This is a genomic window from Paraburkholderia sp. J67 (assembly GCF_905220265.1).
Classification (GTDB): domain Bacteria; phylum Pseudomonadota; class Gammaproteobacteria; order Burkholderiales; family Burkholderiaceae; genus Paraburkholderia.
In genome coordinates this window covers 230687-345262 of sequence record NZ_CAJMZK010000001.1, presented here as the reverse complement: position 1 = coordinate 345262, position 114576 = coordinate 230687, and the positions used below count along the sequence as shown (strand labels likewise).

General features: G+C 64.4%; 104 protein-coding genes (2 of these 104 only partly in view). 64 read left to right on the top strand and 40 right to left on the bottom strand.

Annotated elements, in window-relative coordinates; translation table 11 throughout:
* The 4 genes from U5782_RS01530 to U5782_RS01515 form a co-directional block, all read left to right on the top strand.
* Nucleotides 1-183 carry the 3' portion of a hypothetical protein gene (locus U5782_RS01530; protein WP_322042101.1) on the top strand. The gene continues 33 nt to the left of window position 1, outside the view, so only the last 183 of its 216 coding nucleotides appear in the window; its start codon lies off the left edge, out of view; its stop codon occupies nt 181-183.
* Nucleotides 184-507: 324 nt separating this feature from the next.
* Nucleotides 508-831, top strand: coding sequence for a hypothetical protein (locus U5782_RS01525; RefSeq protein WP_322042516.1), 324 nt, complete (start codon nt 508-510; stop codon nt 829-831).
* A gap of 4 nt (nt 832-835) precedes the next feature.
* Nucleotides 836-1180, top strand: a complete 345-nt coding sequence (locus U5782_RS01520; protein WP_415914222.1) for a hypothetical protein — start codon at nt 836-838, stop codon at nt 1178-1180.
* Nucleotides 1181-1203: 23 nt separating this feature from the next.
* The gene (locus tag U5782_RS01515; RefSeq protein WP_322042099.1) at nt 1204-1698 is read left to right on the top strand and encodes a lytic transglycosylase domain-containing protein; all 495 of its coding nucleotides are present in this window, start codon (nt 1204-1206) and stop codon (nt 1696-1698) included.
* Nucleotides 1699-1757: 59 nt separating this feature from the next.
* Here U5782_RS01515 and U5782_RS01510 read toward each other — a convergent pair whose 3' ends face one another.
* From U5782_RS01510 to U5782_RS01480, 7 genes are all read right to left on the bottom strand, one after another.
* Nucleotides 1758-2189, bottom strand: coding sequence for an OsmC family protein (locus U5782_RS01510; RefSeq protein WP_322042098.1), 432 nt, complete (start codon nt 2187-2189; stop codon nt 1758-1760).
* A gap of 95 nt (nt 2190-2284) precedes the next feature.
* Complete coding sequence (locus tag U5782_RS01505) at nt 2285-3073, bottom strand: c-type cytochrome (protein ID WP_322042097.1); 789 nt, start codon at nt 3071-3073, stop codon at nt 2285-2287.
* Nucleotides 3070-4695 (bottom strand): b(o/a)3-type cytochrome-c oxidase subunit 1, encoded by a 1626-nt coding sequence (locus U5782_RS01500; protein WP_322042096.1) that lies wholly within the window; start codon nt 4693-4695, stop codon nt 3070-3072. The genes U5782_RS01505 and U5782_RS01500 overlap by 4 nt, the downstream gene beginning before the upstream one ends.
* Nucleotides 4685-5263: a cytochrome C oxidase subunit II gene (locus U5782_RS01495; protein ID WP_322042095.1), complete on the bottom strand. Its 579-nt coding sequence runs from the start codon at nt 5261-5263 to the stop codon at nt 4685-4687. Before U5782_RS01495 ends, U5782_RS01500 begins: the two co-directional genes overlap by 11 nt.
* Before the next feature lie 25 nt (nt 5264-5288).
* A complete protein-coding gene (locus U5782_RS01490) occupies nt 5289-5471 on the bottom strand; it encodes a hypothetical protein (RefSeq protein ID WP_322042094.1) in 183 nt (60 codons plus the stop codon).
* 12 nt (nt 5472-5483) lie between these two features.
* The gene (locus U5782_RS01485; RefSeq protein ID WP_415914239.1) at nt 5484-6788 is read right to left on the bottom strand and encodes a c-type cytochrome; all 1305 of its coding nucleotides are present in this window, start codon (nt 6786-6788) and stop codon (nt 5484-5486) included.
* Between the two features lie 43 nt (nt 6789-6831).
* Complete coding sequence (locus U5782_RS01480) at nt 6832-7437, bottom strand: c-type cytochrome (protein WP_322042515.1); 606 nt, start codon at nt 7435-7437, stop codon at nt 6832-6834.
* Nucleotides 7438-8031: 594 nt separating this feature from the next.
* On the opposite strand from U5782_RS01480, the gene U5782_RS01475 reads away from it, so the two are divergent.
* On the top strand, nt 8032-8781 hold the full coding sequence (locus U5782_RS01475) for a FadR/GntR family transcriptional regulator (protein WP_322042092.1): 750 nt from the start codon (nt 8032-8034) through the stop codon (nt 8779-8781).
* Between the two features lie 84 nt (nt 8782-8865).
* On the opposite strand, the gene U5782_RS01470 is transcribed toward U5782_RS01475, so the two are convergent.
* Nucleotides 8866-10449, bottom strand: a complete 1584-nt coding sequence (locus U5782_RS01470; protein WP_322042091.1) for an aldehyde dehydrogenase (NADP(+)) — start codon at nt 10447-10449, stop codon at nt 8866-8868.
* Nucleotides 10450-10604: 155 nt separating this feature from the next.
* A complete protein-coding gene (locus U5782_RS01465; protein WP_322042090.1) occupies nt 10605-11510 on the bottom strand; it encodes a LysR family transcriptional regulator in 906 nt (301 codons plus the stop codon).
* Nucleotides 11511-11660: 150 nt separating this feature from the next.
* Here U5782_RS01465 and U5782_RS01460 point away from each other — a divergent pair, with 150 nt between their 5' ends.
* The 6 genes from U5782_RS01460 (at nt 11661) to kdgD (ending at nt 19090) form a co-directional block, all read left to right on the top strand.
* Entirely contained in the window at nt 11661-12599 is a 939-nt protein-coding gene (locus U5782_RS01460; protein WP_322042089.1) for a 2-hydroxyacid dehydrogenase, read from the top strand.
* A gap of 73 nt (nt 12600-12672) precedes the next feature.
* Nucleotides 12673-14034, top strand: a complete 1362-nt coding sequence (locus tag U5782_RS01455; protein ID WP_322042088.1) for an MFS transporter — start codon at nt 12673-12675, stop codon at nt 14032-14034.
* Nucleotides 14035-14231: 197 nt separating this feature from the next.
* Nucleotides 14232-15569, top strand: coding sequence for an MFS transporter (locus U5782_RS01450; RefSeq protein WP_322042087.1), 1338 nt, complete (start codon nt 14232-14234; stop codon nt 15567-15569).
* Between the two features lie 34 nt (nt 15570-15603).
* Nucleotides 15604-16683 carry a lactonase family protein gene (locus U5782_RS01445; protein WP_322042086.1) on the top strand — a complete coding sequence of 360 codons (1080 nt, stop codon included), beginning with the start codon at nt 15604-15606 and terminating at the stop codon, nt 16681-16683.
* A 66-nt stretch (nt 16684-16749) separates the two neighbouring features.
* The gene (gene gudD / locus U5782_RS01440; RefSeq protein WP_322042085.1) at nt 16750-18111 is read left to right on the top strand and encodes a glucarate dehydratase; all 1362 of its coding nucleotides are present in this window, start codon (nt 16750-16752) and stop codon (nt 18109-18111) included.
* Nucleotides 18112-18172: 61 nt separating this feature from the next.
* Nucleotides 18173-19090: a 5-dehydro-4-deoxyglucarate dehydratase gene (gene kdgD, locus U5782_RS01435; protein ID WP_322042084.1), complete on the top strand. Its 918-nt coding sequence runs from the start codon at nt 18173-18175 to the stop codon at nt 19088-19090.
* 113 nt (nt 19091-19203) lie between these two features.
* Here kdgD and U5782_RS01430 read toward each other — a convergent pair whose 3' ends face one another.
* Nucleotides 19204-19470 (bottom strand): H-NS family nucleoid-associated regulatory protein, encoded by a 267-nt coding sequence (locus U5782_RS01430; RefSeq protein WP_322042083.1) that lies wholly within the window; start codon nt 19468-19470, stop codon nt 19204-19206.
* Between the two features lie 168 nt (nt 19471-19638).
* On the opposite strand from U5782_RS01430, the gene U5782_RS01425 reads away from it, so the two are divergent.
* A complete protein-coding gene (locus U5782_RS01425) occupies nt 19639-20715 on the top strand; it encodes a hypothetical protein (RefSeq protein WP_415914238.1) in 1077 nt (358 codons plus the stop codon).
* Between the two features lie 2 nt (nt 20716-20717).
* On the opposite strand, the gene U5782_RS01420 is transcribed toward U5782_RS01425, so the two are convergent.
* The gene (locus U5782_RS01420) at nt 20718-21413 is read right to left on the bottom strand and encodes a cytochrome b/b6 domain-containing protein (RefSeq protein WP_322042081.1); all 696 of its coding nucleotides are present in this window, start codon (nt 21411-21413) and stop codon (nt 20718-20720) included.
* A 133-nt stretch (nt 21414-21546) separates the two neighbouring features.
* Between U5782_RS01420 and U5782_RS01415 the strand changes: the two genes are divergently transcribed.
* On the top strand, nt 21547-22146 hold the full coding sequence (locus U5782_RS01415; RefSeq protein ID WP_322042080.1) for a TMEM175 family protein: 600 nt from the start codon (nt 21547-21549) through the stop codon (nt 22144-22146).
* Between the two features lie 33 nt (nt 22147-22179).
* On the opposite strand, the gene U5782_RS01410 is transcribed toward U5782_RS01415, so the two are convergent.
* Nucleotides 22180-22734 carry a DUF4142 domain-containing protein gene (locus U5782_RS01410; protein WP_322042079.1) on the bottom strand — a complete coding sequence of 185 codons (555 nt, stop codon included), beginning with the start codon at nt 22732-22734 and terminating at the stop codon, nt 22180-22182.
* A 455-nt stretch (nt 22735-23189) separates the two neighbouring features.
* On the opposite strand from U5782_RS01410, the gene U5782_RS01405 reads away from it, so the two are divergent.
* Nucleotides 23190-24215 carry a diguanylate cyclase gene (locus U5782_RS01405; protein WP_322042078.1) on the top strand — a complete coding sequence of 342 codons (1026 nt, stop codon included), beginning with the start codon at nt 23190-23192 and terminating at the stop codon, nt 24213-24215.
* 69 nt (nt 24216-24284) lie between these two features.
* Here U5782_RS01405 and icmH read toward each other — a convergent pair whose 3' ends face one another.
* The 3 genes from icmH to tssJ form a co-directional block, all read right to left on the bottom strand.
* Nucleotides 24285-25070 carry a type IVB secretion system protein IcmH/DotU gene (gene icmH / locus U5782_RS01400; protein ID WP_322042077.1) on the bottom strand — a complete coding sequence of 262 codons (786 nt, stop codon included), beginning with the start codon at nt 25068-25070 and terminating at the stop codon, nt 24285-24287.
* Nucleotides 25067-26413, bottom strand: coding sequence for a type VI secretion system baseplate subunit TssK (gene tssK, locus U5782_RS01395; protein WP_322042076.1), 1347 nt, complete (start codon nt 26411-26413; stop codon nt 25067-25069). The genes icmH and tssK overlap by 4 nt, the downstream gene beginning before the upstream one ends.
* Nucleotides 26414-26605: 192 nt before the next feature.
* Nucleotides 26606-27232: a type VI secretion system lipoprotein TssJ gene (gene tssJ / locus U5782_RS01390; protein ID WP_322042075.1), complete on the bottom strand. Its 627-nt coding sequence runs from the start codon at nt 27230-27232 to the stop codon at nt 26606-26608.
* 358 nt (nt 27233-27590) lie between these two features.
* Between tssJ and U5782_RS01385 the strand changes: the two genes are divergently transcribed.
* The 9 genes from U5782_RS01385 to tssA all read left to right on the top strand — a co-directional run bounded on the left by U5782_RS01385 (nt 27591) and on the right by tssA (nt 38501).
* The gene (locus tag U5782_RS01385; RefSeq protein ID WP_322042074.1) at nt 27591-28247 is read left to right on the top strand and encodes a tetratricopeptide repeat protein; all 657 of its coding nucleotides are present in this window, start codon (nt 27591-27593) and stop codon (nt 28245-28247) included.
* Between the two features lie 84 nt (nt 28248-28331).
* Nucleotides 28332-28877 (top strand): type VI secretion system contractile sheath small subunit, encoded by a 546-nt coding sequence (gene tssB / locus U5782_RS01380; protein ID WP_322042073.1) that lies wholly within the window; start codon nt 28332-28334, stop codon nt 28875-28877.
* 13 nt (nt 28878-28890) lie between these two features.
* On the top strand, nt 28891-30390 hold the full coding sequence (tssC, locus tag U5782_RS01375; protein WP_322042072.1) for a type VI secretion system contractile sheath large subunit: 1500 nt from the start codon (nt 28891-28893) through the stop codon (nt 30388-30390).
* Nucleotides 30391-30636: 246 nt separating this feature from the next.
* Complete coding sequence (locus tag U5782_RS01370; RefSeq protein ID WP_027815282.1) at nt 30637-31140, top strand: Hcp family type VI secretion system effector; 504 nt, start codon at nt 30637-30639, stop codon at nt 31138-31140.
* Between the two features lie 85 nt (nt 31141-31225).
* Nucleotides 31226-31705, top strand: a complete 480-nt coding sequence (gene tssE / locus U5782_RS01365; protein ID WP_322042071.1) for a type VI secretion system baseplate subunit TssE — start codon at nt 31226-31228, stop codon at nt 31703-31705.
* Between the two features lie 83 nt (nt 31706-31788).
* The gene (gene tssF, locus U5782_RS01360; protein ID WP_322042070.1) at nt 31789-33627 is read left to right on the top strand and encodes a type VI secretion system baseplate subunit TssF; all 1839 of its coding nucleotides are present in this window, start codon (nt 31789-31791) and stop codon (nt 33625-33627) included.
* Nucleotides 33591-34676, top strand: coding sequence for a type VI secretion system baseplate subunit TssG (gene tssG / locus U5782_RS01355; RefSeq protein ID WP_322042069.1), 1086 nt, complete (start codon nt 33591-33593; stop codon nt 34674-34676). Before tssF ends, tssG begins: the two co-directional genes overlap by 37 nt.
* Before the next feature lie 37 nt (nt 34677-34713).
* Complete coding sequence (gene tssH / locus U5782_RS01350; protein WP_322042068.1) at nt 34714-37374, top strand: type VI secretion system ATPase TssH; 2661 nt, start codon at nt 34714-34716, stop codon at nt 37372-37374.
* Nucleotides 37375-37376: 2 nt separating this feature from the next.
* Nucleotides 37377-38501, top strand: a complete 1125-nt coding sequence (gene tssA, locus U5782_RS01345; protein WP_322042067.1) for a type VI secretion system protein TssA — start codon at nt 37377-37379, stop codon at nt 38499-38501.
* Nucleotides 38502-38552: 51 nt separating this feature from the next.
* Here the strand turns inward: tssA and U5782_RS01340 are convergent, their stop codons facing one another.
* The 4 genes from U5782_RS01340 to U5782_RS01325 form a co-directional block, all read right to left on the bottom strand.
* On the bottom strand, nt 38553-39503 hold the full coding sequence (locus U5782_RS01340; protein ID WP_322042066.1) for an OmpA family protein: 951 nt from the start codon (nt 39501-39503) through the stop codon (nt 38553-38555).
* Nucleotides 39487-40497, bottom strand: a complete 1011-nt coding sequence (tagF, locus tag U5782_RS01335; RefSeq protein WP_322042065.1) for a type VI secretion system-associated protein TagF — start codon at nt 40495-40497, stop codon at nt 39487-39489. Before tagF ends, U5782_RS01340 begins: the two co-directional genes overlap by 17 nt.
* Nucleotides 40494-44378: a type VI secretion system membrane subunit TssM gene (gene tssM / locus U5782_RS01330; protein WP_322042064.1), complete on the bottom strand. Its 3885-nt coding sequence runs from the start codon at nt 44376-44378 to the stop codon at nt 40494-40496. Before tssM ends, tagF begins: the two co-directional genes overlap by 4 nt.
* Nucleotides 44379-44681: 303 nt before the next feature.
* Nucleotides 44682-45539, bottom strand: a complete 858-nt coding sequence (locus U5782_RS01325) for a M15 family metallopeptidase (protein ID WP_322042063.1) — start codon at nt 45537-45539, stop codon at nt 44682-44684.
* A 142-nt stretch (nt 45540-45681) separates the two neighbouring features.
* Between U5782_RS01325 and U5782_RS01320 the strand changes: the two genes are divergently transcribed.
* The 8 genes from U5782_RS01320 (at nt 45682) to U5782_RS01285 (ending at nt 53905) form a co-directional block, all read left to right on the top strand.
* On the top strand, nt 45682-46611 hold the full coding sequence (locus tag U5782_RS01320; RefSeq protein ID WP_322042062.1) for a hypothetical protein: 930 nt from the start codon (nt 45682-45684) through the stop codon (nt 46609-46611).
* A 135-nt stretch (nt 46612-46746) separates the two neighbouring features.
* Nucleotides 46747-47895 (top strand): glycosyltransferase family 9 protein, encoded by a 1149-nt coding sequence (locus U5782_RS01315; RefSeq protein ID WP_322042061.1) that lies wholly within the window; start codon nt 46747-46749, stop codon nt 47893-47895.
* A gap of 4 nt (nt 47896-47899) precedes the next feature.
* Entirely contained in the window at nt 47900-49405 is a 1506-nt protein-coding gene (locus U5782_RS01310) for a lysozyme inhibitor LprI family protein (protein ID WP_322042060.1), read from the top strand.
* A gap of 284 nt (nt 49406-49689) precedes the next feature.
* Complete coding sequence (locus U5782_RS01305; RefSeq protein WP_322042059.1) at nt 49690-50328, top strand: CDP-alcohol phosphatidyltransferase family protein; 639 nt, start codon at nt 49690-49692, stop codon at nt 50326-50328.
* Nucleotides 50321-50938 (top strand): lysophospholipid acyltransferase family protein, encoded by a 618-nt coding sequence (locus U5782_RS01300; RefSeq protein WP_322042058.1) that lies wholly within the window; start codon nt 50321-50323, stop codon nt 50936-50938. The genes U5782_RS01305 and U5782_RS01300 overlap by 8 nt, the downstream gene beginning before the upstream one ends.
* A 2-nt stretch (nt 50939-50940) precedes the next feature.
* Nucleotides 50941-51879: a phosphatidate cytidylyltransferase gene (locus U5782_RS01295; protein ID WP_322042057.1), complete on the top strand. Its 939-nt coding sequence runs from the start codon at nt 50941-50943 to the stop codon at nt 51877-51879.
* Between the two features lie 166 nt (nt 51880-52045).
* Nucleotides 52046-52570 (top strand): helix-turn-helix transcriptional regulator, encoded by a 525-nt coding sequence (locus U5782_RS01290; RefSeq protein ID WP_322042056.1) that lies wholly within the window; start codon nt 52046-52048, stop codon nt 52568-52570.
* Nucleotides 52571-53905, top strand: coding sequence for a type II toxin-antitoxin system HipA family toxin (locus tag U5782_RS01285; RefSeq protein ID WP_322042055.1), 1335 nt, complete (start codon nt 52571-52573; stop codon nt 53903-53905). It begins immediately after the preceding gene.
* 126 nt (nt 53906-54031) lie between these two features.
* Here the strand turns inward: U5782_RS01285 and U5782_RS01280 are convergent, their stop codons facing one another.
* Entirely contained in the window at nt 54032-54220 is a 189-nt protein-coding gene (locus U5782_RS01280; protein WP_322042054.1) for a CsbD family protein, read from the bottom strand.
* A 283-nt stretch (nt 54221-54503) separates the two neighbouring features.
* Between U5782_RS01280 and U5782_RS01275 the strand changes: the two genes are divergently transcribed.
* From U5782_RS01275 to U5782_RS01265, 3 genes are all read left to right on the top strand, one after another.
* Nucleotides 54504-55976: a benzaldehyde dehydrogenase gene (locus tag U5782_RS01275; RefSeq protein WP_322042053.1), complete on the top strand. Its 1473-nt coding sequence runs from the start codon at nt 54504-54506 to the stop codon at nt 55974-55976.
* Nucleotides 55977-56033: 57 nt separating this feature from the next.
* A complete protein-coding gene (locus tag U5782_RS01270) occupies nt 56034-57164 on the top strand; it encodes an NAD(P)-dependent alcohol dehydrogenase (protein WP_322042052.1) in 1131 nt (376 codons plus the stop codon).
* 257 nt (nt 57165-57421) lie between these two features.
* Nucleotides 57422-58648, top strand: coding sequence for a helix-turn-helix domain-containing protein (locus tag U5782_RS01265; protein ID WP_322042051.1), 1227 nt, complete (start codon nt 57422-57424; stop codon nt 58646-58648).
* 123 nt (nt 58649-58771) lie between these two features.
* Here U5782_RS01265 and cyoD read toward each other — a convergent pair whose 3' ends face one another.
* The 4 genes from cyoD to cyoA are packed head-to-tail and all read right to left on the bottom strand — an operon-like array spanning nt 58772 to nt 62807.
* A complete protein-coding gene (cyoD, locus tag U5782_RS01260) occupies nt 58772-59146 on the bottom strand; it encodes a cytochrome o ubiquinol oxidase subunit IV (RefSeq protein ID WP_322042050.1) in 375 nt (124 codons plus the stop codon).
* Nucleotides 59143-59769 carry a cytochrome o ubiquinol oxidase subunit III gene (cyoC, locus tag U5782_RS01255; RefSeq protein ID WP_322042049.1) on the bottom strand — a complete coding sequence of 209 codons (627 nt, stop codon included), beginning with the start codon at nt 59767-59769 and terminating at the stop codon, nt 59143-59145. The genes cyoD and cyoC overlap by 4 nt, the downstream gene beginning before the upstream one ends.
* A gap of 3 nt (nt 59770-59772) precedes the next feature.
* Nucleotides 59773-61764: a cytochrome o ubiquinol oxidase subunit I gene (gene cyoB / locus U5782_RS01250; RefSeq protein WP_322042048.1), complete on the bottom strand. Its 1992-nt coding sequence runs from the start codon at nt 61762-61764 to the stop codon at nt 59773-59775.
* An 8-nt stretch (nt 61765-61772) separates the two neighbouring features.
* Nucleotides 61773-62807 (bottom strand): ubiquinol oxidase subunit II, encoded by a 1035-nt coding sequence (gene cyoA, locus U5782_RS01245; protein ID WP_322042047.1) that lies wholly within the window; start codon nt 62805-62807, stop codon nt 61773-61775.
* Nucleotides 62808-62979: 172 nt separating this feature from the next.
* On the opposite strand from cyoA, the gene U5782_RS01240 reads away from it, so the two are divergent.
* The 4 genes from U5782_RS01240 to U5782_RS01225 all read left to right on the top strand — a co-directional run bounded on the left by U5782_RS01240 (nt 62980) and on the right by U5782_RS01225 (nt 66797).
* Nucleotides 62980-64383, top strand: coding sequence for a PLP-dependent aminotransferase family protein (locus U5782_RS01240; protein ID WP_322042046.1), 1404 nt, complete (start codon nt 62980-62982; stop codon nt 64381-64383).
* 218 nt (nt 64384-64601) lie between these two features.
* Complete coding sequence (locus tag U5782_RS01235) at nt 64602-65498, top strand: fructose bisphosphate aldolase (RefSeq protein ID WP_322042045.1); 897 nt, start codon at nt 64602-64604, stop codon at nt 65496-65498.
* A gap of 193 nt (nt 65499-65691) precedes the next feature.
* Entirely contained in the window at nt 65692-65994 is a 303-nt protein-coding gene (locus U5782_RS01230; RefSeq protein ID WP_322042044.1) for a hypothetical protein, read from the top strand.
* Nucleotides 65995-66104: 110 nt separating this feature from the next.
* Nucleotides 66105-66797 carry a transglycosylase SLT domain-containing protein gene (locus U5782_RS01225; RefSeq protein ID WP_322042043.1) on the top strand — a complete coding sequence of 231 codons (693 nt, stop codon included), beginning with the start codon at nt 66105-66107 and terminating at the stop codon, nt 66795-66797.
* A gap of 113 nt (nt 66798-66910) precedes the next feature.
* On the opposite strand, the gene U5782_RS01220 is transcribed toward U5782_RS01225, so the two are convergent.
* Nucleotides 66911-67903, bottom strand: a complete 993-nt coding sequence (locus U5782_RS01220) for a ProQ/FINO family protein (protein ID WP_322042042.1) — start codon at nt 67901-67903, stop codon at nt 66911-66913.
* A 309-nt stretch (nt 67904-68212) separates the two neighbouring features.
* Between U5782_RS01220 and U5782_RS01215 the strand changes: the two genes are divergently transcribed.
* The gene (locus tag U5782_RS01215; RefSeq protein WP_322042041.1) at nt 68213-68983 is read left to right on the top strand and encodes an SDR family oxidoreductase; all 771 of its coding nucleotides are present in this window, start codon (nt 68213-68215) and stop codon (nt 68981-68983) included.
* A gap of 173 nt (nt 68984-69156) precedes the next feature.
* On the opposite strand, the gene opgC is transcribed toward U5782_RS01215, so the two are convergent.
* Complete coding sequence (gene opgC / locus U5782_RS01210; RefSeq protein ID WP_322042040.1) at nt 69157-70245, bottom strand: OpgC domain-containing protein; 1089 nt, start codon at nt 70243-70245, stop codon at nt 69157-69159.
* Nucleotides 70246-70676: 431 nt separating this feature from the next.
* Between opgC and U5782_RS01205 the strand changes: the two genes are divergently transcribed.
* The 7 genes from U5782_RS01205 (at nt 70677) to U5782_RS01175 (ending at nt 78675) form a co-directional block, all read left to right on the top strand.
* Nucleotides 70677-73037 (top strand): bifunctional salicylyl-CoA 5-hydroxylase/oxidoreductase, encoded by a 2361-nt coding sequence (locus tag U5782_RS01205; protein WP_322042039.1) that lies wholly within the window; start codon nt 70677-70679, stop codon nt 73035-73037.
* Nucleotides 73034-73819, top strand: coding sequence for an SDR family oxidoreductase (locus U5782_RS01200; RefSeq protein WP_322042038.1), 786 nt, complete (start codon nt 73034-73036; stop codon nt 73817-73819). Before U5782_RS01205 ends, U5782_RS01200 begins: the two co-directional genes overlap by 4 nt.
* A complete protein-coding gene (locus tag U5782_RS01195; protein ID WP_322042037.1) occupies nt 73816-74367 on the top strand; it encodes a MarR family transcriptional regulator in 552 nt (183 codons plus the stop codon). Before U5782_RS01200 ends, U5782_RS01195 begins: the two co-directional genes overlap by 4 nt.
* A gap of 60 nt (nt 74368-74427) precedes the next feature.
* Nucleotides 74428-75285 (top strand): enoyl-CoA hydratase family protein, encoded by an 858-nt coding sequence (locus U5782_RS01190; RefSeq protein WP_322042036.1) that lies wholly within the window; start codon nt 74428-74430, stop codon nt 75283-75285.
* Between the two features lie 4 nt (nt 75286-75289).
* Nucleotides 75290-76489 carry an acyl-CoA dehydrogenase family protein gene (locus U5782_RS01185; protein WP_322042035.1) on the top strand — a complete coding sequence of 400 codons (1200 nt, stop codon included), beginning with the start codon at nt 75290-75292 and terminating at the stop codon, nt 76487-76489.
* A gap of 41 nt (nt 76490-76530) precedes the next feature.
* Nucleotides 76531-76947, top strand: a complete 417-nt coding sequence (locus tag U5782_RS01180) for a RidA family protein (RefSeq protein ID WP_322042034.1) — start codon at nt 76531-76533, stop codon at nt 76945-76947.
* Nucleotides 76948-77037: 90 nt separating this feature from the next.
* Entirely contained in the window at nt 77038-78675 is a 1638-nt protein-coding gene (locus tag U5782_RS01175) for an AMP-binding protein (RefSeq protein ID WP_322042033.1), read from the top strand.
* Between the two features lie 213 nt (nt 78676-78888).
* Here the strand turns inward: U5782_RS01175 and U5782_RS01170 are convergent, their stop codons facing one another.
* Nucleotides 78889-79782 carry a LysR family transcriptional regulator gene (locus tag U5782_RS01170; protein WP_322042032.1) on the bottom strand — a complete coding sequence of 298 codons (894 nt, stop codon included), beginning with the start codon at nt 79780-79782 and terminating at the stop codon, nt 78889-78891.
* 135 nt (nt 79783-79917) lie between these two features.
* On the opposite strand from U5782_RS01170, the gene U5782_RS01165 reads away from it, so the two are divergent.
* Nucleotides 79918-80328 (top strand): cupin domain-containing protein, encoded by a 411-nt coding sequence (locus U5782_RS01165; RefSeq protein WP_322042514.1) that lies wholly within the window; start codon nt 79918-79920, stop codon nt 80326-80328.
* A 13-nt stretch (nt 80329-80341) separates the two neighbouring features.
* Entirely contained in the window at nt 80342-80578 is a 237-nt protein-coding gene (locus tag U5782_RS01160; RefSeq protein WP_322042031.1) for a tautomerase family protein, read from the top strand.
* Nucleotides 80579-80653: 75 nt separating this feature from the next.
* Here the strand turns inward: U5782_RS01160 and U5782_RS01155 are convergent, their stop codons facing one another.
* Together U5782_RS01155 and ydiK are read right to left on the bottom strand one after the other, a co-directional pair.
* Nucleotides 80654-83326: an ATP-dependent Clp protease ATP-binding subunit gene (locus U5782_RS01155; RefSeq protein ID WP_322042030.1), complete on the bottom strand. Its 2673-nt coding sequence runs from the start codon at nt 83324-83326 to the stop codon at nt 80654-80656.
* Nucleotides 83327-83607: 281 nt separating this feature from the next.
* Complete coding sequence (gene ydiK / locus U5782_RS01150; protein ID WP_322042029.1) at nt 83608-84672, bottom strand: AI-2E family transporter YdiK; 1065 nt, start codon at nt 84670-84672, stop codon at nt 83608-83610.
* 205 nt (nt 84673-84877) lie between these two features.
* Between ydiK and surE the strand changes: the two genes are divergently transcribed.
* A complete protein-coding gene (gene surE / locus U5782_RS01145; protein WP_322042028.1) occupies nt 84878-85666 on the top strand; it encodes a 5'/3'-nucleotidase SurE in 789 nt (262 codons plus the stop codon).
* A gap of 61 nt (nt 85667-85727) precedes the next feature.
* Here the strand turns inward: surE and U5782_RS01140 are convergent, their stop codons facing one another.
* Entirely contained in the window at nt 85728-86174 is a 447-nt protein-coding gene (locus tag U5782_RS01140) for a thioesterase family protein (protein WP_322042027.1), read from the bottom strand.
* 151 nt (nt 86175-86325) lie between these two features.
* Nucleotides 86326-86916, bottom strand: a complete 591-nt coding sequence (locus tag U5782_RS01135) for a YSC84-related protein (protein ID WP_322042026.1) — start codon at nt 86914-86916, stop codon at nt 86326-86328.
* Nucleotides 86917-87335: 419 nt separating this feature from the next.
* Between U5782_RS01135 and U5782_RS01130 the strand changes: the two genes are divergently transcribed.
* From U5782_RS01130 to U5782_RS01120, 3 genes are all read left to right on the top strand, one after another.
* A complete protein-coding gene (locus U5782_RS01130) occupies nt 87336-87644 on the top strand; it encodes a hypothetical protein (RefSeq protein WP_322042025.1) in 309 nt (102 codons plus the stop codon).
* A 125-nt stretch (nt 87645-87769) separates the two neighbouring features.
* Nucleotides 87770-88456 carry a response regulator gene (locus U5782_RS01125; protein WP_415914221.1) on the top strand — a complete coding sequence of 229 codons (687 nt, stop codon included), beginning with the start codon at nt 87770-87772 and terminating at the stop codon, nt 88454-88456.
* The gene (locus U5782_RS01120) at nt 88456-91782 is read left to right on the top strand and encodes a hybrid sensor histidine kinase/response regulator (protein WP_322042024.1); all 3327 of its coding nucleotides are present in this window, start codon (nt 88456-88458) and stop codon (nt 91780-91782) included. Before U5782_RS01125 ends, U5782_RS01120 begins: the two co-directional genes overlap by 1 nt.
* 10 nt (nt 91783-91792) lie before the next feature.
* Here U5782_RS01120 and U5782_RS01115 read toward each other — a convergent pair whose 3' ends face one another.
* Nucleotides 91793-92032 carry a hypothetical protein gene (locus U5782_RS01115; RefSeq protein ID WP_322042023.1) on the bottom strand — a complete coding sequence of 80 codons (240 nt, stop codon included), beginning with the start codon at nt 92030-92032 and terminating at the stop codon, nt 91793-91795.
* Between the two features lie 312 nt (nt 92033-92344).
* On the opposite strand from U5782_RS01115, the gene U5782_RS01110 reads away from it, so the two are divergent.
* The 4 genes from U5782_RS01110 (at nt 92345) to U5782_RS01095 (ending at nt 97339) form a co-directional block, all read left to right on the top strand.
* Nucleotides 92345-92710, top strand: a complete 366-nt coding sequence (locus tag U5782_RS01110) for a DUF2946 domain-containing protein (RefSeq protein WP_322042022.1) — start codon at nt 92345-92347, stop codon at nt 92708-92710.
* 241 nt (nt 92711-92951) lie between these two features.
* Nucleotides 92952-95321 (top strand): TonB-dependent receptor, encoded by a 2370-nt coding sequence (locus U5782_RS01105; RefSeq protein WP_322042021.1) that lies wholly within the window; start codon nt 92952-92954, stop codon nt 95319-95321.
* An 82-nt stretch (nt 95322-95403) separates the two neighbouring features.
* On the top strand, nt 95404-96909 hold the full coding sequence (locus tag U5782_RS01100; RefSeq protein ID WP_322042020.1) for a PepSY domain-containing protein: 1506 nt from the start codon (nt 95404-95406) through the stop codon (nt 96907-96909).
* 106 nt (nt 96910-97015) lie between these two features.
* Complete coding sequence (locus tag U5782_RS01095; RefSeq protein WP_322042019.1) at nt 97016-97339, top strand: hypothetical protein; 324 nt, start codon at nt 97016-97018, stop codon at nt 97337-97339.
* 40 nt (nt 97340-97379) lie between these two features.
* Here U5782_RS01095 and U5782_RS01090 read toward each other — a convergent pair whose 3' ends face one another.
* A complete protein-coding gene (locus U5782_RS01090) occupies nt 97380-98093 on the bottom strand; it encodes an SDR family NAD(P)-dependent oxidoreductase (RefSeq protein ID WP_322042018.1) in 714 nt (237 codons plus the stop codon).
* Nucleotides 98094-98231: 138 nt separating this feature from the next.
* Nucleotides 98232-99140: a sterol desaturase family protein gene (locus U5782_RS01085; protein WP_322042017.1), complete on the bottom strand. Its 909-nt coding sequence runs from the start codon at nt 99138-99140 to the stop codon at nt 98232-98234.
* 330 nt (nt 99141-99470) lie between these two features.
* On the opposite strand from U5782_RS01085, the gene U5782_RS01080 reads away from it, so the two are divergent.
* From U5782_RS01080 to U5782_RS01060, 5 genes are all read left to right on the top strand, one after another.
* A complete protein-coding gene (locus U5782_RS01080; RefSeq protein ID WP_322042016.1) occupies nt 99471-100472 on the top strand; it encodes a hypothetical protein in 1002 nt (333 codons plus the stop codon).
* Between the two features lie 109 nt (nt 100473-100581).
* The gene (locus tag U5782_RS01075) at nt 100582-100908 is read left to right on the top strand and encodes an EF-hand domain-containing protein (protein ID WP_322042015.1); all 327 of its coding nucleotides are present in this window, start codon (nt 100582-100584) and stop codon (nt 100906-100908) included.
* Between the two features lie 82 nt (nt 100909-100990).
* The gene (locus U5782_RS01070; RefSeq protein WP_322042014.1) at nt 100991-101704 is read left to right on the top strand and encodes a response regulator; all 714 of its coding nucleotides are present in this window, start codon (nt 100991-100993) and stop codon (nt 101702-101704) included.
* Nucleotides 101704-103113 (top strand): ATP-binding protein, encoded by a 1410-nt coding sequence (locus U5782_RS01065; protein WP_322042013.1) that lies wholly within the window; start codon nt 101704-101706, stop codon nt 103111-103113. Before U5782_RS01070 ends, U5782_RS01065 begins: the two co-directional genes overlap by 1 nt.
* 178 nt (nt 103114-103291) lie before the next feature.
* Entirely contained in the window at nt 103292-104053 is a 762-nt protein-coding gene (locus U5782_RS01060) for a DUF4410 domain-containing protein (protein WP_322042012.1), read from the top strand.
* A 62-nt stretch (nt 104054-104115) separates the two neighbouring features.
* Here U5782_RS01060 and dld read toward each other — a convergent pair whose 3' ends face one another.
* The 4 genes from dld to U5782_RS01040 form a co-directional block, all read right to left on the bottom strand.
* Entirely contained in the window at nt 104116-105864 is a 1749-nt protein-coding gene (gene dld, locus U5782_RS01055) for a D-lactate dehydrogenase (protein WP_322042011.1), read from the bottom strand.
* Nucleotides 105865-105997: 133 nt separating this feature from the next.
* Nucleotides 105998-106897: a LysR family transcriptional regulator gene (locus U5782_RS01050; protein WP_322042010.1), complete on the bottom strand. Its 900-nt coding sequence runs from the start codon at nt 106895-106897 to the stop codon at nt 105998-106000.
* Between the two features lie 115 nt (nt 106898-107012).
* Entirely contained in the window at nt 107013-108557 is a 1545-nt protein-coding gene (gene hpnR, locus U5782_RS01045) for a hopanoid C-3 methylase HpnR (RefSeq protein ID WP_322042009.1), read from the bottom strand.
* Nucleotides 108558-108630: 73 nt separating this feature from the next.
* Complete coding sequence (locus U5782_RS01040) at nt 108631-110121, bottom strand: GntP family permease (protein WP_322042008.1); 1491 nt, start codon at nt 110119-110121, stop codon at nt 108631-108633.
* A 211-nt stretch (nt 110122-110332) separates the two neighbouring features.
* Between U5782_RS01040 and U5782_RS01035 the strand changes: the two genes are divergently transcribed.
* Nucleotides 110333-110980 carry a uracil-DNA glycosylase family protein gene (locus tag U5782_RS01035; RefSeq protein WP_322042512.1) on the top strand — a complete coding sequence of 216 codons (648 nt, stop codon included), beginning with the start codon at nt 110333-110335 and terminating at the stop codon, nt 110978-110980.
* A complete protein-coding gene (locus tag U5782_RS01030) occupies nt 110977-111354 on the top strand; it encodes a DUF488 domain-containing protein (RefSeq protein ID WP_322042007.1) in 378 nt (125 codons plus the stop codon). The genes U5782_RS01035 and U5782_RS01030 overlap by 4 nt, the downstream gene beginning before the upstream one ends.
* Nucleotides 111355-111383: 29 nt before the next feature.
* Here U5782_RS01030 and U5782_RS01025 read toward each other — a convergent pair whose 3' ends face one another.
* Nucleotides 111384-112706: a TIGR00366 family protein gene (locus tag U5782_RS01025; protein WP_322042006.1), complete on the bottom strand. Its 1323-nt coding sequence runs from the start codon at nt 112704-112706 to the stop codon at nt 111384-111386.
* Nucleotides 112707-113001: 295 nt separating this feature from the next.
* Here U5782_RS01025 and U5782_RS01020 point away from each other — a divergent pair, with 295 nt between their 5' ends.
* Complete coding sequence (locus tag U5782_RS01020) at nt 113002-113718, top strand: SH3 domain-containing protein (protein WP_322042005.1); 717 nt, start codon at nt 113002-113004, stop codon at nt 113716-113718.
* A 21-nt stretch (nt 113719-113739) separates the two neighbouring features.
* Here U5782_RS01020 and U5782_RS01015 read toward each other — a convergent pair whose 3' ends face one another.
* Nucleotides 113740-114576, bottom strand: the 3' portion of a protein-coding gene (locus U5782_RS01015) for a hypothetical protein (protein ID WP_322042004.1). Its footprint extends 144 nt past the window's final position; only the last 837 of its 981 coding nucleotides appear in the window; the start codon falls outside the window, past its right edge; it ends in the stop codon at nt 113740-113742.

The window sequence follows — 114576 nt, the reverse complement described above, 5'->3', positions numbered from 1 at the left end:
GGCTTATTCGATATCGCTCTGTGCGCCGTATGCGGCCTCGTGATTTCGCAGTTGCTGTTGTGGCTCGGCGCAACGGATTCGCACGCAGCGGCAACGCTGGCAGGCGCGACTGCAGCCCCGCCGCTCGCGCTGCTGATTCTGCGCAGCCGGGGCAGAACGCAGTTCTTCACCCCTCGCCGCTGACGCGCGCATTCACCCAAACGTCAAACCGCCAGGCACAAGGCTTTCGACTCCCCCACGCCCCGCACGTCGCGCCCGCGCGACTGTCACACCCAGCCGATTGACGAAGCAGTTCTCTGCACCGACTGCTACCGCCCACGCACCAACGTTCCCCAGGCCCGCCGCTACGAGCAAGTTTTTCCTTTTTTGGCAAACGTTTGCAGGTCAACTATCAAGTTGGCGTAAAAATGGCCGAAAACGCGCATGTAGCCCTGCAACTCTGGAGACTGAGACGTGAAGCGCGTTGCCTTTTTACTCGCCGTACTTGCCGTGACAGGTTGCGCGCAAATGCATCCGGCCGATTCGGCACAGGCCGACAAGCCGGGCGTCTCGGGCGCGATCCTGCGCTTCGACATTCCTGCCGATGCTCTGGGAGCCCACGATCCGCAACTGAGCGCCGTGCTCGCCAAGGCAGGCGCGCTGGCGGCTGCGCAGAAGCGTCCGACCGTCATTCGCGTGACCGCGCTCGGCCAGGATCTTCGCTACATCAACGAATCGATCTGGAAGGGCGTGCCGGTGCACTCGAGCAACAAGCCGGTGCTGGAAAACCTCACGGCCGGCGCGAACCAGACGTACAGCGTGTCGATCGAGCCGCTGCAATCGGGAGGCTGACGAGATGCGCATGATTGCTTTTGCGGCTGCCGCGTGTCTGGTCTCCACGGCGGCCTGGGCGGGTCAGTCGGAGGCTGCGGGCACGAGTCTGCAGACCTCGACGGGCTTCACGGCTTCGCCCGCTACCGACAAGGTTTATCCCCCGCTGCCTACGCTCGCGATGCTGCCGCCCCCGGGCAGCGATGACGACGATGCGCCCGTGGCGCGCGCGTCGTCGCGCAGCAAGAAGAAGCTGCGCCAGCATGACGTACGGCCCGTCGGCCCGACGGCGCGGCTCGTGGTGTCCGATGCGTCGCGCACCTATCTCAAGGACATCGAGCATCAACTCGATGTTGCATTGGCGCACTGACGCTAGATCAGGAGAGCGGACCCATGCCTGAAAACCTGTCCCGAGCGTCGCGGCGCGCATGTAGGCGTGCCCTCGGCGTGCTGGCCCTTGCGGCTGCGGCCTTCGGCGTTGCGTCGGCGCAAGCCGCCACGACCGATAACGACTGCTTCGAAAAAGCGGGCGCGTATCAGGGCGTCAACCCGCTCGTGCTGCGTGCGGTTGCGTGGCGCGAGTCGAAAGGCGACGCTTCGGCGGTGAACCGCAATACCAACGGTTCGATCGACGTCGGCCAGGCGCAGATCAATTCGATTCATTTCTCGGAACTGGCGCGCCAGGGCATTCCGCATCGCGCGTTGACCGATCCCTGCGTGAATATCTTCGTGGCCGCGTGGCTACTCAAGCAGAAGATGGTGCGTTACGGCAATACGTGGCGCGCGATCGGCGCGTATCACTCGGAGTCGCCCGGCGAGCGCGATGCTTACGCCCGCAGCATTCAGGCGATTCTCGTGAGCTGGGGGCAGTTGCAGCCTGCGCATTGAAGGGACCGGCGCGCCTGGGCGGGCCGGTCCTGCACGTCTAACTTGCTACCCGTGAGCGATTAACCTGCCAACGTCGCGTTCAGCGTGATCTTCGCGTTATTGGCGAACAGCTTCGACACCGGGCAGTTTTCCTTCGCGCCCGTCGCGAGCTTTTCGAAGGTCGCCTGATCGATGCCCGGAATCTTCGCGGTCATGTCGAGCTGGCAGGCCGTAATCGAAAAGCCTTCGCCCACTTTTTCGAGCGTGACCGTGGATTTCGTTTCGATGCTCTCGGCCTTGAAACCCGCTTCGGTGAGAAAGAGCGAAAACGCCATCGTGAAGCAGCCCGCATGGGCGGCGCCGATCAGTTCTTCGGGATTGGTGCCGGGGCCGCCTTCGAAGCGCGAGGCGAAGCCATAGGGCGCGTCCCGCAGCACGCCGGTCTGGGTCGAGATGCTGCCCTGGCCGTCCTTGATGCCGCCATGCCATTTGGCGCTTGCCGTCTTTTGCATGATGTCTCTCCGCGATGGGGTTGGGGGAAGTGCAGGGCGCGCAAGCGGCATGCCGTGCTGGCGACGACCCCGCGAGTCAAGATTAATCGACCGATTTATTGTTTGACGCCGCCCGAGTACCAGAGCGCGGCCGCGTCGATCTCGTCGGGTGTCATGTTGCGCGCGATGTTGCGCATCTGCTCGGAAATATCGTTGTGGCGCGTGCCGTTCGCGAAAGCCGCGAGCTGCGCCTTCGTATAAGCCACCGGCAAGCCGTCGAGCCACGGGCTGCCCACCTTGCTGTCCACGCCGCCGTGGCACGCGGCGCAAGCCGGAATATTGCGCAGCGGCGCGCCGTGCGCGACGATCGCGGGCGCATCGCCATGCAAATGCGCGACCGGTTCGAGCGAGGCGTAATAGGCCGCGAGATCGCGCATGTCCTGATCGGAAAGATTCTGCGCCATCGGCGACATCACGGCGCTCTGGCGCGCGCCGCTCTGAAAATCGAGCAATTCCTTGTAGACCACGCTCGCAAATTGTCCCGCGAGATTCGGCGAATTCGCGTCGCTCATGCCGCGCGGGCCGTGGCACATCGTACAGCGCAGCGAGAGCGTGGCGCCGCGTCCGATCGAGAGGCTGGTGGCGTCGTCGAGCATGTGCGGCGCGAGTTCGACCGTGCTGACCTTGTAGCCGGGCGAGACCGTCGCGCTCGCCTGATACCACTGGCGCGGCACGCCCGCGGCGCTGCAGATCGCATTCCACAGGCCCTGGAATTGCGGATCGCTCTGCGCCGAAGGCAGCCAGACGAAGCCGATCAACGCGGAGACCACGAGCACGCCTATCGTCGCGCCGACGCTCGCGCGAAACCAGACGTTGCGTAACGAGAACAGGCGTTCGTCGCTCATCGCGGCGCTCCGATCGGGATGGCGGGCACGGCCGTATCCGGGGTTGCGAGCAACTGGGCGATCGGGTAGCCGTAATTGGCGACCGTGAGCGCGACCATCAGCACGATCCACAGCGCGAAGCTGTTGAGCGCGACGGGCAGCGTCGGCGATTCGTGCACGGGGGTGCTGAAGCGGTATTCCTCGGCGGGCTGGATGGCGCTGCGATGACCTTGCAGCAGCACCACGAAGAACAGCACGACGGAAATCACGAGTATCAGACCGCCGATGGCCGAGATCGTCACAAGGCTCGCCTGCGCCGCCAGCGCGGGATCGCTGTAATCGAAATAGGCCATGCGGCGCGGCATGCCGAGCAGGCCGACCATGTGCCACGGAAACGTCGTCACGATCATGCCGATGAACCACAGCCACAACTGCCAGCGCATGAGCCGCCAGTTGGTGAGCGCGCGGCCCGTGAGTTGCGGCCACAGATCGTAGGCAATGGCGAAATACATGATGACGATCGCGCCGCCGTAGATCAGGTGAAAGTGGCCCGTGACCCATTGCGTGTTGTGGATCGGCTGGTCGAGCTGGTAGCTCATGTTGATGAGGCCGCCCGCGCCGCCGAAGCCGAGCATCACGAACGAAAACGCCAGCGCGAGCATCTGCGGGTTGTGCCACGGCAGCTTCGCGATCCAGCCGAATACGCCTTGCCCGCCGCGCAGTCGTCCTGCGATTTCGACCGACGCGCAGATCGTGAAGACCGTGAGCAACGTAGGCACTGCCACGAGCGCCGTGAACACCGATTGCAGGAACTTGAAGCCCGCGCCCACCTGCGGATCGGTGAACAGATGGTGCAGGCCGATCGGCATCGCCACCACGAGGAACAGGATGAACGAGATGCGCGCCATCGAATCGCTATAGAGACGCCCGCCGATCGCACGCGGAATGATCGTGTAATAGGCGATATAGGCGGGCATCAGCCAGAAGTAGACGATGGCGTGCAGCGTCCACGAAAAGAACACGCGCGCGAGGCCCGCGTCGATGGTGTTGCGCCAGCCCAGCGCCACGGGCAGGATCTGGAACAGCACTTCGATGGCCGCGCCCACGGCCGTCCAGCCCCATAGATACGCGCCCGCCGTGGTCGCGAACATCGCCAGCGGCACGGGCTTGCCGCGATTGTCGCGCTTCCATGCCGCGAGATTCACGCTCATCAGCGCGACCCAGACCCACGAGCCGACCACCACGAGCACCACGCCGATGTAATAGAACACGTTGCCGATCATCGGCGGATAGAAGGTGTAGAGCACCGAGGCGCGGCCGAGCGCGACCGGCACCGATGCCGTGACCGAGCCGAGCGCGAGCAGGATGAAGCCGAGCCACGCGAAGCGCACGCCCACGAGCGGCCGCTTGAGCGCCAGCTCGCTCACCGCGTAACCAAAGCCCATGGCGACGAGCGTGGGGAACGCATAGCCCATGACGGTGCCGTGCTCGGTGACCGACCGGTAATATAGTTCGGGGTCCTTAAGCCACGGATGCAGCGGGCTGCGCACGAGCATCTGCCACGCGCCGAGCAGGAGCGCCACGCCGAACAGCACGAACGCGAGCCAGAAGTGGGCGAGCACGAGTCGCTTGTTATTTAACACAGCTCAGTCTCCCCGAATGGTTCTCCGGCAGGGCCGCCATCTGCATGAAGCTGGCGCGATCGACCACTTTTACATGCGCCCACATGCCCTGATGGCCGGTGCCGCAATACTCGTGGCAAGGCATCAGGTGATCGCCGGGCTGCGCGAAGGTCGTGCGGAACGTGGAGACATAGCCCGGCTCGACCATCGAATTGAGGTTGGTGTCGGTGACGAGAAAGCCGTGCACGACATCGGCGCTGGTGGCGCGAAAGGTGATGGGCACGCCCGCGGGCACCACGATGCATTGCGGCGTGAACGAGTACTGCTGCGCGAGCACGCGCACCGTGACGGAGCCGTCCGGCTCGAGCGCGCTGCCCAGGTTGGTTTCGACGAATTCGCCCGAGACGTGCAGCGTTTCCGGGTTGATGGTCTCGACGCGCGAAGGCGGCATCATGGCCCAGTGCAGGCCGGTGAAGACCACCATCGCCACCAGCACGAGAACGAGCGCGACCATGAGCGTGGCCCAGCGGCGCTCCACGCGTGCGGCGACTTCTGCGCTGGCATGGGGATCGGTTGAATGCGATGACATGAGGGCGGTTCGCGCAGGCTAGGGGTTACTGGATCACGCCGCGAGGCAGGAATACCAGGAAGTAAAAGGCGAACCAGAGCGCGATCACGATGCCAGTGGAAATGCTCGCGAGCGCGAGCGCGCCGCTCGGGCCCTGGCGCACGATCTCGTCGACCTGCTCGTGCTGGGGACGCTCGCCGGGTTGTTCGGGAACGGGGGTTTCGATCATCGCGGCCTCGTTTCAGAAAAGCGGCGCCGAGCGCAGCGCATTGACTTCCTTCACGGACACCGGCGCGCCGTGATTGCCCCACGCGGTGCGGATATAGGTGACCACGGCGGCCACTTCCTCGTCGGAGAGCGATTGCGCGAAGGGCGGCATGCCATAGGGCATCGGATTCTTTCTCGTGCCCGGCGCGTAACCGCCGTTGAGCACCATGCGGATGGGGTTCACCGCCGAATTCATCTGGATCGACTGGTTGTTCGCGAGCGGCGGGAAATGCGGCAGCTTCCCCTGGCCTTCGGTGGCGTGGCACACGGCGCACTGCGCTTCGTAGATCTTCTTGCCGAGCGGCGCGAGGCGGTTGGCTTCCTCGGTCACGAACTGGCTCTTGGGCGACGTATCCACTTCGCCCGAATGGCCCGGCAGCGACTTCAGATAGACGGCCACGGCGCGCACGTCGTCTTCGCTCAGGTACTGGAAGCTGTCGTAGACGACTTCGGCCATCGGCCCGTACACGGCGCCGCGATTCGACACGCCTGCGTGCAGCAGGTCGACGATATCGTCGATGCTCCAGTCGCCGAGACCCGCCTCCTTGTTCGAGGTGAGCGAAGGCGCGTACCAGTTCTGCAGCGGAATCAGTCCGCCCTGGAATTCCTTGGAGGCGGAGTTGCCTCCCAGCGCGTTGATCTCCGTATGGCACATCGTGCAATGGCCGAGCCCTTCGACCAGATACGCGCCGCGATTCCATTCGACCGATTGCTTCGGATCGGGCTTGAATTCGCCCGAGCGGAAGAACAGCGCGCGCCAGCCGAGCAGCAGCGAGCGCTGGTTATACGGAAAGCGCAGCGTGTGGGCGCGATTGGGCTGATGCACGGGCGGCGTGGAGATCAGGTAGGCGTAGATCGCGTCGGAATCGGCGCGCGTGACCTTGGTGTACGAGGCGAACGGCATCGCGGGATAGAGCAGCGTGCCGTCGCGCGATTTGCCTTCGTGCAGCATGCGGTAGAACTCGTCGGCGCTCCACGCGCCGATGCCGAACGCCTTGTCGGAGGAGATATTCGGCGTATAGAGCGTGCCGAATGGCGTCTCCATCGGCCGGCCGCCGCCGAACATCTTTTGCGACGGCACGGTGTGGCAGGCGATGCAGTCGCCCGCGCGCGCGAGGTATTCGCCGCGCGCGACCTGCAGGGCGTGGGCGTCCGTGGGCTTGGCATTCGCCGTGGCCGTCGCGGCGGCTGCGCTGGCGGCGTCGGCCGCGTTGGCGGAGGGCGCGCCGGATTGCGCCTGTGCGCCGAGCACCACGGCCAGCAGCGCAATGCCAGGCATCAGGCGGATGAGGGATCGAAGTCTGCGCACGTCGAGGCCTCGGCTAGTTGGGGACGCTGCCGCAGGCGAGCGGCAAAGGCGAGGGCGCGGCGGGCGTCGGATCGGCAGGCGCGGGTTGCGCGGCGAGCCACGCCGCGATGGCCGTGATGTCGCGCTCGGCCAGGTGCGAGGCGATGTCGTGCATGCAGTCAGGGCTCGCGGCGCGGCGCGTGCCGTAGCGGAACGCGCCCAGTTGCGCGCTGATGTACTCCGCGTGCAGGCCCAGCAAGCCGGGAATCGCGGGTTGCATGCCGGTGAGCGAGGCGCCGTGGCAGGCCGCGCAGGCAGGCACGTTGCGGTTGGGCGCGCCGTTCGTCACGAGCGACTTGCCGAGCGCGAGCAGGGCGGCGTCGACCTTGGGCGTAGCGGGCGGCGGATAGGGCGGGTGCTGTTGCGCGAAGAAATCGGCGATCTGCTTGAGGTAGGCGTCGGGCAGGTACGCGAGCAGGTAGTTCATCGGCGGATAGCTGCGGCCGCCGTCACGAAACGCGATCAGCTGGTTGTAGAGATAGCCTGCGGGCTTGCCGGAAAGGCGCGGAAAGTAGTCGTTGTCGGTGCCTTCGCCATGCGCGCCGTGGCACGCGGCGCAGCCCATCACGCGGGCTTGCATCGTGTCGGGCGCGCGCTCGGCGGGCGGCGCCGCCAGGGGCAACGCGCCAGGCAGCGCGAGCGCAAGGACGCAGAGGACAACGCGGACGAAGCGATTTCTCAATGATTCCCTCGGTGCGGATTGTGGCGGTGCTGGAACACTCAAGCGGCAAACACAAACGCGATGCGATTCGGTATCAGTTGAGGCGTCGTCCGGTGTGGGGCAAGGCAGTCCGGCGCGCATCCTCTGCGACGGATTATGAGGAAAAATAGAATCCGCCGTGGTGAAGGTGTGCAGCGCAATGCGGCGGTTTCTTTACGTTTAACCCTTGAAAAGCGATGTTTGCTAACGCGAGCGAAGCTTTCGGGCTCGACTGGTCGCTGGCAATTAATATGGATTCCATATTAAATTTCAGCGTCAGGAACCTCCTGTCACGTTGATGTCATCCGGGCGGCGCGTATCGTCGAAGGCAGGGAGCCAGTCGGGTTGTCGGATGTCTTTGTTTGTCCCGCGCCCTGCGGCTAATGCCCGCAGGGGTTTGAGCAAGACCCGACCGCTCGTGCGGTTGTCCGACGACGTATAATGGAGCGAAATCCGCATACCAAGGAGGGGACGATGGCCGATTCGCTCGCCGCGCCCATACCCACCCGCACGCCCCGTAATCGCAATCTCGCCGAACACGTCGTCAGCTACGTCAACGAGCAGATTGCGTCGCGCGCCATCAAACCCGGCGACAAGTTGCCGACCGAAAGCAGTCTCATGACGCTGCTGGGCGTGAGCCGCACCGTCGTGCGCGAGGCCATTTCGCGCTTGCAGGCCATGTCGGTGATCGAGACGCGTCACGGCATCGGCAGCTTCGTGCTGGAGCCGCGCCGCGAGCCGCTCGATCTCGACGTCGTGCCCGCGAGCACGCTCAACGATCTGCTGTCCGTGCTCGAATTGCGTATCAGCCTTGAAACCGAATGCGCAGGGCTCGCCGCGCAGCGCGCGAGCGAGCGCGATCTCGCGAATATCCGCACGGCGCTCGATGCGATCTCGGCGGCGACGCGCGCGGGCGGCGACAGTGCGGGCGCGGATCTGCAATTTCATGTGTCGGTGGCGCGCGCCACGGGCAACCGCTATTTCGTCGATATCCTCACGCAGATGGGCGCGGCGCTGATTCCACGCCATCGCATCGACTCGGCCGGGATCGCGCACAGCGATCCGCGCGCCTATGCCGAGTTGGTGAATCGCGAACACGAAAGCATCTTCGAAGCCATCGCGCGTCACGATCCCGAAAGCGCACGCGCGGCGATGCGCATGCATCTGTCGAGCAGCCGCGAGCGGCTGCGCCGTGCGGCGACGGCCGCGGGAGAAACGGCCTGAGCGTGCCGCTGCGGTACACGAAGGTATAAAAAACAGCGGCTGCGAGATTCACTCGCAGCCGCTGTTTGCGTTTACGCGCAGAGTTTATCCGCGCACCAGTTCGCCATCCTTGCGACGCCACAGCGCAAGTGGATTGTGATCGGCAAGCGCCTCGGGCAGCAGGTCCGCCGGGAAATCCTGGTAGCAGACCGGGCGCAGGAATCGCTCGATCGCGCTCGTGCCCACCGAGGTCGCGCGGCTATCGGAAGTCGCCGGGAACGGGCCGCCGTGGACCATGGCGTGCGTGACTTCCACGCCGGTCGGAAAGCCGTTGACGAGCAGACGTCCCGCCTTGCGTTCGAGGATCGGCACGAGGCGCTTCGCGGCTGCAATGTCGTCGCGGTCCATCTGGATCGTCGCCGTCAACTGGCCTGCGAAGTGTTCCGCTACCGCGAGCAGTTCCGCTTCGTCCTTGCAGCGTACGAGGGTCGAGGCGGGGCCGAACACTTCGTCTTCGAGCGCGGCTTGCGCGAGGAAGGTCTGCGCGTCGGTCACGAAGAGCGCGGCGCACGCCTGGTTCGGGCCACTTTCCGGTTGGCCCTTGGCGAGCGCGTTCACGCCAGGCGTCTGCGCGAGTCGCTGCGTGCCTTGCTCATAGGCCGTGTGGATGCCCGCCGTGAGCATGGTCTGCGCGGGCTTGCCGCCCAACGCCGCCGAAGCGGTTTCAACGAACTGCGTAAGCGCCGGACTGTCGACGGCGATCGCGAGGCCCGGATTCGTGCAGAACTGGCCCGCACCGAGCACCAGCGAATCGACGAAACCCTGCGCGATGGCCGCGCCGCGCGCGGCGAGTGCCTGCGGCAGCAGAAACACCGGGTTGATGCTGCTCATCTCCGCATAGACGGGAATCGGCTCGCGGCGCTGCGCGGCGATCTGCATGAGCGCCGTGCCGCCCGCGCGCGAGCCGGTGAACCCCACGGCCTTGATGGCCGGATGCGCGACGAGGGCCTCGCCCACAGTGCGTCCCGCGCCAACGATCAGCGAGAACACGCCTTCGGGCAGGCCCATGTCCTTGACGGCCTGCTGGATCACGCGGCCCACCATCTCCGAGGTGCCGAGATGCGCGCCGTGCGCCTTCACGACCACGGGGCAGCCCGCGGCGAGCGCCGCCGCCGTGTCGCCGCCCGAGACCGAGAACGCCAGCGGGAAATTGCTCGCGCCGAAAACCGCGACCGGGCCGACGGCGATCTTTTGCAGGCGCAGATCGGAACGCGGCAGCGGCTTGCGCTCGGGCAGGGCGGAATCGAGCGTTGCCGTGAGCCACAGACCTTGGCGGACTTCCTGCGCGAACAGGCGCAATTGGCCGACGGTGCGGCCGCGCTCGCCTTCCAGGCGCGCCTTCGGCAGGCCGGTTTCCGCGTGCGCGCGTTCGGTGAGCGCGTCGCCGAGCGCGGCGATGCCGTCCGCGATGCGGTCGAGGAAGGCGGCGCGCGTGGCGAGCGGGGCGCTGCGATACGTGTCGAAAGCCGCAGCGGCCAGTTCGCAGGCTTGCGCGACGTTCTCGACGGTGCCGCTGCCGAAGACCGGCGCGGGGATGTCCTCGCCGGTGGCGGGGTTGAAGGCCAGTAGCGGCTTGTCCGAGCCACGCACGGCGCGGCCTCCAATGAGCATGTCGCCGGTGATCTGCATGTCGTCTCCTGCTGGGGTTGCGTGATATACGTCATCGTACAACATATCATGCGCGGGAAACAACCGTTCCGTGTGTGTGCCTGATTAGCCTATAGGATCCGCACGTTTCATTGAAGTGGCGTGACGTGGTCGTCCATTTTATAGGACGTCGTACATCACCGACTTTTCGCCCGCTTCGCGAAATAATCCAGCGCGAAATCCCGAAAGCGCTCGACGGCGGGCGTGTTCTGTTCCTCGTTCCAGGCGAGATCGAGGTCGGCGTGGGCGTCGGCGCTCCAGAGCGGGCGGAACACCACGTCGCGAAAACCCAGTTCCTGCGCCGAGGCGGGCACGATCGCCACGCCCAACCCCGCGCGCACGAGCGCCACGATGCTGTGCGTCTGGTCGATGAACTGCACGTGCCGCACGCGCACGCCCGCCGCATTGAACAGGCCCGCGATGCGGTCGTGAAAGTATTTGCCGCCATCGGGGGAATACATCACAAAGGCCTCGTCCTCCAGATCGCGCGCGGCGATCGTGCGGCGCTTCGCGAGCCGGTGGGCGGCGGGCAGGGCGGCCATCAGCGGTTCGCGCGTGAGCAACTGGAAGGCGAGGCCGCGGCTCGCGAACTGCGCGCGCATGATGCCCAGGTCGATCGCCCGCGTTTCCAGAGCGCGCGTCTGGGCGAGCGAGACCATCTCGCGCAGCACCACGGTAATGCCCGGCAACGCCTCGCGTGCGGCGGCGAGCAGCGCGGGCACCATCTGATAGCCCGAGACGGCCGTGAAGCCGATCGTCACCTGACCCGCATCGCCGCGTGCTACGCGCCGTGCCGAATCGGCGGCCTGGTCGGCCAGACGCAGGATGCGCAGGGCGTCGTCGTAATAGACGCGGCCGGCTTCGGTCATTTTCACGCTGCGGCTGTTGCGCTCGAACAGCACGAGGCCGAGCGCTTCTTCGAGCAGATGGATCTGCCGGCTGAGCGGCGGCTGGGTCATGAACAGACGCGCGGCAGCGCGTCCGAAGTGCAGTTCTTCGGCGACAGCCACGAAGCAGCGCAGGTGATTGAGGTCGACATTCATTTCAATTTGTGTATCGATCGATGCTGAATATAGCTTAGACCGCGATCGATCGCCTGCCTATACTCGACTGCGATTTCACTACTCGATGCGGTGCGCCGCCACGGCGAGCCGCGCCGCTTCATCGTCAAGATCGTCCCGAGGAAACCGCGCATGTCTTTCGAAGTCCTTCTCATCAATCCCGTGATTGCCGCGCTCGACGAAGCGCTGCGCGCCCGTTACACGGTGCACCGTCTCTACGAGCACGCCGACGCCCAGGGCTGGCTGCGCGAGATCGGTGCGCGCATCGACGGTGTGGTGACGGGTGGCGCCTCGGGCATCGGCAACGAGTCGATGGACCGCTTGCCGAAGCTGCGCATCGTCGCGATCAACGGCATCGGCACCGATGCGGTCGATCTCGACTACGCGCGCTCGCGCAACATTCACGTGTCCACCACGCCGGGCGTGCTCACCGACGATGTCGCCGATCTTGCGCTCGGGCTCCTGCTGGCGGCCTGCCGCGGCCTGTGCGTGGGCGACCGCTACGTGCGCGACGGCCAATGGCGCGCGAAGGCGCCGCTGCCGCTCGCGCGCAAGTTCAGCGACATGAAGGTGGGCATCGTCGGGCTTGGCCGCGTGGGCCGTGCCATCGCCGCGCGCGCCGCCGCGTTCAACTGCGCGATTGGCTATACGGATCTGCGCGCGATGCCGGACGTGCCGTGGCGCTACGTGGGCGACCTGCACACGCTCGCGAGCGAAAGCGATGCGCTGGTGCTGGCCGCGTCCGCCGATGACGCCGAAGGTATCGTCGATGCCCACATTCTCGATGCGCTGGGTCGCGACGGCTGGCTCGTCAACGTGGCGCGCGGCAAGCTCGTCAACGAGGCGGATCTGGTGCGCGCGCTGGTGGAAAAGCGCATCGCGGGCGCGGGTCTCGATGTGTTCGTAGACGAGCCCAACGTGCCCGAGGCTCTGTTCGCGCTGCCCAATGTCGTGCTGCAGCCGCATCGCGCGAGCGCCACGGTGCAGACGCGCGAGGCGATGGCGAAGATCGTGCTGGAGAGTCTCGAGGCGAGTTTCGCGGGGCGGCGCCCCGACACCAGCGTGACCTGAGTCCACACGCGCTAGGCGCAATTGCACGCATGAGCGTGCAACGAAAACCCATCCCGGAACAGGGAGGAGACACATGAAAGCCTTTGATATAGCCGCCGCGAAACCGGCGGTGGAGCAGGCCCGCGTCGGCCACTTCCGCTATGCCATCCTCGGCCTGATTTTCTGCATCACCGTCCTCAATTACGCCGATCGCGCGACGCTCTCGATCGCCGGCACCTTCGTCGCCCGCGACCTGGGTCTCACGCCTGCCGCGCTCGGCGTGGTGTTTTCCGCGTTTGGCTGGGCCTATGCGATCGGCCAGATTCCGGGCGGTTGGCTGCTCGACCGCTTCGGCGCGCGCCGCGTCTATGGCGCGAGCATCGTGCTGTGGTCGTGCTTTACGCTAGGGCAGGGCGCGGTGTCGATCTTCGGCTCTGTGGCGGCGGCCACCTCGGCGCTCTTCGTCATGCGCTTCATGCTCGGGCTGGTGGAATCGCCCGCGTTTCCGGGCAACGCGCGCGTGGTGGCGGCGTGGTTTCCGACCGGCGAGCGCGGCACCGCGAGCGCGCTTTTCAATTCCGCGCAGTACCTCGCCGTGGTGATCTTCACGCCGCTCATGGCGTGGCTCACGCACATCTATGGCTGGCATCAGGTGTTCTTTTTCATGGGCGCGCTTGGCCTCGTGGCCGCGTGCGTCTGGTTCGCGACGATGCGCGAGCCGGCATCGCACCCGCGCATGAGCCGCGCAGAACTCGACTATATCGCCGAACGCGGCGCGCTCGTCCAACTGGATAGCAATCTCGCACGCGGCGGCCAAAACCGCCGCCGCTTCACGCGCAAAGAGATCGGCGTGTTGTTCACCAATCGCATGCTGTGGGCGCTCTATATCGGCCAGTACTGCATCACGGCGCTCACGTATTTCTTCATCACCTGGTTCCCGATCTACCTCGTGAAGGAGCGCGGCATGAACATCATGACCGTGGGCTTCGTGGCGGCGCTGCCTGCGATCTGCGGGTTCTCGGGCGGCGTGTTGGGCGGGGCGATCTCGGACTGGCTGATCCGGCGTGGCGTGCCGATGTCGGCGGCGCGCAAGACGCCGTTCATGATCGGCATGGTGCTGGCGACGGCCCTGATTGGCGCGCCGTTCGCCGCCAGCGATACGGCGGTGGTCGTGCTGGTTTCGCTCGCGTTCTTCGGCAAAGGGCTGGGCGCCATCGGCTGGGCCGTGCTCGCGGACGTCGCGCCGCGCGAGATGACGGGCTTGAGCGGCGGGGTGTTCAACGGCATCGGCAACGTGGCGGGCATTGTCACGCCTATCGTGATCGGCTTCGTGGTGGCGACGACGGGCTCGTTCGACCGGGCGCTGTGGTTTGTCGGCGCGCACGGCGTGGTGGCGATGCTGGCGTATGGGCTGCTCGCGGGCACGTTCCGGCGTATCGAACTGCCAGCGGCTTAAAACAACGCCAGTTGTACGATGTCCTATAATTTATAATGCATCATCCGACAGGGGCGCGTAGTGGCTGCAACGCCCTTGTTTCCTATGATCGGTCGGTGAATCAAGGGTAAACACCCCATTGGAGTTGTCCGATGACTTGGCTACAATGTCATCAGACAACGTACCACGGTGCCCGACACCGACAGGAGACAACCCCGATGTCCGCTTCTGCTTCCCGCTTCGACGAGCTGCTGGATTCCGCCAGCTCGAAGGTCAAGCGGCACGTCCTGCCGCTGTTCCTGATCATGTTCATCGCGAACTATATCGACCGTGTGAACGTCGGTTTCGCCAACGCCCACATGGAAGCCGATCTCGGTCTTTCGGCGGCGGCGTACGGTCTGGGCAGCGGGTTGTTCTTCGTCGGCTACGCGCTCTTCGAAGTGCCCTCGAACATGCTGATGCAAAAGTTCGGCGCGCGCGCCTGGCTCACTCGCATCATGGGCACGTGGGGCCTCGTTGCGGGCGCGATGGCGTTTGTGCAGAACGACACCTCGTTCTATGTGCTGCGTTTCCTGCTGGGTATCGCGGAAGCGGGCTTCTTTCCGGGCGTCGTCTATTACTTCGCGCAGTGGCTGCCGCAGAAGGAGCGCGGCAAGGCCGTGGCGATCTTCCTGGCGGGATCGGCGTTCGCCTCGGTGCTCTCGGGTCCGGTCACGGGCGCGTTGCTCTCGATTCGCGGCCTCGGTCTCGCGGGCTGGCAGTGGATGTTCCTGATCGAAGGCGCGTTTTCCATTGCGCTGTGCGCGGCAAGCTGGCTGCTGCTGAAGTCGCATATTCGCGACGCGCACTGGCTCAGCGGCGAAGAGAAAAGTGCGCTCGAAACCTATCTGGCACGCGAGCAGGCCGAACGCGAAGCCGCCACCGGCGCGCATGTGCCGGTCACGCGCCTGTTGCGCGACCCGCAGATCGTGCTGTTCTGCTTCCTCTACTTCGCGATCCAGTTGACGATCTACGCGGCCACCTTCTGGCTGCCCACCATCATCCGCAAGATGGGCGGCCTCACGGATTTCCAGGTGGGCCTCTACAACGCAATTCCGTGGATGATCGCCATCGTCGCGATGTACTGCTTCGCGTTGCTTTCCGCGAAATACCGTTTCCAGCAGGGATGGCTCGCGTTCACGCTGGTGATCGCGGCCTGCGGGCTGTTCGCCTCCACTTCGGCGAACCCGGTGTTCTCGTTCGTGGCGATCTGCTTTTCGGCGATCGGTTTCAAGGCGGCGTCTTCGTTGTTCTGGCCGCTGCCGCAGGGCTATCTCGATGCCCGCGTGGCGGCCGGCGTGATCGCGCTCATCAATTCGCTCGGCAATCTGGGTGGGTTCTTCGCGCCGGCCACATTTGGTTACCTTCAGCAGCACACCGGCTCGATCACGGGCGGTCTGTATGGCCTGGGCGTGACGTCGCTGATCGCCGCCGCCTTTGCGTTCCTCGCGCGCAACAAGCCGTCGCGGCGCCTGTTCAACGATGACGCCGAATCCGTCCATCGTGGCGCACACTGACGCTTTTCGCCCACGAACCGAGAGGGAACCACTCATGCAAGATCGTTACTTTGTCTACGTTTCGAACGCCAATGATGGCGAGATCGACGTGCTGCATCTGGACGCCGCCGCCGGCACGCTGACCCCGCACGCCCGCACGACCATTGCGCCGACCGTCATGCCGATGGCGCTCGCCCCCGACCATCGCCATCTTTACGCGGTCACGCGCGGCACCGACCTGCATCTGTACTGCTACGCGATCGACGCGCAGACCGGCGCACTGACTACGCTCGGCCGTGCGCCGCTCGATTCGAGCTTCGCCTACCTGGGCGCCGATCCGCTCGGCCGCTTTCTGCTCGGCGCGTCGTATGGCGAGCATCGCGTGTGTCTGTATCGCGTGAAGGACATCGAAAATGGCGTGGGCGCGCCGCTGCAAACCGTCGAAGGCATCCAGAACGCGCATGCCGTGATCGTTTCCGGCGATGGCCGTTTTGCCTACGCGACGTCGCTCGGCAGCAATCGTGTGTTTTGCTTCGCGCTGGAAGAAGCCGGGCGTTTGCGCGAGATCGGCGTGGTGGATCTCGGCCAGGGTTTCGGGCCGCGCCATCTGCGTTTGTCGCCCGATGAAAACACGCTCTACGTGCTGAGCGAATTCCGCGCGACCGTCGCGGCGTTCGCACGCGATCCGCAAACCGGCGAACTCGCCTTGCGCCATGTCTCGCCGCGCGCCGCCGATCTCGCGCATCTGAACGACGGCTTCGCGCGGCCCGGTTCCGCCGACCCGGTGCAGCCCGATCCCGCCGAACTCGCGAAGCTCGTCTGGGCCGCCGACCTGCACGTTTCGCCCGATGGCCGTTTCGTCTACGCATCGGAGCGCACCACGAGCCGGTTGCTGACCTACGCCGTGCAGCCCGATGGTTCGCTCGACTACGTAGGCTCGGTCGATACCGAAACGCAGCCGCGCGGTTTTCGCCTCGACCCGTCGGGCCGCTTTGCCGTGGCGTGCGGAGAAAAGTCGCCGCACGTGTCGCTCTATCGCGTCGATGCGCAGAGCGGGGCGCTCACGCTCGCCGCGCGCTGCGCGGGCGGGCACGGCGCGAACTGGGTCGAAATTGTCGCTCCAAGCCAGGCTTGAAGAGTTTTGATTGATTGACTGGCGCCGGTCTTACTCACGCGCCGCTTTTTAACAGGTAACGCTTTCATGACCACACAAACCGTCCAGCCGCATGCCAAGGCGAGCGCCACGCCCGTCGTGACCGAACTGCGCGTCGTGCCCGTCGCGGGCCGCGACAGCATGCTGATGAATCTCTCCGGCGCGCACGGCCCGTTCTTCACGCGCAACGTCGTGCTGCTGCGCGACAGCGCGGGCAAAACGGGTATCGGCGAAGTGCCGGGCGGCGAGGCGATCCGCAAGACGCTCGACGATGCGCGCGCGTTCGTGGTCGGTCAGTCGATCGGCAATCTCCAGGCCGTGCTCAACACGGTGCGCAAGCAGTTCGCGGACCGCGACTCGGGCGGCCGCGGCCTGCAGACCTTCGACCTGCGCACGACGATCCACGCCGTCACCGCGCTCGAAGCGGCGCTGCTCGATCTGCTCGGCCAGCATCTGGGCGTGCCCGTCGCCGCGCTGCTCGGTGAAGGGCAGCAGCGCAGCGAAGTGGAAATGCTGGGTTACCTGTTCTTTATCGGCGATCGCAACAAGACCGATCTGCCGTACGCGAGCGGCGCCGATGGCCGCGACGACTGGGATCGACTGCGCACCGAAGCGGCGATGACGCCCGAAGCCGTCGTGCGTCTGGCCGAAGCCGCGAAGGTGCGCTATGGCTTCAACGATTTCAAGCTCAAGGGCGGCGTGCTGGCGGGCGACGCGGAAATGGAAGCGGTCACGGCGCTGGCCGAGCGCTTTCCCGAAGCGCGCGTGACGCTCGATCCGAACGGCGCATGGTCGCTGGCGGAAGCGATCCGCCTGTGCCGCGACAAGCACGACGTGCTGGCCTACGCGGAAGATCCGTGCGGCGCGGAAAACGGTTACTCGGGCCGCGAAGTGATGGCCGAGTTCCGCCGTGCGACCGGCCTGCCCACGGCCACCAACATGATCGCCACCGACTGGCGTCAGATGGGCCACGCGATCCAGTTGCAATCGGTCGATATTCCGCTGGCGGACCCGCACTTCTGGACCATGCAGGGCTCGGTGCGCGTCGCGCAGATGTGCAACGACTGGGGCCTCACGTGGGGCTCGCACTCGAACAATCACTTCGATATTTCGCTGGCGATGTTCACGCATGTGGCTGCCGCCGCGCCCGGCAAGATCACCGCGATCGACACGCACTGGATCTGGCAGGACGGCCAGCGCCTCACGCGCGAGCCGCTGCAGATCGTCGGCGGCAAGGTGCAGGTGCCGCAGAAGCCGGGCCTTGGCATCGAGATCGACTTCGACGAGCTGGAGAAGGCGCATGCGCTTTACCAGCAGCACGGACTCGGCGCGCGCGACGACGCCGTCGCCATGCAGTACCTGATTCCCGACTGGAAATTCGACAACAAGCGTCCGTGCCTCGTGCGCTGAACTCCGCGCCCCGATCAAGCTCAATTTACCGATTCATCGACAGATTCAAAGGATCACCGCCATGACGACCCCGCAAGAACTCAAGCACATCATCTCCGAAGGCCTGCTCTCGTTCCCCGTCACCGACTTCGACGCGCAAGGCAACTTCCGCGCCGACACCTATGCCGAGCGTCTCGAATGGCTGGCCCCGTATGGCGCGAGCGCGCTGTTCGCGGCGGGCGGCACGGGCGAGTTCTTCTCGCTGACGAAGAGCGAGTACTCGCAGGTCATCAAGACCGCGACGGAGACCTGCAAGGGCAAGGTGCCGATTCTCGCGGGCGCGGGCGGCCCGACGCGCGTGGCCATCGAGTACGCACAGGAAGCGGAGCGTAACGGCGCGCAGGGCATCCTGCTGATGCCGCATTACCTCACGGAAGCGTCGCAGGAAGGCATCGCCGCGCACGCCGAAGAAGTCTGCAAGGCCGTGCCGAAGATGGGCGTGATCATCTACAACCGCGCCAATTCGAAGCTGAATGCCGACATGCTCGAACAGCTCGCGGACCGCTGCCCGAACCTGATCGGCTTCAAGGACGGCGTGGGCGAGATCGAGGCAATGGTGACGATCCGCCGCCGTCTGGGCGACCGTTTCTCGTACCTGGGCGGCCTACCCACGGCGGAAGTCTATGCGGCCGCGTATAAGGCGCTGGGCGTGCCGGTGTACTCGTCGGCAGTGTTCAACTTCATTCCGAAGACGGCGATGGACTTCTACCGTGCGATCGCGGCCGATGATCACGCAACGGTCGGCAAGCTGATCGACGACTTCTTCCTGCCGTATCTGAAGATCCGCAACCGCCGCGCCGGTTACGCGGTGAGCATCGTGAAGGCGGGCGCGAAGCTGGTGGGCCACGACGCGGGCCCGGTGCGCGCGCCGCTGACCGATCTGAACGAGGAAGAACTCGCGCAGCTCGACGTGCTGATCAAGAAGCTGGGCGCGCAGTAAGGGCGAGAGTTTGACAAGGCAACAGGTCCGCGAGCTTTGACGGCTCGCGGGCCTGTTGCGTTTGCGACGTGCGCGTTCGCGACGTGCTGATCGGTGAGGATGCGTGCGGGGTGTCAATGCCCGGCGGCGTCGCCGAACAGGTCGAAGTTGCTGGTCGCTGCGTTCGGGCTGTCCGCGGCGTCCGTGCGCTTGCGTCGCGTCCCTTTCGCGGCGCCTTTCGCCTGGCGCGGCTTGCCGAACAGGTCATCCGGCGTGAAGCCGAATTCGGCGATGGCGGCGCGGGCGGCTGCGAGCGCCTCTTGAGCGGCCTCGGCGCGCGCCGCTTCGATGCGCGCGTCGAGTGCGCGTTTTTTGGCGAGCAATTCGAGGTAGGTAGCCATCTGCGGTGGAGTCGGGTGAAGGGGAGTGCCGATTTTACGTCATGCGTCGTGCAACGTGCCACGATGGCACGCCGTGATGGAACGCGGGGCATAGGGTTTGCTACAGCCGACGGCTGTGCGCACTCTCCCGATATGCCTCCCATGAATTCGCAGATTTCATTTCGCCTGCTGCCGCGGCGGCGTCTCGTCGTCGCCGCCCTGTGTCCGCTTCTCATGATGTCCGGCTGTGCCTGGTTCGGCCCGCATATGTTGCGCACCGATCAGGTCGATTACGAACGCGCGCTCGGCGACGCCAAGAAACGCGAAATGCTCTCGACCATCGTGGGCCTGCGCTATGGCGATTCGCCTTCGTTCGTGGCCGTGAGCCAGATCATTGCGTCGTACACCTTCGAGGCCAACGCCGCCGCGCTCGCCGAGGGCGGCTCGCGCAACGCGGGCACCAGCTACGGCCAGGCGAGCGTAGGCGCCTCGTACTCGAATCACCCGACCTTCACCTTCGTGCCGACCACGGGCGACGCGCTCGCCACCGGCTATATCCACCCCTTGCCGACCGAACTGGTGCTGCCGCTCGCCGATAGCGGCGTGCCCATCGACCTGTTGCTGCGGCTTTCGGTGCAGTCGGTCGGCGGCCTGCAGAACGCCGCGCCGCTGGGCGGGCCGACCAGCGACGGCAGCCCGGTGTTCTTCGAACTGCTGCGCGCGCTGCGCCGCCTGCAACTGGCGGGGCAACTCACCGTCAGCTACAAGCAGGACGAACACGACAAGCAGGCCCACGTGACGATGAGCCTGGGCGCGGACGGTGCGCCGCCCGAATCCGCGGCCGATCTCGCCGAAGTGCGCCGCCTGCTGCATCTGTCGCCCGTGGTGCGCGAGTATCAGGTGGTCTATGGCCCGGCGTCGGGCGGAAACGGCCACACGATCAACATGGTGACGCGCTCGGTAATGGGCATCCTGAGCAATCTGGGCGCGCAGATCGCCGTGCCCGATGACGATGTCTCGCGCGGTGCGACCATGCCCACGGTGCATCTCGTGGGCGGCGAGACGCGGCCCACCATCGTCGTGCACGTGGGGAAGAAGGCGCCGCCCGATGCGTACGCCACCATCGATTATCACGGCGCGACTTACTGGATCGACAACGACGACTTCGATTCGAAATACGCGCTCACGGTGCTGCAAAACCTGATCGCGCTTTCGCAGGCCAACCAGGATCAGAAGGCGCCGATCCTGACCGTGCCCGCGGGCTAGCGTTAGAGGTACACGGCGAGCAGCGCTGTCACCAGTGCGGCGCAGCCTAGCAGTAGCGCCGCAAGCCAGAGCGAGGCGCGCCGTGGCGCACGCAGCGTGTCGGGCAGAGGCTTGGTGCCCGTCACCATCGGCCCGACGAGGTTGTGCCCTTTCACGAGCGCATAGACGGCGATCGCGCAGATATGCAGCACGACGGCCATGGCCAGCACGTCCCAGCCGTATGCGTGGATGGCCGAAATGGCATTGGCCACGGCGGCGGGGACGATTTCGGAGAGCGGGCCTTCATCGGCGATGTCGTTGTAGACGTAGAGGCCGCTGAGCGTTTCGACGAACAGCAGCGTGAGGAGCAGCAGCACCATCCAGCCGCCCGCCGCGTTATGGCCGACCTGCACGTCCGGCTCGCGGCGCGTGAGGTGGCGCAGATGCCGCCATGCCGAAGCGGGCGTCGCCATGAAACGCGAGAAGCGCGCCGTTTCGCTGCCGAAACACCCCCACAACAGGCGGAACAGCACGAGCGCGAGCAGGGTCTCGCCCGCCCGCACGTGCAACTGCATCCAGTTCATGCGCTGCGAAAGCCACGCCAGCACGACGAGGCACACGGCGAACCAGTGGAACAGCCGCGTGGGCAGGTCCCAGACCCGCACATCGCGCAGGTGGACGGCGTGGCGCGAGGTTGGGGCGCCCGGCTCGATCTCCATATGATTCCTCCTGGTGAGGGCTCGGGGCGTCCGGCGGCCTCGCCCGGCGTGGCGTCCGCGCGCGCTTTCGGCCATACTTTCGGCTGCCTTTCTCGTCCTGTGAATTCCGCGAATCCCGCGAACAGCAAAGCCGATGAACAAGAACCGACTCGAAGCGTTCAGCGATGGCGTGCTCGCCATCATCATCACCATCATGGTGCTGGAACTCAAGGTGCCGCACGGCGACGACCTCTCGGCGCTCGCGCCGTTATGGCCGACTTATCTGAGCTACGTGCTCAGTTTCCTTTACGTGGGCATCTACTGGAACAACCATCATCACATGCTGCACGCCGCGCGCAGCGTAAACGGCTCGGTGTTGTGGGCGAATCTGCATCTGTTGTTCTGGCTCTCGCTGCTGCCGTTCACCACGGGCTGGATGGGCGAGAACCACTTCGGGCGCTGGCCCACCATGCTGTACGGCTTCAACCTGCTGCTCTGCGCCATCGCGTACGTCCTGCTACAGGCAACGCTGGTGCGTTTTCACGGCCTGGAAAGCCCGCTGGCGCGCGCGCTGGGGCGCGACGTGAAGGGCAAGGCATCGGTGGTGGGTTATCTGCTGGGGATCGTGCTGGCGGCGCTGGACTGGCCGCATATCGGCGCGCTGTTCTTCGTCGCCGTCGCGCTGCTGTGGCTCGTGCCGGATCGCCGCATGGAGCGGCTCGTGACGGCCGCACAGGAACATTCGGAGGACTGAGCGGCACGCCCGAAGGCGTGCCGCTCCACAGCGTTAGCCTGCCAGATGCTTGCGCTGGGCCAGTTCCTTCGCCTTGGCGATATCGGCCTGGATCACGGGCAGCCCTTCGCTCGCAGCCTTCTTGAGGCCCGCGTCGCGGCCCGAGGCGATTTCAGCCTGGAACGCCGAGAGCGTCTTTTGCTGGCCGCCCAGCGCGACCTGCTCGATATAAGCCTTGTCGAAATCCGCGCCGCGCAGGTTCTTGATGCCGTCGATCACAGCGGTGTCGGGGTCGTTGCGCGGCACGTCCACGCCGCGCGGGCTGGCGGCGCGCATCGAATCGGACAGCTTCGAATAGTCGGCGACGAGTTGTTCCGCGAAGGCCTTCACTTCGCGGTCGGTCGAGCGCGAATCGGCGATGCGGGCGGCGTCGCGCTGGGTGGCGACGGTTTGCGTGCCGTCGGCGATGAAGCTCTTGTCGGCGGCGTGCAGTTCCGGCGCAGCGGCGGACGGCGCCGGCGCAGCGGTCTGGGCATGGGCGTTCAGCGAGAGTGCGAGCAGGCCGGCTGCGGAGACACTGGCGAGCGAGGCAAGCGAGAGGCGAGTCATAAGAGCTCCTTGTCTGCGTGACGTTGCACGCGTTTGGTATGAACCGGGTATCGACTTCCGATGCGGCGGTACGACCGTTCGGCGGTTCGCCGCGCAACGGTCTGACGAATTCTAGGAAGGCAGCGCGTGTACAGGTGCAACGATCACGTCGCTTCTGTAACGGTTGGTAAGAAGGGAGTGCGATACCCGCTGGCGGCCGGTATTTCATCGTGCTGTCATAGGCCGCACGCTTCGACATAAAACGTTGGGCCCGAGCGGTTGCAGAGGCATCGATCGAAAAATCGACCAGGCGTTCGACTGCATCGAAAAGGCCGCTACGCATCGCGTGGGCAATGGCACAATGGCCGCTTTCCCGACTTCGTGCGGCGCTGCGGGCGCGGCAGGATGAGCAGGACAACAGCGGCAGGACAACGGCAGCAGAATTCGATCTGGGTATGAAACCGAGCACACATCCAATGGCAGGCAAAGGAAGGCGTTTCGTCGAACGCATCTGGCGCCTGCGCATGGTCGGGCTCGCGTTGGGGTTCTTCTGCGTGGCCTCGGTGTTCGCCCAGCAAGGGCGCGGCGCCGTGCTGTGGTCGCTGCTGATCTTTCACGGCTTCATCTGGCCGCACGTGGCGCGCCGGGCCGCGCACGCCTGCGTCGTGCCGTATCGCGGCGAGCGTTTCAACCTGATGGTCGATTCGGCGCTGGGCGGCCTGTGGGTAGTCGCGATGCGCTTCAACCTGCTGCCGAGCGTGCTGCTCCTCGTGATGCTCAGCATGGACAACATCGCGGCGGGCGGCCTGAAGCTGTTCCTGCGCGGCGTGGCCGCGCATCTGCTGGGGCTGGCGGGCGGATTGCTCGTGCTCGGTTTCGTGGTCGAGCCGCAAACGCGCATGCCCACGATCGTCGCGTGCCTGCCGTTCCTGATCGTCTATCCGATTGCGCTGGGCTGGAGCACCTATCGCATTTCGAAGAAGCTCGCCGAGCAGACACGCACGCTGGAAGGCCTGAGCCGCACCGACGGCCTCACCGGTCTGCTCAACCGGCGTCACTGGGAAAACCTGCTCGTCGACGAATTCGAGCGTTGCCGCGCGACGCGTTACGCGTCGTCGCTTTTGCTCGTCGATCTCGATCACTTCAAGGACGTCAACGACACGCGTGGCCATCAGGCGGGCGATGCGGTGCTGTGCGCGTTCGCGGCGCTATTGCGCGATCATTTCCGCGTGAGCGACAGCATTGGCCGCTATGGCGGCGAGGAATTCGGCGTCGTGCTGCCGGGCGCGACGCTGGCCGAGGCGCGCACGGTCGCCGAGCGTTTCGCGGCGACGGTGCGGGAAAAGACCCGGGAAGAAGGCGGGCAATGCCCGTGCACGGTGAGCATCGGCGTCGCGCAATGCGACGAGTCGATGATGGATCACGCCGCCTGGCTCAAGCTGGCGGATGCCAATCTGTATCGCGCGAAAATGACGGGACGCGATCGCGTGGTGACGGCGTGACCGGGTGACGCGAGTGCGCTTGAAGCGCGCTCACGCACCATCAATCAGTTCAGCAAACTAACGCTGGAATTACGGCAGCGAAATCGTGAGATTGGCCGATTGCGGGCCGAGCTTCACGATATTCGTATAAGGCGCGAGCGTGCGCACCGTGCTGTCACGCAGCCAGGTGTTCAAGCCCGTCCACGCGAGAATGCCCACGAGCGCGAACACCGCGCCGATGCTCCAGAGCGGCACTTCGCGTTTCAGACGATGCACGACCTGATCGGGCAGCGGCCAGTTCGGGGCGAACGGTGCGCGCTTGCCCTTCATATGCGCGATTTCGTCGCCGATGCGTGCCGTGAGATAGGCGAGTTTCTCCGGTCCTTCCAGCATGTACTTGCCCTGGAAACCCAGCAGCAGGCACATATGAAAGACTTCGAGCGATTGCAGCCGCGCCGGGCCGCGCGCGCGGCACTCTTCCAGGTACTGGAAGAACTTCTCGCCCGCCAGTTGCTCGCCGAACAGCGCAAGCTGCAACGGCCGGCGTTCCCAGTCCGATCGGATCTTGAACTGCGAGGCCAGCACCGATTCGTCCACGGCCGCGCAAAACGCGAACTTCGCCGCATAAACGTCTTCAGCGGAGGCGTTGAGCTTTTTCGCGCCGCGCTCGAAATCGCCCAGGAACTGCTGTACGCGCGCGCTGAATTCGGCGGCTTCGCCGGGTTCGCGGCCGTTCTTCAACAGGAACAGCATGAAGAAGCCGTCGTAGAGCAGATCGAGCAGCGAGCGCACCTGATAGGCGGGATCGCTCGCGGGCATCGGTTGCGCAAGGGACGGCGGCGGGGCGTCGCCGAAGAGGGAAGGCGCGTTGCTCATGACGTCACCGCAATCAGTTCGAGTTTCAGATCGTTGATGCCCGAGGGCGTGTACACCATCGCCGATTGCGCCTGGATCATGCGTTCATACAGTGCGCTGCGCGTTTCCAGTGCGAAGTAGCACGCGCCCGGTCGCACCGGAATGGCCGGCGGCACTTGCGGCGTGTAGACGAGGCGCACGCCCGGCATGGCCGAGAGCACGAGTTTGTCCACGTCGTCGGGGGCGCCCACCTTGAAGCGGGCGGGCACGGCCTCGACCAGGTCGACGGCCTGCATGTCGGCGGACACGGCCAGATAGAAGGTGGTTTTGTCGTCGATCTTGCCGGAGTCGAGCCGGCCGATATGGAACGATGCCCGCACTTCTTCGAGCGCAATGGCGAAGTACTGCGTAGAGATCACCGTCTCCAGCAGGTCGCGCAGAATGGCGTCGAGCCGCGCGAAGCCCGGGCCCGGATCGTCGTGACGATAGGCGGGCAGATCGGCGAGCGTATGGTTCTTCGAGAACGTGAGCAACTGGCCCGCAAGACGCAGCAGTTCCTGATAAAGCCGCTCGGGATGCAACGCCGAATGCTGGTAAAGATGCGCGAGCGTCGCGAACGCGCCGCTGGCCGTATGCAGCAGCCAGAACGAGGCAATGTCGCCCGAGCGGAATTCGATGATGTTCTTGGTCGGCTCGCGATGGAAACCATAGAGCGCGTTGACCTTGGCCTGCAATGCATCGATCAGCCGGCGCAGACGCTGATGCAACAGCGGCGAGGCTTCGATCGCGAGGCTCGGCGGCACGAAGCTTTCGTCGGCCTCGAATCCCGAGGACGCCGTGCGACGAACTCGCATGACCGGCACGGACAGCAGTTGATCGCGCGGCTCGGTATGCGCGACGAGTTTCACGTTGTTCTTGAGGAACGTGACGTCGGCAAGCGCTGCGTCCGTATAGTGATCGGCCACGTTCGCCTGCTCGCTCACATAGCGCGCGACGAAACCCTCGTTGCGGTCGCTCGCGTAGTTCGAGCCGTTCTCTCGCACCTGATGCAGCGCGAGATAGAACGTGAATTCGCTGATACCTTCGGGCAGCGCGTCGAGCGCGACCGGCGGCGGCAGGTCGTCGGCCTGCGGCGCGGAGTAAAGCGTGCCGTCGGGAAAGACCAGCGACAGCTCGCTCAGACGCAGGATATTGCTGCCGAGCGAATCGTGATCGATACGGATCGAACGCACGCCCCAGTTATACGGCTGGATCGCCTGGATCGATTCGAAGAGCCGGGCTTCGTGATAGGCGTCCTGCCGCTGGAAGTGCTGAGGCCTGAGGAACAGGCCTTCCCCCCAAAGCACTTTCGAGGAATAGCTCATGTTGATTCAGCGTTATGCGTCGATCCGGTCTCGCCATACATCTGGGCGGACAGGATTGTAGGTTGAAGTGGTCCGGTTTTACTGCCGGTGCTGCCCTGAATCTGTATCTATCAGTATCTATTGCCGCGCGTCTATTGCCCGCGTTTCTGCCCCGATTTAATGATCGAAGAATGCGTCCATGGATTCAATAATTTAGCCGCAGGAGACCGACGAAAGCAGATTGAGCGGTTGCGCCGATTGTCCCGCATCGGCCGGAATTACCGTGCCGCTCGTCACCGTCATGGCGCAATTGTGGAGCCCAACCATTATGCCGGATTTCTCCGATTTCGCCGGGTCGAAAGCGAACTTCCAGCGCTGCATTGCGGGGTCTCTAAACAACGCGACGATACCGAATGCCTGCGCTTCACGCGAGACTTTTTCCGTGGCGTTATAGCGTTGCCCCGGGATCAGGGTAATTTCGCGCACGCTCAACAGGTCCGCACCCAGCGTGGTTTTTTCTTTCGCGGGATCCGTGAAGGTGTCGAAGGGCGCCTGCTGGAATGACGTGGGGTCCTTGAGCGAATAGAGGCGAACCACTAACGCGAGCGGCTTGTTGTCGGTCGCCGCATTGAGATTGCGCGCCGCGTACAGCGTGATGCCGAGGTCGCGCGGCGGCTTTTGCGCGTCCGGGACATCGGGCTTGCCGATACCCGCGAATTGCAGGGCGGCCGACGCCGCGCTGCCGATTGCGGGCACCGCCGCCGCACACCCGCCCAGCAGGGCGGCAGCGGCGCAAATGATGGCCGTGGTCGATGCGATTTGAATAATGCGCGCAGTCATTTTTATCGCGGGCATCAAGCCCGAACTCTCCAGCTTCGTTAAATACGCGAGGTCACGAGTAATGCGATGCGCATTACACAATCATTATCCTCGTGATCGATCTTTTAATAAAATGCGGGAAACTTTACTTCTCTTTATGCTGCTTCAATCAGGTGTTCCGGCAATAATTGCGTCATTGGCAGCGCGCGCCGTACTCAAGCGCTTCAACGCTTCCACTTAGTCGCCTTTTTTCTTACTTTGCCTTTTCAAACCCAGTTGAATTATCGAAAATTGGCCTGTACTATACCCGCGCGCTGGGGGATAAGTAAAACTCTGGCTTCTCTCCTTGAATTAAAAATCAAACGGCGGTGAAAGAACGATGAAAAAGCGGGTCTTTTCGATGCTCACGGGGGCTGTGATCGCTTGCGGCGTAATGGCAGGTTGCACCACTCCGGCAAACACTCTCTCCGCATCGCCTGACGCATTCAATAAGGCGCTCGCTGATGCAGATGCGCTGTCGAAGGCGGGTAATCAGGATCAGGCGATCGAGGCGTATCAAAAGCTCGCGTCCGCCGATCCGACGCGTGAGGAACCGTGGTCGCGCATCGCGCAGATTCAGTTCCAGCAGCAACATTATGGTCAGGCGATCGTGGCGGCGCAGGAAGCGCTCCAGCGCGACCAGACCGATCGTGGCGCGAAGAGCGTGCTCGCGGTGGCGGGTCTGCGCGTGGCCACGGAGTCGCTCGGCGAGTTGCGCCAGGATGCGTCGTTGCAGGGCGATGCGAAGTCGGATGCCCAGGCGCTCGCGAAGCAACTGCGCGATACGCTCGGCGAAGATTCGCTGTTCCCGCCCGAGCAGAAGGCACAAATCAAGAAGAAGCGCTACGTGAAGCGCGTGGCGAAAGCCGCACCGAAGGCTCAGGAAGCCGCGGATACAGCAGCGGCCACGCCTGCTGCAACGGCGCCCGCAGCCACGACGGCGCCCGCCAAGGCAGCCGGCAACGGCGCGGATCCGTTCGGCGCGCTGCGCAACTAGGCAGCAATCAAGCAGCAAAGCTGGTCCACACCGCTACGCAGTAACAGCCTATAAATAGGTCATCAGGGAAGCAGGGAGCTGACGATGGCAAAAAAAGAAAGCATCCAGAAGCGCTTGCAGAAAGTGCGGCCGCCGCGCGTGCAATTGACCTACGAGGTCGAGCGCGGCGACGCGATCGAAGTGAAAGAACTGCCGTTCGTCGTCGGGGTGATGGGCGATCTGGCCGGTCAATCGGAAGTCGAGCAGCCCAAGCTGCGTGACCGCAAGTTCGTCAATATCGATCGCGATAACTTCGACGACGTCATGAAAGGCATCGAGCCGCGCGCCGCGTTTCAGGTGGAAAACCGCCTGAGCCCGGAAGGCGGCAAGTTCGCCGTCGATCTGCGTTTCAAGTCGATGGCCGACTTCAGCCCCGACGAAGTCGTGGCCCAGGTGGAGCCGCTGCGCCGTCTGCTCGAAGCCCGCTCCAAGCTCGCGGACCTGCGTAACAAGCTCGCGGGCAACGACAAGCTCGAAGACCTGCTGAGCGAAGTGCTCTCCAATACGCAGCAATTGCAGGCGCTTGCGGGCGGCACGCGTACGGATGCGTCCGCTGCGCAGCCGGCTGATGACGAATCCAAGGGCGATTGAGGCGGGGCACGACATGAACCAGCAAACTGCGGCCGCGCAAGGCGCGGCGTTCGACGACACGCAAACCGAAGTCGCGTCCTCGCTGCTCGACGATATCGTCGAAAAGAGCAAGGTCGCGAAATCCGATTCGGAACATGCGCGCGCCAAGGACCTGATCGGCGAACTCGTGCATCAGGTGCTCGACGGCACGGTGATCGTGTCGAACAATCTTTCCGCGACCATCGACGCACGCGTGGCCGAGCTCGATCGTCTGATTTCGGATCAGTTGAGCGCCGTGATGCATGCGCCGGAATTCCAGCGTCTGGAAGGCACGTGGCGCGGGCTCGATTATCTGTGCAAGGAAAGCAATACCGGCCAGACCATCAAGATCAAGGCGCTGCATGCGCCCAAGCGCGACGTCGTGCGCGACTTCAAGAACGCGGTCGAATTCGACCAGAGCGCGCTCTTCAAGAAAGTCTATGAAGAAGAATTCGGCACGTTCGGCGGCGCGCCGTTCGGCACGCTGATTGGCGACTACGAAATCACGCGTCAGCCCGAAGACATGTATTTCATCGAGCAGATGTCGCATGTCGCGGCGGCTGCGCACGCGCCGTTCATCACCTCGGCTTCGCCCGAATTGATGGGCCTCGAATCGTTCGCCGATCTGGGCAAGCCGCGCGATCTGGGCAAGGTGTTCGACACGGTCGAATACGCAAAGTGGAAATCGTTCCGCGACTCCGAAGATTCGCGTTACGTCGGTCTCACTCTGCCGCGTTTTCTCGGCCGCCTGCCGTTCCATCCGAAAGACGGCCAGACGGCGGAAGGCTTTAACTTCGTCGAGGAAGTGGACGGCACCGACCACAGCAAGTATCTCTGGTGCAACGCGGCCTGGGCCTTCGCGGCGCGCCTCACGGCAGCGTTCGACGACTTCGGCTGGTGCGCGGCGATTCGCGGCGTGGAAGGCGGCGGTCTCGTGGAAGACCTGCCCACGCACACTTTCAAAACCGACGACGGCGAAATCGCGCTCAAGTGCCCGACTGAAATCGCCATCACCGACCGCCGCGAAAAGGAACTGAGCGACCTCGGTTTCATTCCGCTCGTGCATTGCAAGAACTCCGACTACGCGGCGTTCTTCGCCGCACAGTCGGTGCAGAAGGCCAAGAAATACAGCACCGATAGCGCCAATGCGAACGCCGTGCTTTCCGCGCAGTTGCAGTACATCTTCTCGGTTTCGCGCGTGGCGCATTACCTGAAGGCGATGATGCGCGACAAGATCGGCAGCTTTGCGTCGGCGCAGAACGTCGAAGTGTTCCTGAATCGCTGGATCTCGCAGTACGTGCTGCTGGACGACAACGCGACCCAGGAACAGAAAGCGCAGTTTCCGCTGCGTGAGGCGTCGATTCAGGTGGCGGAGATTCCGGGCCGTCCGGGCGCGTATCGCTCAGTGGCGTTCCTGCGCCCGCATTTCCAGCTCGACGAGCTGTCGATCTCGCTGCGTCTCGTGGCGGATCTGCCGAAACCGGCCAATTCTTAATAAAGCCGTCATCGTTGCAGCGAGGCGTTTTGTGACGTAGTGGCGTGATGTTTCGCGTCACTTCGCAGCGCCTTGAAGCTGCACAGACAGGCGGCGTGCGTCAACCGTCGTGACACACGCCGTCTGACGCATCCGGCGCGGGCCCCGACGGCATTCGGGCCTGGCGTTTGAGTTGCGGTCCATCCGGCGGGCAGTCATCGCGCCTGTCACCGCCGTACACACCACCTTTATGGGGAGCGATAGGTTATGAAGGACATCTACCTAAAATTCGGCAATCCTGCGATCAAGGGCGAATCGCAGGACAAGGATCACGCGAACTGGATCGAAATCGATTCGTGGAATCACTCGATTCTCCAGCCGCGTTCGGCTACGGCTTCGACGGCGGGCGGTCACACGTCCGAGCGTTGCGAGCACGCCGACATGCGCTTCACCAAAGATATCGACGTGGTCAGCCCGCTGCTGTATCAGCACGCTTCGGGCGGTACGACGTTCGACGAAGTCACCATCGACTTCATGCGCTCGGACGGTGAAGGCAACCGCATCAAGTACCTGGAAGTCAAGCTCAAGTACGTGATCATTTCGAGCATCACGCCGTCCGTGGTGGGCGAAGGCCTGCCGAGCGAAGAGTTCTCGCTCAAGTACGCTGCCGTGCAGTGGAAGTACACGCAGCAGAAGATCGGCGGCAACCAGGGCGGTAACGCCCAGGGTGCATGGAGCCTGACGAAGAACGACAAGACCTACGCGGTCTAAGGTCGTGAATGCCCGAACGCGGCGCCGCAAGCGCCGCGTTCGGGCTGTTGTCCTGAATGACGCCGTTATGGCGTCATAGCATTCGATGAAGCGATTCGAACCTAGTTTCTTCGACAAGTTGTTCGACGACGAACCGCATTCGCCGGCACCTGCCGCGATGCGGCAATTGTCGCTGGATGAACTGAAAGCGACCGTCGCGCGCGACCTGGAGTCGATTTTGAATACGCGCATCGCGTTTTCGGAAGAGATGCTCGCGCAATTGCCGGAATGCCGTAAATCGCTGCTCACGTATGGGCTGAGCGATTTCGCGGGGCTGAGTCTCGCGAGCCATTACGACCGGTCGTTTATCTGTCAATCGATCCGGCAGGCCATCGAGCGGCACGAGCCGCGCCTGCAACGGGTCAATGTCACGCTCGAATTGAATTCGCGCTCGACCAGCGTATTGAATTTCGCTATTCAGGCTTTATTGGTGGTTCACCCGGCCGAAGAGCCGGTAAACTTCGACGCATTGCTACAGCCTTCGACGCTGCAGTATTCGGTTTCGCGCGCACGCGCAAAGACATAAGCATGGCTGTGCCCGTGGCCGCGTGACGACGCGGTGTGAACGAGGCGCGGCGCAAGGGTGTTTCTGGGGGGCGGGGAATCGCGATGGAAGAGTTGTTGCCGTATTACGAGCGCGAATTGTCGTTCCTGCGACGCTATTCGCGTGAATTCGCCGAGCGCTACCCGAAGATCGCAGCCCGGCTCGCGATGACGGGCGAGCATTGCGAAGATCCGCACGTCGAGCGCATGATCGAATCGTTCGCGCTGCTCGGCGCGCGCATCAACAAGCGGCTCGACGACGATTACCCCGAATTCACCGAGGCGCTGCTCGAAGTCCTCTATCCACATTATCTGCGGCCCTTTCCCTCGTGTTCGATTGCGCAGCTCGGTACGTCGGCGGCGCTCGCCCATCTGACCGCGCCGGCTGCAATCGCACGCGGCACGGAATTGAAGTCGCGTCCCTTGCGCGGCGTGCAGTGTCGTTTTCGCACCGCTTACGACGTCACGCTCGCGCCCATTCGTGTGGCCGACGCGCGCTATATGCCCGTGGCAATGGCGCCGAGTTCGATCGTGCTGCCGGGCGACGCCACTGGCGTGATATCGATTACGTTCGAATCGACTTCGCCGCAACTCGATCTCGCCGCGCTGAAGCTGCCGCAATTGCGCACCTATCTGCATGGCGAGCAGTCGTTTATTGCGGCGCTTGGCGATTGTCTGTTCGTCAACGCGATTGGCGCGTGGGTGGAGCCAGAGCGCAGCGGGCGCTGGCAGGCGCTGCGCGAATTGCCGTTTGCCCAGGCGGGCTTCGGCGAAAACGAAGCGCTGATCGATTTCCCCGCGAGATCGCATCCCGCTTATCGCCTGCTCACGGAATACTTCGCGTTCCCGGCCAAATTCGATTTCGTCGATTTCGATCTGGCGGCCATGAGTGCCGCTGCGGGCCGCTGCCACCGCCTCACGCTGCATATCGTGCTCAAGGAAGTGCGCGGCGACTCGCACGAAGCGCGTCTGCTCGATACGCTCGCAGCCCATCATCTACGGCTCTTTTGCACGCCGGTCGTGAATCTCTTCAAGCAGCACGGCGAGCCGATCCGCCTCAATCATCAGGCGGTGGCCTATCCCGTGGTGGCCGAGGCGCGCCGTGCGTTCGCCTACGAGGTTTATTCGATCGATTCGGTGCATCTCGTGCAGCAACGTGCAAACGAGGAATCGGTCGTGGAATTCCGGCCGTTCTACTCGCTGCGCCACGGCGAAGCAGCGCGCGCAGGACATTACTGGTTCGCGCGCCGCGACGAATGGGTCGCACAAAATAGCCCCGGCTACGAGACCGAAATTTCGATCGTCGATATCAACTTCGATCCCGCAGCCGAGCAAACCGACACGTTGAGCCTGGAACTCACCTGTACGAACCGCGATCTGCCCGCGGGCCTTGCCGTCGGTCTCGAAGGCGGCGATCTGTTCATGGAAGGCGGTTCGCTCACGAGTCACATTTCGCTACTCGCGCGCCCAACACCGTGCGTGCGCTTCGAGCGCCGCCAGGCCGCGCACTGGCGCCTGATTTCGCACCTCTCGCTCAACCACGTCTCGCTCACGGCAGGCGGCGCGGGCACGCTCAAGGAAATGCTCGCGCTCTACGACATGCGTCGCTCGGCGGTGTCGTCGCGGCATATCGACGGCATCGTCAACGTGGAGCAGCGCTCCGCCGTGCAATGGCTGCCCGGCAAACCGTTCGCCACCTTTGTGCGTGGCGTGGAGATTCGCGTGACCGTCGATGAAGAGCACTTCGTCGGCACGAGCCTGGGCACTTTCGTGCGCGTGCTCGACGTGTTCTTCGGTCTCTACGTCCATATCAACAGCTTCATTCAACTGGTGGTGATTTCCGAACTCACCGGCGAGGAGATCCTGCGATGCAAGCCCCGCAGCGGCGAATCGATCCTGGTGTAATCGAGCGTCTGCTCGACGAGCCGCACCGCTTCGAGTTTTTCCAGGCGGTGCGCCTGCTCGAACGCTGGTTCGTCGACAAGACGCAGGACCGGCAGCGCGACGTGCTCGCGCAGCGCGTGTCGTTTCGCAATACGCTGTCGCTTGGCTTTCCGCCGAGCGAAATCGAGCAGGCCGTTTCCTATGACGATGCGGGCAAGCCGCTCGCGGAAAAGGACGCACGCGATACGGCGATCGACGAAGGGCGTCTGGGTCAGGTGTCGATCACGCCCGCGTTCTTCGGCTTGCTGGGCGGGCAGGGCGCGCTGCCGCTGCACTACACGGAGCAGTTGATCGCGCGCGAGCAGATCAAGCGCGACCGCGCTGCGCGCGAGTTCTTCGATGTCTTTTCCAATCGCGCGACGGCGCTTTTTTACAGCGCATGGAAGAAGTACCGCCTGCCGTTTCACTACGAGCTGGATCGCGACGAGCGTTATCTGCCTTTGCTGCTGTCGCTCGCGGGCGTTGCGAATCATGAATCGCGCGATGGCTTGCACGAGGGGCCCGGCGCATTGCTCGACGAAGCGATCGCGGGACATGCCGTGGCCGCGCGCCACCGGCCGGTTTCTGCGGCGTATCTACGGCAGACCTTGTCCGAATATTTCAACGTGCCCGTGCGCGTCGAGCAATTCATCGGCAAATGGTACGACGTGCCCCCCGATCAACTTTCTATGCTCGGCCAGCGCAACGTGGCGCTTGGCGCCACGGCGCTCGCAGGGCAGCGCGTATGGCAGCGCGATATGCGAGCGCGTCTGGTGATCGGGCCGCTTTCGAAGCAGGACTACGAAGCATTCCTGCCGGGCGGCGAACGCGCCGTCGCACTCGAACGCATGCTGACCTTGCTCGGGCGCGTGACGCTCGAATACGAGGTGCGGCTCGTGCTGCGCCGCGCGGAAGTCGGCGCGAGCCAGCTTGGCGGTGGCTCGCGACTCGGTTGGGACGCTTTCCTCTGCACTCACGAAGCCGACCGCGACCGCGCCGACGCGCATTACGAATTGCATGTCACCCATTGACGACTGAACCGAACTTCGCCCGGAACGCCATCACGACATGAGCACGCCTCTCAAGACCCTGATCACCAAGCTCAACACGACCTGCCGCCTCGCGGCCGAACGGGCGGCCAGCTCGTGCCTGTCGCGTGGGCATTACGAAGTCGATCTCGAACATCTGTTTCTCGCGCTGATCGAAGAACCGGCGAGCGATCTGGTATGTGCGCTGCGCGCCTCGCGCATCGATCCGCATGCCGTGCGCGCCGATCTCGAACGCGAATTGCAGAACCTCAAGACCGGCAATACGCGCACGCCGGTGTTTTCGCCGCATCTGATCGCGCTGTTCGAACAGGCCTGGTTGATCGCCTCGCTCGATACGCAGATCGGTCGCATCCGCTCTGGGCATTTGCTGCTCGCGCTGCTGAGCGCGCCCGATCTCGCGCAGTTCGCGCAGCGCATGTCGGCGCGTCTGGCCGAAGTGCCGGTGGCCGAACTCAAGCATAGCTTCGACGAATTGACCGAAGGGTCCGTCGAGGCGGCGCCGCGTGATGCCGAAGCCGGCACCGTAGAGGAAACGCAGCCGCAGGCCGTTGCCGGCCCCTCGAAGACGCCCGCGCTCGATACCTACACGACCGACCTCACGCAGCGTGCGCGCGAAGGCCGCGTGGACCCCGTGATCGGACGCGAAGGTGAGATTCGCCAGACGATCGACATTTTGATGCGCCGTCGCCAGAACAATCCCATTCTCACGGGCGAACCGGGCGTCGGTAAAACGGCCGTGGTCGAAGGGCTCGCGCTGCGCATCGCCGAGGGCGACGTGCCCGAGCCGCTGCGCAACGTGGCGCTGCGCGTGCTCGATATGGGCTTGTTGCAGGCAGGTGCCAGCGTGAAAGGCGAGTTCGAGAACCGCCTGAAGAGCGTGATCGACGAGGTCAAGAAGAGCCCGCGGCCTATTGTGCTGTTCATCGACGAAGCGCATACGATCATCGGCGCAGGCGGTCAGGCTGGCCAGAACGACGCGGCCAATCTGCTCAAGCCCGCGCTCGCGCGCGGCGAACTGCGTACGATCGCGGCGACTACGTGGAGCGAGTACAAAAAGTACTTCGAGAAGGACGCGGCGCTTGCGCGTCGTTTCCAGGTGGTGAAGATCGAGGAGCCCGGTGAGGCGCTCGCGGCGGCCATGCTGCGCGGCATGACGGCCCTGATGGAACGTCATTTCAACGTGCGCATTCTCGACGAATCAATCACCGAAGCCGTGCGTCTTTCGCATCGCTACATCAGCGCACGTCAATTGCCGGACAAGGCCGTGAGCGTGCTCGATACGGCGTGCGCCAAGGTGGCGCTCGCGCATAGCTCGACGCCCGGTGCGATCGACGACGGCAAGCGCCATATCGAACGCATCGACGCGGAGATCGCCTCGCTCGAGCGCGAAGCAGCCAACGGCGCGGCGCACGATGAGCGTCTCGCCGATCTGCGTGCTCAACGCAATGAAGCCGCTGCCGATGTGGCCGAAGACGAAGCACGCTATGTTCAGGAGCGCGAACTGGTCGCGCAGATCGCGGCATTGCGCAATCGTATTGACGCGGCGCGGGAAGAGGGCGCGTCGGCCGATCTCGCGCGCGACGCGGACGCCGCGCGCGACGCCATGCCCGCGTTGGTCGCGCAACTCCATGCGTTGCAGGGTGACGGCCCGATGGTGCCGCTCCAGGTGGACGCGCACGTGGTGGCCGAAGTGGTGGCGTCGTGGACCGGCATTCCGCTGGGCCGCATGGTGAAGGATGAGATCAAGACGGTCCTCAATCTGAGCCCGCTGCTTGGCGAGCGCGTGATCGGCCAGGACCATGCGCTCGACGCGATTGCGCAGCGCGTGCGTACCGCCAACGCCAGTCTCGAAGATCCGAACAAGCCACGCGGCGTGTTTATGTTCGTGGGTCCTTCCGGGGTCGGCAAGACCGAAACGGCACTGGCGCTCGCCGATATTCTCTACGGCGGCGAACGCAAGCTCGTGACCATCAACATGAGCGAGTACCAGGAGGCGCATAGCGTCTCGGGTCTCAAAGGCTCGCCGCCGGGCTATGTGGGCTACGGCGAAGGCGGCGTGCTGACGGAAGCGGTGCGTCGCAATCCTTATTCGGTCGTGTTGCTCGACGAAGTCGAAAAGGCCCACCCGGACGTGCTGGAGATGTTCTTCCAGATCTTCGACAAGGGCACGATGGACGACGCCGAAGGGCGAGCGATCGACTTCCGCAACACGCTGATTATCCTGACCTCGAACGTGGGTTCGTCGGCGGTGATGCAGGCGTGCCTGAACAAACCGGCGGAGGAATTGCCGGATGCCGACGCGCTCGCCGAACTGTTGCGCCCGCAACTGTACAAGACCTTCAAGCCCGCATTCCTCGGGCGCATGAAGGTCGTGCCGTATTACCCGATCTCGGACGACGTGCTCGCCGAGATCATCGAACTCAAGCTCGAACGCATTCGTCGGCGCATCGAAGCGAATCACGGCGCGGTGTTCGAGTGGGACGACTCGCTTATCGATGCCGTGCTCGCTCGTTGCACCGAAGTGGATTCGGGCGCGCGCAATGTCGACCACATCCTGAACGGCACGCTGCTGCCCGAACTGGCGCAGCAGGTGCTCGAACGCATGGCGGAAGGCAGCGCGCTGGCTAGCGTGAGCGTGCTTGCGAACGAGGCCGGCGAGTTCGAATACACCGTGAAATGACCATGTCGACCGATTACACCGCGCTGCTTGCGCCTATCAACGAAAGCTCGCCGTGCGGCGAGGATATGCTGTTTTCCTCCGATTTCGATGCGATCGCCTACGCGCGCCGCTTCGACGATCCTTCGCTCGATCAGGGCGAATGGGTCACGGAAATCAAGGAAGCCGACTGGCCCTTCGTGGTCGAGCGCTGCTCCGCGCTGCTCGCGACGCAGACCAAGGATCTGCGCGTGGCCGTGTGGCTGACCGAAGCTCTCGCGATCCAGGAGGGCGTGCCGGGCCTCACGCAAGGTTATGCCGTGCTGACCGGACTGGTCGAGCGCTTCTGGGATCAGGTCCATCCGCTGCCTGAAGGCGACGATGTCGAATCGCGGCTCGGCAATGTCGCCTGGCTCGCGGGCCGCTCGGCGGAATTGCTGCGCGCCGTGCCGCTGACGCAATCGGGCACCGCGTTCAGCACGCTCGATTGGGACGTGGCGCAACACGTCGCGCAGGCCGTCAAGCGCGACCCCGACAATGCCGCCGATATTGCGCGCGGCAAGCCCTCGGTCGAGCAGATCGACGCGTGCCGTCGTGCGACCGCGCCCGCGTTTTACGAGGCATTGCTCGCGCAGTTCAAGACCTTCGAAACGGCGCTGGCCGCGCTCGATCAGGAATTGGAGCGTAAGGCGGGCGATTTGGCGCCGAGCTTTCGCCAGACGCGCGATGCCTTCGACACGGTGTATCGGCTTGCTGAGCGTTTCGCTCGTGATGTGGGCGTCGATCCGAATGCGGTGCTCAAGCAGCCGGAGTCGGCCCAGTCGCAGAACGGTGAGGCGGTCAATGCCGATCGCGCCGAGCCGAGCTTCAAGACGCCTTTGCCTCCTCACGAGGAATTTGTGCAGACTCCGACCCGCGTTTCCAGCCGCGCGCATGGCGGCATCCAGAGCCGCGCGGACGCCGTTGCGCAGCTGCGCGCCGTGGCCGATTATTTCCGCGCCACCGAGCCGCATAGCCCCGTGGCGTATCTCGCCGACAAGGCTGCGGAATGGGCTGGGATGCCGTTGCACGAATGGCTGGCGACGGTCGTGAAGGACGACGGCACGCTCTCGCATATCCGTGAGATGCTGGGCGTCAAATCGGAATATTGAGCGTATAAAAAAGCCCTGCATTTGCAGGGCTTTTTTCGATGCAGGCCGGATTTAGAGTCCCGCGCGGAACTCAATACGCCGGTTGCGTGCGCGTCCATCGACCGAATCGTTCGAGGCCACGGGCTGATCCGGGCCGACGCCGTTGGTCGTGAGTTGTTGCGGCGAAATCCCCTTGGTCACGAGATAGCCCTTCACCGCATCCGCACGCGCCTGACTCAACGCGATGTTCGACGTGCGATTTCCCGAGTTGTCGGTGTGGCCGATGATCTCCACCGTGCGCGTATTCATCTTTGCGAGCACGGCGGCCATCTGGTCGAGAATCGCGCGGCCTTCGGGCGCGAGCGTGGCGCTGCCCGTTTCAAATTCGATCGTGCGGTTCGCGAGCGTCTGGTCGAGCAGCCCCTGTTCGGACGCGCTCACGCGCAGGCCGTTGCGGATCGTATAGGTAGGATTGAGCGCATTCGCCATGTCGCTGGCGATCTGCTGGCGCTGCGCTTCGTTACCCACTTCGCCACGCACGTCGATCTGCGTGCCGTCGATCTTAAGTTGTCCTTTGTGGATCTGCTTGAGCGGCGCGCCGATCAGCTTCTGCACGTTCGACGACCAGTTTGGCGGCGTCGCCACGTCGCCCACTTCGATCTGATCGACCACATTCCCCGCACCATAGGTATCGCGCAGGCGTTGCAACACCGCAGCGTGCGTTGCCTCGTCGGGCACCTTGCCGCCCGCCACGACCTGGCCCGGAGTTGCGTCGATGGGGGCGGGCGTCGTGGTGGCGGTACTGCGCACAGCAGAAGCGGACGGCGCGGCGTTAGCCTGCACAGTCGACGCGCCCGATGCGGGCAGGATGGTCGTGCGCACCGTCACGCCGCTCGTATCGACGGGCGTGACGCGGGCCGGGCTCGCATCGTCGGCCCATGCAGGCAAGGCGAACGAACCGAGTGCGCCGAACGTCAGCGCCGCAGCGACAGCGAGGCCGCTGCGTTTAGCCACGGCGGCCATTGACCGGCTCCCCAATGAACGCTTCGCGGAACGTGTCGATGGCGACACGCAGCGAGAGTTGCGGTTGATCGAGGTAGCTGACGAGTTTGCTGATGCCATGATCGCTTTGTGCGTGATCGTCGATCCATTCGGGATCGTCGATGTCGATGTTATGAGCTGAGTAGGTTTGCGGATCGACCACGCTATGCAGGGTCTTCGCGGACGCGCCATTGAAGCCGATGATGAGCCGCTCGCGCTGCGCGATGGTGCCCATGAAAATGGCCAGTTCGAAATCGGCCTTCGAAACGAAGGGGGCGATCAATTCGAGCCAGAACGCGCCCACGAGGCTTCGATAGAACGGATCGGTCGGCAGCGGCAGTGTGAGGCCGCGTTCGAGATGCGCGGCGCCGCTTTGCATCACCGGGCGCAGCAGCGAGCCGAGCGCGAGCATCGCACCTTTGAGGCGTACCGGATGACCGCTGCCCAGCAGCATCTGTTCGAGGCCGGAGAGTGTCTGATGCTCGACGAAGTCGGCAAAGGTGCCGTCGTGCGGATTACCCGTGCCGCCCACGTCCACCGGTACATGCGTTTCGCCTAGCGCCTGAAGCGCGCCTGCGGGCTCGCTCGTGCCGAGTAGCGGCTGCATTTGCGAAGAGGCGCGCGACCACAGCCGCGCAAAGGCTAGCGGGCTGCGGGCGAGAAACGCGAGCGGCTGCTCGACTTCCAGCGCAGTGGCCGCGAGAAACGGAAAGCGCCGGGACGACTGGTCGTGGCTCGCGACCATATGGCCGGCGATCGCCAGTTTGCTGTGCGAGCCGAGAAACGCAAAGTGCATCGGCTGCGCTTCTTCATAGACGATCTTCCAGCGCGGATCGTCGGTGAGCATGTCCATCGCTTCGGCGATCCAGCGGTCCAGTGTTTGCAGCAACTGCGGATTGTGCGGGCTCTTCACGAAATCGCCGCGCGACGGAATCTTGCCGAAGTAGGCGATCTGCGCCTGAACGGTTTGCGTCATTGCGCTACTCCCACCGGGTTGGTTGTGCCAGCAACGGTTGCCGGCGCCGTCGTCGACGGCGCACTCGTGGCGGCCTGCGCGCCAGCGGCCGCGCTGGCGCCTTGCGGATCTTGCGGGTTGCCCGAGGCCCCGACGCCCGCGATCGACGACGGCAACTGCACGCCGCGCAGACCTTGCTGTTGCGGCGCGTCGCCGCTCGATGCCGTGGGCTGCGAGGTGCTGATGATGCGCATGCTCACCGACACGGTCACGCTGCCTTGCGTCCACGTGAGGTCGAAGGTGCCATCCGGGCGACGGCTGCGTTGCGCCGAGTTGATCAGCTTCTCCAGACCGTAGCGGCCCGGCTCGTTGACGAGCTGAAGCGTGCGGCCATCGAAGGTGGTCGCCGAGAGCGTCGCGCCCGGCGAGCCCTGCGGGTTCGGCCACACGAAGTTGGTCCACTGCGGCGGCGTGTTGCGATAACGCAGTTGCTGGCCGTCGATCGCGATCGTGTATTCGGTCGTGCCGGTCGAAGGTTGCGGCAGGATCTGGAACACGGTCTGCGGTTCGCTGGAACCGCCGCTCGCACCCGCCGCGCCGCCCGCGAGCGGGGCGACCCAGCGCGCGAAGCCGCCGGTGAAGTCCGGCGTGAGCGCGAGGCCCATGTCGCCCCACGTGCGCGCGGTGAGCGTATCGCCGCGACGCACGGCGAGCGGCCCGAGCGTGGTGCTCACGAACTTCGAGATCGCGCCATCGGGCCCGAACATCTGGGCGATTTCACCCGAACCGGCTTCGACCTTCGCGGTGCCCGCGAACGGGTACTTGCTGGCAAGCGAGGCCTGGAACGGTTGGTACACCTGCGCATTCCACACCTTGTTCACTTCGACGCTGGCCGGCTGGATCACCACCGCATAGGCCTGCATCAGCGGACGCACGAGCAGGGGACGCAGCGCCTTGCGTTGATCGTCGGTCAGGCCCGTGAGCATCTGCTCGTCGACGAACTTCAGCGAATCGGCCAGTTCGGAGCCGTTGCCGTCGAGCGTCTGCTGCATCAACTGGCGTGCGCCCGGTCCCGGATCGCCCTGGTTCTTGATGGTGTTGAAGCGCGTGCGCACCTTCGAGAGCGAATCCATATAGCCCTTGAGCATCGAGCCGTTGTCGTGCGTGACGACGATGCGGCCCAGGCCCGCGAACGCCTGGCCAACCGGACCCATCGGAACTTCGATCGGGTTGCCGTTGATGTCGATGTTCGCTTCCACGACGCCGCTGGTGCCGCTCGTGGCGCGCGAGAACAGGTTCTTGAACCAGCCCTTGATGCCGCTTTGCGCCTGCTTGAGCGTGGTGTTGACGAGCGACGGGTTATCCCACGACGTCTGGTCGTACGCGGTTTCGAGGATCTTGCGGATCGGCGAATCCTGCGGGTCGCCCAGGCGGTTCATCGCATCGACGGCCTGACCGAAGCTGCCGAAGTCCTGCACGGCAATGCCCTGCATGAACTTCTGCCAGTGCTGCGCATATTCGGCCTTGTACATGCCCACGAGGGTCTTCTGGATCTGCTCGGGGCTGCCTTCGAGCGTGAGGTCGTCGGAAGCCGAGGTGTTGAGCACCCAGTCCTTCGCCTGGAGTTCCTTGGTGGCGGCGTCGCGGATCGCGGGCTGCACGTACTGGAACCACGCTTCGCGCGTGAAGGTGCCGGGAATCGCATAGCTGCCCGCCACCAGTGCCGTATTGCCGTCGCCGACGATACGCGCAACCGTCATCGGCGCGAATCGCGTGGAGGCGCGCGCCTTGATCTCTTCATAGACGCGCTGACGTGCCGGCATGCCGCGCACCACGTGACGCAGGTTTTCGCGAGTCTGGTCGACGAGCGAGAGATTCGCGTCGATCATCGGCCAGTCGTCGTCGTTCACGCGTGCGAGATAGAACGTGATCATGCGCTCGGCGCTGCGGATCATCTCGTCGCGAGGCATGTTGCCGCGATTCTGTTCCAGCCAGCCGCGCCAGAAGCGGGCGATCTGGTCGGTGAGGTGAGCGGTCTCGACGTGACGCTTGTCGGACAGCATCAGGTAAGTCTTGAGCGCGTTGTACGCGTCTTCCACGCTCGACGGCGAGGCGTCGCTATACAGGCCGCCCTGGCTCGTGTTCGCCATCGCAGCATGTGCGGAGACCGGCACGGCGCCCGAGTCGGGCGTGTGCGTCATCGGCGCTAGCTGGTCAGGGTGCGCATCGACGTCCTTGAGGAACGAGGCGAGATTCTGCGAGACCGGCGAGAGCATGATCTGCCGCACGCCGTTGTAATACTCTTCGAGCAGATGCTGCTCGATGCGGTCGCCCTGATACAGACCCAGCGACACCGCGAGCGGCTTGTCGCGGCGGAACTGTTCGAGCTGGTCGATGCGGTCTTCGAGAATATCCATCGCCTGCAGGCGCGACTGCAGATCGTTGCGGTTTTGCTGGAGCTTTTCGACGTTGTCGAGGTCGGCCTGCACGTTCGCGACCAATTGCTGGTTATTGACGGCCGACCATGTCCAGCCGCCCAGCGCGAGCGCAAGCGCCGCCACCACGCCGAAGAACGTGGCGTAGCGCAGACGCGTCTTGGCCGGACTCGCGAACTGCCTGACGGTCTGCTTGTCGGCAAAAATGACCTTGGAAAACAGGTCTTTCAGGAAGAAGCCGTTCTTGGAGAACGCCGCTTGCGGTTTGGGCAGGCCATCGGCCGAAAGGGCGAAACGGTTGGCGATGCGCTGTGCGGCCGCGCTATTGGTTTCGCCTTCCTGCAGCGCGCTCGTGAAATAGAAGCCGCGGAAAATCGGCTTGTACTGGAACGGGTTGTTCTCGAACAGCGTGGCGAGGAATGCGCGCAGCGCCGGTTTGATGGTCGAGAATTCGAGCGGAAAGCTCAGCTGGCCCGGCGTGAGCGCATTGCCGCGGCTGATCGACATCTGCGCGATGCTGATTTCCTTGAGGCCTTCGTAAAGCTCTTCGAAACGCTCGTCGAACTGTGCAACGACGTCGCGCTTTTCGTCCGGCTCGTAGGGCAGGGTGGCGCCCCAGACGCGATCGTATTCATGGCGGTCGTTGGCGCTGAAGAATTCGGTAAAGCCCGTAATGAGGTCGACCTTCGTGAACATCACGTAGACCGGCGCGAAGACTTCGAGCTTTTCGGTGAGTTCCTGCACGCGCTGGCGCAGATTCTTCGCGAGATTGATCGCGAATTCGGGGCGATTGCCGGTGAGTTCGGCAATGCTCGCCGTCACGATGATGCCGTTGATCGGCGCCTTCGGACGATAGCGTTTGAGCAGGCCGAGAAAGCCAAGCCATTCGCCACGATCTTCCTCGTGGATCGAATAACGGCCCGCGGTGTCGAGCAGGATGCCTTCGGTCGTGAAGAACCAGTCGCAGTTACGCGTGCCGCCGATGCCATGCACGATGGCGTCTTTCTTGTCTGCGAACGGGAATTGCAGGCCCGAATTGATCACGGCGCTGCTCTTGCCCGCAGCCGGATTGCCGATGACGATGTACCAGGGCAGCTCGTAAAGCGCCGAGCCGCCGGAAAGCTGGCCGATCTTCGACGTCTTGATGGTCTTGACCGCGTCGGTCAGGCGGGTGCGCAGCGCATCGAGTTCGGCCTGCGTGCCGCGCGCGGCGACGGCGGCCGGGGATTCGACCTGGGCCTGCTGCTCGAGCATCTCGCCGAGCTTGCTGTTGGCGCGGCGCACGCGGATGCGGCGCACGATCCAGACGATCAGCCAGAGCGCGAAGAGCACGCCGAGCACGACCGCGACCCAGACGAGCCCGATCTGGAGCGTGTCGGCCGCGATATAGAGCACGGCTGCCAGCGCGAGCACGCCGATGATGGAAAGCGTGCGCTTGTGAGTCAACACGTTGAGAAAGCGTTGCATATGCCGGTCAGATCCTGATGCTTTGAGTGCTGTTCTGGTGATTCATGCGTGGCCGTGGCGGCGGGCAGGGCGCGTGCTGCCGATCGTGTCGTGTACAGGATCGGCGAAGGATGTGAAAGATGTGTGAGAGCGGAAAAGGAAAGGCGCGCTTCGCGCGGCGCGTTGCCTGAAGCATTGAAAGGCATTGAAAGAACGCCCCATAAACCTCCCCTTTATTGTCCGCTTTGCATTTTGCTTCGGCCCGATTGGCATCCAGATATGCGTGGCAATTCGTTTCCGCATACTTCTGCATCCATACGCATGTCATTTCGCGTCTGCCGGCCTGCGTCCCAGCACAAAACCGGGCTTGTGATATTCGACGTGCCCGAGGTCCATCATTTTCCAGCGACCGCCCCATGTGAGGCCGACCTGTTCGGCAACCTGCCCATATAACTGATAGCCGCGCATGGCCCACGGATCTTTTTCTGAAATGACGAGCTTGCCGTCACGCAGGAATGCGTTATCCGCTGCGAGGCCGTATTGGTGATAGCTCTGGAACGCCGCGGCATTGGTCACGCTACCCCCCAGTTTTGCCAGCCGGTCCTGCCGGTCGGGGCTTCGGTAACCTTCCAGCAAAGCCATTTCGTAACCGTATTGCTCGCGCATGATTTTATAAACGAGCAACAGACGCGTACGGAAGTCCGCATCGAGCAGATTCCAGTCGCGGCTCGCGTCTACGAGTGCGGGACGAATCTGTTCGACCTCCCGCGTGGCGAACACCTCGGGCGGCAATGGCGGCGGCGGAACGAGCTGCTCGCCATTGAGCAGTGCCGCGATTTTTTCATCGGGCACACGCGGCGTGTCATCGTATTGGAATAACTGGTGGCCGCGTAGCGCAATAGCGATCAGCGGCGGCGTCGCAAGAATACCTGTCGTCGAGAAAATCAGCAAGCGCCGCTTAATCAGCAAATTTTGCATATCGACCATTGTCGATTGGGAATATTTTGCCGATTTAGAAATATGCTTGCGCGCATGCGTGGTACTCGCAGAAATACGCCGCGTGATCACATTATGCAGGTTGAATACGGCATCGAAAAAAGACGCTCGAACGCCCGGTAGCAGCAGAATTGCGGCTATCGGTACGGTAATGACGAAATAGACGACGAGTGCAATGGCAACCAAAACCGACCCCGTGAACTGGAGGCAATTGTTTTTTGTAATGCTTGATTTTAGAATCAGGCCTGCCCGAACTTGGGCCGACACGTATTATTACGGCGAAACAGGCCCGATTCAATATGCACGATCCGAATGAGACGCTAATGTAATGAGTGTGCCGGACAATTCCCGACCCAAAGCTCCTCCCAGCCTGCTTGCCGATGGCCCTGGCAAACCGGCCGGCGCACCTGCCAGCGGCACGCCCAATGGCTCGCGCATTCTCGCGAACCTCGAAGGGCGCGTGGTGCCGCCCGCCACGCCCGCAGGCAAGACGCAGCGGTCGTCGAAGGCTGCGGGGCTTGTAGCACTGCTTGTGATTGGCGCGGGCGCATTCGGCGCGTGGCACTGGACGTCGCGCACGCCGTCCAGTGCATCGAGCGCGGCATCGACGGCGGCGAGTGCTGTGGTTGTTGCGGCGGCTTCGGCGACGCCTGCGTTGCCTTCGTCGCACGCGGTCGTTGCGAGCGCACAGAAAAGCGCACCTGACGAAGCCTCCGCATCGCACGCGGCCACCATCGTCGCCGATGACGATACGGCGAACGTAAAGGCCGCGCCGGCGCCCGTCGATAACGACCGTCTCTCGCTTGCGCTCGGCGCGGAGTCGGCCAGCGGTGCGACTGCGAACACGGTGCCGCAAGCGCATCCTGAGCAAGCACAGGACAAGAGCGCGGCGAAGCATAAGCACGAGAGTCCTGAAGCGAAGCACCCGAGCGCGAACGCGCATAAGACCGAAAGCAGGACGGCCGTAGCGCAGACGAAGAATGCGCATGCCAGCGGCAAGAAGGACGACTCCGACGCCGATCTGCTCGCCGTGCTCATGGCGCGTACCAAGCCCGCCGACGCAAAGCAGGCCGGCACTCACGGATCGAAGAGTTCAACCAAGGCGCCTGAAAGCAATGCGTCGATCGCCCAGCAGGTCAAGGCGTGCAGCGAGCGCGGATTCTTCGAAGATCAATTGTGCCGCTGGCGTGTTTGCGACGGCCATTGGGGCAAGGACCCGGCATGCCCGCAGGCGGCGAAAGCCAGCAACGAGCATTGATGTCTCGACGGCGTACGGTGTGAGACTGGATAGCGCGAAAAAGGTCTTTATTGTTGCGATTCTGGCTGGGCGAGAGAAGCTAAGGTAAGGCCAGGGCGTCGCACGCTGCCTATGCGAACTGGCACAATCCGGGCCATGAGCAGAATAAAAGGCAGGATTCGTATTTTCTCGCGGGCAATACCGAAGCTCATTCTCAAACCGCTGCGGCGCAAACCCGCAGAGCCGACACGCATTCTGCTGGTCCATCACATGTTGCTTGGCGACGGCCTGCTGCTCACCGCGCTGATCGCCAGGCTGCGCAAGCGCTATCCGCATGCGTCATTGGTGCTGGCATGCCCGAAAGCACTGGCGCCGCTCTATGCGAAAAAGCCCTTCGGCGTCACCGCACTGGCGTTCGATCCGCGCGACAGTGAGTCGGTCAGGCATGTGCTGGATTCCGGGCCGTACGATCTTGGTATCGTTGCTGGCGACAATCGCTATAGCTGGCTGGCGCGTGCAGCAGGGTGCCGTTGGATCGTGGCCCATCAGGGCGGCCGGCCTGCATGGAAAAACTGGCCGGTCGATGAACTCGTTTCGTATCCGGACACGCCTGCGGCATGGGGCGAGATCGCGGCGGAACTCGTCGACGGTGCCTCGCCCGAGCCTTATCGCATCGAGGATTGGCCTGCGCCGCCGGCGAGCGCGTTACTGCCCACGCAGTTGAGCGAACGCGAGTACATCGTGCTGCATCCCGGCGCGAGCAGTTCGGTCAAGCGGTGGCCCGCGCAGCACTGGCGCGAGCTTGCGCAGTGGGCGCAAGCCCGGGGCTATCAGGTCGTGTGGAGCGGGGGAGCGGGAGAGGTTGCGCTTGTCGCCGAAATCGGCCCTGATCCCGCTCACCTGAATCTGGCTGGCCGGCTTGGCCTTGCCGATCTCTGGCACGTGCTGGGCGGGGCGCGTGCGGTTGTGTGTCCGGACACCGGCATTGCCCATCTTGCGCGTCTCGTCGGCGCGCCGACGGTGGCGCTGTTTGGCCCTGGCAACCCCGGAATTCATGGCGCGGGCCGTTACTGGCAGGATGTACCGTTCGCAGCCCTGATGGTCGACATGCCATGCCGTGACCAGAACACGATCTTCGGGCGCCGCGTGTCATGGGCACGACGTTGCAGCCGCAACGAATCTACCTGCCTGGCGTGGCGAGACGGCTATGCGGGCTGTATGGCGGGTCATTCCGTGCATGAGGTCTGTGACGCACTCGACAATGTGTGGGCACGTTTGTCATGTCAATCTCTGGAGGCGTCGTAAAACGATGGCGATCGAGCGCTGTGAGGTAACTTGGGGCATGGCGCTGGACCGGCGTGTATTCGTTCGGGTATCGCGCGTGGCGATGGGTTTCTGTACAGGCGCCGCCATCATTGGCGGTCTGCCGTCGGCCGCTGTTGGCGCAGTCATGGATTGCAGTCGCGCAGCGAACGCGACGGAAACCGCCATTTGCGCTCAACCCTCGTTGCAGCGACTCGATGGCCAATTGGCGACGGTGTTTGGGCGGCTGATGCGTGTCGTGCCCGCTCGGGCCGCAGCGTTACGCACGTCGCAATTGCACTGGCTGACAAAGCGCGATCAATGCAACGCGGATAGTGGATGTATCGAGCAACGCTACGACGAACGCATCAAGGAACTGCGTAAGCAATTGCACGGCGTACTGGCGTACGAGCCTGACGAGATCGACCGGGCCGCGCTGGATGATCTGAAGCAGGCCGTCGATGCGATCCGGCGATCGGACACGGAGTTCCCGCTTGACAAGGCGCTCGATCAATTCAGCCTGAAAGACGGCGTCACGTCCTTTCATGGTGGCGATTCGACGGATGACAACGGCGACGCCACAGCGCTGCCTCATCGACGTCCTCATGGCGTCACCGAAGACGAATGGCGGGCGCTCAAGGCGTCCGGGCCCTTCAGCGACGACGCGGTGATCGAGGTGGACTACCGGTTGCTGCCAGTCGAAGGCGAGTCGCGCCGAGTCCTGATTGTCACCGCGCTCGATAATGGTTCTGGCGTCTACTCCTATTCGACGGCGTGGGTGCAGCGTGATGGCCGCTTCGTGAGCGTGCTGGGCGCGCGTAGCGGCGAAGGCATGAATAGCCGGGAGGACGACGTATCGGATGCGTTGCTTCTCTCGTTCGAAGGCAAGGGCGCGAATCAGTCTTCGCAATGGGTGCGTTTGCGCGGCCGGGTGTATGCGGCCTATATCGACAGTGAATTTGGCGCCGACAATGTCTATCTCGTTCGGCCACTGACGGTCGTCGACAAGGCGCCGAAATTGATCGTGCGCTATCGATATCGGTTGCAGGTGCCGCGCAGGCAGAAGCGCGAGTCGCCAGACAGGGTCGAAATGCTCGACGACTCGACCTATGCCGCGCTGAACGCCGCGGTCAAACCGCTTACGTCAGCGACCTGGTCCGACGTTTCCACGGCACCGCAACGCGGCGAGCCCAACGATAGCCGCAAGCCGCTGTGCCCGATTCCCACTGGCGTGAGTGGCGACGACCGTGAAGACTACTATGGCTATGGGCCGGGGGACTCGACTATCGAGACGCTGGACGATACGAGCGTCTGGGTGCGCGGCCAGTGCTATCTGGCAAGAGTGACCGACATGTTCGGCTACTATTTGCCGGGCCAGGGTCTGATTGCCCAGATATCGATCAAGGCACCGCAGGGAGACGATCCAGAGCGAAGTTTCGAAGTGCGTGGCGAGCGTGTTGCCATTGGAACCGATGCGTCGGCTGGCAAGGTGGCGGCCGACGGCGCGAACTGATCCGGAATGCACAGGAGATATGGCTTGATGGGACCAAGGGGACTAGCGCGTGTAACGTGTGGAATCGTTGGTTTGACGAGGCTTTCGGGTCATTGGTCAGGATGCCAAATTAATTTTACATAATGCAATTTATCGCAGATTTTAAATTAAAACTGTGGCTAAATACAGATGTCGCGCCTGGCGACGCTCAACAGTCCGTCACATAAAACGCCGCAGGTTCGCATAGCCCTGTATAACGCGCCGAGCCTTCAACCGATCGACCCGAATCGACTTCACTGAACCTCATGGACGAAAACCGACGCCCAATCAAATCGCGCTCCAACACGGCCATCGTCGCGCTAGCGAAATTCCTGGCCGGCACGCGCGTGACGCCCAACCAGATTTCCTGCGCAAGCGCCGTATTCGCCGCGATCGGCGCGATGGCGCTCATCAGGATCGATAGCGTGATCGACATGATCGTGGCGATCGTATGCATCCAGTTGCGGCTGCTATGCAATGTGATCGATGGACTGGTCGCCGTCGAAGGCGGCAAGAAGTCGATCGTCGGGCCGATCTACAACGAATTCCCGGATCGCATCGCGGATAGCGTTCTGCTGGTCGCGGCCGGTTATGGTGTGGGCCTGCCGTCGCTGGGCTGGGCCGCCGCGCTATTCGCGGCGCTCACGGCCTATGTGCGCGTATTCGGCGGCTCGGTGGGCGTGCCGCAGCGTTTCATCGGGCCGATGGCCAAGCAGCATCGCATGGCTTTGCTCACGCTCGCCTGCGTGGCGACGATCGTCGAAGTCGCGTTGCATCGTCATCCTGTCTGTCTCGCTGTGGCGCTGGCGATCATCGTGGCCGGCAGCGCGCTCACCTGCGTGACGCGTACGCGTGCGCTGGTGCAGGATCTTCATCGAATCACGGAGGAAAAGACTCATGCGTAACGTGATGCAGCGCTGGCTGCTCGGCGTCGTGCGTCTCGTGGTGGGCGCGCGTGGGCGCTACGCGAGTACGCCGCCGTCCGCGCGACAGACGATCTATTTCGCCAACCATTCCAGCCATGTCGATACGCTGGCGATCCTCGCGGCGTTGCCGGCAGATTTGCGCACCAGCGTGCGCCCTGCCGCCGCGCGTGATTACTGGGACGCGTCGCCCATGCGCCGCTTCATCGCAAACCGCGTACTGGGCGTGGTGTATGTGACGCGTAAGGGGGCCGATGGCGAAGACCCGCTTCAGCTCGTGCGCGATGCGCTCGCCGCTGGTTGGTCGATCATCATCTTCCCTGAGGGCACGCGCAGCCAGACCGGCGAAATCGGCCCATTCAAGAGCGGGCTTTACTGGCTCTCGCGCGAGTTTCCCGACGTGCAACTCGTGCCCGTTCATCTGTCCGATCTCATGCGCGCCATGCCGAAGGGCAAACTGCTGCCGGTGCCGATCAACTGTAGCGTGTCGTTTGGCGATGCCGTGCCTGGTGCAGCGGAACTCAGCAAGGAAGTCTTCCTCACCACGGCGCGCGACGCCGTGATCAAACTTCAAAACTCGGTACGGGGATAAGCATGCCGCACGTCTTCTGGATCACGATCGTGGGCGTGGTCGGCCTGCTTTGCTTGTTTACTGTAGTGGGCACGGTGCTGCGCATGAAGTTCGGCGCGGCCAACACGACGATCGCCAACATGAACCAGCGCATCTCCGCGTGGTGGGTCATGATCGCCGTGGTCACGGCCGCGCTCTGGCTCGGGCCGTACGCGACGCTGTTCCTGTTCTTCATCTGCTCGTTCTTTGCGCTGCGCGAGTTCATCACGCTCACGCCAACCAAGCCCGCCGATTATTGGTCGCTCGTCCTCGCGTATTACGTCGCGCTGCCCGGGCAGTTTCTGCTGGTGGCGCTGCACTGGTATGGCCTGTTCGCGATCTTCATGCCGGTGTACATGTTCTTCGTGCTGTCGGCGGCGGAGGCTTTCGCGCAGGACACGGCGGAATTCCTCGAGCGCAACGCCAAGATCCAGTGGGCGCTGATGGTTTGCGTCTATTCGCTGAGCTACGCGCCCGCCCTGCTCTTGCTGCCTCTGCCGCATTACTTCGGCAATAACGGACCGCTGCTGCTGTTCTTCCTGCTGGTCGTGCAGTCGAGCGACGTGTTCCAGTATGTCTGCGGCAAGCTCTGGGGCAAGCACAAGCTTTCGCCACTCGTGAGTCCTTCGAAAACATGGGAAGGTCTGATCGGCGGCGGCGCGCTCGCCATTGGTCTCGGCACGCTCCTGCACGGCCTCACGCCGTTCAATCTGTGGCAGGCCGCGCTCATGTCGGCGGTGACGGTGATTGGCGGTTTTATCGGCGGCCTGGTGCTCTCGGCCGTCAAGCGCTCGATGGGCGCCAAAGACTGGGGTGTGATGATCGCCGGTCATGGCGGCATGCTCGACCGTGTCGATTCCATCTGCTTCGCCGCGCCGATTTTCTTCCATCTCACGCGTTACTTCTTCGTGCCAGCCGCCTGAGCGCTGACGTTCTCGCCGGCACCCTCGCCCGTTTGCGCATCGCACGATGCGGCGTTACAGGCTATAGACTGTATTTTGCATTTACAGCCTTAAGGTTGTATTCTGCATTTACAGTCTATAGACTGTGAGCGTTCTCTTTGCCCTATCCCCTCTGCCGGAGCTTCGCGTGGACTACCCGCTCAAGACCGTCAGCCAGTTGCGTCCCATGTTGCTGGGTTTCCGCAGAAAAGCCGGTCTCACCCAGGAAAAGCTCGCGCAGCGGCTCGGCATCTCCCAGCAAAGCTACGCCGCCTTCGAAGCCAACCCCGCTGCCGCAAGCGTCGACCGGCTTTTTCGTGTATTGCGGCTGCTCGCGGTCGATATGCGTCTCGCTACCGGGGTGGCGCAGGCCGAGCCCGAAGCAAAACGCGCAGGCGCAGTGAGCCCGTCGAAGCGCAAGCGCACGTCCGTACCAGTCGCGTCAGTCACAACCACAAAGAAGCCCGTGGCGAAGAAGGCGGCGGTCAAGAAAACCGCGGCCAAAAAAACCGCCGACAAAGCGGTCGCGAAGAAACGCAGCGCGGTCACAACTGCCAGTCAGCGAGCCCCCGCGAAAAAAGCGCCGAAACAGGCCGCGCCGCGCAAGGCCACGCCGAGCAAGGCCGCACCTCGAAAAGCCGCAGCCAGCCCGTCAAGGCGCGAGGACTGGTAAATGGCGCGCTCCCGCCTGACGAACCGCCTCGACCTGTGGATGAACGGCCTGCCCGTCGGCTCCTGGGAGATCGTGCGCGGCGTCGAGCGGCTCGTCTATCTGCAAAGCTGGCTCGACGACGAGCAAGGCCGTCCACTCTCGCTTTCGCTGCCCTTCACGCCCGGCAATCAGCCCTTGCGCGGGCGGGTCGTGACCGATTACTTCGATAATCTCCTGCCCGACAGCGAACGCATCCGTCGGCGTATTGCTGCCCGGTATCGCACGGCAGGCATTTCGCCATTCGAACTGCTCGCGGTGCTCGGACGCGATTGCGTGGGCGCGTTGCAATTATTGCCGGCAGGTGAAACGCCGGTCGGCCTCGAATCCATCGAGGGCAAACCGCTCGACGAAGCCGCCATTGCGCGGCTGCTGCGCGACACGACCTCCACGCCCCTCTTCGGCGAGCACGAGCCGGTGGATGACCTGCGCCTGTCGATTGCCGGTGCGCAGGAAAAGACCGCACTGCTGCGGCGTGGCGGGCGCTGGCTGCTGCCCGCAGGCAGCACGCCCACTACACATATCCTCAAGCTGCCGCTCGGCCTCGTGGGCAATATGCGCGCCGATATGCGCACCTCGGTCGAAAACGAATGGCTCTGCGCGAAGATCGTCGCGGCTTTCGGCTTGCCGATCGCACCCTGCGAAATCGCCCATTTCGAGGACATGAAGGCGCTCGTGGTGGAGCGCTTCGACCGGCGCATGGCACGGAATAACCGCTGGATCGTGCGTCTGCCGCAGGAGGATCTGTGCCAGGCGACCGGCACGCCTGGCATCTACAAATACGAGGCCGATGGCGGCCCCGGCATCGGCGGCGTCATGGCCGTGCTCGGCGGTTCATCGCGCGCGGCTGACGACCGGCGGCATTTTTTTCTCGCGCAGATCGTTTTCTGGCTGCTCGCGGCCACGGACGGCCACGCCAAGAACTTCAGCATCGCGCATCTGCCGGGCAGCCGATACGTGGCCACCCCGCTCTACGACGTGCTTTCCGCGCATCCGATCATCGGGCGCGGACGCAATCAGCTCGCGGCGCAACGTGCGAGCCTGGCGATGGCGGTGCGTGGGCGCAACGCGCATTACCGCATCGCGCAGATTTTTCCGCGTCACTGGATCGCGCAGGGGCAGCGCGTGGGATTTTCTATCGAACAGGTCGAGGAGATGATGACGTCGGTGGCGCAGCTTACGGATGGCGTCATCGATACGGTTGGCGCGCAGCTTCCCGACGATTTTCCGCTCGACGTGGCCGAGGCAGTTTTCGCGGGTATGCGCCGCCAGGCGAGGATTCTGGAAGGCGCGGCCTGAGCGGGCCTGTCAACGTGAAACGGCGCCGGTCAGAGCGATCGGCGCCGTGTGAAAACTGCCGCAAATGCGTGACGCGCGGAGCGCCGGGAAACGGCGTCCCGCGCACTGCAAAGGCCGGAGCCCCGCTTAGTGGTGACGCTTGGTTGAATCCTTGACGGCTTCCTTCATGTCGCCATAGTTCTTGCGCGCTTCGCCGGCGGCCTGCTGAATGTCGCCCTTGAGTTCGCGTTGCGGATTGTCGGTGGCGCGGCCCACGGCTTCGTTGACCTTGCCCTTCACCTTCTCGACCGTGCCCTTGACTTGATCCTTGTTCATGGTGCGTCTCCACGTGAAAGCGACGGTGTGTCGCGACAGCTTTGCTAGCGCACGCGCTGTGCCCGCGCTAGCCAGGAAGTCGGGGTGTTCAGCAACTGGACGCTTTTACGCGCGCTCCCACGCGCCGATGGGCCACTCCGGGGCAGGAACAATTCCCGATTGTGACGCTGGCCCTCATTCCTTATGGTGACGCACCGACGTGATCCCTCGGCTTGTTGGCCGCCGGACGCGCCGTCGATGCAGCCACTTCCCCGGCTTTCGCACGAGATCAACAGGAGTCAGCATGAGCGTTACCACTTCCGCACGCATCCTCGACAACGACGTCTGGCACGCCCGCGTTTTCACCGGCGAATGGCGCAACGGCACTTCGGTCGCTGACGTGCATGAACCCGCCACGGGGGAGCGCCTCGCGCAAATCGGCATGGCCGACGCGGCCTTCGTCGCGGCCTCGTCGAAGTCGGCCTTCGAGGCGCAGCAGGCCTGGGCCGCGCTGCCCTATGACGAGCGCGCCGCCGTGCTGCGCCGCGCCGCTCGTCTGGCCGAAGATGCCGCCGACGAGATCGCCGGCTGGATCGTGCGCGAAAGCGGCTCGACGCGCGGCAAGGCCGGCTTCGAAACGCACGCGGCCATCAAGGCGCTGCACGAGGCCAGCGCGCTGCCGTCGCGCTCGGCGGGCGAGGTCCTGCCCTCCGTGCCGGGCCGTCTGTCGATCGCGCGCCGCCGCCCGCTCGGTGTGGTCGGCGTGATTTCGCCGTTCAACTTCCCGCTGTATCTGGCGATCCGCGCCGTGGCCCCGGCGCTCGCGCTCGGCAACGCCGTCGTGCTCAAGCCGGACCCGCGCACCGCGATCTGCGGCGGCTTCTCCATCGCGCGTCTGTTCGAGCTGGCTGGCCTGCCCGCGGGCGTGCTGCACGTGCTGCCCGGTGACGGCGCGGCGGGCGCGGCGCTCACGAGCGATCCGCATATCGCCATGATCCAGTTCACGGGATCGACCGGCGCGGGCCGCAAGGTGGGCGAAGCGGCGGGCCGTCATCTCAAGAAGGTCTCGCTGGAACTGGGCGGCAAGAATTCGCTGATCGTGCTCGACGACGCCGACCTCGACCTCGCCGTTGCCAATACGGCCTGGGGCGCGTATCTGCACCAGGGCCAGATTTGCATGGCGACGGGCCGCGTGCTCGTGCAGCGCAAGATTTACGATCGTTTCGTGCAAAAGCTGGTGGCGAAGGCGTCGGGCCTCACGGTCGGCAATCCGGCGACCGGCGATGTCGCGCTCGGGCCGATCATCAACGCGGCGCAACGCGACCACATCGCGCGCGTGCTTGCGGATGCGCAGAAAGCCGGCGCGCGCGTCGAAACGGGCGGCGGCTATCGCGACCTGTTTTTCGAGCCGACCGTGCTGAGCGGCGTAACCCAGGACAACCCGGCATTCAACGAGGAAATCTTCGGGCCGGTCGCGGTGGTCGTGCCGTTCGACACCGATGAAGACGCCATTGCACTGGCCAACGATACGGAGTACGGACTGTCGATGGCCGTCGTCACCGCCAATGTGGGCCGCGCGTTGCGCATGGGCGAGCGCCTGCGCACGGGCCTGCTGCACATCAACGATCAGACCGTGAACGACGAAGTGATCAATCCGTTCGGCGGTGTGGGTGCGTCGGGTAACGGGACGAGCGTCGGCGGCCCGGCCAACCTTGAGGAATTCACGCAATGGCAGTGGCTCACCGTCAAGGGCGAAGCGCCGCTCTATCCGATCTAAGCGCGATTCAGGCAGCACACAGACGATGAGCATCACGAGCGTTTCAAGGAGACACGCATGAGTACGACAACCGCGGGCCGCACCGTCACGGCGGCCGTCGCGCGGGCCAAAGGCGAGCCGTTTTCGATCCAGAAGGCGCGTCTGCGCGGCCCGCAGGACGACGAGGTGCTGGTGCGCGTGGTCGCCACGGGCCTGTGCCACACCGACCTGATCGTGCGCGATCAGTTTTACCCGGTGCCGCTGCCCGCGGTGCTCGGCCACGAAGGCGCGGGCGTGGTCGAGGAAGTCGGCCCGAACGTGAAGAACCTCATGCCCGGCGATCACGTCGTGCTGACCTACGGGGCGTGCGGGCATTGCCAGCCCTGCGTGGGCGGACACGGTGCGTATTGCAGCCACTTCTTCGGCCTGAACTTCGGCGGCGGCGATCTGGAAGGCCGCACGGCCATCGAGGACGAGGAAGGCCGGCCGCTGCACGACCACTTTTTCGCGCAGTCGTCGTTCGCGAGCCACGCGCTCGCTCGCGAAAACAACGCGATCAAGGTGCCGAAGGAGGCGCCGCTCGAACTGCTGGGGCCGCTCGGCTGCGGCATCCAGACCGGCGCAGGGGCCGTCATCAACTCGCTGAAGGTCACGGCGGGCAGCCGCTTCGCGAGCTTCGGCGCGGGCGCGGTGGGGCTATCGGCCGTAATGGCGGCGCGGGTGGCGGGCGCGGCGACCATCATCGCCGTCGATATCGTGCCCTCGCGGCTCGAACTCGCGAAAGAGCTGGGCGCCACGCACACGGTCAATAGCCGCGAAGTGGATATGGTCGAGACGATTCGCGAGATCACGGGCGGCGGCGTGGATTTCGCGCTGGAATCGACCGGGCATCCGCAGGTGCTGGCAGGCGCGATCGAGGCGCTGGGCACGTTGGGCGCGATCGGCGTGGTGGGCGCGCCGCCGCTGGGCACCAAGGGCGAGTTCGACATCAACAGCCTGTTGCTGAACGGGCGCACGATTCGCGGCATCGTCGAGGGCGATAGCGTGCCGCAGCGCTTCATTCCGCAACTCGTCGAGCTTTATCAGCAAGGGCGTTTTCCGTTCGACAAGCTCGTGAAGTTCTATCCGGTCGAACAGATCAACGAGGCCGCGGAGGACAGCACGCGCGGCGTCACGCTCAAGCCGATCCTGCGTTTCTCGCACGACTGAGGGCGCGATCTCGGTAGTTGCACCGATGCCGGCGCTGCTGCGAAGCACGCGCCGGCTGCGGTATGCTCGCACTACCCGGCGTTGGGCCGCATAGCCCGGCAATTGCATGGCAATGCTGGCCTACGCCCCGGACGGGCGGCATGGTGCCCTTTAAACGGCGCGATGCCGCCCGTCCTTGCGTTTGGCCTACGCCCAGACTTCTGCCCTGGCGTTTCTGCCCCGATGCCATCGAACCCACCGCCTGAACGGGAGCCCGCATGAAGAGCAAATCCGCGCCGTATGTCTTCGCGGACAGTACCGCGAACAGCGCGCTTGCCCAATTGCATTCGGCGCGTGAACGCTTTGGCGGCGGCGAGCAACTGCCCGCCGCGCTCATGCCGGGCCTGCTGCCCGACTCCGTCGCGCGTTCGTGGGCGCGTTCGCGCGACGCGGGTCTGCGGCCCTGGGAGGCGCCCGAATATGAATTGCTGAAAAGCACCCGCAGCACGCGCGAATCGCACGACGACCGTCGCCTGTATAGCTGCGTCGTGGACGAGATCGAGCAGTTGTGGGATGCCTTCGGCGGCGACGACTGGACGATTTTTTGCGTCAATCCGCAAGGCACGGTAATCCACGCGCGGCGCAGCCCCGCCTGCGACGACGACCTGATCCTGCCGATCATCGCGGGCCGCCGCATCCTCGAATCGCATATCGGCACCACGGCGCCCAGTTGCGTGCTGCACGAGGGCATCGAAGTGACTGTCGCGGGTGGTCAGCACTATCTTGACGAATTCGAGCGTGTGTCCTGCCTCGCGGTGCCGCTTTACGGGCTGCATGGCGAAGTGATCGGCGCGCTGGATCTCACCGGCACCGGCCAGCGCGATCTGACGCAAGTGAAGGAGCAGTTCCGGCTCGCTGCCCTCGCCGCCGAGCAACGCCTTTTCGCGACCTTGCGCGGATGTCATCTGTTGCGCGTGCAACATGATCCGCGCTGGCTTGCCACGCCGCTCGCGGGCGTGCTGGCCGTCGAAGAAGATGGCACGCTGCGCGCCGCGAGCCGCATGGCGCGGCGCATGTTCGCCGTGGCGCACGGAGGCCACCTGCCCGCGCTCTCGCTGCGCGATCTATTCGACGATGCGCCGCTCGCTCAGTTGAGCCGCCTGCTGCGGCCGCAGCGCAACCCGCTGCGTATCGCGCGTGCGGATGGCAGCCATGTGTGGGTGCAGTACGCACGCGCGCCGCTTAACCGGAGCACGGCGCGGCGTATGGATGTGCCGCCGGCAATGGATGAGGCGTTGTCGCCTGTTGCGCCGGAAAGTGGCGCGAAGAATGGTGCGACGCTCGAAGAACAGACACTGATCGCTGTACAGAACGCCATGATCGAGCATGGCGGCAATGTAGCGGCGGTGGCGCGGCAACTGCGCGTGTCGCGTACGACGGTCTATGCCCGCTTGCGACAGTTACGCGAGACGGGGATGCTCAGCGAGCGTGGCGAGGCTCAGTGAGAGCGCGCTGGGTTGCGGTGTACGGCGCATATAAGAAAACCCCGCGCAGCCCGCTCCCAAAAGAACCGGACCCACGCGGGGTTGCCTCCACGGCGTAGTAGCCTCGCTACGCCACCCACTTCATCAATCGTGCGCCATCGCGCGCTCGACGCTGATATGCGTCGGCATCATGTTGACGTTCGCATTGTGGATGACCCACAGCGACAAGCCCACGATCACCGCAATCAGAAACCCCGTGCAGATGAAGATGCCGGTGTTCGCACGCTGGCTGCGCGCCGTGCCGATATGCAGGAAATACACGAGCTGCACGACGAGCTGCGCCACGCACAGCACGACGATGGCCGTGAGGCCTTGCGCGGGCGGCACCGCATGGAACATGACCACGCCGAACGACGCGAGCGTGAGCACGAGCGAAAGCACCGTGCCGATCATGTAGCCCTTGAGGCTGCCATGCGCGTCGTCGTGGCTGGCCGGATGAGTGACGTTCGAATGACTCACAGCATGCCTCGCAAATAAACGAAGGTGAAAACGCAGATCCACACGAGATCCAGGAAGTGCCAGAAGAGGCTCAGGCACGCCAGGCGCCGGCGCACCGTGCCGGTCAGGCCGAACTTCCAGGTCTGATGCATCATGATCGCGATCCACAGCAGACCCGCGCTCACGTGCAGACCGTGCGTGCCGACCAGCGTGAAATAGGCCGAGAGATACGCGCTCGTATGCGGCCCTGCGCCATCGGCGATGAGCTTGGCGAACTCGTTGACTTCCATGCCGACGAAGCCCGCGCCAAACAGGAACGTGACCGCAAGCCAGAAGATCACCTGCGCGCGCCGTTGCGCGTGCAGGCTCAGCATCGCCATGCCGAAGGTCACGCTGCTCGCGAGCAGCAGCAGCGTTTCGCCGAGTACATAGGACAGCTCGAACAACTGCTTCGCGCCGGGACCGCCCGCCGTCGCATTCGCGAGCACGCCGAAAGTGGCGAAGAGCGTCGCGAAGATGAGGCAGTCGCTCATCAGGTAGATCCAGAACCCGAACGTGGTCTTGGTGCTGTCGTCGTGACCGTGATCGTGGCCGTGCCCATGCCCATGTGCATGGGCGTGATGTGTCGTTGCTGCGTGAGCCATGACTTACGCGACCTCCTTCAGTTCCAGTGCGTCAAGCTGCGCGAAGCGCGCGTTTTCGATGCGCTCGACTTCCGCGGCCGGGACCCAGTAATCGACGTCCTGGTTATAGCTGCGCACGATGAATGTGCCGATCATGCCGACCAGGCCCGCGACCACGAACGGCCACATGTGCCACACGGCGGCAAAGCCGAACACCAGGCTGAACATCGCGATGATGAAACCCGCGCCCGTGTTGCGCGGCATGTGGATGTCTTCATAGGCGCGCGGCTGGACGTAGGCCGTGCCCGCTTCCTTGTTGTCCCAATGCTGTTCCATCGAGGTGATCGTCGGCAGCACGGCGAAGTTGTAGAACGGTGCGGGCGAAGCCGTGGACCATTCGAGGCTGCGGCCGTCCCAGGGATCGCCCGTGACGTCGCGAGTCTGGTTGCGGTCGCGCACGCTCACGTAGAGCTGCACGATCAGCGAGAGAATGCCGAGGCCGACGAACACGGCGCCCACCAGCGCCACCACGAGCCACGGATGCCATGCAGCCACTTCGTAGTGGTTCATGCGGCGCGTCATGCCCTCGAAGCCGAGGATGTAGAGCGGGGTGAAGGCGAGCCAGTAGCCGATCAGCCAGCACCAGAACGACACCTTGCCCCAGAACTCGTTGAGCGTGAAACCAAACACCTTCGGGAACCAGAAGCTCACGCCCGCGAGACAGCCGAACACCACGCCGCCGATGATGACGTTATGGAAGTGGGCCACGAGGAACAGCGAGTTGTGCAGCACGAAGTCCGCGCCCGGCACGGCCAGCAGCACGCCGGTCATGCCGCCCACGGCGAAGGTCACCATGAAGCCGATGGTCCAGAGCGTCGCGCTGTGATAGCGGATGCGTCCGCGATACATCGTAAAGAGCCAGTTGAACAGCTTCACGCCCGTGGGGATCGAGATGATCGTCGTCATGATGCCGAAGAAGGCATTGACGTTCGCGCCCGAGCCCATCGTGAAGAAGTGATGCAGCCACACGAAGAACGACAGGATGCCGATCGAGGACGTGGCGTACACCATCGACTTGTAGCCGAACAGCGGTTTGCCCGAGAACGTGGCGATGATCTCTGAGAACGCGCCGAACGCAGGCAGGATCAGGATGTACACCTCGGGGTGGCCCCATACCCAGATCAGGTTGATGTACATCATCGCGTTGCCGCCCAGCTCGTTCGTGAAGAAGTGCATGTCGAGATAGCGGTCCATCGTGAGCAGCGCGAGCGTGCCGGTCAGCACCGGGAACACCGCGACGATCAGGATGTTGGTGATGAGCGCCGTCCACACGAACACGGGCATCATCATGAGCTTCATGCCCGGCGCACGCATGCGCAGGATCGTCACGATGAAGTTGATGCCCGAGAGCGTCGTGCCGAGGCCCGACACCTGCAACGACCATATGTAGTAGTCCACACCGGTTGTTGGGCTATAGCCGAGTTCCGAGAGCGGCGGATACGCCACCCAGCCCGTCGCCGCGAAGTCGCCGACGAACATCGAGATCATCACCAGCACTGCGCCTACTACCGAGAGCCAGTACGAGAGCGAGTTGACGAACGGATACGCCACATCGCGCGCGCCGATCTGCAGCGGCACGACCACGTTCATCAAGCCGAGGATGAGCGGCGTGGCCACGAAGAAGATCATGATGACGCCGTGCGCCGTGAAGATCTGGTCGTAGTGATGCGGCGGCAGGTAGCCTGCCGAGTCGCTATAGGCGATGGCTTGTTGCGCGCGCATCATGATGGCGTCCGCGAAACCGCGCACCAGCATCACGATCGCGAGAATGATGTACATGACGCCAATGCGCTTGTGATCGACCGAGGTGATCCACTCGCGCCACAGATAGCCCCACTTGCCCGCGAGCGTGATCGCCGCGAGCAGGACCAGGCCGCCGAGCGCCACGACAGCGCCCGTGCCCATGATGATTGGCTCGTGCCAGGGAACGGCATCGAGCGTGAGTTTTCCGAACATGATGTGTGTTACTCCGCTGCCAGGGTGGCGGGCGCACGCGCGCCGTTTTTATCGACGCTTTTTTCAACGCCGCTATCGAAGGTGAGCGCCGGGGCCGTCGTGCCCGAGCCGCAGATCGGGTTGCCGTGAACGTCGCGCATGTACTTGTCCACCACGCCTTCGAAGAGGCCAGGCGCTACGTTCGAATAGAGCGCGACGGGCGCCTTCTCGCCGGGCACCGCGAGCGCCTCGTAAGCGCCGCGGCTGAGCATCGCGGGCGAGGCCTTGGCGCGCGCGATCCATGCGTCGAAGTCGGCGCGGCTGGTGGCGAGCGTGTCGAAATGCATGTCCGAGAAGCCCGGGCCGCTAAAGGCCGCCGAGCGTCCTGCGTAGGTGCCGGGCTGGTTGGCGATCAAGTGGAGCTTCGTTTCCATGCCTGACATCGCGTAGACCTGGCTGCCCAGTTGCGGGATGAAGAACGAGTTCATCAGCGATTCGGCGGTCAGGCGGAACGACACCGGCGTGTCGACCGGAATCGCCAACTGGTTCACGGAGGCGACGCCGTAGTCCGGGTAGATGAAGAGCCACTTCCAGTTGAGCGCCACGACATCGACGCGGATCGGCTTGACCTGCGACTCGATCGGCTTGTACGGATCGAGCGAGTGCGTCGTGCGCCAGATCAGCGCCGCGAGCGTGACCACGATGATGCAGGGGATCGTCCAGACCACGATTTCGATCGCGGTCGAGTGCGACCACTTCGGCGCGTAGGTCGCGCCCGTGTTGGAAGCACGGTAGCGCCACGCGAACCAGAGCGTGAGCGCGATCACCGGAATCACCACGAGCAGCATCAGGCCGAGCGCGATGAGGATGAGGTTCTTTTCCTGCACGCCGATGTCGCCTTTCGGATCCATCAGCACGGAACTACAGCCGCCGAGCAAGGCGAGCGCGCCAGCCGACGCGAGCGTAGCGGCGTGGCGGATTGCGGAGGTCAAGCGTGTGGGTGGTTGAGGAAGCGGCGGGCCGGCTTCGACGGCCGGTCCTCTTCGAATGGAGTGGGTGCGCATGTCGGGTTCCATGGTTGACGATCGCGCAAACCCATCCATACGTGCTCACCTTGCCTTCGGCGCGACGCCCTGAGGACGCCAGCCGAAGGCCCATACATAGCCTATATGTATGGATTTACGCGCTTCGTGTCCGCATGCTAGAGTAAGACATGACACATACATCTGCGACAGAATGACGCGAAATAACCGTATCGATCCGGACAAGAAAGACGCCGCTGCGGCGTGGGCAACGGCGCTGCAAGACGGCGACGGCCCGCGTTATCTGCGTCTCGTCGACTTCATCGAGCGCGCCGTGGCCGACGGCACGCTCTCGCCCGGCGAACGCGCGCCCGCCCAGCGCACGCTGGCCGATCTGCTCGACGTGGATCTGACCACGATCACGCGTGGCTTCAACGAGGCGCGGCGGCGCGGGCTGATCGAGGCGCGCGGGCCGCTGGGCACCTTCATCGCGGCGCCGCGTGCGGAACTGGCGCAGCGCGTCGATCTGAGCATGAACATTCCGCCGCCGCCGCAGGGGCTCGACGCCGACGCGCTGCTGCGCGAAGGCCTTTCGCGCCTGCTGTTGCGCAGCGATGCCGATCTGCTGATGACCTATCACGTCGGCGGCGGTGCGGCGGCTGATTGCGCGGCGGGCGCGAAGTGGCTCGAACCGGTGCTCGGCGCGGTCGATCCCGCGCGGCTGGTAGTCTGCCCCGGTGCGCAGGCAGCGCTGGCCGCGCTGATCCTCGCCTTCACGGCCCCCGGCGACGTGGTGCTGAGCGAGCCGCTCGTCTATCCGGGGCTGCCGCACGCGGTCGCGCAACTGGGGCGTCGCCTCGAAACGGTGGCGACCGACGCCGAAGGCATGCTGCCCGACGCGCTGGACGCCGCCTGCCGCTTGCACGGCGCACGCCTGCTTTACCTCAATCCCACGCTCCAGAATCCCACCGCCACGACGCTCTCCGACGCGCGCCGCCGCGAGCTTCTGCGGGTAGCACAGCGGCACGGCGTGCGTATCGTCGAGGACGATCCCTACTGGCGCTTCGCGCCCGACGCGCCGCCGCCGCTTGCGCGTATGGCCCCGGCGCAGGTGTGCTATCTCTCGACGCTCTCCAAGACGCTCTCGCCGGGCCTGCGCACCGCCTTCCTCACCGTGCCCGATAGCGCCGCGCATGCGCGCGTGCTGGCCGCGCTGCGCTCGTTCTCGCTGATGGCCGCGCCGCTCACGAACGCGCTGGCGATGCAGTGGATCGAGGACGGCGTCGCGGACGACATATTCCGGGGCGTACGTGCTGAGGCGCAGGAGCGCCAACGCATCGCGGCGCAGACGCTCGGCCCCGCGGGCGGCGAAAACGCGGGCATTCACCTTTGGTACCCGCTGCCGAGCTACTGGCAGGCGCGCGAACTGGCGGCGGCCGCGAGCACCGAAGGCCTCGCTGTGGCGCCCTCCACCGCTTTCGATCGCGGCGGCATGACGGCTGCCAACGCGATTCGCATCTCGCTAGGCGCAACCGCCGATCGCGCCCGCTTGCAGGCCGCGCTGCGACGCCTCTCCACCTTGTTGGCCAGCGATCGGTCGGCGCAGGTGATCGTCTGACGCTGGCATCGCGCTTGCTTCCTTTTCCCCTCTGACTCAGCGGACGTTCGCGAACAGCGTCCGCGCGCACGTGACCGACACAATGGCGCAGACGCTGTCACGCCGCGCCGGTACACTCGTCGAATCGGATTTCGGATCGCTTTCTGGATCGGAGGCGGCCGCGCGCCGCGTCCCACGCTACCCGCGCCGCAGGCGCTTATTTTTCGGGAGGATGGAAGATGGCCAACGAGAAGATGCTTCAGCAGATGCGTGAAAAGCCCGGTTTCATCGCCGCGCTCGACCAGAGTGGCGGCTCGACGCCGGGCGCGCTGCGGCAGTACGGCATCCCCGAGAGCGACTACAGCGGCGATGCCGACATGTTCCGCCTGATGCACGAAATGCGCGTGCGCATCATCAGCGCGCCGGCCTTCACGGGCGAAAAGGTGATCGGCGCGATTCTCTTCGAACAGACCATGGACGGGCAGGCGCACGGCAAGCCGGTGCCGGCGTTTCTGTGGGAAGACCGCGGCGTGGTGCCGTTTCTGAAGGTCGACAAGGGGCTGGAGAACGAAGCGGACGGCGTGCGTCTCATGAAGCCGAATCCCGGCCTCGACGCGCTGCTGGAGCGCGCCCAGAAAGCCGGCATTTTTGGCACCAAGATGCGCTCGGTGATCGAGAGCGCGTCGGCTTCGGGCATCGCCGCGGTCGCGAAGCAGCAGTTCGAGGTGGGCGAGCAGATCAGCGCGAAGGGTCTCGTGCCGATTCTGGAACCCGAGGTGTCGATCAAGGCGCCCGACAAGGCCGAAGCCGAGGCGCTGCTGCGCGACGAACTGCTCAAGGGCCTCGACGCCCTGCCCGCCTCGCGCAACGTCATGATCAAGCTGACGATTCCCGATACGCCCGACTTCTACAAGCCGCTGATCGAGCATCCGCGTGTTGTGCGTGTGGTCGCGTTGTCGGGCGGTTACTCGCGCAGCGACGCGTGCACGCGCCTCGCGCACAACCACGGCATGATCGCGAGCTTTTCGCGCGCGCTGATCAATGAGCTCACGAAGCAAATGAGCGATGCGGAATTCGATGCCGCACTGGCCGCGAGCATCGACGAGATCTATAACGCGTCGGTTCGAAAGAACTGATCGCGCAGAGAAGGAATGAGGGTTGTCCCGACGGATTTATCAATGCAATCAATGGAATCCGTCGGGACAAGGGGTGTATCACTGTGAAGGATCCGCATGCCTTCAACAATCTGCAGCGCTATATCCGTCTGTTCAAACCGGATATGTCGGTGCCTGGCAGCGACATCAAGGCGTACGGTCGAGTGGAGGTTCGATGACTAGCCGTACGGTATTGCTCGGGTGGTGTTCGGCGATAGTGGCGGCGTGGTTGGTCGTCGGTGCGCTGCTCGCGGCGATCCTGCTGCATATCTCCTTCGAGATACCGCTCTGGCTGGATAACGCGAGCACCGCGATTCTCCACTACATGGATCCCAACTACTCCCCCGACGCATGGGACGTCGAGACTATGACCAGAATGCTCTTATGCGCCCTGGCCTACCTGATGGCCGCCTTCGTTCTCTCGTGCGCAGGCGTCATCACGTGGCGGCGGTATATTCGCCGGCGTTTCACAGGTTGATCGCCAAACGGGGCGCATACCGACGCCACTAGACGGGGCCACATCCCCGCTGTCCTTTTTCCTGGCCGGTTATACTGTGCGCCTTCCATAGCTCACGACGCGCACCGGCCATGAGGCGCTTACTCTGCCTGCTCGCCTTGCTGCCCGGCCTCGTGCAACACGCAGCGGCGCAGCAGGCTCCCCCTCAAGGGGACGACACGAAACTCCCCACCTATCTGACCCAGAAGTTCGGTCTGGCGAAGGAGAAGGCTGCGCAGATCTCGGAGGCGGTCACGACGGCCGCCGCGAAATATTCGCTGCCGCCCGCGGTGCTGCTCGCCATCATCTCGATCGAGTCCCGCTTTCACGAAAAGGCGCGCGGTGCGAACAACGCCACCGGGCTCATGCAGGTGGTGCCTTCCGCGCACCGCAATCTGCTGCGCAACGTGAAGGATCTCACCGATCCCGACGTCAATATCGATGTGGGCTCATCGATTCTCTACGGCTACAAACGCGCGGCGGGCGGCGATCTCGATGCAGCGATGAAGAACTACGGCGGATCGAAGGCCTACGCCGAAAAGATTCGCTCGCGCGCCGCCGAGTTCGGCCGCGTGCTGGACAGCGCAAGCGCCCCGCAGGGCAACGGCGCAGCCGATGAAGGCGCGCCCGGCAATTTCAACGGGGTCTTCTCGGCCAGTGTCGCGGCGAGCGACGCTGCCGCGCAAGGCGCATCGGCGGCGTCCGCGTCTGCACAGGCGGCCTCGCCTGCCGCAGGTGCCGACGCGCTCTCCGCGCGCAGCTATGCGCGTACGCGCGAGCGCTGAATCGTTCGCGCCGGACGACTTAAACCAAACGTCAAAACGCAAACAGCCCGGCGAGCCGAACTCGCCGGGCGTGTCATGTCTTCCTGAAACAGCGCCTTGACGGCGCCGAAGGATCAGGCGTCGGCTGCGGGCGTTGCGTCTTCGCTGCCCTTGGCCTCACCCTGCGCGCCTGCTGGCTCGCCCGCAGCCGGCTGAACCGGTTGCGGTGCCGCTTCAACGGCTTCCGGGGCCGCAGCGGCGGGTGCGGCAGCTTCGGCTTGCGCCGCTTCCGCAGCAGCAGGTGCAGCAGCGGCGTCGGCCGGCTGGCCTGCCTTCGCGGCTTCCTGCGCCTTGGCTTGTGCTTCGGCCTTGGCCTTCTGGCGTGCGATTGCGGCGTTGGCGCGGCCGACGTGCGACGGATCGATGCCCGGGCCTTCCGAGACGCTGCCGTCCAGCTCGTAGCGCGAGCCGCCTGCGGCGACGCGCTCGTGGTAGCGCGGATGATTCACATGGCGCTTGAGCACGGCGACGATCAGCGTGCGCTCGTAGTCGGGATGACGCGTAACCAGATCTTCCGCCACGCCGATCTTCAGCGGCAGACGCTCGCGGAACGCCGGATACAGCTTCGCGAAGACGTTCCAGACCGTGTTGAGCTGGCGGTTGCGCTCGATACGCGCCTTTTCCGCTTCGCTCAGGTTGGCCATCTGCGGCTGCGGGCGTGCCGGGCGCTGGCGGTTGTTGTTGCGCTCGCCGCGTTCACCGTCGCGCGGGCCGCGCGACTGGCGCGGAGCACGGCCGGGCTGGCCGTTGGCGTCTTGCGGCTTGCCGCCTTCGCCAGCGGGCTTGCCCTGACCCTTGGCCTGCTGCGGGCGGCCACGGCCGCGCGCTTCGTCGGCACCGGCCGCACCGGACGGGCGAGGACCTTTCGGGCCCTTGTGACTGGGCGCGCCTTGAGCGCGCCGCTGGCCCTGTGCGCCTTTCTGCGCGCCCTTGGGCGCGTGCTTGCCTTGCGGCGACTGCGCCTGTTCTTCGGGCGGCTGCCCCGTGCCCAGCCCCATGCTCTTCTTGAGTTCAAGCAGCCCGTCTTTGAGGCTCAGGGGTCGGCGTTGTTGCGATGCGGCTTTCACGTCCAGCTCTCTTCCTTATTGGATCGGACGCTATGATACAGAATCGCGCGCCGCATTTCTGTCTAGTCGCGCGATCCACACGATTTGGCGCGGCTTTTTATGCACGAATCGGCGCGAATTCCGGTGATATTGACGCTTCTCAATGGGCAGGAATGACCCGATTTCATGCGCATATAGCGCAAAACGTCGTCCCATCTGCATCCTGGTGAATCCGATTCGGCCCCTCGATCGCGCCGATTTTCAGACATCTATGTCAGCGCGGCGAAGCGTGCATCGTGCGCTTTATTCTTCGCATTTCCCTCTTAAATCATGACCGATTCTGTTCTTTCCCCTTCTCCGGTGCGCGCGATCGTCACCGGCCATTCTCGTGGCCTGGGTGCCGCGCTGGCCGAATTGCTGCTCGAACGTCAGATCGACGTATTGGGCGTGGGCCGCAGCGGGCACGCTGCGCTGGCCTCGCGTGAGTGCGCGGCGGCACCACGATTTGTAGAGGCTTCCCTCGATCTCGCCAATCCCACGGCTGTCGAACAGTGGCTTGCGAGCGGTGCGCTGGAAAATTTTGCGCAAGGCGCGCAGTGTGTCGTGCTGTTCAATAACGCTGGCACCGTCGATCCGATCGCGCCGCTCGGCGCTCAGGACGCCAACACAATTGCGCGCGCCGTCACGCTCAACGTCGCCGCACCGTTGATGTTGGCCAATGCCATCGCCGCCGTGCAGGCTCAGGAGCGTCGCATCGTCCATATCTCGAGCGGCGCGGCGCGCAATGCCTACGCGGGCTGGAGCGTTTACTGCGCGACCAAGGCCGCGCTCGATCATCACGCGCGCGCCGTGGCGCTCGATGCGCCGGTTGGCGTGCGCATTGGCAGCGTCGCGCCCGGCGTGGTGGACACCGGCATGCAGGCGACAATCCGCGCAACCCGTGTCGACCATTTTCCGTTGCGCGGACGATTCGAAGAACTGAAGCAAACCGGGAAGTTGGCGACGCCTGGCGATTCGGCACGCCAGCTGATCGACTACGCACTGAGCGATGCGTTTGGCGCGTCACCCACCTCAGACGTGCGCGAGCTTGCACAGGCATAAAAACCAGTGCGTTAAAGGCTCCCGCAAACGCTCACCTTAAATGATGATGCCCCTGGCACGCAGACGGAACGTGTCGCGCGAACGTTAGCGATCCGGGTGCAACTCCGGCCGGACAACGCGGCCGGAGTTGCAGGTCATCCCGCAAATTCTTACCTTTAAAAATCCACGCGGCTTCACGTGAGCGCAACCCGTGGCCGCACGGCCTTCCACTTGCGCGCGCCACCCGCGAGCATCACCAGGGCGCCGATGGCTAGAGCGTCACCCGCGAAACGCGCAGGCAGAAACGTATTCGAATGCGTTGCGCGCAACAGCGTATCGATCACGTTCGATGCCAGCGCGCCGCCGACGAAGCAAACGAGCCCCTGCTGCCCCACCGTGACGACGCCCGGTACGCGCCGCGCGAGCCGGTCGACCCAGCCAAGCCGCACGGCCTGCGCTGCAAGCCACGCTACCGCAGCGAAACTGACGATGCGCAGGCTCGCGAGGTTCTGCTTCATATAGCCAGGCTGCGGATCGACTTCGACAAAAAGACGCACAAAGGCAAAGGTGCCGACGAGTACGCAGGCAAGCAGCGTCAAGCTGCGGCCGAGCCGTGAAGTCTGAAACGCATCCGAGACCGGATAGAGCCTGCACAACAAGCCGAGCATGAACATGGCCTGCCAGGCGAACGGATTGAACGGCCAGATCGATCCCGGCACCGACGGCAGATAGTTGCCGAGCCAGCTACTTGCGAACCACAGCGCGAAACTGCCCAGCAACGTGACTTCGGGCGCGCGCCGCGCGAGCGGCATGACGATGGGCAGCGCGAGCACGAGCAGGACGTAGAGCGGCAAGACCCCGGCCAGATAGGGCTGGTCGCGAAAGATCGCAATATTGCCGAGCATCGCAAATGGATGCGCGGCAAAGCGCACAAAGCCCGACACGCCTACAAGCGGCGAATCCACATGCAGCGCCACGGCCGCCGCACCAGAAAGCAGCATCAGTACCGCTGCGCACAGATACGCGGCGTAGATTTCCCGGCTGCGGCGAAAAAAGCGCCAGTTTGCGGCATCGATGCCCTTGCGTGCGGCAATCGCCAGCCAACTCGCCGCCGACACGTAGCCGCTCATGAAGACGAACACCTCCGCCGAATCGCAATACGCGAAAGTGTGCAGCATGCCGTGCGAAAGCACGCTGGAAGGAATGTGGTCGAGGGCAATGGCGATCAACGCGAAACCGCGAAAGAAGTCGATTTCGATCGACCGCTGGGCTGTCTGGCTCATCAATGAAGGCTCCCGCCTGGTTCGTATCGTACGGTGGAGAGACGAAAAAAGACTGGATTGCGACTGCGCGAAGCATCGGCGCCACAATTGCGCGCGAAGCATTTAGTAAGGATGGCTGATCGAATTGCGTAAAGCGGTATTGCGCTGGAATGCATTTGAAAGCCGCTGCGGGGTGACTTGATATCTGCGCGGCCCGCTTCTGCATGCGAAATCAATGCCAGCTTTGAAGCGCAATCGCAAGACCTTCACAGCCCCTCATCGAGCAGCATCGCACAGTCGCCGGATGGGCCGCAGTTTCCCGCTCGAACGCAAGACGGACGTAAGGTTTGGCCTGCGCCAGGGCTTTCCCGGCTCGTCGGCAATTTACTTGACACCTAAAGTAACTGAGCCTACTCTGACCTTACAGATCGAGATTGACCCAGGGAGCGAGCATGCGCATTGTTTGCATCGGTGGCGGCCCGGCCGGACTGTACTTCGGCCTGTTGATGAAGCGGCGTCACCCGCACTACGACATCACGGTGGTCGAGCGGAACCGTCCGTACGACACCTTCGGCTGGGGGGTGGTGTTCTCGGATCAGACGCTTGGCAATCTGCGCGCCGCCGACCCGGAAAGCGCCGCCGAAATTCTCGGCGCGTTCAATCACTGGGACGACATCGAGATCCATTTTCGCGGTCGTGCGATCCGCTCGTCGGGCCATGGCTTCTGCGGCATCGGTCGCAAGCGTCTGCTCAATATCCTGCAAGCGCGCTGCGAACAGCTTGGCGTGAAGCTCGTGTTCGAAACGCAGATGAGCGACGACGACGCGCAGAACGCCGACCTCATCATCGCGAGCGATGGTCTGAACAGTCCCACGCGCCAGAAGTACGCCGCCACCTATCAACCCGATATCGATCTGCGCGATTGCCGTTTCGTCTGGCTGGGCACGTCGAAGCTGTTCGACGCCTTTACGTTTGCATTCGAAGAAACCGAATACGGCTGGTTCCAGGCGCACGCCTATCGCTTCGACGACAACACCTCCACCTTCATCGTCGAAACGCCCGAGCACGTGTGGCGCGCCGCGGGCCTCGACGACATGAGCAAGGAAGACAGCATCGCGTTCTGCGAGAAGCTGTTCGCGCGCTATCTCGACGGCCACGCATTGCGCTCGAACGCGGCGCATCTACGCGGCTCGTCGCAATGGATCCGTTTTCCGCGCGTGGTGAACCGCGAATGGGTGCACTGGAAAACGGCCGCCGACGGCAAGCCGGTTCCGGTCGTGTTGATGGGCGACGCAGCGCACACGGCGCATTTCTCGATTGGCTCCGGCACCAAGCTCGCACTCGAAGACGCCATCGAACTGGCCAATAGCATCGACACGCATGCGGCCGACCTGCGCGCCGCGCTCCATCACTACACGAGCGTGCGCAGCGTCGATGTGCTGCGGATCCAGAACGCCGCGCGTAATTCGACGGAATGGTTCGAGCACGTCGATCGCTACGCGAAGTTCGAGCCGGAGCAATTCGCGTATTCCTTGCTCACGCGTTCGCAGCGCATCTCGCACGAGAATCTGCGCGATCGCGACGCGCATTATCTGGGCGGCTTCGAGTCCTGGCTCGCGCAGCGTGCGGGCGCGGGCGAGCGTGCCGTGCCACCGATGTTCACGCCGTATACCGTACGTGGCGTCACGCTCAAGAATCGCGTCATCGTTTCGCCGATGGCGCAGTATTCAGCCCGCGACGGCGTGGCAGGCGACTATCACCTGATGCACCTGGGCGCGCGCGCAATGGGCGGCGCCGGACTCGTGATGACCGAGATGACCTGCGTGTCGCCCGAGGCGCGCATCACGCCCGCTTGCCCCGGCATGTACACGCCGGAGCACTTGAGCGCGTGGAAGCGCATCGTCGATTTCGTGCATGCGCAGTCCGATGCGAAGATCGGCATGCAGCTTGGCCACTCTGGCGCAAAGGGCTCGACGCGCGTGGCGTGGGACGGCATCGACCAGCCGCTCGACGACGGCAACTGGCCACTTGTTTCGGCATCGCCGCAACAATATCTACGTGGCGTGAGCCAGTGGTCGCACGAAGCCAGCGCAGAAGAACTCCGCAAAATCGAGGCGCAATTCGTGCGCTCGACCCAGATGGCCGCCGAGGCCGGTTTCGACTGGCTCGAATTGCACTGCGCGCATGGCTATCTGCTGTCGAGCTTTCTCTCGCCGCTCACCAACCAGCGCGGCGACGAATATGGCGGCTCGCTCGAAAACCGGCTGCGTTATCCGCTTCAAGTCTTTCGGGCGATTCGCGCAGTATGGCCGCAGGACAAGCCGATTTCCGTGCGCATTTCCGCGCATGACTGGGTCGAAGGCGGCATCACGCCCGACGACGCCGTAGAGATCGCGCGCGCCTTCAAGACCGCTGGCGCGGACATGATCGATGTGTCCTCGGGACAGGTCAGCAAGGACGAAAAGCCCGTCTACGGCCGCATGTTCCAGACGCCGTTCGCGGATCGCATCCGCAACGAAGCGGGCATCGCCACGATCGCGGTGGGTGCGATTTCCGAAGCCGATCACGTCAACGGCATCATCGCGGCGGGCCGTGCGGATCTCTGTGCCGTGGCGCGTCCACATCTCGCGAATCCGGCGTGGACGCTCAATGAAGCTGCAAAGATCGGTTACTTCGACGTGATGTGGCCGCATCAATACACGGCGGCGAAGACGCAGCTCGAACGCAATATCGAGCGTGAGCGCGCTGCTGCTGCGGCGGCCGCTGGACTCTCGCCGCTCGAACGTGCGCAGCGCGCGGAAGGGACGGTATGACCATGAGCGAGACAATCTTGAACGATCGCCATGCCGTCGTGACCGGCGGCGGCAGTGGTATCGGCGCGGCAACGGCAGCCATGCTGCTGCGCGCGGGCGCTCGTGTCACGCTGATGGGCCGCAATGCGGCCAAGCTCGAAGCGCAGCGCGCGGCGCTGGGCGGCGGCGAAAACATCGCCTGCGTGAGCGTCGACGTCGCTGATGAAGACGCCGTGAACGCCGCGTTTGCGCACGCTGCGGAAGGCCTCGGCGCGATCGACATTCTTGTGAACAACGCGGGTCAGGCCACGGCCGCGCCCTTCATGCAGACCGATCTCGCGCTCTGGAAGCGCATGCTCGACGTCAATCTCACGGGCGCGTTTCTCTGCACGCGTGCCGTGCTTCCCGCCATGCTCGCGCGCAAGAGCGGGCGCATCGTGAACGTGGCGAGCACGGCGGGCCAGGTCGGTTATCCCTATGTGGCGGCCTATTGCGCCTCGAAACACGGGTTGATCGGCATGACGCGCGCGCTTGCGCTCGAAGTGGCCACACAGGGCGTGACCGTCAATGCCGTCTGTCCCGGCTATACGGAAACCGAGCTTTTGCAGGCTTCGCTCGATCAGATCACGCGCAAGACCTCCCGCAGCGAGGCCGAGGCGCGTAGCATCCTCGTGCGCCACAACCCGCAGCAGCGTTTCGTGCAGCCCGGCGAAGTCGCCAACGCAGTGTTGTGGCTTTGCGCACCGGGATCGTCCGCGATCACCGGGCAGTCGATATCCGTTTCCGGTGGAGAAATCACATGACCTCGCCCCTGCCCTCCCGCAAGACCGCGGCCGCGAAGACGACACGCAAGGGCGTCGAAAAACCTGCAGAGAATGTCGTCGATATGGAAATGAGCACGGGCGCCGATAGTCATATGGGCTTGCGCCTGTGGCTGCGCCTGCTCACCACGACGAACCTCGTGCAGACCGAATTGCGCCGCCGCCTGCGTGTGGAGTTCGACACCACGTTGCCGCGCTTCGACTTGATGGCCCAGCTCGAACGCCATCCGGAAGGACTCCGTATGACTGAGCTATCGCGCCGCCTGATGGTGACGGGCGGCAATGTCACGGGAATTACCGATCAGCTCGAAAAAGAAGGGCTGGTTGTGCGCGACGCCGATCCCGAGGATCGCCGCTCGATCGCCGTGCGGCTCACGCCCGAGGGCCGCGCCGCCTTCGATCGCATGGCCGCCGCGCACGAGCAATGGGTCGTGGAAATGTTCGGCGGTCTCTCGCTCGACGAGAAAGCGAAGATGCACGACCGGCTCGGCAAGCTCAAACAGCATTTGCGCAACAGCCTCGAAGGCTGAGTATTCGACGCGCTCACTGCGCGCGGCACGCCATCACAGACATCAGGAAGGAGACCCATCTTGACGACAGAACGCTCCGGTGCCGACGCGCTCTTTGCGGGCAACCGCACGACGCTCGCCGGTTATGAGGCCACGCATTTCGGCTGGTCGGTCGAGGAGCGCGTGGCGACGATCACGCTGAATCGCCCCGAGCGCAAGAACCCGCTCACATTCGAATCCTATGCGGAACTGCGCGACCTGTTTCGCCAGCTCGCCTACACGAGCGACGTGAAGGCGGTCGTGCTGCACGGCGCGGGCGAGAACTTTTGTTCGGGCGGCGACGTGCACGACATCATCGGGCCGCTCGTCGATCTGCCGATGCCGGAACTGCTCATGTTCACGCGCATGACCGGCGACCTCGTGAAAGCGATGCGCCATTGTCCGCAGCCGATCATCGCGGCTGTAGATGGCGTCTGTGCGGGAGCCGGTGCGATTCTCGCGATGGCGTCCGACATGCGTTACGGCACGGCGCGCAGCAAGCTCGCGTTCCTCTTCACACGCGTGGGTCTTGCGGGCTGCGATATGGGTGCGTGCGCGATCCTGCCGCGCATCATCGGTCAGGGTCGCGCCGCCGAACTGCTTTACACGGGCCGCTCCGCAAGCGGTGAAGAAGGCCATGCATGGGGCTTCTACAACCGCCTGTGCGAACCCGATGCGCTGCTGGTGGACGCTCGAAAGCTCGCCGCCGATCTCGCTTCTGGGCCGACCTTCGCGCACGGCATCACCAAGACGATGCTCCATCAGGAATGGACCATGAGCATCGACGAAGCGATCGAGTCCGAAGCGCAGGCTCAGGCGATCTGCATGGCGACCCGCGATTTTGGCCGTGCCTATGAGGCGTTCGCCGCGAAATCGCGTCCGGTTTTCAAGGGAGATTGAGCAATTGAACGCTTCGGCTGAACAGACTCTGCACGGCGCGCTGGCGTGGCCGTTCTTCGAAGATCGGCATCGCACGCTCGCGACGGACGTGCAAGCGTGGGCGCACGAACATCTTGCGCACGTCCCGCACGACGACGTCGACAACACCTGCCGCGCGCTCGTGCGCAAGCTGGGCGAAGCGGGCTGGCTGCGCTACGGCGTGGGCGGCACCGCTTATGGCGGACATGGCGATAGCATCGACACGCGCGCCGTGTGCCTGCTGCGCGAAACGCTGGCGAAGCACTCGGGACTTGCGGACTTTGCACTGGCGATGCAGGGCCTGGGCTCGGGCGCGATCTCGCTCGCAGGCAACGACGCGCAGAAGGCGCGCTATCTGCCGCGTGTTGCCAGGGGCGAGGCGATTGCCGCCTTCGCACTCTCGGAGCCGGACGCGGGATCGGACGTGGCCGCAATGTCGCTTGCCGCGCGCGACGAAGTCGACCACTACGTACTCGACGGCGAAAAAACCTGGATCTCGAACGGCGGCATCGCGGACTTCTACGTGGTGTTCGCCCGCACCGGCGAAGCGCCGGGCGCGCGCGGCATCAGCGCCTTGATCGTGGATGCCGACACACCTGGGCTGGAAATCGCCGAACGCATCGACGTGATCGCACCGCATCCGCTCGCGCGCCTGCGCTTTACGAATGCGCGCGTGAGCAAGCAGCAATTGCTGGGTGCGCCGGGCGAAGGCTTCAAGATCGCCATGCGCACGCTCGATATCTTCCGCACGTCGGTGGCCGCGGCATCGCTCGGCTTTGCGCGCCGCGCGATGGACGAAGGACTGGCCCGTGCGGCATCGCGCAAGATGTTCAACCAGACGCTCGGCGATTTTCAGTTGACGCAAGCGAAGCTCGCGCAAATGGCGCTCACCATCGACAGCAGCGCCCTGCTCGTTTATCGCGCTGCGTGGTTGCGCGACCAGGGCGTGAGCGTCACGCGCGAAGCGGCGATGGCGAAATGGCACGCGAGCGAAGGCGCACAGCAGGTAATCGACGCGGCCGTGCAGCTCTGGGGCGGCATGGGCGTGCAAAGCGGCAAAGTGGTCGAGTCGCTCTATCGCGAGATCCGCGCGCTGCGCATCTACGAAGGCGCGACCGAAGTGCAGCAGTTGATCGTCGGCCGCGACCTGTTGAAGGCCTGGCATGCCGAACACGATGCGGCGTAAGGGCCGCGCGTACCGCACCCTTCGATAAAGGCGAAACCCCTATGAAACAAGCACTTCTCCCCGTTGGTTGGGTCAAGCCGCGCGGTTATGCCAATGGCGTCGCCGCCCGGGGCACCCAGGTCTATATCGCCGGTCAGATCGGCTGGGATGAAAACGCACGCTTCACGAGCCGCGAGTTCGGCGCCCAGGCGGTGCAGGCGCTACGCAATATCGTGGCTGTACTTGAAGCGGCGGGCGGCAGGCCCGAGCACCTCGTGCGCATGACCTGGTATGTCATCGACAAAAAGGAGTACCTGGCATCGCTCAAGACAATCGGCGCGGCTTTTCGGGAGTTGATTGGCGATTACGACATCGCCATGAGCGCGGTTCAGGTGGTCGCGCTCGTGGAAGACGAGGCGAAAGTGGAAATCGAAGCGACCGCCGTGATTCCCGACGATGCGCGCGTTGCCACCTCATAGGCCGTCCCCGACCCGTCAGGCGCAGTCAGCCCACGAACGCGCAGCAGTACTACACAAGAGAACTGTTCGACATAGCCCGCTGGAGACACCATGCAACCGACCGCTCATGTGGATACTTTCGCACGCGATCACCTGCCGCCCGAGTCGCAATGGCCCGTGCTGCTCCTCGACAATCCCGACGTGGCCTATCCGGCGCGCCTGAATTGCGCGGCGGAATTGCTGGATCGCGCCATCGAGTCCGGGCATGGCCATCGGCCCGCCATCTGGTCCGAAGTCGACGGCAAGCCCGAGGCGACCACCTATGCGCAGTTGCGCGCGCTGGTCGATCGCAGCGCTCACGTGCTGGTCGAGGACATGGGCTTGCAGCCCGGCAACCGCGTGCTGCTGCGTGGCCCGAATACCCTACAAATGGCGGTTGCGCTGCTCGCCACGTTGAAGGCGGGTCTGGTGGCGGTGCCCACCATGCCGCTACTGCGTGCGAAGGAACTCAAGCAGATCATCGGCAAGGCGCGCACCGTTGCGGCGCTTTGCGATGTGCGGCTCGCAGAAGAACTGGCGCGTTGTACCAATCCGGAAGACGAATTCTTCTGTGCAGACCTCATGCAGGTGCGCTACTTCCATGACGACGCGCCCGGCAGTCTCGAAAGCGCGGCCGCCACCCAACCCGCCGAATTCTGCGCCTGCGATACCGCGAGCGACGATGTCTGCCTGATCGCGTTCACGAGCGGTACGACGGGCACGCCCAAGGGCTGCATGCATTTTCATCGCGACGTTCTGGCGATGTGCGATCTGTTCCCGCGCCACGTGCTTAAGCCCACGGCGGACGATGTGTTTTGCGGCACGCCGCCGCTGGCGTTTACGTTCGGGCTGGGCGGCCTGCTCTGCTTCCCGCTACGGGTGGGCGCCTCCACGGTGCTGATCGAAAAGCTCACACCCGCACTCCTGCTGCAATCCATCGAGCGCTTTCGCGCAACCGTGGTGTTCACGGCGCCCACCTTCTACCGGCAGATGGCGCCGCTTGTGAAGGACGTCGATATGGCCAGCCTGCGCAAGACGGTGTCGGCGGGCGAAGCTTTGCCGCTGGCAACGCGCGATCTCTGGCGCAAGGCTACCGGCATCGAGATGATCGACGGGATCGGCGGAACGGAGCTGATCCATATCTTCGTGTCCTCGGCGGGCGACGACGTGCGTCCCGGCTCGATCGGGCGCGCGGTGCCGGGCTACGTCGTGCAGGTGCTTGACGATGCGCTCCAGCCCGTGCCGCCCGGCGTGACGGGCAATCTCGCGGTGCGCGGCCCCACGGGCTGCCGCTATCTGGCCGACGATCGGCAAATGAAGTTTGTGCGCGACGGCTGGAATCTGCCCGGCGACGCCGTTTCGATCGATGCGGATGGCTACGTTTTTTATCAGGCTCGCGCCGACGACATGATCGTCTCCTCCGGCTACAACATCGCTGGGCCTGAGGTGGAGACGGTGCTGATGCAGCACCCTGCCGTGGCTGATTGCGGCGTCACGGGCGTGCCTGACGAATTGCGCGGCCAGGTGGTGAAAGCGTTCGTGGTCCTGCACCCCGGCTTCACGGGGAGCGACGCGCTTGTGGCGGAGTTGCAGGCCTTCGTCAAGAACGCCGTGGCGGCATACAAGTATCCGCGCCTCGTAGCGTTCATCGACGCGCTGCCGAGGACCGAAACGGGCAAGCTCAAGCGTTCGGCGTTGAAAACGATGTGATACGGGCGGTGATTTCTCGGGCTTCGGTGGAGCGGACTCGCGAAATCGTAGGTAATACACCATAAACCGTTGAAAATCTAACAATCAATGGAATCGAGTTTGACATTATTCATATAATGTTGATTATTTAAATTTGGACGGGCCGCCGTTTTAACCTCGCCTATCTGAGTGTTGGAATCGCAGTTGATCGGCTGGAACGACAACCGCCCGCCATCAACCCCGATACCGCAGCGCCTCAACGATCAACGCAAACGCCGGTGACGTTTGCCGCCGGCTTGCGTAATAAAGATGGTAGCCGGGCAACAACGGGCACCAATCTTCAAGAACGTTCGCCAATCGGCCTTCGGCCAGATGCGGTGCAGCCAGATCGTACGGCACGTAGGCAAGCCCATACCCTTCCAGCGCGGCATCGAGCATTTGGGGCGTCGTGTTGAAAATGAACTGACCGTGCACGTTCACGTGCAAGGCTTCGCGCTTTTTCGCAAACTCCCAGGCGTACAACCCGCCGCGCGTGGGAAGGCGAAGATTGATGCAGTTATGCGCCGAAAGATCGCGCGGCGTCGCCGGATGCCCGTTCGCCTTGAAGTAATCCGGTGATCCAACGACCGCCATCCTGAAGTCGGGCCCGATACGCACGGCAATCATGTCCTGCGCGATCAGATCCCCACTGCGCACGCCTGCGTCGAAGCGTTCCGCGACGATATCGACCATGCCATAGTCGATATTGATCTCGACGGAGATGTCGGGATAACTCCGCAACAGCGTCTTCAATTTCGGCCAGAGGATCGTATCGGCTGCGTGATCGTGCGCCGAAATGCGGATGAGTCCCGCGGGTTTCTCCCGCAGCGCATTCAGCGACTCCAGTTCTGCCTCGATCCCCGCATAGTAGGGGCCGACGTTCGACAACAAACGTTCACCGGCTTCGGTCGGCGACACGCCGCGGGTTGTCCGCGTCAGCAGGCGCAGCCCTATTTTCTCTTCCAGGCCGCGCATCGAATGGCTCAACGCGGATTGCGACACGCCAAGCTGCGCCGCTGCACGGGTGAAACTGCGCTCGCGCGCGACGACGAAAAAGGCCCGCAGGACATTCAGATCGATGTTCGGCATTATGAATCTGGCTCATATCTGTTTGCCAAGTCTAGCAGCTACCGGGGGAACAGGCCGATGGGTACAGTTCATCCATCGGCTTCGTGGCGTATCCAGTTTCCACGGGCCAGCAACGAACAGGAGTGAAAAATGGAAATCGAAGTCAAGCGTTGCGGGAGCGTTGCATCCATGAAAGGCCCGGCCGACTGGTTCACGGGCAACGTACGTGTCGACATGATGTTTCAACCCGTCGACAGGACTCGCGCCTCCGGGGGCTGCGTCACGTTCGAGCCGGGCGCACGTACCGCCTGGCACGAGCATCCGCTCGGTCAGACCCTGATCGTGACAGCCGGTTGCGGCTTCGTGCAACGCTGGGGTGGTCCGCTCGAAGCGATTCGTCCGGGCGACGTGGTGTGGATTCCGGCCAATACCAAGCATTGGCACGGTGCGTCCGGCGAGACCGCCATGACGCATATCGCCATTCAGGAAGCGCTCGATGGCAAGGTGGTCGACTGGCTCGAACACGTCAGCGACGAGCAGTATCCGGCCTCGGCCGCAGCGCGCTAACGGGGAGCCGACGATGCCGCACGTCATCGTGAAGTTATGGCCAGGCAAATCGGAGCAGCAAAAACAGCAACTCTGCGACGAGATCACGAAGGCCGTGACCCGTATCCTGGGATATGGTAAGGAGTCCGTTTCTGTTGGGGTCGAGGTCGTGCAGCCCTCGGCGTGGGTCAAGGACGTCTATGATCCCGACATCCGCGACAAGTGGGACACGCTGTATCAAAAGCCAGGCTACGACCCGTCGCAGTTATAAGCCCTGGCATGCCGCACTGCCGTTGGGGCGCTGTAAAAGCGTCGCGCCCCAACGGCAACATTCGGGCGTCTGCTCTCACTTGCCCTGGCTCTGCGTAGCGAAGGTCACCTGCCGCTGCGTGGCGTCATACCGGCACACGACCGTCGCGCCCTCCTTCACCTCGCCCTTGAGCATCTCCTTGGCCAGTTCGTTTTCGACGCTCTGCTGAATCTGCCGCTTCAATTCGCGCGCGCCATATTCCGGGCGATAGCCATCGGCGGCGAGGAAATCCACCACACTGTCGTCGAACGTGAGGTCGATATCCTGGCTGCGCGCCATGCGCTGCACCTGCTCCAGTTGCAGGCGAACGATTGCGCGCAATTCGTCGTCGGTGAGCGGCTTGAAGATGATGATGTCGTCGATGCGATTGAGGAACTCCGGGCGGAAATGCTGGCGCAGTTCGGCCAGCACCGCGCCCTGCATCGAGGCATCGGCGCTCGCGAGAAAGCCCGGACCCGAGCGCTTTTGCCCCGACACCGACTCCGAGCCCAGATTGCTCGTGGCGATCACCACCGTATTGCTGAAATCGACCACACGGCCCTTGCCGTCGGTGAGGCGGCCGTCGTCGAAGACCTGTAGCAGCACGTTATAGACATCGGGATGCGCCTTCTCGATTTCGTCGAGCAGGATCACGCTATAGGGCCGGCGGCGCACGCGCTCGGTCAACTGTCCGCCCTCGTCATGGCCCACGTATCCCGGCGGCGAGCCGATCAGGCGCGACACCGCGTGCCGCTCCATGTACTCGCTCATGTCGATGCGCACGATGGCGTCCTCGTCGCCGAATACCACTTCGGCCAGCGCCTTCGCGAGTTCGGTTTTACCCACGCCCGTGGGCCCGAGGAACAGGAACACTGCCGTGGGCCGCCGGCCGCGCCGCAAGCCCGCGCGCGAGCGACGCACCGCATCGCTTACCGCAACGATCGCCTGTTCCTGGCCAATCACGCGTTCGTGCAGGCGCTTTTCCATCTCCAGCAGACGCGTGCGCTCTTCGGCGGTCAACTGCGTGACGGGCACACCCGTGAGCTTCGAAACGATTTCTGCCACTTGCTCGGTCGTCACGTCGGAAGTGACCGAACCCAGGCGTCCCTTCCATTCGCCGGTGGCATCCGAGAGCGATTTTTCCTTGTCGGCGATTGGATCGTCGAGCGCATGGGCGCGCTCGAAATTCTTGCGCGTCGCCGCGTAATCCTGCTCGCGTTTGAGTTGCGCGAGTTCGGCTTCGAGTTCGAGGATCGCAGCGGGCCGCGAGGTGGCGGAAAGGTGCACGCGCGCGGCCGCCTGATCGATGAGGTCGATTGCCTTGTCGGGCAGGAAACGGCCCGTGATATAGCGGTCGGAGAGTTCGGCGGCGGAGACGAGCGCGTCGTCGCGGATCGTCACGTGATGATGGACTTCGAGCTTGTCGCGCAGGCCACGCAGGATGTTGATGGTCTGATCGACACTCGGCTCGGCCACGAACACGGGTTGGAAGCGGCGCTCGAGCGCGGCGTCCTTTTCGATGTACTTCTGGTACTCCGAGAGCGTGGTCGCGCCAATCAGGTTCAGCTCGCCGCGCGCCATCGCGGGCTTGAAGACGTTGGCGATATCGAGCCCGCCTTCATTGCCGCCCTGACCCGCGCCGACGATCATATGCACTTCGTCGATGAAGAGCACGAGGCTCTCGCGCTGCGCCGAGATTTCCTCCATCACGCCCTTCACGCGCTCCTCGAATTCGCCACGATATTTCGCACCGGCAATCAAGCCATTGACGTTGAGTTCGACGAGTCGCCGCCCGCGCAACGACTCGGGCACATCGCCGTTGAGCATGCGCTGCGCGAGCCCCTCGGCGATCGCGGTCTTGCCCACGCCCGGCTCGCCGATCAGCACGGGATTGTTCTTGCGCCGACGTGCGAGCACTTCCACGACGGTTTCGATTTCGCTCGAACGCCCGATCACGGGGTCGAGCTTGCCTTCGCTCGCGAGCGCGGTGAGATCGCGGCTGTATTGATCGAGTTGCGGCGTCGGGCTCGGCGCTTTGGCAGCGGGACGTTCGCGCGGATCGCCCTGCGCCTCCACGAGACGTTGCAGCACTTTTTGCGGCGTCACGCCGTAGCGGCCCAGCAAATGGCCCGCGAAACTGTCCTGCACCTGCGCGAGACCGAGCAGCAAATGCTCGGGCGCCACGTAGCTATGGCCGAGTTCGCGCGAGATCAGAAAGGCCCGATCGAGTGCGCCCTTCAGACGCGGCGAAACGGCCACGCGGCCTTCGTCGCCCGTGGCGATCGGCTCGCGCTTCTGCGCATTGGCGTCGATGAAAGCGCGTATGTCGGCGGGCTCGATGCCCAGACGCGTGAGAATGGCCGCGCCCGCGTCGTTGCCGGCGAGTTCGTAAAGCAGATGTTCGGTGTCCACTTCGCGGCGGCCGAACTGCAAGGCGCGTTCGGCGGCGCGTTGCAGCAATTCGCGCGCGACATCGCTGAAATGACGCTCGACGATGGCGCCGTCGCCTGCTTCCATCGTATGGGTGGGCGGCTGGCCCGCTGGGACTTCGGCCTGTTGCTGCGCGGCGCGAAACAGCGATTCGAGCGGGCTTAACGTGCGCTGGTGGCGCGTGAGCTGGGCGTAGTGATAATCGCAGACGTCGAGAAAGCGCCGTCTGCCGTCCTGCAACACGGCTACCCGCACGGTTGCAGGACGCACGCCGCATATGTCGCAGTTGAACTGAGCCATTTCCCCTCCCTGGAAGCGCGGCGCCGCGCGTGCCCACGCGAGCGCTCCGAGGAAACGGGACGACGTGTGCAGCGAGTCAGGCGCATGAAAGCGCAAGTGAACGCGAAGATGCGAAGAACGCAAGAGCGAAGCGAAGTCCAGCCGTCATCCTAACGTCGAATTGGCGGGCGTGTCGTTAAGCTGCCTTGGGGGCGGGAGGGGACAAACAGGCGGGAAGGAACGGTCTGATGAATCGACCCATCGAGACGTTTTTCGTCTCGATGGGTGCGCAACGCGAGGCTTCAGGTGGTCGCCGACGGCGCCTTGTTGATCCACGCGGTCAGCAGCGTGGACGACACCGCGAGAATCACCGGGCCGATAAAGAGGCCGACGATGCCGAACGCGAACATGCCGCCCAGCACGCCCGAAAGAATCAGCAGCATGGAGAGGTTGACGCCGCGCCGGATCAGCACTGGACGCACAAAATTGTCGAGCATGACGACCATCACGGACCAGACGGCGAGCAGGATCGCCGCCACGTGCGAGTCGTGCATGAACAGCCAGATTGCGCCGCCAAAGAGCGGCAGGCCGGGGCCGATCTGCGCGAGGCAGAGCATCAGCATCAGGGCCGTGAGCACGCCCGCGCCCGGCACGCCCGCCACGGCAAGACCGATGCCGCCCAGCGCCGATTGCAGCACCGCCGTCACGACAATGCCGAGCGCGACGGCGCGAATCGCGGCGCCCGCAAGCCGCACGGCTTCGGCGCCATAACTGGGACCCACGCGTTCAGCGAAGCGCACCACATAGGCAGCCGCTTTTTCGCCCTGCATGTACAGGATGCCGGTGATGATGATCGTGACGACCATGTGAATCACGAACACGCCCACCGATGCCGCATGGCCGATGAGCCAGTGCGCAGCGATCGACACATACGGTTCGAGCCGCGCGAGCATCCCACCCGGTCCGGCGTCGGACAGCGTTTGCCATTCGCCCGAAATGCGCGAGCCCACCATCGGCACGTCGTGAATCCACATGGGCGGCGGCGGCAGCGTGTAGCTGGGCAACTGGCGGATCAGGTCCATGATCTCGCCGCCGTGCTCGGCGAGCGTGGAGATTGCCTCGTATAAAGGCATGACGATCACGACCAGCAGGATCAGGAGCATGACGAGCGTAGCGATGCCACGGCGCTTGCCGCAGCGTCGCTCGACTGCGAGCATCGCGGGCCAGGTCGCGACGACGATCATGGTCGCCCAGATCAGGCCCGGCAGGAAGGGACGCATGACGTAGAGGGAACCGACCGTCAATGCGCAGAGGATCGCGATGATGAACAGCGCGCGAGCGATATCTGGCAGGTCTTGCGGCTTCACGGGGGCTCCTCGCGGCACTTGCCGCATGAACGCAATGGATACGAAAACGATGAGGCCGCGGCCGCCGTGCGCCTGAAAGGCCGGCAGCCGCTGCGCGCTAGTCTATATCCAATACGTCTTGATCCGTCGCGAAATAGCGCGAGATCTCCGATAATGGCCGCTGCTGCCGCATCCGTCTGCCTTCAACCTCTGAAAGAGACTTGCTATGTCCGCCTCCGATTCGAAACTCCCCTGCGTGCTCCTCACCAACGACGACGGCATCGACGCGCCAGGTCTGGCCGTACTCGAAGCCGTCGCCGCCGAACTCGCGCACGAAGTGTGGGTCGTCGCGCCCGAACACGATCAGAGCGGCACCTCGCATTCGATCAGCCTGCATTCGCCGCTGCGCGTGAGCCGGCGCGGCGAGCGCCGTTTCGGCGTGCTCGGCACGCCCGGCGACTGCGTGGTCATGGCCGTGCGCCATCTGATGGGCGACGTCACGCCCTCGCTCGTGCTCTCGGGGATCAATCGCGGCGCCAATCTCGGCGTGGAGACGATGTTCTCGGGCACGGTCGGCGCGGCCATGACGGGCCTGCTGCTCGGCCTGCCCTCGATCGCGCTGAGCCAGGCCTTCCGCGACCGCGACCATGTGCGCTGGGACACGGCCCGCGCGCTGGCGCCCGACGTGATCCGCCGCCTCGCGGCGATCTCGCATGACGCGCCGGTCTGCCTGAACGTGAATTTCCCCGATGTGGATGCAAGCGCCGCGGGCCCGCTTACCGTTACGCGCCAGGGCGTGGGCCTCGTGCAGGGTATCGACGTGGTGCAACAGGTCGATCCGCGCGGCATGGATTATCACTGGTTGCGCTTTCATCGGGGCCCGCGTGAAAACGGGCCGGATTCGGAAACGGCCGTGGTCCACGCGGGTGGCATTTCCGTCACGCCGCTGCAATTCGACCGCACCGACGAACGCACTTTCGTCACGCTGGAAAATGCGCTCGGTGCTGCGCGTTAAGCGTCCTGATCTGTCGACGGCGTTCCAGTAGCGGCGCGTCGCCGCCGCTACATTCAGAGCCTTAAGCGGCGCCGGTGCGCGCCGCCGAGGCCACGATGGCCTCGCGCAGATCGTCGGGAATCGCGATGGCTTTGTGCGTGTCGAGCGAGGTTGTGACGATCGTCTGCGTCGCGCACATGCGCAGCACGCCGTCCGCGCCCGTGCAGGCCCACGCGAGCGTAAGCGACGCCTGCCCCACGCGTTGCACGTCGAGCGAGAGCGTGACCTCATCGCCCATCTTGCTCACCGCCTTGAAATCCACGTCCAGATGGACGGTCGGCATGCCCACGCGGCGCGCGCCGAGAATGCCGTGATAGCCCTCCTCGGGCATCAGTGCGTCGATCCACGCCTCGACGAGGTCGTTGAACAGCACGAAATACTGCGGGTAGAACACGATCCCGGCCGGATCGCATTCCGAAAAATGGATCTTGTGCCGGCGGCTGAACGTGGGGGCTTTCGTGTCGCTCATCTTGCGGTCTCCTTCTCTCTCCCAGGCGGTACGCGGGGCAATCATGCCAGCGCGTGCGCCGGCCGATGCGCAGGCACGCAGCCGGCCTGTAACGGCTGGCTGCGTGCTTCGGACTCAAGGGGATAACGGCTCAGTAGCGGCTCACGCGCGCTCAGATCACGAGGCGCGAGACCTTCACGCCTTCGAGCGAGACTCCCGCCATCAGGCCGGCGTTGGTCAGCACGAAGGCCTCGACGGGGCTGGTGGCCGTCGAGGTGTCGACGTTGCCGTTAGCGCCCACGGTCACGACGGCGACCGTCGCATCGGCGCCAGCCGCCCAGCCCTGGCTCTTCAGGAAGTCTTCGAGCGCGCCCTGATTCATGAACGCAAAAATAATCGCCTTGGACTGTGCGCCGATCTGCAGGCCGAACGAGCCCGCGACCGTGCTGTAGTAGCCGTCGGTGCGGCCGTTTACGCGCAGCGCGCCGGTGCCGTACTGGCCGCCGATCCAGAAGCCCGCCGAAAGCACGCTCGGGAACACGAGCACGCCGCTCGCCTTCGAGATCAGTTCCTGCGAGCCGGACACCGTGTTGTAGAGGCGCGTGAGCGTGGCGTCCACGCCTGCGTCGATCGAATTGCGCTTGGCAGCGTTCTGGGCGGCGCTGTTTCCCGAGCCCAGCGGCGTCGTCGTGCAGCCGGCAAGAGCAAGGCCGCTCGCGGCAACCGCGGCGCTGGAGCTGAGAAGAAATTGACGTCGGCGCATTGAGATGTTCCTGTAGAAGCGGATCTTCGATGATCCCCGCGCGTCACGGGGCGCAACAGGATAGCGCGTGTGGTCGCCGGCCGCACCGTCTGGCCGCGAAGCGTGCACGAGCGTGCGCGCTTCGCGTGGGCGGCAGCGGCGGCCACGCCCGCTTCCCTGGCCGGTTATGACCATGCGCGGCGCATCTAGTTCGCGGTGCGCGGGGAAACCCGGCCCTGTCAGCACAAGTCGTGCCGCTTGTGCTGACATGCAGCGCGGCTATCAGGAATCGCCATTTTGTTAGGCAAATCCTTACATTAAATCTCCGTCATTTCTCAGAATCATCCGATTTTCCCTGTCAGGACTCGTCGCTAAAGTCGAAGCGTGGCTAACACAGCCATTGAACACCCCGTCTTTCTTCCTCCGAACGAGCTCCTGCCATGTCCGCCGCCGCGCCTATCCGTCCGACTCCTTCCACGCTGCTGTCGTGGGCACAGGGCGCCTGCGAATGGGCAAGCCGCCTCGGCATCTATCTGCTGCCCGTGTTCTACCTGGCCTTTTTCGTGGTGCTCTTCCTGCTCTGGTGCGCGCCGCTGGCCACGTTCTGGCTGGTCGCGGCGGGCGGCGCGCTGGGCTGGGCGATGGCGGTCTGGGCACTCGTTTTCTGTCTCGCCAGCCTGCGACGCGCGGCGGCGATCGGGCTAGAACCAGCCGATCCGGGCCACTTGCCCCGGCGCAGCGTCCATTGAGGCAGCCATTCCAACACTCCGTCCGACGGACAAGTCGTGGATACCTACGGCATATAATGAGATAACCTTCAGAGGATGCCGAAAGATATGCGGCCCGGCGCACCAGGCCGCCCCTCAGACTGCGAATGCCAGGCGACATGCTCACGCCCATGACGAATGCCACGCAAGACCTGCGGATCGTAGTGGCCGACGATCACCCTGTCGTCCTGACGGCCATCACCGACTACCTGGACCAATTGCCGGGCCACCGCGTCGTGGCCACCGCCGCTTCCGGCGCCGAGCTCATCGACGCCCTGCGCAAGATGCCTTGCGATCTGCTCGTGACGGACTTTTCGATGCAGGGCGAACTCGAGGACGAAGACGGTCTGCGTCTCGTCAGCCGCGTGCGGCGTCTTTATCCCGATCTACCCATCGTCGTGTTCACGATGCTCACCAACGGTGGCATCCTGCATGAACTGGCCGGACTCGGTGTGGCGGGCCTCGTCGGCAAGGACGAGCCTATCCCCACGCTCGCCCAGGTCTGCCAGCGCGCGCTCGTCGAGCCCGGCACGACGCTCTCCGCGCGTATCGCCGAGCGGCTCGCCAAGGAAGGCTCGACCGTCGACGAGTTCCGTCGCAGCAATCCGCTCTCTCCGCGTGAGCTCGAAGTCGTACGCCTGTTCGCGCTCGGCCTGAGCGTGACGGAAATCTCGAAGCGCCTGAGCCGCTCGGTCACGACCGTCGCTACCCAGAAGCGCTCCGCCATGCGCAAACTCCATCTCGACTCCAACGCCGACCTGATCCGCTACGCGAGCGAACACGGGTTCGCATAATGGAACGGCGCATCGCTTCGCTCGCTGCGCCGCTCAGTGCGTTGCGCGCGCTCGAAAGCAATCTGAAGCGTGAGCGGCGCATGTTCGGCATGCTGATCGCTTTGCTGGCATTCACGGGCGTATGCGCGTCTCTCGTGGCCGCATTCAGCATCGGCGCGGCGTCGCTCTCGAGCCAGGTCGCACAGATGCGCACCGTCACGGCGCAAACCGACGCGGTGTTGCAGCGGCACTTCGATCTGCTGTCGAGCCTGCGGCTGCTCATGACGCTGCACGAGCGCGAGATGCTGGACCTCGGGCGGCTCGCCGGACCCGCGCCGCCGCCAAGCTGCACGCCGGCCTTCGACGGCCTCACCGATGCGCCTGACCTGCGCGCGTTCTGCGACCGCATGGTGCAGTTGTCGACGATGGGCGGCACGACCCAGCCGATGCTGTTCGTGTTGCTCGACGGCAGCGCCGCATGGAGCTACCAGCTCGCGCCACTCGAACACGCCGCCGGTGATACGTCGCTGCGTGGCGGCGCCGAACGGGCTCGCATGCTGGCAGACGCGGTGCTGCTGCGCATGAGCGTGCGCGGCATCGATCCGCTCGACAAGGCCGACTGGCACAAGGTCACCTGGTTCAAGCCGCCTGCGGGGCTCCGCTTCGCACCGTCGCTCGTGCTGGGCGCGGTCACCATCGTGAAGGATGGCAAACCCTATGCGATCGCGCTGACCGCCGTCGATCTGCAGGCGTTGCCGCACGTTGCGGATGCGGACAATCCCGATACCGTGCCCACCTTATTCGACCGCGACGGCGCCATGCTGTCCGGCCCGATGTCGGTCGCGGGGGCGCAATATGTCGATCGCGCCGTCGCCGCCCAGCCGCTCGAACGCTTTCATCTGCTGCCCCGCTTTGGCTGGGTGGCGCGCGCGCATCCGCTCGAATACGAGTTCGGGCACTACACGCTGGCGCTTTCGTGGAGTGCGCAACTTGCGTTGATCCGCGTGCCGCTCGCGATCATCGGGCTCATGACCGTGGCGCTGCTAGCGTTGCTCGCCGCCCTCTCGCGCTACTGGAGCCGCCACGTGCTCGAACGCACCTACGCGGAGGCCACGCGCGCGCTCGAACGCGAACTGCTCAACCATCTGCTCGTGCATGCGACACCGGTAGGCCTGTGCATCGTGCGACAGCAGAACTTCGAAATCGTGATCGCGAACCAGATCGTGCGTAACCTGCTCGGCCTCGACAGCCAGGCAACACGCCTGCCGAGCGCACTGTGCGTCGAGTTCGAAAAGCGCATGCCCTACGCCGCGCCCACCGAAGGCGAAACGCCGATCTACGATCTGCCCTTCTCGCTCACGCGCGAGGACGGCGAAAGCGTGCATCTAGAGATCACATTCGCACCCGCCACCATGCGGCGCGAGGACGTCATGTTCTGCGCCTTCGCTGACACATCGAAGCACATCGAGGCCGAACGCCTGCTGCGCGAAGCCAAGCGCACGAGCGACGAAGCCGCGCGCAGCAAGGTCAGTTTCTTTGCGGCGATGAGCCATGAAATCCGCACGCCGCTCGCTTCGCTGACCGGCAATATCGAACTGGTGGCGCGCGGATCGCTGGCGCCCGAGCAGGAAGCTCGCGTGCAGGCGATGCAGATTTCCGCGGCGGAGCTATTGCAGATCGTGAGCGACGTGCTGGACTTCTCCAAGATCGACGTCGGCGCGATGAAGCTTTCAGAGGAATCCGAATCGATCAGCGCGTTACTGGTGCGCATCGCACTGGCGCATGCGCCGCTCGCCGCACGGCAGAAGCTGCCCTTCTATCTGGTGATGGATCGCGCAACGCCCGCGCGCCTGCACTTCGATCCCGTGCGGCTCGCGCAGATCGTCAACAACCTGCTGAGCAATGCGTTCAAGTTCACGCATTCGGGCAAGATCGTGCTGCGCGCGAAGTGGCGCGACGACGCGCTCGAAATCAGCGTGGCGGACTCGGGTCCGGGCATGCCGGAATCGCTCAAGACGCGGCTCTTTCAGCCCTTTACGCAAGGCGACGCCCACCGGCTCACTGAGGCGCGCGGCACGGGACTCGGCTTGTCGATTTGCGGTCGCCTCGCGAAGCTGATGCACGGTCGCTGCGAAGTGGAGAGCACACTGGGCGTGGGCACGCGTGTGGTGGTCACCTTGCCGTTGCGTGCGGACGGCAGCGCCACGGCAGGCGCAGAGTGGACACTGCCCGACGCGCATCCGGCGATTCTGTGTCGCGCCCCCGAGAATCACGAGTGGCTCACGAACCTGTTCGATACGAAAATCGGCGCGCCGATCGATCTGGCGTCGACGCAGGCTTCATCGCGCGACAGTGCGCTGGACTACCTGCTGGTGACCGACGAATTTACGATCGACGATGTGCAACGATTGTGGGGCGGCACGACGCGCGTCGTGTGGCTGCGCCAGGACGGGCCGCTCGTGCCGCTCGCGCGCGAGGACGGCGGCGTGGAAGTGAGCCTCTATAGCCTCGCCGGTATCCGCAGCGCTACGCAGATGCTGCGCACGCGATCCACCACGCACACGGCAACCGCCGTGGATGTCGCTGGCGCCGCCGCATTCACGCCCGAGCCACTGCAAGGCGGCGACTTTCAGCGCCTGAGCGTGCTGATCGCCGAAGACAATCTGCTGAACCGCAGCCTGCTGCGCGACCAGTTGCGCACGCTGGGCGCGACCGTGATCGAAGCGAAGGATGGTGAAGAAGCGCTCGCGCGGCTCGACGATACGCGCGTCGATGTCGTGCTCACCGACCTCAACATGCCGCGCATGAACGGCCTCGAACTGCTGCATGCGGCGCGCGCGAAGCATGGCGGGCTGCCGGTCTATGCGGTCAGCGGCAATGCGCTACCCGAGCAGATCGCGCAGGGCCGCCAATCGGGTTTCACCGACTATCTGAGCAAGCCGGTGCCGCTCGCGGCGCTGGCGCGTGTGCTCGCGGATGTGGCCGCGCAAACGGGTCCGGAGGTACAGCCAGACGACCCTGCGGACGACGAAGACGAAGTGCCGCGCTTTCCTGCGCTCTTGCCGGGGATTGCGCCGCTTTTCATCGAGCAGGCCGATCACGACATCGCCGACTACGCACAGATCGCTTCTGCGCGCGATTTCAAACGCCTGCGCGAATGGGCGCATCGCGTCACAGGCGGGCTCGCGGTGCTTGGCCCTTCGATGCTGTACGAGGCGTGCCTCGAATTGCGCGCGACGCTGCGCGAAGCCGGTGAGTGGACCGACGAGGTGGAAGAACTCTCGGGCGCCGTCGCGCAGGAACTGGAAGCGCTGCGCGAACAGGCTGCGACCCAGCATTCCGCGTGAACGCGCCGCTTTAACCGCGCGGACATTTCCCGCTTTGCAGGCGCACGCACCATTGCCGCAGTGCACTCTCGTCGAGCGGACAGTCGACCGGATTGCGCGGCGTGGCATGGGTTCGCGCGCCGAGTTTCAGCGCGAAACTGTCCGGTAGTTCCAGACCGCAACGGGTTTCACGGATACCGCTGCCACGCGCGATCGGCGCATGCACGCCCGTATGGTCGTGCGACGTACCGTCGCATGTGAGCGTAGCCATGCGCTGTCCGCAAGGTTCAGCCGTGCGGGCCAACCAGCGCAGGCTGGGCGATGGGCGTAAGGGGAAAACGGACATGATCGCGTGCCGCGTTAGAAGCGGCCCTCAACGTTGTTCGGAATGCACACAACGATCATGATCGCGCACGCATTCACGACGAACCATCGGAATAGTTCGAAAGCCCTTGTTTTGAGCCGTTTTCCTGCGCCTGAAAAGTAAATACGGGACTGCTTATGACCGTCCTCAGCCTGCGGGATCGGGTGCGCAAATCCTGCGTGTCATGGTAGACTGCGCCGCGCAATCGCTCACACCAACATGAACCTACGCAAGCACATTCTGCTGACCGCATGGCTTGGCCTCGTCGCCATGTGGCTCATCGTGCTTGCGCCGCTCGCAAGTCAGCTGATTGCCGCGCATCACGCGCACGAACCCGACGCTGCGCTCTGCTCCGCGCTCCAGCCTCCTTCCGCGGCCCAGCATCTTTCGCATGACGATGCATTCGGCGCCTGCGGCTACTGCCATCTGCTCGAACATCACGTTGCGATGCCCGGCGTCGCAACGCCCGCGCCGCAACGCGCGCTCGTAGTGGCCGGCGATCGTATCGCCCCGCTCTCCACGCGTCATACGCCCTTCGGGGCCTTCCCCTCGGGCCGACCGCGCGCCCCTCCTGTCGTTTCCTGACTGTCGAAGTCAGTCACCGTCTGCTGCCGTCATCGGCTACACGTTCGCGTCTTCGTTCCGCATGATCGCTTGCGATCGCGCTCGTCTGCACCCTGAAGGGTTCGCGTGCGCGCTCGCCTGATCGAAGGCTGAAGGAATCAGCCCATCGGCGTCATGCGGGCGAAGACGCACACTGCACACGCGCCTGACCGTCATGCGTGTGCGTGCGGCCGCACGTCTATCGCTCTGGGGAAACCACATCATGTTCACGCCCGCCTCGCGCGGCGCGCGCTTGCGCTCGCACGTCCGTACCGGCCTCGCGCCGTTGTCGCTTTTTGCTCCTCTTGCGGCGGCTGCCGCGACGGCTTTCGCCACCGCATCGGTTCACGCGGCCGATGCCGATACGACTAGCGTCACCACACTGCCCACGTTGTCCGTAAGCGCCTCGAACAGCAGCGGGAATGGCGCGCCCACGCCCGCCGTCGACCCGAATCTGCCCGCCACGGTCGAAACCGTGACGCCCGCGCAATTCAACAACTGGAACGTCGTCAATACGGAAGACGTCCTCAAGTACATGCCGAATCTCGCGGTGCGCAAGCGCTTTGTGGGCGATCTCAATTCGATCATCGCCGTGCGCGGCACGAGCAATTCGCAAAGCGCGCGTGGTCTCGTGTATTCGGATGGCTTGCTGCTGTCGAATTTGCTCGGCAACAGTTATTCGTTTCCGCCGCGCTGGTCGATGGTGTTCCCCGACCAGATCCAGCAGGTGGACGTGATTTATGGCCCCTATTCGGCGCTCTATCCAGGCAACTCGCTTGGCGCGACGGTGCTCATCACAACGCGCATGCCTTCGACCTTCGAGGCCAATGCCGACGTGAAAGCGTTCACGCAGCATTTCAGTCTCTACGGCGTGAACCAGAACTTCAATGGCAGCGAAATGAGCGCGACGATGGGGGACCGTATCGGCAAGTTCTCCTGGCTGCTGGGCGTCAATCACCTGGAAAATACGAGCCAGCCGCTACAGTTCGCGACGCTCGCGCAATCGAGCACGCCAGCGAAGGCCGGCGATATTCCGGTGCGTGGCGCTTACACCTACAACAACCAGACCAACACGCCGACTGTCGTGCTCGGCGTGAATGGCGAAGGCATCGAGCACACGGTGCAGGATCAATTCAAGTTGCGCACGCAGTACGATTTCACGCCCACCGTGCAGGGCGGCTTTACGCTTGGCTACTGGCATCAGAGCTACGACAGCCAGACATCGACCTTTCTCTACGATGCGAACGGCAACCCCGTCTACAGCGGCAAGGTCAACATTGGCGGCTACGAATACACCATTCCCGCGGCAGCGATGGCCCCGAGCCGTGGCTGGAGCGAGAACTGGCTCTACGGCGTCAATCTGCACACGCATCAGGCCACGGGCTGGAATGCCGAGGCCATTGCTTCGTACTACGACGTGAGCAACAGCGTGGCGCGCACCGCGGGTTCGGGCGGCCCCGGCAATGGCGCCGGCACGATGACGCTTGGCGACGGCACCGGCTGGAAGACACTCGATCTCAAGACGACGTGGACGCCCGCGCGGCCCGACGCGGGCCTCGGCGCGCACTGGTTGACCTTCGGCTATCACTACGACAATTACAGCGTCGATAACCGCACCTATAACACGCTGGCGTGGCGCGATGGTCCCGCGGGCAGCTTCGCCAATGCCTTCGCGGGCAAAACCGAAACGCAAGGCTTCTACGCACAGGACGCCTGGCGTTTTCTGCCGCGCTGGAAGCTCGTCTATGGCGTGCGTTACGAGGACTGGCACGCGTATGACGGCTATCAGGCACTGGGGGCGTCGAGCGTGCCCTACGCGGGCAAGGGCGACCGGCATTTCTCGCCGAAGGCCTCGCTTTCCTTCGACGTCACCGACGATCTCACGCTGCGCGCGTCGGTTGCGCGCGCGTATCGCTTCCCGACCGTGGGCGAACTGTTCCAGGGGCAAATCAATGGCTCCTCGATCGTCAATAACAACCCCAATCTGAAACCCGAGGATGATCTCTCGAAGGAACTCTCGGCGGAATGGGCGCACTGGAATGGATTGTTCCGCTTCACGCTGTTTCAGGACGACGTCAAGAACACGATCTTCAGCCAGACCGATACCACGGTCATTCCAAACGTCACGAACTTCCAGAACATCGGCAAGGTGCGCTCGCGCGGCGCGGAAACGAGCTATCAAGGCCAGGACGTGATGCTGCATGGCCTCGACCTCGCGGCGAGCGTGGCGTACACGCAATCGAAGATTCTCGAGAACGCGCAGAACCCGGCGAGCGTCGGCAAGTACTTCTACCGGATTCCGCTTTGGCGCGCGAACGTGGTCGCGACATACCGTTTCGACGCACGTAGCGCGCTCACGCTCGCGGCGCGCTATTCGGGTCGCCAGTACAACACGCTCACCAACACCGACACGAATCCAAATGTGTTCGGCGGCACCAGCACCTATACGGTCGCCGACGTGAAGTTCACGTATCGACCCACGAAGAAAAGCCAGATTGGCGTGGGCGTGGATAACCTGTTCGACGCGCGCTACTACGTCTATCACCCCTATCCGGGCCGCACGTTCTATGTCGAGGCGAAGATCGGCATCTGATCGTTCGTACTCCATCGCATCCACTGCTGCGCGCGCGACACATGCCGCCGCGCCGTCATATCCGAAACAACAGGAGTCCCCGATGTCCGCTACGCTGCCCGCCTCCGGCACGCAAACCGCGCGCGCAACCGGCGCCGTCCATCCCGGCTATCGCACGCTTTGGCGCTGGCACTTCTATGCTGGTCTTTTCGTCATGCCGTTCCTTATCGTGCTGGCGATCACGGGCACGATCTACTGCTTTCAGCCGCAGATCGAGCCGCTGCTTTATCCGCATCGCCTCGTGGTGACGCCGATGGACACGCCGCGCCTGCCTGCCGACACCTTGCTCGCACGCGCGCAAGCTTCCCTGCCGCCCGATGCGAAGGCGATTCGCGCGCATATCGACGCGAACCCGGCTCGCAGCGCGGAATTCGTCTTCGCGCTGGCGAACGGCAGCAAGGAAAGCGTCTATTTGAATCCCTATAGCGGCGATGTGCTCGGCACGCTCGATGTAGATGGGCGCTTCATGCAGGTGGATCGCATGCTTCATCGCAAACTGCTGCTCGGCAAGTCCGGCGAATTGCTGATGGAATTGGCCTCCTGCTGGACGCTGGTGATGATCGGCACGGGCGTCGCGCTCTGGTGGCCGCGTTCCACGTCCGGCAGCAAAGGTTCGAAGTTGCGTGCCGCGATCTGGCCGCGCCTCTCAACGAAGGGCAGACCTCTCTGGAAGAGCTTGCATAGCGTGATCGGCATCTGGCTTGCCGTGGGCGCGCTCGCATTCGTGTTGAGCGGCCTGCCCTGGACGGGATCGTGGGGCAAGCAATTCAAGGAGTTGGCGACGCGCATGAGCGTGGGTGCGCCGCGTGGCGCATGGGGCGGCGGGTTGCCGCTCAAATCGACGCTGCCGGGCGCGCAACAAGCCGCGAACACTGCCGCGCCCCAGATGGATCATTCGGAGCACGCGGGCCACGACATGGCGTCGATGCCCGGCATGGTGATGGACGATCTGCCTCTGCCCAACGTGCCGTGGGCCGTAGGCGCGATGCACGTTCCGCAATCGCCCGACGCCACCGCACCGAAACCCGCGCGCTGGACGCTCGATCAGATCGTCGCGCAAATGGCAGCGCTTGGTGTCGCTAGCGGCTATGACATCGCCCTGCCCGCGAGCGCCACCGGCGTCTATACGATGTCGTATTTCCCGCCGGATCCGCAACAGGAACGCACGGTGTATATCGATCAGTACAACGGGCGTGTGCTCAAGGACATCCGCTACGCCGACTACGGCGCGGTTTCCCAGGTGATCTCGTATGGGACCTCGCTGCACATGGGGCGCTATTTCGGGCTGGCGAACCAGTTGATCTGCGCGGCGATCTCGCTTGGCCTCGCGGCGCTCGCGGTCACGGGTTTCGTGATGTGGTGGCTGCGCCGTCCGACGCGCAAACTTGGGGCGCCATCGCGCGAGCGTGCCGCACCGCCGATGCGGGCATGGAAAACGGGGCTGGCCGTACTCGCCGTGATTTTCCCGCTGATGGGCGCGACGATTCTCGCCGTTTTGCTGCTCGATCGACTGATTTTCAGTGGTTCACGGGATCTTTCGCTATCCTGACAATAGATTGACGTTCAGGGCATTCGCGTCAGTAATCTGTGGACACAATTACTCGTGAACCCGACCCCGCTGCGCATTGCCAAAGGAGTATCGAGGGGAGACAACCGTGATCCGTTTCGTCTGCGCAATCGGGGCGGCCGCCGCACTAGCAGGCTGTGCCGTCGCCCCTTACCCCGGTTATCCGGGCTATTACGACGCCAGTTATGGCTATGGCTACCCATACGCTTACGGCTATCCGTACGGGTATGGCTATTACCCCGGCTACTACTACGGCCCCAGTTTCGGCTTCGCATACTGGGGCGGCGGTGGATGCTGCTGGCGTCGCGGCGGGTATGGGTGGCATGGTGGTGGCCACGGCGGCGGCTGGCATGGCGGTGGCGGAACGTGGGTCAGCGGCGGCGGCCACATGGGCGGCGGTCACGGGCACTAGGCCCGTGCGCGCGCCTGCGTGACTGCGCTTATCCAGTCGATCAAACCCGCCCGTTCACGGCGATCGCCGCGCCCGTCACCGCGCGCGCGTCCGACGAAATCAGGAACGCGATCACCGCTGCGATCTCTTCACCCTGCACCCAGCGCGTGAAATCGGCATCGGGCATGTCGGCACGATTTTGCGGCGTGTCGATGATGCTCGGCAGGATCGCATTGACCGTCACGCCCTTGTCCTTGAGTTCTTCGGCCAGCGCCTCGGTCAGGCGCGCCACGCCCGCCTTCGACGCCGAATAGGCGCCCATCCCCAGTCCCGCCTTTTGCCCCGCGCCTGCGCCGATATTGACGATGCGGCCCGCGCCGCGCGCCACCAGTTGCGGCAGCGCGGCCTTCGAGGCGTTCAGCGCCGTCTTCACGTTCAGATCGAACATCAAATCCCAGGTGCTCGCATCGCCGTCCGCGATGGTTTCCCAGCGGAACGCGCCCGCGATATTGACGAGCGCGTCGAGCAGCCCGCCCAGCGCCTCGCCGGCATGCGCCAGCGCCTTGCGCGCGGCCTCGGCGTCCACCAGATCGACGCCGCCCAGGCACACCGCGTCCTTGAGCGCTGTGGGCAAGGCGTCGCCGCCGGGCGCCGCGCCGCGTCCGATCAGCGCCACGCGTGCGCCGCGCGCCACGAGAAATTGCGCCGTCGCCAAACCAAGGCTGCCAAAGCCGCCGGTGATCGCCACCGTTTTGCCGTTCACTGAGTTATCCATCTTGATTGCCTGCTTATCTACGAGAGAGTCGTCCGGGTTCGAACGAGGGATTCGAAAACGCTGCGGTGGCTCGTGGCCGCCGCGAGGCGCCACGTTAACCGAGCGCGCCGTTTGCAGCAACCAGGCGCATGCCATCTTTCACGCCTCTGTGCGCACCGTCGCGAGGCTGCGCTTGCGCAGGTCCTCGGTGGTCTCGCCGTGTCCGTCGGGGTTCCAGCCCGGGGGCAGGATCACATGGCGCACGGCCGTCCATACGCTGGGCGCAGCCACGATATCGCGCACCAGGCTCACCCAGTGCTCGAATTCGACGACCAGCGGATTACGCGAACGCGTGGGCGTGACGAGGCCATAGCGGCAAGGTTCATCGGCGCGCTCGGCCACATAGGTGCCGAACAGGCGATCGAACACAACCAGCACACCGCCATAGTTCGCGTCGAGGTAATCGACATTCGACGCATGATGCACGCGATGCGCGGACGGCGTATTGAACACGTACTCAAGCCAGCCGAGTTTGGGGATCCACGTGTTGTGCAGCCAGAACTGATAAAGCAGGTTGAACGAGAGGATCGCGAGCACGACTTCGGGGCGCACGCCGAGCCAGACGAGCGGCGTGAAGAACATCGCCGTGCCGGTGAGCTTGCCAGTCCAGCCAAGCCGATACGCCGACGACAACGTGAGCTGGTTAGGCGAATGATGGACCGCGTGGGTGGCCCAGAAAAAACGGATGCGGTGCGAGGCGCGGTGATACCAGTAGTAGCAGAACTCCTGGCCGATAAAGACCAGCAAGGCCAGCGTGAGATTGTCGATCGACAGCGTGAAAAGGCGATGCTGCCACGCGAAATGGAAAACGGGTGCAGCGAGCGAAATGGGCAGGAACGCGAGCAGTTTTCGTCCGACGAGATCGACTAGCGAGAGCCAGACCTCGGACCAGTCGAATGCGGCCTCGCCGGTGCGCCGCTTTCTGAAGGTGAGCCAGGCCGCCTCGATCAGCGAGGCGACGACGATAAAAAGCGTGACGTAGTACGCGAGTTTTCCAGTGGTGAGCATGATGAAAAGGCGCCGTGCGTAGTGTGAAAGACAACGCGTCGTACGCATGAAGTTGCGCTTGTCGCGTCGGATGAACGGCACTGTAGAGGCGCGGCGCGCGCAATTCCACGCGCAAATTATGTCGCCGTGTGTCACGCGCGACAGGGCGTCGCGAAGCACCCGCAGCCCCCAGCCCATGCGCACGGGCGAGGCGCCCGGAAGCTGCGTCACGGTGTAACACCGCGACATGGTTTTGCACGCGACGTGAAGCGGGCCCGGTCCTATAGTTCGTTCCGCTGACACGCCAGATGCGTGCCCCGAAACGAACCGCCCCACTCGCAAGGACCTCTGATGAAACCGCTCACCCTCGTCGCCGCCACGCTCATCGCTCTCGCCAGCGCCCCCGCCTTTGCAGGCTGGGCCGGCCACGGCACGGCCTATACGCCGCACGGCACCTATAACGGCGCGCATGCGGGTTCGTGCGGCGGCGGCAGCTGCACGCATGCGGGCGGCGTGGCCGGCCCGTGGGGCGGCGTCGCGACCAACACGGGCACGGTCACACGCACCGCACCGGGACAGTTCTCGAACAGCGGTACGGCGGTCGGCCCGAACGGGCGTTCGGTTCAGCACTCGGGCGACACGAGCTGCGCGAGCGGCACCTGCTCGCACACCGGCACGATGACGGGCGAGGACGGCCGCAGCGCATCGACCTCGGGCAGCGTGACGCGCAACGCGCCGGGCCAGTATTCGTCGACGGGCACCGTCACGGCCGCCAACGGCAATAGCGTGAGCCACAACGCTTCGACGAACTGCGCAGGATCGACCTGTTCGCGCTCCGGCACGGTCACGGGAACGGACGGCGGCACGTACACGCACTCGGGTAGCGCCACCCGGGTCGCGCCGGGCGTCGTGACGACCTCGGGCGGCAGCACGGTCGTGCACGGCACGACCGTGGTGGCAGGCGGTACAACGGGGGGCACGACGGTGGTGGCCGGCGGCAGCACGGTGGCCGTAGGCGCCACGGTAGCGGTCGTGCCAGCTCCCGCTCCCGCACCGGTGGTCGTCACGCCGCCCCCGCCGCCGCCGGCCAACGCGACGGTGTACGTCGCGCCCGCACCGAAGCCCGTTTATGTCGCGCCTCCGCCGCCGAAAACCGTCTACGTCGCGCCGCCGGCTCCGAAGGTCGTGTATGTCGCCCCGCCGCCGCCCAAGGTTGTCTATGTCGCCCGCCCGCTGCCGCGTGCCGTTTATGTCGCGCCGCGCCCCGTCTACGTGGCACCTGCACCGCGCCCCGCAATCTGGGTCCCGGGCCATTGGGCTGGCGCCTTCTGGGTGCCCGCGCACTGGGCCTGAAATCGGTGCCTGAAATTACCCCACGCATTTAAAGCAGCTTTTAAAACCTGTTCGATTCATTTCCCCTACCCGGCCGACCGACTGTGTCGGCCACCCTACGGAGCACACCATGAAGAAGATGATCGTCCCCCTGATTTTGTGTATCGTTTCAGCAGCGGCTTCGGCGCAGGGCTTACCGCCCGCCAACGGCGGCGCGCCGACGATGGCCGCCGCGCCCGCCACGAACGAGCGGATGGCGCGTGCGCTATCGCAATTGCAGACCCGCTTCGCGCAGGCGAACACGACCCACGACGGCAAGCTCACGCGCGAACAGGCGCAGGCCGGCATGCCGCGAGTCGCGCAGCACTTCGACGCCATCGACACGCAACACGCCGGTTATGTCACGCTCGCGCAGATCGAGGACTTCATGCGCCAGCAAGCCGCCGCGGGCCGATGATCGCGGCACGCAGCCCTACAACAGCGGATGAAAACGCGCCCGCGCGCGCGCCATCCGCATCGACTACCGCCGGAGGCGGCCCATGGAGCAGGCGAACCGCATCATCGTGCTGGACGACGAAGCCGAGTTACGCAACATGCTGCAACGCTTCCTGAGCGGACATGGTTTCGAGGTGCGCGCCGTCGCGGACGGCAAGCGCCTCGACCGCATGCTGCAGCGCGAGCCCTACGATCTGCTGGTGCTCGACCTGATGATGGAACCGGAGGACGGACTGAGCGTGTGCCGCCGGTTACGCGCCGAAGGCCACACCTTGCCCATCCTCATGCTGACGGCCAAGGGCGACGCCGCGGACAAGGTGATCGGCCTCGAAACCGGCGCCGACGATTACCTCGCCAAACCCTTCCTGCCCGACGAACTGGTCGCGCGCGTCAAGGCCTTGCTGCGCCGCCAGAAGATGGCGTCGGGCGAGCCCAGCGTGACCTCGCAGCGGCTGCGTTTCGGCGATTTCGTTTTCGATGTCGGCCAGCAGACGCTCATGCGCGACGGCGTGCCCATCGACGTGCATTCCGCGCAGATGTTGCTGCTGCACGCGCTAGGCTCCTCGCCGAACCGCGCCGTGAGCCGCGAAAACCTGCTCGCCCGCGCGCGCGGGCGCGACCACAGCGCGCTCGATCGCAGCGTCGACGTGCAGATCCTGCGGCTGCGCCAGATCGTCGAGGATGACCCGGCCAAGCCGCGCTTCATCAAGACCGTCTGGGGCATTGGCTACATGCTGGTGGCTGGGGTCGATTCCTGATGGCGACGGCACCCGCGAGTCCTCCCCCTTCCGCGAGGCGCTGGCTGCCGCGCTCGCTGCTCTCGCGCAATATCGCGCTGCTGGTGGTGCTCGTCGCGCTCACTCAGATCTGTTCGCTGAGCGCGCTGCTGCATTTCGTGCAGCGTCCGCGCATCGACCGCGCATCGATTATCTTTTCGGACTACGTGAAAGTGCTCGACGACATGCTCGTGTCGATGCCGCCCGCCGAAAGCCGCGCCGCCGCCGCGCGCCTGAACGCGCAGAACGAAGTGCCGGCATCGAGCGTGGTCGCGCCCGCCATGAATCCGCTGCGCTTTTTCCGTACGTGGCAGCGCGATGTCTTTCTGGAAGCGCTGCGCCGCCATTTGCCCGCCGACATGCCGGTGCGCTGGGAAATCGCCGACGACGACCACGAGGAAGAGGCACGCCTGTGGATTCGCGTGCACGCGGCGGGCGAGCCCGTCTGGATCGCCCTGCCGATGACCGCCGACGCTCAGGCGAGCGGCATCACCACGGCTATCGTGCTGTCGATCGGCCTCGCGCTGCTGGCGGCGCTCACGGGCTGGCTCATCCAGTTGCACCTGAACCGCCCGCTCGACGAGCTTGCGCATGCGGCACGCGGCCTGAGCGCGGGCGAAACACCCGCACCGCTGCCTACCAACGGGCCGACCGAAATCGCCCAGGTGAGCCAAGCCTTCAACCAGATGACCGAGGCGCTGCGCCAGGCCGAAGCCACCCGCGCGCTGATGCTCGCGGGCGTTTCGCACGACATCCGCACGCCGCTCACGAAGTTGCGTCTGGCGATTGCGATGGCGTTGCCGCGCGGCACCAACGACAGCCTCGTGGCTTCCGCCGAGGGCTATCTGGACACCATCGACACGATTCTTCAGCAGTTCATGGACTACGCGGGCAGCGGCGAGCGCGAAACGCCACAGCAGGGCGATCTCAACGCGCTTGCGGGCCAGCTTGTCGCCGATTTCGCGGGGCTCGGGCACGAATTCGATTTCGAGGAAGGTGCGTTGCCGGTGTTCGCGTTTCGACCGGTGGCCGTTATGCGACTACTGATGAACCTCATGCAGAACGCGGTCGTCTATGGCCGCAGCGGGCTGCTGGTGCGCACGTGGCAAGCGAACGGCTTTGCCTGCGTGGCCGTGTGCGATCGCGGCAACGGCATTCGCGCCGAAGAACTGGAGCGCCTCAAATCGCCGTTCAGCCGCGGCAGCAATGCGCGCGGGCATTCGGGCGGCACGGGTTTGGGGCTGGCAATCGTCGAACGAATCGCGCGGCAACAAGGAGGTTCGCTTACCTTTATCGACCGTGAAGGCGGCGGCCTCGAAGCCATCGTGACGCTCTCACTCAATCCTGCCCCGATTGCGGGTGCGCCCAGTCAGGCCGCCGCGCGTCCGTGACATAGATCGACATACTTTGCGCGTGGCATAAGCGCGCACTTCCACCCATACTTGCGCCTGTGCTGAGGGACGCACGCAGCCGAAAGGCCGAGCGCCCTGCCAGCGTTAATCAACCCGCTTCGATAGTTCGGCATCCTGATTGATGCGTGCGTGTCGAAGACAGTTCAGGCGATACGACATGACCACCCTCTTCCACGCTTTCATCAACAAGACGAAGCGCATCGCTGGCGCGGCTCTGCTCGCCGGTTCGCTGTTCACCTCGGGCTGCGCCTCGGCCGCTAGCGCGTTGCAATCCGCCGGCCCGCTGCCGCAGGTGCATGCCGAGGTGATCTACGTCTCGGCGTTCGAAATCTCGCCCGATGTCGTGAAACTCGACAGCGGCATGGCGCAGAAGATCAAGGCGATGGCGAGCGGCGAATCGTCGGCGCAACAGCAGCAACAAGCGGCGCTCGCGGCGCGCGAAAAGCTCGCCAACGACATCGTCGCGCAGCTTCAAAAGCAAGGCTTGCCCGCGATGCGCGTGGACGGCCCCGTGCCTGCCGGACGCGATGCGATCGTGGTAGAAGGCCGCATCGATACGATCGACGCAGGCAGCCGTCGTCGTCGCCTGCTGATCGGCCTCGGCGCGGGCAAGAGCGAAGTGGGCGCGACCATCGCCGTGTCGTACCTGCCGGCCAACGGCGCGCCGCAAGCCCTCGCCACCTTCCAGGCGAACGCCGATAGCGGCCATATGCCCGGCGTCGCCGAAACGGCGGGCGTGGGCGCAGCGGCAGGCCACGTGGCGATGTCGGCGGCGGCCGGTGCGGGCGTGCATGGCGCCTCGGAAGCGAAGCACGACACGATTTCCGCCGACGCGGGCAAGCTCGCCAAGTCGATTGCCAAACAGCTTGCGCAGGCCGCCACGCAAAATGGCTGGGTGCCGGTAAGCAAGGCGGGCTGAATCCGGCGAGCGTTGCTTGCTGGTAAAACGGCGGTGCATCTATATGCACCGCCGTTTTTTATTTACTGCGTGCCTTCACGATAATGCGCGAATTTCGACGTTTGTCCGATGCCGGGATTAAAGCAGTTGCACGGATCGAGTGTCTCGTAGAAGGTCTTCAGCGCGGGCTTCGCATGATAGAGATGGCCGACGTTGTGTTCGGCCGGATATTCAGCGCCGCGCGCGTCCAGCAGCTTCCACATTTCGTGCTCCAGCGCCAGACAGTCGTTGCCCTTGCGCACGATGTAGTCCTGATGAAACACGTGGCAGAGAAAGTGCCCGTAATAAAGCTTGATGGCGATGGGACGCTCGACCGCTTCGGGCAGCATTTCGAACCATTCGCGATCATTGCGCCGCAAAGCGATATCGAGCGCGACGATATCTTCCACTTCGTCGCCATGCACGGCGCGATAACGCACGGCCGCGCCTGCCGCCGCGAAGCGGTGCAAGAACGCTTTCGTGCCTTCCTCGGCGGTGCATTCGAAGAAGTCTCCGCCCGCCTGCGCGAAATAGCGCTTGAGAAAGTCGCGCGTTTCGTCCACGGTATCGGCGCTGACCTTGAGCATCAGATGATGTTCGTATCGCTCGCGATAATCCTTCAAGCGCGAGGGCAGATGGCTCGGAAACAGACGGCTCACCGCCTGCATCACGCGGTCGGTCAGATGGGCGGGCAGGAAAGAAAAGCGCTCGAAAAAGGCGTCGAAACGGCTCTTGAGCGCGAACAGCCCCGGCAGACGCTGCGTGCCCAGATGCTGGATCATCAGGAACATGTCCTTGCCATAGCGCTCGGCGATATCGAATGCGTCTCGATGCAGGTATTCCCCCGCAATCGGCAGGCTAGACAGTTCGCTCAGTAGATGTCGGCGCACGTCGGTGAGTTCGGAGGTCGCGTTGGTGCCGATATAGAATACCTTCGCGCCCTGCTCGATGGGAAAGGTATCGAGCCGCACCGCGAATACCATCACCTTGCCCGCCGATCCCGATGCTTCGTGCAGACGCAGCGGATCAGCGTTGTAGCGCGCGGGCGTGGCGGCGTCCACGTCGCGCACGTGCTCTGCGTAATGGCGATCCGAGGCCGCGCCGGCGTCGTGGCGGATATCGGCTGCGGGCAGTTCGCCGCGATCGAGTCGCGCGAGAATCTGTTCGGGCGTGTCGCCCAGACGAATCCCAAGATGATTGACGAGACTGAGTTGACCTTGCGCATCGACCTGCGCGTAGACCGTCATCTCCGTGTAGGCGGGCCCGCGCCGCACCAGTGCGCCGCCCGAGTTATTGCAGATGCCGCCCACCACCGACGCGCCGATGCACGACGAGCCAATCACCGAATGCGGCTCGCGGCCGAGCGGTTTGAGCGTCTGCTCCAGTTGATCGAGCGTGGCGCCGGGCAGGCAGACCACCTGCTTGCCCTCGTCGATCACATAGACCGTGCGCATACGCGTCATGCTCACGATCACCACGTCGCGGTCGTAGTCGTCGCCGTCGGGCGTGGAGCCGCCGGTCAATCCCGTGTTCGAAGCCTGCGAAATGACGATGGCATTCGCGGCCACGCAGGCTTGCAGCACCTGCCATTGCTCGACCAGCGAGCCGGGCCGCACGACCGCGGCCACTTTGCCTTCGCCGAAGCGAAATCCCTTGCGGTAACGGCGCGTGGCCTCGTCGCCGGTAAGCACATAGCGATGGCCGACGATGGCTTGCAGCGAGGTGACGAGCGGCGCTCGCCCTTCGCGCCGCGCCGTGCTGGACGAAACGGGGCGTTGGGGGACGGTGGACATGCGGACGGCTCCTGAGGCAATGCGGTGCGAATCCGATCAGGATAATTTGTCGCACCCCTCCAGGTCCAATATCGCGTTCGCGACGATCAAGACGAAAAAGATATGGATCGCGGCAAGCCCTCTGTTCATGGCCTCATGGCTGCGGCGGATGCCGTGCCGTATCGCGCAGGATGCGCACGAAATTCTGCACGGTCGACGCGCGCTCGCGCGGGCGATGTACGAGTGCGATGGTTGTGTGCAGCGAGCCGCCCTTGAGTGCGTGGTAGGTCACGCCCTTGGCCTGGATCTGCCGCATCGACGACGGAATCAGCGTGACGCCAAAGCCGGCCGCGGCCATATTGACGGTCGAGGAAATCTGCGGCGATTCCATGCTGATGACCGGATTGAAGCCCGACGCGCGACACGCGCTGATAATCGAATCGTAGAGATCGGGGCCAATGGCGCGCGGAAACAGAATCAGCGGATCGCCCGCGAGATCGGCCAGATCGAGGCTGCGGCGGCGCGCGAGACGATGGCGCGGCGGCAACACGGCGAGCACGTCTTCTTCGACGAGCGGCTGAGTCTCCAGACCGCGGCAATCCAGCGGCAGCCGCACGAACGCGGCATCCACGCGGGCCTCGCTCACACGTTCGAGCAGCACCGAACTATTGCTCTCCTCGCAGCCGATCGCCACGCCCGGATACGCACTGCGGTAGCGCTGCAACAGCGTGGCCACGAGCGGATGGAACACGGTCGAGCCCGCGAAGCCCAGATTGAGCCGCCCGGTTTCACCGCGCCCGGCATTCTGCGCCTCGGCCAGCGCCAGATCGGCATCTTCGACGATACGCCGCGCGCGCTCGCGAAAGAGCCGGCCCGTTTCGGTCAGTTCGACATGGCGCGAATGGCGCACGAACAGGCGCGTGCCGACCTCTTTTTCGAGCTTCATAATCTGCTGGCTCAGGGGCGGCTGTGCGATGCCGAGCACGCGCGCGGCCTCGCTGAAGTGCAGATGTTCGGCGACGGCGAGAAAATAGCGGAGCTGGCGCAGTTCCATATGTTTTTCGTCTTGATGCGATCCGCGCAGTGTGGACCGTATCGACGCCCGCGTCCATTCGGCCGAACGGCGAATGCGAAAAACACCCGCAATCAGGCAGCAAAAAGCGTGACGCTCAGCCCGCGCCCATACGTGTTTCGTCGACGAATTTTTCGGTGGCATCGTCGATCTTGCGGCCCCGGCGCCCGCTCGGGCCGTGGATATAGACGGTTTTCATATCGGTCTGGGGCGCCCCTGTCGCAGCAGGCGGCGGCGTCATCTCGTAGTCCACACGGCGCGCGTGATCGGCCAGTTGCAGGCGCGGATCGAAGACCGAATTGAACTTCCAGAGCATGCGTACGAAGTTGGTCTGGCCGCGCAGCAGCAGATGCGCAGCCTGCCCCATCGCGCCACGCAGCGCGGTCCAGCCCAGATGCTTGCGGTTGAGCACTTGTTGCGTGCGCACCAATTCCGCGTAGAACTCGGGCAGCGGCAAGCGCGTGGGCACCACCGCATGCTGAATGTCATAGAGCCGGTAATCGAGGCTCGTCAAACGGCGCGACTCTTGCTGCCAGTTCTCCGTGCCCGGATATGGCGTATTCACGCTGATATTCACGATCTCGGGAATGTCCAGGCACCACTGGCGGATCGTCTCGAAGCGCGCATGGTCCCAGTCGGGATCGGCGATCAGGTTCACGGCCACCGTGATGCCCAGCGAGCGCGCGAACTCCAGCGCCTCGAAATTGCGGTCGAGGCTGATGCGCTTGCGAAACGCCTTGAGCCCCTCCTCGTCGATCGCCTCCAGACCCAGGAACATATATTTGAGCCCGAGCGTCTGCCAGGCACGGAACACGTCCTTGTTGCGCAGGAGCACGTCGCCGCGCGTTTCCAGGTAATAGCGTTTCTTGATGCCACGTTGACGGATCGCATCGGCGATCGCCATGCCGTGTTCGGCGTGCACGAAGGCCACATCGTCGACGATAAACACGCCCGGCTCGCGCAGCGCGGCCAGCTCCTCCACCACGACTTCGGGGCTGCGCGTGCGGTAACTGCGCCCATAGAAGGTCCATGCGCTGCAAAACGTGCAGTCCCACGGGCAACCGCGCGCGAATTCGATCGAGGCGCACGGGTCGAGCGTGCCGATGAAGTATTTGCGCCGGTGGCGCAGCAGATCGCGCGCGGGTTTCACGCCATCGAGATGCTCGACGAAACGCGGCGGCGGACCCGAGCCTTCGCGCGCCACCACGCCGGGCACCGCGAGCAGATCGCCGCCTTGTGTGACCGTCGCAAGCAGATCGTTGATCGACGCCTCGCCTTCGCCGCGCAAAATGCAGTCGATTGCGCCATCGGCATGACGCAGCAGATCGGGCGCCGTAAACGACACGCTATGGCCGCCCACGAACACGAAGCACGAAGGCAGCGCCGCTTTGACGGCCTTCGACAGATCGACGATTTCGGGGATATTGGCCAGATAATTGCCCGAAAAGCAAAGCGCTTCGGGCCGCCATTCGCGCACGAGGCGCATCAGGTCGCGATGGCTTTCGACCTGGAGGTCGAGCAGGCGCACGTCGTGACCCGCGTCGCGCGCCGCGCCGGCCACCGATTCGAGACCCAGCGGTTCGAGCCGCAGGAACACGCGCGTGTACATCAGCCCGCTCGGGTGGACCGCAAGCAATCTCATGAAACCTCCTCGCACGGCGGTTGCGTGACACGGCTGCACCGGGCGAGTCTACGCGCCTTCGCGCGCGCCCGCTTCAGAAGCTGCCGAACAGCGAGCCCAGCACGATCACCACGGCCAGGGCCAGAATCGCGCCCACGATGCTCACGACCACGATGTCGCGATAGCTCTCGCGATGGGTCGAACCGCACACGGCCAGCAGCGTGACCACCGCGCCGTTGTGCGGCAGGCTGTCGAGCGTGCCCGACGAAATCACCGCAACGCGATGCAGCAGCGCGGGATCGATATGGTGCTGCGCGGCCAGTTGCATATAAGTGCTGCCAAGCGCGTCGAGCGCAATCGTGAGTCCGCCCGAGGCCGAACCGGTGAGGCCCGCGAGCAGATTCGTCGCCACCGCGAGCGAGACGAGCGGGCCGCCGCCGATGCCGAGCACCCAGTCGCGCACGACCTCGAACGCGGGCAGCGCGGCGATCACCGCGCCGTAGCCCACCAGACTGCCGACGCTGAGCACGGGCAAGACGGCCGCGTTCGCGCCCGCATCGACGCTTTCGCGCAGCGCGCCCAGGCGCCCACGATTGAGCGCGACGAGCACGAGAATGCCGAGCGCGAGCGCCACCGAGACGCCCCACACGCCCGAGACGCCGTGGAGCGTCGTTGCGCCCCAGCGCGGTTCGGCGAGATACGAGGCGTCGATGCGCGGGAACACCACGACGTTCATCACGAAGTTCATCGCCACGACCACCGCGAGCGGCGCAAGCGCGACCCAGGGCGGCGGCGGACCTGCGTAGTCTGAGGAATCCGCGCCGCTGTCGATCTCGGCGGGATCGAAGGTCTGCGCGACGTTGGCGCGCTCGCGCACCAGCGGGGACTTGCCGCGCGTATCGTCGTCGGCGCCGCCGCCGGCGGGCTCGATGAAGCCTTCGCCGTTGCGGCGCGCCGCGGCCGCTGAGCGGCCGAGCCACCAGAGCCCGAAGCCCGCCATCACGATCGTCGCGACGATGCCGAGTCCGGGCGCTGCGAACGGCGTGGTGCCGAAGAACGGCATCGGAATCGCGTTTTGCAGCGCGGGCGTGCCGGGCAGCGCCGACATCGTGAACGTGGCGGTGCCGAGCATGATCGCGGCCGGCATCAGGCGGCGCGGAATATCGGCGGAACGGAACAGCGCCTGGGCCATCGGCGCGAGCACGAAGAAGGCCACGAACAGGCTCACGCCGCCATAGGTGACTAGCGCGCCGCCCAGCACCACCGCCGCGAGCGCATGGCGGGTGCCGAGCCGGTCGATCATGAACTGCGCGACGGCGTCCACCGAGCCGCTGTCCTCCATCAGCTTGCCAAACAGCGAGCCGAGCAGGAACAACGGGAAGAACTGTGCGAGAAAACGGCCCGTGCTGGGCATGAAGGTCTGGGTCCAGTGCGCGAGCACGGGCTGGCCGGAGATCAGCGCCGCCACCATCGCGCAGAGCGGTGCGAGCAGCAGCACGCTCCAGCCGCGGTACGCAAGCCAGATGAGCAGCGCGAGGCTCGCCAGCATGCCCGTGAGACCGAGCGCCAGTGCGCCGCCGCTCATTGGCCCACCTCGCCTGACAGCGGTGCGATGCGGGTGGCGCAAGACGTCGTGTCGCGTTCGGCGGGCATGGCGGCTCCGTGGCTCGTGGACCAGCGGCGAGGTTACAGGAAAACCCGAATCCGGCTCGCGCGGGTGCCGCAGCCGCGGCGGCTGGCGCGTTTGATAGACTGGGTATCCTTTTTTGTTTCGGCGCTATCGCGTCGAAATCGCCATCGCCGTGTCTGAAGCCCGCCCGCTGCCACATCTGCTGACCGAGATCCGTGCCTGTCGCGCGTGCGCTGATGCGCTACCGCTCGGCCCGCGTCCAGTGTTGCAAGCCAGCTCGAGCGCGCGTCTTTTGATCATCGGTCAAGCGCCGGGGGCGAAGGTGCACGCTTCGGGGATCCCGTGGGACGACGCGAGCGGCAAGCGCCTGCGTTCATGGCTCGGCATCGACGCCGACCGCTTCTATGACGCCGCGCACGTCGCCCTCGTGCCGATGGGCTTCTGCTATCCAGGCCGTGGTGGCGGCGGCGACAATCCGCCGAGGCCCGAATGCGCAGCGCTTTGGCACGCGCGCCTTTTCGCCCTGCTGCCCGAGGTGCGGTTGACGCTACTGGTCGGCCAGTACGCGCAGCGTTACGTGCTGGGCGATCGGCGCAAGGCCACGCTCACGGAAACGGTGCAGGCGTGGCGCGAATATGGTCCGGCCATCGTGCCGCTACCGCATCCCTCGCCGCGCAATCAGGGGTGGTTCAAGCGTCATCCGTGGTTCGAGCATGAAGTGCTGCCGGCGTTGCGCGAACGCGTTACGGCATCGCTGGCCGATGCGCGTGCAATACCTCACGAAAATTCCAACGACAAGGAGAACGAACGATGAGCGTAGCGAAGATCGCCATTCAGCGCGTCTACGAGCCGCTGCCCGAAGGCGGCGAAACGTGCTTTCTGGTGGATCGGCTCTGGCCGCGCGGCATCCGCAAGGAACGGCTCGCGGGAGTCACATGGGCCAAGGAGGCCGCGCCGAGCACGGCGCTGCGCCAGTGGTTTCACGCCAGCGAGCACGACGCGGCGCAGTGGGACGAATTCAGGCAGCGTTATCTGGCCGAACTCGACGCGAACCACGACGCGTGGGCGCCGCTCGTCGAGGCCAGCCAGTTGGGTGCGATCGTGCTGCTCTACGGCGCGCAAAACACCGAACAGAATCACGCGGTCGTGCTGCGCGATTTTCTGCTGAAAAAGCGGCGCCACGCGTGACGCCGCTTTCTACCCCTTAAAACACGGCCTTAAAACAGGTAAAGCCCCGCGATAAACACCGCGCCCGAAAACAGCAGCGTGGTCACGCAATAGCCCATGATGTCGCGCACGCCGAGGCCTGCGATTGCGAGCGCGGGCAGCGCCCAGAACGGTTGCGCCATATTGGTCCACGCTTCGCCGTAGGCAATCGCCATCGCCGACTTGCCGAGGTCCGCGCCCAGCGCCTGCGCCGCCGGCATCACGAACGGCCCCTGCACGACCCAGTGACCGCCGCCCGAAGGCACCGCGAAGTTGATGACCGCCGAACTCAGGAACGCTAGCAGCGGGAAGGTGTGCACGTTGGCGATATCGACGAACCATTTCGTGATGACGCCCGCGAGGCCCGAGTGGTCCATCAGCGCCTGGATGCCCGCGTAGAACGGGAACTGGATCATGATGCCCGAGGCGCCGCGCGCCGCGCCTGCCACGGCGCGTGCATAGGCCATGGGCGTTTTGTGCAGGACGAGACCGGCGGCGAGGAACACGAGGTTCACAGTGTCGATGTCGAGCGCGAAGCCCTTCGCGTGGAAACGCAAGCCGAGAAACACCGCGCACAACGCCGCGACCAGCAGCGAAAGCGCACGGCTTTCCTCGATGCGCTCGGCGAAGGTCGCATCGGGCCCGAGCTTGCGCTCGACCGTGGGCGGGTCTTCGAGCAACGCCGGATCGACCGAGACGACGTCCTCGGGCTTGGGCATCATCAGGCGCACGAGAATCGGCAGCATCACGATCAGCCCGATCGTGATGAACGCGTTATAGCCCGTGAAAATGGTGTGCGAGACGGGAATCAGGCCGATGGTCTTTTCCATCGGATTGCCCTTGGTGGCCGCAACCAGCGGCACCGAACCCGAGAGCCCGCCGTGCCACGTCAGAAAACCCATGTACGCGGCCGCGACCAGCAGCCGGTAATCGGTGCCGCGCACGCGACGCGCCACTTCGCGCGAGAACATCGCGCCCAGCACCAGACCGAAACCCCAGTTGATCGCGCAGGCCACGGCGCCCACGAAGGCGACCAGCATCACGCCCTGCCCCGGCGTGCGCGCGCAGCTTGCGAGCGCAACCAGCAGGCGCTTGACCGGGCCGGAGCTGGCCAGCGCGTGGCCCGTCACGAGAATCAGCACCATCTGCATCGCAAAGGCGAGCAGATTCCAGAAACCCGAGCCCCACATCATGATGAGCGCGTCGGGCGGTTGCGGCGTCAAGGCAAACGCCAGCACGAAGGTCACGACGGTCAAGAGGATGGCGAAGATGAGCGGGTCCGGTAAAAACCGGTGCACCACGCCCGTGAAAAATCCCGCAATGCGTTGAATCACTTGTCTGCTCCTGGTCTTTCTCTATTTCTGATCTTTCTGATTCGAGTCCGGCCTCAGGCATCACATGGAGCGCCGCCCGGGCCGAGTCGCGATTCTTGCACAATGCGGTTTTTTTCGTGTGACGCCGCTCAGGCGCCATAGCCGCCGGAATATCCCGAAATATTGCGATTGGCGCGGTCATGCGACGAAATAAGCCGTTACATGCGTAGCCGCGTCAAAAAACCCTTATCTGTTACCGTAGTGCCTGATATCGCAATAAAAATTCACCGGGCAGTTCAACCACGGAGGAGCAGCGATGCGCAAGCAGCTCGTCGGTGCGACGCTCGCCGGTCTGGCCGCCGTATTCGCGGCCCCGGCGCCAGCGCTCGCACAGAGCCAGGGGTTCACCAGCACGACCGTCAATCTCTACGCCGGGCCCGCCGGCGACTATCCCGTCGTGGCCCAGGTGCCAGGCGGCGTCTCGCTCGCCGTGATGGGCTGCGTGGCCGGCTATAGCTGGTGCGACGTGAGCCTCCCCGGCCTGCGCGGCTGGGTCTACGGCAGCTATATCTCGTACCCGTACCAGGGCGCACGCGTGCCGCTGATGACTTACGGCGCGGCCATCGGTCTGCCGATCCTCACCTTCTCGATTGGCGCGTATTGGGGCAACTATTATCGTGACCGGCCCTGGTACAACAATCAGGCGCGCTGGAACCGGCATCCCGGCCCGCGGCCGGGACCGCCGCCTGCGGTGCGCCCGCCTTCTCATGGCGCGCGGCCGCCCGGCGGCCATCCCGGCAACCGGCCGGGCGCGGGCAATGGCCATCAGAACCGTCCGCCGAACAACGGCGCCCGACCTCCCGGAAACAGCGGGGCGCGGCCTCCTGGCCAGGGCGGCGCCCGACCGCCGGGCAATAGCGGTGCACGTCCGCCCGGAGGTGGAGGCCGACCGCCTGGCGGCGGTGGAGGTGGAGGCGGCGGAAACCGGCCGCCCGGCGGCGGTGGCGGGGGCGGCGGTCGCCCCGGCAATTAAGTGACCCGGATCAGGGCGGAATCAGAAACGGTAGCCGATGCCGCCCATGATCACATCGGTATCGCGGCTGTAGCGCGTGACGACGCGGTTCCACGTCACGCGCGTCGACCAATGCTGCGTGAGACGGTACGACGCCGACACGGAAACCAGGCCCGACAGGATGCCGTCACCGGTATCGCGATCGTCGCCATTCTGGCCGTGATGGATCGCGGCATACAGCCCTGCGCCAAAGCCGAGCGTGAGGCGGTCGTCGAGAAACGCGCGGGTTAGCCAGAGTTGCGCGGTGCCGCCGTCGCGCCGCGCGGTGATGCCGCTGCCCTCGTGCAGATATCCGATGGTGCCGTCGAGCCAGTGCGTGAGCCCGCGCCGGTATTCGATGGCTTCGGCCGCGGAAGTCTGCGATTCCAGGCTGTTGAGGATCGTCTCGCCCGCCATCAACGTAATTTCGTTATTCGTGACATCGTGCGTGCGCGGCAACGCGAAATCGCGCGGGCCGGGTGTATCGGGCGCATCGAGCTGATAGCCGATGCCAAGCATCACCGCCGTGGTGGACGGTCCATGCGTCACCTGCACGCGATCGAGTTGCAGGTTGGCCGTCCAACGGTGCGTTGCATACCACGTGGCGCGCGCGCTGTAGACCACACCCCAGCCGTGCGTATTGGAATAGCCCTCGCCCTGTTTGGCGGCTTCCGTGTCGAAGTAACGATATGGCCCGGCGCCCAGCGCGAACACGAGACGCCGCTGTGCGAGCGGCAAGCGCGCCCAGGCCTGAAATGTCTGCCCGTCGCGGTGATGATCGGGAATATGGCCTTCATTGAGCCAGGAGATGCTGCCGGCGAAATATGGCCCGAAGCCCTC

What these genes read in the sequence shown, in the direction of transcription:
- U5782_RS01430 (WP_322042083.1), bottom strand. Translation starts at nt 19,470, where the DNA reads ATGGCTACCTACCTCGAATTGCTCGCCAAAAAACGCGCACTCGACGCG.
- U5782_RS01505 (WP_322042097.1), bottom strand. Translation starts at nt 3,073, where the DNA reads ATGAGCGACGAACGCCTGTTCTCGTTACGCAACGTCTGGTTTCGCGCG.
- U5782_RS01180 (WP_322042034.1), top strand. Translation starts at nt 76,531, where the DNA reads ATGAAACAAGCACTTCTCCCCGTTGGTTGGGTCAAGCCGCGCGGTTAT.
- U5782_RS01315 (WP_322042061.1), top strand. Translation starts at nt 46,747, where the DNA reads ATGAGCAGAATAAAAGGCAGGATTCGTATTTTCTCGCGGGCAATACCG.
- tssE (WP_322042071.1), top strand. Translation starts at nt 31,226, where the DNA reads ATGAAGCGATTCGAACCTAGTTTCTTCGACAAGTTGTTCGACGACGAA.
- U5782_RS01170 (WP_322042032.1), bottom strand. Translation starts at nt 79,782, where the DNA reads ATGCCGAACATCGATCTGAATGTCCTGCGGGCCTTTTTCGTCGTCGCG.
- U5782_RS01450 (WP_322042087.1), top strand. Translation starts at nt 14,232, where the DNA reads ATGTCCGCTTCTGCTTCCCGCTTCGACGAGCTGCTGGATTCCGCCAGC.
- opgC (WP_322042040.1), bottom strand. Translation starts at nt 70,245, where the DNA reads ATGAGCCAGACAGCCCAGCGGTCGATCGAAATCGACTTCTTTCGCGGT.
- U5782_RS01295 (WP_322042057.1), top strand. Translation starts at nt 50,941, where the DNA reads ATGCCGCACGTCTTCTGGATCACGATCGTGGGCGTGGTCGGCCTGCTT.
- U5782_RS01520 (WP_415914222.1), top strand. Translation starts at nt 836, where the DNA reads ATGCGCATGATTGCTTTTGCGGCTGCCGCGTGTCTGGTCTCCACGGCG.
- cyoA (WP_322042047.1), bottom strand. Translation starts at nt 62,807, where the DNA reads ATGCGCACCCACTCCATTCGAAGAGGACCGGCCGTCGAAGCCGGCCCG.
- U5782_RS01115 (WP_322042023.1), bottom strand. Translation starts at nt 92,032, where the DNA reads ATGGCTACGCTCACATGCGACGGTACGTCGCACGACCATACGGGCGTG.
- U5782_RS01460 (WP_322042089.1), top strand. Translation starts at nt 11,661, where the DNA reads ATGTCTTTCGAAGTCCTTCTCATCAATCCCGTGATTGCCGCGCTCGAC.
- cyoC (WP_322042049.1), bottom strand. Translation starts at nt 59,769, where the DNA reads ATGGCTCACGCAGCAACGACACATCACGCCCATGCACATGGGCATGGG.
- U5782_RS01420 (WP_322042081.1), bottom strand. Translation starts at nt 21,413, where the DNA reads ATGGAGATCGAGCCGGGCGCCCCAACCTCGCGCCACGCCGTCCACCTG.
- U5782_RS01020 (WP_322042005.1), top strand. Translation starts at nt 113,002, where the DNA reads ATGCGCAAGCAGCTCGTCGGTGCGACGCTCGCCGGTCTGGCCGCCGTA.
- tssC (WP_322042072.1), top strand. Translation starts at nt 28,891, where the DNA reads ATGAACCAGCAAACTGCGGCCGCGCAAGGCGCGGCGTTCGACGACACG.
- icmH (WP_322042077.1), bottom strand. Translation starts at nt 25,070, where the DNA reads ATGAGCAACGCGCCTTCCCTCTTCGGCGACGCCCCGCCGCCGTCCCTT.
- U5782_RS01415 (WP_322042080.1), top strand. Translation starts at nt 21,547, where the DNA reads ATGAACAAGAACCGACTCGAAGCGTTCAGCGATGGCGTGCTCGCCATC.
- U5782_RS01110 (WP_322042022.1), top strand. Translation starts at nt 92,345, where the DNA reads ATGAACCTACGCAAGCACATTCTGCTGACCGCATGGCTTGGCCTCGTC.
- U5782_RS01230 (WP_322042044.1), top strand. Translation starts at nt 65,692, where the DNA reads ATGACTAGCCGTACGGTATTGCTCGGGTGGTGTTCGGCGATAGTGGCG.
- U5782_RS01205 (WP_322042039.1), top strand. Translation starts at nt 70,677, where the DNA reads ATGCGCATTGTTTGCATCGGTGGCGGCCCGGCCGGACTGTACTTCGGC.
- U5782_RS01495 (WP_322042095.1), bottom strand. Translation starts at nt 5,263, where the DNA reads ATGTCATCGCATTCAACCGATCCCCATGCCAGCGCAGAAGTCGCCGCA.
- tssH (WP_322042068.1), top strand. Translation starts at nt 34,714, where the DNA reads ATGAGCACGCCTCTCAAGACCCTGATCACCAAGCTCAACACGACCTGC.
- U5782_RS01085 (WP_322042017.1), bottom strand. Translation starts at nt 99,140, where the DNA reads ATGCTCACCACTGGAAAACTCGCGTACTACGTCACGCTTTTTATCGTC.
- U5782_RS01340 (WP_322042066.1), bottom strand. Translation starts at nt 39,503, where the DNA reads ATGGCCGCCGTGGCTAAACGCAGCGGCCTCGCTGTCGCTGCGGCGCTG.
- tssK (WP_322042076.1), bottom strand. Translation starts at nt 26,413, where the DNA reads ATGAGCTATTCCTCGAAAGTGCTTTGGGGGGAAGGCCTGTTCCTCAGG.
- U5782_RS01090 (WP_322042018.1), bottom strand. Translation starts at nt 98,093, where the DNA reads ATGGATAACTCAGTGAACGGCAAAACGGTGGCGATCACCGGCGGCTTT.
- U5782_RS01470 (WP_322042091.1), bottom strand. Translation starts at nt 10,449, where the DNA reads ATGCAGATCACCGGCGACATGCTCATTGGAGGCCGCGCCGTGCGTGGC.
- U5782_RS01270 (WP_322042052.1), top strand. Translation starts at nt 56,034, where the DNA reads ATGAGTACGACAACCGCGGGCCGCACCGTCACGGCGGCCGTCGCGCGG.
- tssF (WP_322042070.1), top strand. Translation starts at nt 31,789, where the DNA reads ATGGAAGAGTTGTTGCCGTATTACGAGCGCGAATTGTCGTTCCTGCGA.
- dld (WP_322042011.1), bottom strand. Translation starts at nt 105,864, where the DNA reads ATGTCCACCGTCCCCCAACGCCCCGTTTCGTCCAGCACGGCGCGGCGC.
- U5782_RS01040 (WP_322042008.1), bottom strand. Translation starts at nt 110,121, where the DNA reads ATGAGCGGCGGCGCACTGGCGCTCGGTCTCACGGGCATGCTGGCGAGC.
- U5782_RS01275 (WP_322042053.1), top strand. Translation starts at nt 54,504, where the DNA reads ATGAGCGTTACCACTTCCGCACGCATCCTCGACAACGACGTCTGGCAC.
- U5782_RS01200 (WP_322042038.1), top strand. Translation starts at nt 73,034, where the DNA reads ATGACCATGAGCGAGACAATCTTGAACGATCGCCATGCCGTCGTGACC.
- U5782_RS01385 (WP_322042074.1), top strand. Translation starts at nt 27,591, where the DNA reads ATGAAAAAGCGGGTCTTTTCGATGCTCACGGGGGCTGTGATCGCTTGC.
- U5782_RS01305 (WP_322042059.1), top strand. Translation starts at nt 49,690, where the DNA reads ATGGACGAAAACCGACGCCCAATCAAATCGCGCTCCAACACGGCCATC.
- gudD (WP_322042085.1), top strand. Translation starts at nt 16,750, where the DNA reads ATGACCACACAAACCGTCCAGCCGCATGCCAAGGCGAGCGCCACGCCC.
- U5782_RS01300 (WP_322042058.1), top strand. Translation starts at nt 50,321, where the DNA reads ATGCGTAACGTGATGCAGCGCTGGCTGCTCGGCGTCGTGCGTCTCGTG.
- U5782_RS01175 (WP_322042033.1), top strand. Translation starts at nt 77,038, where the DNA reads ATGCAACCGACCGCTCATGTGGATACTTTCGCACGCGATCACCTGCCG.
- U5782_RS01320 (WP_322042062.1), top strand. Translation starts at nt 45,682, where the DNA reads ATGAGTGTGCCGGACAATTCCCGACCCAAAGCTCCTCCCAGCCTGCTT.
- U5782_RS01060 (WP_322042012.1), top strand. Translation starts at nt 103,292, where the DNA reads ATGACCACCCTCTTCCACGCTTTCATCAACAAGACGAAGCGCATCGCT.
- U5782_RS01480 (WP_322042515.1), bottom strand. Translation starts at nt 7,437, where the DNA reads ATGCAAGCCCGCGTGATGGGCTGCGCCGCGTGCCACGGCGCGCATGGC.
- U5782_RS01310 (WP_322042060.1), top strand. Translation starts at nt 47,900, where the DNA reads ATGGCGATCGAGCGCTGTGAGGTAACTTGGGGCATGGCGCTGGACCGG.
- tssJ (WP_322042075.1), bottom strand. Translation starts at nt 27,232, where the DNA reads ATGACTGCGCGCATTATTCAAATCGCATCGACCACGGCCATCATTTGC.
- U5782_RS01235 (WP_322042045.1), top strand. Translation starts at nt 64,602, where the DNA reads ATGGCCAACGAGAAGATGCTTCAGCAGATGCGTGAAAAGCCCGGTTTC.
- tssA (WP_322042067.1), top strand. Translation starts at nt 37,377, where the DNA reads ATGTCGACCGATTACACCGCGCTGCTTGCGCCTATCAACGAAAGCTCG.
- U5782_RS01105 (WP_322042021.1), top strand. Translation starts at nt 92,952, where the DNA reads ATGTTCACGCCCGCCTCGCGCGGCGCGCGCTTGCGCTCGCACGTCCGT.
- U5782_RS01265 (WP_322042051.1), top strand. Translation starts at nt 57,422, where the DNA reads ATGAAGAGCAAATCCGCGCCGTATGTCTTCGCGGACAGTACCGCGAAC.
- U5782_RS01410 (WP_322042079.1), bottom strand. Translation starts at nt 22,734, where the DNA reads ATGACTCGCCTCTCGCTTGCCTCGCTCGCCAGTGTCTCCGCAGCCGGC.
- U5782_RS01525 (WP_322042516.1), top strand. Translation starts at nt 508, where the DNA reads ATGCATCCGGCCGATTCGGCACAGGCCGACAAGCCGGGCGTCTCGGGC.
- U5782_RS01465 (WP_322042090.1), bottom strand. Translation starts at nt 11,510, where the DNA reads ATGAATGTCGACCTCAATCACCTGCGCTGCTTCGTGGCTGTCGCCGAA.
- U5782_RS01475 (WP_322042092.1), top strand. Translation starts at nt 8,032, where the DNA reads ATGGCCGATTCGCTCGCCGCGCCCATACCCACCCGCACGCCCCGTAAT.
- U5782_RS01225 (WP_322042043.1), top strand. Translation starts at nt 66,105, where the DNA reads ATGAGGCGCTTACTCTGCCTGCTCGCCTTGCTGCCCGGCCTCGTGCAA.
- U5782_RS01080 (WP_322042016.1), top strand. Translation starts at nt 99,471, where the DNA reads ATGAAACCGCTCACCCTCGTCGCCGCCACGCTCATCGCTCTCGCCAGC.
- U5782_RS01135 (WP_322042026.1), bottom strand. Translation starts at nt 86,916, where the DNA reads ATGCGCCGACGTCAATTTCTTCTCAGCTCCAGCGCCGCGGTTGCCGCG.
- cyoB (WP_322042048.1), bottom strand. Translation starts at nt 61,764, where the DNA reads ATGTTCGGAAAACTCACGCTCGATGCCGTTCCCTGGCACGAGCCAATC.
- U5782_RS01490 (WP_322042094.1), bottom strand. Translation starts at nt 5,471, where the DNA reads ATGATCGAAACCCCCGTTCCCGAACAACCCGGCGAGCGTCCCCAGCAC.
- tssB (WP_322042073.1), top strand. Translation starts at nt 28,332, where the DNA reads ATGGCAAAAAAAGAAAGCATCCAGAAGCGCTTGCAGAAAGTGCGGCCG.
- U5782_RS01070 (WP_322042014.1), top strand. Translation starts at nt 100,991, where the DNA reads ATGGAGCAGGCGAACCGCATCATCGTGCTGGACGACGAAGCCGAGTTA.
- U5782_RS01510 (WP_322042098.1), bottom strand. Translation starts at nt 2,189, where the DNA reads ATGCAAAAGACGGCAAGCGCCAAATGGCATGGCGGCATCAAGGACGGC.
- U5782_RS01280 (WP_322042054.1), bottom strand. Translation starts at nt 54,220, where the DNA reads ATGAACAAGGATCAAGTCAAGGGCACGGTCGAGAAGGTGAAGGGCAAG.
- tssG (WP_322042069.1), top strand. Translation starts at nt 33,591, where the DNA reads ATGCAAGCCCCGCAGCGGCGAATCGATCCTGGTGTAATCGAGCGTCTG.
- U5782_RS01120 (WP_322042024.1), top strand. Translation starts at nt 88,456, where the DNA reads ATGGAACGGCGCATCGCTTCGCTCGCTGCGCCGCTCAGTGCGTTGCGC.
- U5782_RS01065 (WP_322042013.1), top strand. Translation starts at nt 101,704, where the DNA reads ATGGCGACGGCACCCGCGAGTCCTCCCCCTTCCGCGAGGCGCTGGCTG.
- U5782_RS01445 (WP_322042086.1), top strand. Translation starts at nt 15,604, where the DNA reads ATGCAAGATCGTTACTTTGTCTACGTTTCGAACGCCAATGATGGCGAG.
- U5782_RS01075 (WP_322042015.1), top strand. Translation starts at nt 100,582, where the DNA reads ATGAAGAAGATGATCGTCCCCCTGATTTTGTGTATCGTTTCAGCAGCG.
- U5782_RS01195 (WP_322042037.1), top strand. Translation starts at nt 73,816, where the DNA reads ATGACCTCGCCCCTGCCCTCCCGCAAGACCGCGGCCGCGAAGACGACA.
- U5782_RS01405 (WP_322042078.1), top strand. Translation starts at nt 23,190, where the DNA reads ATGGCAGGCAAAGGAAGGCGTTTCGTCGAACGCATCTGGCGCCTGCGC.
- tagF (WP_322042065.1), bottom strand. Translation starts at nt 40,497, where the DNA reads ATGACGCAAACCGTTCAGGCGCAGATCGCCTACTTCGGCAAGATTCCG.
- U5782_RS01215 (WP_322042041.1), top strand. Translation starts at nt 68,213, where the DNA reads ATGACCGATTCTGTTCTTTCCCCTTCTCCGGTGCGCGCGATCGTCACC.
- U5782_RS01030 (WP_322042007.1), top strand. Translation starts at nt 110,977, where the DNA reads ATGAGCGTAGCGAAGATCGCCATTCAGCGCGTCTACGAGCCGCTGCCC.
- U5782_RS01130 (WP_322042025.1), top strand. Translation starts at nt 87,336, where the DNA reads ATGTCCGCCGCCGCGCCTATCCGTCCGACTCCTTCCACGCTGCTGTCG.
- U5782_RS01125 (WP_415914221.1), top strand. Translation starts at nt 87,770, where the DNA reads ATGCCAGGCGACATGCTCACGCCCATGACGAATGCCACGCAAGACCTG.
- tssM (WP_322042064.1), bottom strand. Translation starts at nt 44,378, where the DNA reads ATGCAACGCTTTCTCAACGTGTTGACTCACAAGCGCACGCTTTCCATC.
- hpnR (WP_322042009.1), bottom strand. Translation starts at nt 108,557, where the DNA reads ATGAGATTGCTTGCGGTCCACCCGAGCGGGCTGATGTACACGCGCGTG.
- U5782_RS01485 (WP_415914239.1), bottom strand. Translation starts at nt 6,788, where the DNA reads ATGCCTGGCATTGCGCTGCTGGCCGTGGTGCTCGGCGCACAGGCGCAA.
- U5782_RS01155 (WP_322042030.1), bottom strand. Translation starts at nt 83,326, where the DNA reads ATGGCTCAGTTCAACTGCGACATATGCGGCGTGCGTCCTGCAACCGTG.
- U5782_RS01240 (WP_322042046.1), top strand. Translation starts at nt 62,980, where the DNA reads ATGACGCGAAATAACCGTATCGATCCGGACAAGAAAGACGCCGCTGCG.
- U5782_RS01515 (WP_322042099.1), top strand. Translation starts at nt 1,204, where the DNA reads ATGCCTGAAAACCTGTCCCGAGCGTCGCGGCGCGCATGTAGGCGTGCC.
- U5782_RS01050 (WP_322042010.1), bottom strand. Translation starts at nt 106,897, where the DNA reads ATGGAACTGCGCCAGCTCCGCTATTTTCTCGCCGTCGCCGAACATCTG.
- U5782_RS01100 (WP_322042020.1), top strand. Translation starts at nt 95,404, where the DNA reads ATGTCCGCTACGCTGCCCGCCTCCGGCACGCAAACCGCGCGCGCAACC.
- U5782_RS01455 (WP_322042088.1), top strand. Translation starts at nt 12,673, where the DNA reads ATGAAAGCCTTTGATATAGCCGCCGCGAAACCGGCGGTGGAGCAGGCC.
- U5782_RS01285 (WP_322042055.1), top strand. Translation starts at nt 52,571, where the DNA reads ATGGCGCGCTCCCGCCTGACGAACCGCCTCGACCTGTGGATGAACGGC.
- surE (WP_322042028.1), top strand. Translation starts at nt 84,878, where the DNA reads ATGTCCGCCTCCGATTCGAAACTCCCCTGCGTGCTCCTCACCAACGAC.
- U5782_RS01140 (WP_322042027.1), bottom strand. Translation starts at nt 86,174, where the DNA reads ATGAGCGACACGAAAGCCCCCACGTTCAGCCGCCGGCACAAGATCCAT.
- U5782_RS01370 (WP_027815282.1), top strand. Translation starts at nt 30,637, where the DNA reads ATGAAGGACATCTACCTAAAATTCGGCAATCCTGCGATCAAGGGCGAA.
- U5782_RS01160 (WP_322042031.1), top strand. Translation starts at nt 80,342, where the DNA reads ATGCCGCACGTCATCGTGAAGTTATGGCCAGGCAAATCGGAGCAGCAA.
- kdgD (WP_322042084.1), top strand. Translation starts at nt 18,173, where the DNA reads ATGACGACCCCGCAAGAACTCAAGCACATCATCTCCGAAGGCCTGCTC.